We start from the raw sequence: 112,534 nt of genomic DNA on the forward strand, positions 1-112,534 counted from the left end.
TGGAGGATCTCCTCCCGGTCGACGGTGTGGGCCGGTGCCCTGGTCCCGGCGGGGATCTCGCCCCGCCACGCGCACAGCTCCCTGCTCCCGGTGAGCGGGGTGGCGTACGAGACGAAGCGGGCGCCGTGGATCTCATGGGTCACGGCCTCGGCCGAGCGGACTACGGGCATGGTGGTCTCCGTCCAAGTGGTCAAGTGGCTTGACTATATGGTCAAGCTGCTTGACCTGTTCGTCAAGGGTGTTTCAATGCCCCCGTGCAGAACTCCGACGCCATGGCCCTGTCCGCCGCCCTGCTCGCCGTGGCGGGCGACCTCACCCAGCGCATCCACGACGGGGTCGTGGCCCGCGGCTTCACGGATCTCCGGCCCGCCCACGGCTTCGCCTTCGCGCGGCTCGCGCCGGACGGTGCCACCGTCACCGACCTCGCCACGCATCTCGGGGTGACCAAGCAGGCCGCCAGCCAGCTCGTGGAGGAGATCGTGCGCAAGGGGTACGCCGAGCGGCGCCCGCACCCCGCGGACGCGCGGGCCCGGCTCGTCGTGCTCACCGGGCGCGGCCGGGAGTGCACGCGGGCCGCGGAGGCGGCGGCCGCCGAGGTGGTGGGGGCATGGGCCGGGCTGCTGGGCGAGGGGGAGATCGCCGCGCTGCGCGAGCGTCTGCTGAGGATCGCGCCCCACGGCCCTGTACGGCCTGCCTGGTGACGGTCCGTCAACGCGGGGGCGGAGCCGTGGTTATCACTGGAAGTTTTTACTGACGCGTAACTTCACAGCTGCACTACTCGCCCGTAACTTGACGAGTGAACAGCATCCTCGTGATCCGGATCACAGGGACAGGTCGCCCCGCCGCACCTCCCTTGAGCCGCAAGGAGATCACACGATGCTGCCCTGGAAGCGAGTGCTCAGACCCCTCACCGCGCTGCTCCTCACCGCCGCCGTCGCCGTCGTCCCCGCCGCCGCCGCGCACGCCGACACCGCCCCCAGCTCGGGCTGGAACGACTACTCCTGCAAGCCCTCCGCCGCCCATCCCCGCCCGGTCGTCCTGGTCCACGGCACCCTGGGCAACTCCGTCGACAACTGGCTCTCCCTCGCCCCGTACCTGAAGCACCGCGGGTACTGCGTCTTCTCCCTCGACTACGGCCAGTTGCCCGGCGTCCCCCTCTTCCACGGCCTAGGCCCCATCGACAAGTCGGCCGAGCAGCTCGCCGCCTACGTCGACAAGGTGCTCAGCGCCACCGGCGCCGCCAAGGCCGACCTCGTCGGCCACTCCCAGGGCGGCATGATGCCCCGCTACTACCTGAGGTTCCTCGGCGGCGCCGCCAAGGTGAACGCCCTCGTCGGCCTCGCCCCCGACAACCACGGCACCGACCTCGGCGGACTGACCAACCTGCTGCCCTACTTCCCGGGCGCCGCGAACCTGATCAAGGCCACCACCCCCGGCCTCGCCGACCAGGTCGCCGGCTCCGCCTTCCTCGCCAAGCTCAACGCGGGCGGCGACACCGTCCCCGGAGTGCACTACACCGTCATCGCCACCAAGTACGACGAGGTGGCCACCCCCTGGCGCAACCAGTACCTGAACGGCCCGGACGTCCGTAACGTCCTGCTCCAGGACCTGTGCCCGGTCGACCTGTCCGAGCACGTGGCGATCGCCCTGTTCGACCGGATCGCCTTCCATGAGGTGGTCAACGCCCTCGACCCGGCCCACGCCTCCGCCACCACCTGCGCGTCGGTCTTCAGCTGACGTGTCACCGGGGCCCGTCCGGCCTGAGCCGCCGGACAGGCCCCGGAGTTCCGCCGGGCTCAGCGGCCCGGCCGGCCGCCCGCCGCGCGCCGCCGGACCGAGAGGAACAGCGCCGCCGAGCCGAGTGCCAGTGCCGCCGCCCCGCCGATCGCGACGTACGAGGTGCCGGTGGAGGCGCCCGTCTCGGCCAGGTTCCGCGCGGTACCGGCGGCCTTCGGCCGGCCCGCCCCCGCCACCGCCGCGGTGGGCCGCGCGGACGTGCTCGCGTCGTCGTCCCCGTGCCCGTGGTGCTCGATCGTCGACCTGCCGGAGCCCGCCTCGATCTGCTCGTCGGACGGCGCGGAGGCGTTCGGCGCCGGGGTGGAGCCGTTGCCGGCGGAGCCGCTGCCGGGGGTGTCGTCCCCGGAGGTACCGGTGCCACCGCTGCCGCCGAAGTCCACGTCGGAGCAGGAGTAGAAGGCCTCCGGGCTGTCCGAGCGCTGCCAGACCGCGTACAGGAGCTGCCTGCCGGTGCGCTCGGGAAGGGTGCCGGTGAACGTGTAGAAACCGCCCGAGGGAACCGGGTCGGTGGCCGTCGCGACCGGGTGCTCCAGGTCCAGATCGGACCAGGCGAGCGGCTTCGACGGGTCGTAACCGGACCTGGTCGCGTACACCTTGAAGGTGCCCTTGTGCGGGGCGGTCACCCGGTACTTGAAGGTGTACGCCCCGCTGCGCACGCTCGTCGCCGGCCAGTCGGAGCGGGCCAGGTCCAGCCCCTTGAACTCGTCGTTCCCGGCGCTGCACAGCCTGCCGTCGGGAATCAGCTCCCGGTGGCGCCCGGCGGCGTCACCCATCCGGATGCCGTTCCAGTCGTAGAGCGCCTGGGTGCCGCCCGCCGCGACGGCCGCCCGGCATGCCGCCGACCCCGGGCTCTCCGGGCCCTCGGCGTAGCACTGCGCGACCCGGCTGACCGGGTCGCCCATCGAGCCGTGCGCGGACGCGGGCACCGCGGCGAACGCGGCCGCGCCAAGGGCGGCGACGGTGACTGCGGCGGCCTTGCGGCGTGCGGGCATGGGGGAACTCCTTGGAACGGTCCTCTGGGGGCGGGTCGGATCCCGTGGGGTGTCGAAGCTAGCCCCGGGGAGCCGTGAAATCGCCTGCTGGGAGCGGTTCCGGGAGATCCTTATGGTGGCGTTAAGGGAGGGCTGAGGCTGGGCTCAGGCAACCACGGGGGCGCCGCGACGGCCGTGACTCGGGGCGATCGGGCGAACGCGGGGCGAAGTGGGCCGTTTGAGCGCGTGACATCGGTACAGGCGGAGGTGGTACGACGGCGAAAGGAACCTGTTTCATGGCGGCGACCGGCCACGACGAGTCTGTGGACCACGCTGCGGTCAGGCGTCACCGGGCGCTGTTCCGCGCGATCGAGCGACGACGCAACCCGAAGCTCCGCCGCAGCGACATCACCGTGACCGACGAGGCAGCGGTCAAGCGCGCCACCAAGGCCGCCGCCCTCGGCAACGCGATGGAGTGGTACGACTTCGGGATCTACAGCTATCTCGCCTCGACCATCGGCGAGGTCTTCTTCCCCTCCGCGAGCGGTACCGCCCAGCTGCTCAGCTCGTTCGCGACCTTCGCGGTCGCCTTCCTCGTGCGCCCGCTCGGCGGCATGGTCTTCGGACCGCTCGGCGACAGGCTCGGCCGCAAGCGCGTCCTCGCCGCAACCATGATCATGATGGCGGTGGGGACCTTCGCCATCGGCCTCATCCCCTCGCACGCCGCCATCGGTCTCTGGGCGCCGGCGCTGCTGATCCTGTTCCGGCTGGTGCAGGGGTTCTCCACCGGCGGAGAGTACGGAGGCGCGTCGACCTTCATCGCCGAATACGCGCCCGACAAGCGGCGCGGCTACTTCGGCAGCTTCCTGGAGTTCGGCACGCTCGCCGGGTACATCGGAGCCTCCGGCCTCGTCGTCGTCCTCAGCGGCCTCCTCAGCGACGACCAGATGCTGCACTGGGGCTGGCGCATCCCGTTCCTGGCCGCGGCCCCGCTCGGCCTCATCGGCCTGTACCTGCGGCTCAGGCTCGACGAGACCCCGGCCTTCCAGAAGCTGGAGGGCGGCCAGGTCAAGGCGAGCGAGGCCGCCGACGCGGTGGAGACCTCGGCCGCCGGAGACCTCGGCAAGATCTTCACCCGCCACTGGCGCCCGCTGCTGCTGTGCCTCGCGCTCGTCGCGGCGTACAACATCACCGACTACATGCTGCTGTCGTACATGCCGACGTACCTGTCCGACGAACTCGGCTACCGAACCAACCACGGGCTGCTGATCCTGCTGGTGGTGATGGTGCTGCAGATGTGCGTCATCAACCAGGTCGGACGGCTCTCGGACCGCTTCGGACGCAAGCCGCTGCTGATGACGGGCATGCTCGGATTCCTCTTCCTGTCCGTGCCGTCCTTCCTGCTCGTCCGGCAGGGGGGAGTGGTCCTCATCACCCTGGGCCTGGTCCTGATGGGCCTCTCCCTGGTGGCGATGCTCGGCACGATGTCGGCGGCGCTCCCGGCGATCTTCCCCACCCACGTCCGCTACGGCTCCCTCGCGGTCGCCTACAACCTCTCGACCTCGCTCTTCGGCGGCACGACTCCGCTGGTGATCACCGCACTGATCAGTGCCTTCGGCACCAACCTCATGCCGGCCTACTACGCCACGGCCGCCGCCGCCGTGGGCGTCGTCGCCGTCCTGTGCATGAAGGAGACGGCCAACGAACCGCTGGCCGGCTCCCCGCCCTCCGTCGAGACGGAGGAGGAGGCCGCCGAACTGGTCCAGGTCCAGTTCTCCGACCCCAGGTTCTGAGCCCGTGACAGTCCGCTCGCCCGGGGACGGCGGGCCGTCTAACCGTCGGGCCACCAGGTGCGTGCGATGTCCCTTCGCACCTCGGGACGGCTCGCCGGGCGCTCCTCCGCCTCTTCGCGGAGCCGGCGGCTGTCCGTCCTCCTCAGCGGCTTCTGCACGGTCACACGGCGCATGGCTGCCTCCTCACAGTGCCTACCGGGTTCCGCGTTGCCACGGAGGTAGACCTTTTGGGGAGACTTGCTCATCGATGCCGGATTGTCAGTGGCGGATGTCACTCTCCCGTACATGACGAACGAGAGTGACCAGCGGGCCGCGCCGGACGCCGAGGTGGACTGGGACGCGCAGGCCGCTGCCTTCGACGAGGAGCCGGACCACGGCCTGCGCGCCCCCGAGGTGCGTGCCGCCTGGGCGGACCGGCTGCGCGACTGGCTGCCCGCAGACCCCGCCGACGTCCTCGACCTCGGCTGCGGCACCGGCAGCCTGTCGCTCCTCGCCGCCGAGCAGGGACACCGGGTGACCGGGGTGGACAGTTCCCCGGCCATGGTCGAACTGGCCCGCGCCAAGCTCGCCGGGCACGACGCGGCGGTCCTCCGGGGAAACGCCGCGTCACCGCCGGTGGGCGGGCGGAGCTACGACGTGGTCCTGGTCCGGCACGTGCTGTGGACGCTGCCCGACCCCGCGCGCGTCCTGCGCCACTGGCGCACCCTGCTGCGGCCCGGCGGCCGGTTCGTGCTGGTCGAGGGCGTCTGGGGGACCCTCGGCCCGGTGGGCATACCCGCCGCCCGGCTCGTGTCCCTGCTGGAGCCGGTCGCCCTCCGCACCCGGGTGGAGCGGTTGTCCGGCGACCCGGCGCTGTGGGGCAGGGCCGTGGACGACGAGCGGTACGCGGTGCTGGCCACCGTGTAGCGGCGGGCGGGGCCGGGGCCTGCGGGGCCCGGCGGTCTCAGGCCAGCAGGTCGTCGAAGCCGCCCTCGCGGGCCAGCCTCTCCAGTTCGTCCAGCGCCGCCACGGCGGCGGACGCGGCGCCCGGGTCCCGCTCCGCCAGCCCGCTCTCGGCGAACTCGTCCTCGTCCAGCCGCCGTACGTCCCGGCCGTCGGCCGAGCGCCACAGGTCCAGGTCGAGGTCCTCGACGACCAGTTCGGTGCCGGACCGGGTGGCCGGCCGGGTGATGTCGCAGTACCAGCCCTTCAGGGTGCCGTCCCCGGCCCGGACCTCCTTCACCGAGTACCACCGGTCCAGCCAGTAGTGCTCGGTGAACACGTCACCCGGCTCGAAGCGCACGAACCCGAAGTCGCGCACGCCCTCGCCCGCCCACGAGGCCCGTACCGAGACGCGGACGCCGTCCTCGCGCAGCAGCTCCGCCGGATAACGGATCTTCGTACGGCCGCCCTTGACCAGGACGACCTCCACCCGGCCGGTCGGCTCAGCCGGCGGTGCGGACATAGCGCACCTCCGACGCGCAGATCGCGTACCCGAGCCACTTGTTGATCGCGATCATCGGGTCGTTGCCGGCGTCGTTGCCCGTGAAGGCCTCGGTGATGCCGGCGGCGCGGGCCCGGTGCAGCGAGTGGATCTTGGCCAGTTTGGCCAGGCCACGACCGCGGTGGGCGCGCAGGGTGCCGGTCATCGAGGTGGTGTAGCGGGTGCCGCCGTCGGTGTAGGCCACGGTGAAGGCGACCGGCCGGCCGTCGACGACCGCGGCGGTGGTCAGCTCGTGGTTCAGCAGCGGATGCCGCCAGTTCTGCTCGAGCCAGGCGTCGTAGTCCGTGAACTCGATGGGCACCATGCCCGGTTCGTCGGTCACCGTCGCCGCGTCCAGCTCGAACAGCGGGCGCGGGTCGTCCGCGAAGTCCGCGGCCGTGCGCAGCTCGACGCCCGGCGGGGTCTCCGGGATCGGCGGGAGGGTGCTGTTCGCCAGGTCCAGGCGGAGGAAGTGGGCCGGGCGCCCCATGGTGTAGCCGTTCCGCTCGGCGAAGGCACGGTTGGCGGGCTCGTCGAGGACCCAGGTGTAGAACTTGGTCGCGCCGACGGCGTCGAGGTGCTCCTCGGCCGCGCGGACCAGCAGCCGGCCGGCCCCCCGGCCGGTCCGGTCCGGGCGGACGTAGACGTTGAGGAAGCCCTGGCCCGGCTCCGGGCTGTCGTGCGCCAGGGACACCCCGGCGGCGCCGATCACCTCGCCGTCCTCGACGGCGACCAGCGAGCGGAAGCGGGCGTCGGGATGGCTGTGGGTGACGAGGTGGCGGACCGATTCCGGGGTGAACAGGATGTACGGCAGGGCGAGATGGCGGACCCGGGCGTAGCCTTCTGTGTCGGCCGGGACGTCGAGGCGCAGATCGCGCACGATCACTGTCATGGGGAGGCACCGTACGGGCCGGGCCCCCGGGGGTGCCTCCCATTTTCCGCCGGGTGCGGGACAATCGGCCCTGTGAGCCTGAAGATCCACATCGATGACAGCGCGCCGCCGTACGAGCAGGTACGGGCGCAGATCTCCGAGCAGGCACGGTCCGGGGCCCTGCCGGTGGGCTACCGGCTGCCCACCGTGCGCGGGCTGGCCGAGTCGCTGGGGCTCGCGGTGAACACGGTGGCCAAGGCGTACCGGGCGCTGGAGAGCGACGGGGTGATCGAGACGCGCGGCCGCAACGGCACGGTCGTGGCGGCCGCCGGCCCGGCCGCGGTGCGCGAGGCCGCGTCGGCCGCCCAGGCCTACGCGGAGCGGGCGCACCGGCTCGGGCTGGGGGAGGAGGACGCCCTGGCCGCCGTACGGGACGCCCTGCGGGCGGCCTACGGGGACTGAGGTCATGGGAGCCGCGCCGGTTCCGGTGTCCGGGTCACCGCCAGGCCCGCCCGGCGCGCCGCCCCCGCGAACGTCACCGCGTCCCGGACCGCCGCGCCCCCGGGATCGTTGTTGAAGTACGCGTACACGTCCTCCCCCTCGGACCAGGTCGTCGCGATCCGGTCCACCCAGGTCTCCAGGGACCGCCTGCCGTAGCGCGGCCACGGCTGCGCGCGCCCCTGGTGGAAGCGGACGTAGCCCCAGCCGGTGGTGCGCCACAGCGGGGTGACCGGGCGGGCCAGGACGTCCGCCCAGCACAGGGCGGCGCCCCGGGACGACAGCACCTCGCGCACCTCGGCCGTCCACCAGGAGTCGTGCCGCGGCTCGACGGCGACCCGTGCGCCCGGCGGGAAGCAGGCCAGGCAGGCGTCCAGCAGGGACGGGTCCCCGCGCAGGGTCGGTGGGAGCTGGAGGAGGACCGGGCCCAGCCGGTCGCCCAGGCCCGCCGCGTGGGTCATCAGCCGGTGCACCGGCTCCTCGGGCTCCTTCAGGCGCTTGATGTGCGTCAGATAGCGGCTGGCCTTGACCGCGACCACGAAGTCCGGCGGCACCCGCACCCGCCAGGAGGCGAAGTTGTCGTACGAGGGCAGCCGGTAGAAGGCGTTGTTGATCTCCACGGTCAGGAACCGGCGCGTGTACTCCTCCAGCCACAGCCGCGCCGGAACCCCCGCCGGGTAGACGACGTCCCGCCAGTCCTTGTACTGCCATCCCGAGGTGCCGACGAACACGGTCATACGGCCATGAAAGCACCCGGAACCGCTGCCCACAGGTCCGCCGGGCACGGGTCCGCCGGCTACAGGTACAGCCCCGCGTCCGCCCCCTCCCGCGCCCCCGGCACCGACGTCGGCGCCGTGCCCCGGCGCAGCGCGTACAGCTCGGCCAGGGTGGCGCCCTCCCGGCCGACGCCCTCCTCGGTGCCGAGCCAGCCGACCGCCTCGGCGCGGGTCAGCGGGCCCACCTCGATGCGGGCCAGACAGCGGCCGGGCCGCACCACGGCCGGGTGCAGCCGCTCCAGGTCCTCGTTGGTGGTGACGCCGACCAGGACGTTGCGGCCCTGGCCGAGCAGGCCGTCGGTGAGGTTGAGCAGCCGGGACAGGGCCTGGCCCGCGGTGTGCCGGGCCTCGCCCCGGATCAGCTCGTCGCAGTCCTCCAGCAGGAGCAGCCGCCAGCGGCCCTTGCCCGCCGCGTCCTCCTCGCCGATCGCGATGTCCATCAGGTAGCCGACGTCGGAGAAGAGCCGCTCCGGGTCGAGCACGCAGTCCACCTGGCACCATTCGCGCCAGGAACGGGCGAGTGTGCGCAGCGCGGAGGTCTTGCCGGTACCGGGCGGCCCGTGCAGCAGGAGCAGGCGGCCGGCGATGTCCTCCGGGGTCGTCTTCATCAGGCGGTCCATCGCGTCCGCGACGGGCGCGGTGTAGTTGGGCCGGACCTCGTCCCAGGTGCCCGCCGAGATCTGCCGGGTGGTGCGGTGCGGGCCGCGGCGCGGGGAGACGTACCAGAAGCCCATCGCCACGTTCTCCGGCTGCGGCTCCGGCTCGTCGGCCGCGCCGTCCGTCGCCCGGTCCAGGACCGTCTTCGCCAACTCGGCGCTGGTCGCGGTCACCGTGACGTCCGCGCCCCGGTTCCAGCGCGAGACCAGCAGTGTCCAGCCGTCGCCCTCGGCCAGGGTGGCGCTGCGGTCGTCGTCGCGGGCGGCCCGCAGCACCCGGGCACCGTCCGGCAGCAGGGTCGCGCCGGAGCGCACGCGGTCGATGTTCACCGCGTGGGAGTACGGCTGCTCGCCCGTCGCGAAGCGGCCGAGGAACAGCGCGTCGACGACGTCGGACGGCGAGTCGGAGTCGTCGACGTGGAGCCGGATCGGCAGAGCGTCGTGTGGGTTCGCAGACATGCCGCCATGATCCGGCACCGATGCCCTCGGCGCACGGCATTTCCGCCCCTTGTCCGGGTGTTCCCCATACCTGCCGCCACCCCGGATCCCGCGGTTACTGTGGTCCTTGATGGGACGTCATGAGTGGTCCGCGGGGCGGTGGCGGCTCACCGCCCTGCTCGGTGTGTCGGCGGCCGTGCTGGCCCTGCTGGTGACCCTGCTCGGCACGCTGAACGGGGGCGGCGCGGGCACCTCGCGCGACGGTGACCGGGCGCACGGCACGCCCACCACGGCGCGCGGGCGCCCGGAGTCCGCCGTGGGGTGGGGCTTCACCCACACCCAGTACAGCGCCGACGAGGGCAGCGCCACCGCCACCGGGCGGGTCGCCGCGCGGCTGGCCGGGGACCGCGGGCTGCCGCAGGTCCAGGCTCTGATGGGCTGGGGCGCCGACAACCCCGAGCCGGTGAAGGGGCATTACGACTTCGGCGCGATGGACCGCCGGGTCGGCTTCATCCGCGACTCCGGCGGCACCCCCGTCATCACGCTGTGCTGCGCGCCGGACTGGATGAAGGGCGGCAGGGCCGGCGCCGGCAACACCGACTGGAGCCGGGCCGCCCTGGAGACCGCGCCCACCCCGGAGCACTACCGGGACTTCGCCGACCTCGCCGCGACCGTCGCCCGGCGCTATCCCGACGTACGGCACTTCATCGTCTGGAACGAGTTCAAGGGCTTCTGGAACGACGGCGGGCGCCGCTGGGACTACGAGGGCTACACGAGGATGTACAACCTCGTCTTCAAGGCCCTGAAGAAGGTCGACGAGGACATCATGGTCGGCGGCCCGTACCTCGTCATGGACAGTCTCGACCCGCGGGCGGAGAACGCCTCGGCCCGCTTCCGGGGCCCCTGGGGCGCCATGGACCGGCGGGTCCTCGACGCCTTCGGCTACTGGAACACCCATCGGGCGGGCGCCGACTTCGTGGTCGTGGACGGCTCCAGCTACACCAACGACGGCGCACCGCTGCCCGACGAGTTCGCGGCCACCGACAAGCTCACCGCCGTGAGCGAGTGGGTGCGCCGGCAGACCCACGACCTGCCCCTGTGGTGGGCGGAGTACTACGTCGAGCCCGCCGACGGCGACGGCGGGCGCACCGGCTGGTCCGAGGCCCACCGCCTCGCCGTCCACGCCACCGGGATGATCGCCATGGCCAGGGGTGGCGCCGACTCCGGCTTCTACTGGAACCCCGAGGACGAGAAGGGCGCCGGCTGCCCCGGCTGCCTGTGGACGCCGACCAGCGGCGCCGGCGGCGGGCGGGAACTGCCCATGTACGGACTGCTGTCCAGGTTCCGTCGGGCGTTCCCGCCGGGCACCCGGTTCGAGACCGTGTCCGTCGCCCCGGACGACGTCCCCGGCGTGCGGGTGCTCGCCAGTGCCGGGACCGTCCTGGTGGTGAACACCCTGAACCGGCCGATCAGCGCGCGGGTCGACGGCAGGAGGTTCGCCCTGCGCGCCTACGAGGTGAGGTGGCTGACCCGCTGAACCACCCCGCCCCGCCCGTCACTTCATCGTCAGGAACCGCTGGACCAGCGAGGCCAGCACCGCCGCGAGCAGGGGCAGCGCGAACCAGAAGGCGCCCTGCAGCCACCGCAGCCGGCGCACACTCGGCCGCGCCGCGACCCGGACCACCTCCCGCACACCGAGCAGCAGCACCAGCGCGACGGCGGCCACCGCGCCGACCACCGACCAGGGCGTCCAGGTGATCCGCGGCCCGATCGGCCCGGGGTCCGGCTCGGGCACCGCGCCCGCCGCCCGTCCGCGCACCGCGTACACCGTGACGTCCTCGTTCACCAGGACCCTCGCCAGCTCCGGCCGGGCGTCCAGGTTCCGCAGCAGCCGGGACTCCCAGGCCGCCGGATAGCCCGCGTCCAGCCGCAGATACCCGACCTGGCTCTCGTTGACCATCAGGTACGAGTTGGGGCCCGCGTCCTCCAGCGCCTTGACCAGGCCCGACACCAGCACCGGGTCCACCGGCGCCCGCGTCGGCAGGTAGTCGACCCGCTCCATGTCCCGGGCGCCCCACGGCAGCGCCGGGGTCACGTCGTCGACGGGGTCCTGGCTCAGCCACAGCAGCCGCACCGTCGGCTCGTCGTGGGCGTACACCCAGTCCATCGCCGCGACCTCGCCGGGCCGGGTCCGCTCGAACGGTTCGTTGCCCCACCGGGCCACCAGGAAGCCGCCCATCAGCAGCAGCCCGGCCAGCAGCGCGGCCAGCGGCGCGAGGCTCACCCGGTCCCTCTCGCGCTCCTGCCGGGTGACGCCGGTGCGCGGGAAGAGGGCGAGGGCGCCGAGCAGGGCGGCGCCGGGCAGCGCGAACATGAACACGCGCAGCGCCATCTCACCGCCGTACGACTGCATGCCGAAGCCGAGGAACGGTACGAGGGCGAGGACCGGCAGCGAGCGCTCCCGGTACCGGTGGAAGCGGCGCCGCCACCAGCCCCAGCAGGCGAGGGCCAGCACCGAGCCGGCCAGCAGGACCCTGGTGTACAGCACCAGCTTGTGCGTCGAACTCCCGCCCTCGATCCGCCCGGAGACGGAGGTCGAGACATTGCCGCCGACCCCGCCCACCCCGCCGAACAGGTCGTCGAAGTGACCGGACCAGTACGGCTCGGCCATGAAGCCGACCCAGACCGCGACCAGCACCGCGCACAGCAGCGGCAGCCCGCGCAGCTCGCACCGGCCGCACAGCACCAGGGCCGTGAGCACCCCGAGCATCACGAACGGCGTGAGCTGGTGCGCGGGCACGCTCGCCGCGTACAGGCCGATCAGCACCAGCAGCAGCACCGCCCGCTGCCGCCGTCCGGTGGGTTCCACCTCGGCCTCGCCCGGGCGGAACCGGGTCCAGATGACGTGCGGGGCGCGGAACCAGACCAGCAGGACCGCCACGAAGACGAGGTACAGCAGATACGTGAACCCCTGCGGGGAGAAGTAGTCCTGGCCGACCCAGCCGCTCAGTACGAAGATCCACACGCCGGTCCACCTGGCCCGCCAGCCGGCCCGCAGCGACCGCGTGAGCAGGAACAGCGGTGCCAGGTAGGCGAGCTGGATCGCCGTGGGCCACCAGCGGATGATCCCGGTGAGGTCGCCGGCCCCGCACGCCCGGGCCACGAAGGCGGCCGCCGCGAAGAAGCCCGGCCAGCTCCAGCGGGCGTCCAGGTCCGGTACGGCGGTCCCGGTGCGGTCGACGTAGTCGATGAACCCCAGGTGCTGCCAGGCCGTCGGGAACCGCGGCTCGCTCTCCAGCACCGCGGGCAGCGCGTGCAAGGAGACCACGGTCGCCAGCAGGGTGACGAGCAGCAGGGCCCGGTGCTCGCGGCGCAGCCAGAGCAACGAGGCGAACACCGTGACCAGCAGCGCGGCGCCCACCAGCGTCGGCAGCGGCAGCACGGTGACCAGCCCGAGCCCGCCCATCCGGTCCAGATCGGCCTCGCCGAGCCGCAGTGCGGGCACCCAGTACAGCAGGAGCGCGGCGCCCAGCAGACAGCCGAGGACGACGCCGGTGCGGGTGGGCGGCGGTCCTTCGCGCGGTGCGGGCGGGGGTGGCTCCTCCGGAACCGGGTCGTCCGACACGGCTCGGGCGGATACCCCCGCCTCGAACGGGGCGTCCACCTGCGTCTGGGGCGACAGGGCGGCCTCCGCCGGGCCGATCGAGGCCTCGGCGCCCGGTTCCGGTCGCTCCGTCGCCTCGGCGGGCGTCGGCGGCGGTGCCGGCGTGCCGGCGGGCAGGGCGCCGGGACGCGGACCGACGTCCGGCCGGCGTTCGACGTGGTCCAGGCCGGCCTGGGCGTCCGGGCCGAGGGCGGCGTCGTCGTGCGCCCAGGCCGGGCCGCGCCGGCTCCCGGGGAGACCGGCCGGGGCGCCGTGTGCCCCCAGGTCGGCGAGGTCGCCGTCCGGGGCCGCCGTCCGGGGGGCGGCGGACGGCGCGGACCGGATCGTCCGCCACAGCCTCGGCGCCGCGATCGCCACGATCACCGCGAGGCTGGAGATCTCGGCGACGCCCGCGCCGGTCAGCCCCATCCGGGGCAGGAGCAGCAGCGTCAGGCCGAGCACGAGCGCGCACAGCAGGCCCTGCAGCCAGGCGAGTCCGGCGGTGCGGCTCCGCGCGCGCAGGACCGCGAAGTACGTCTCCATGACCACCCGCAGCACCGCGCCCGCCGCGAACCAGCGCAGCAGCGGGGTCGCCGCCTGCGCGTAGCCGGCGCCGAAGATGCCCAGGATCCACGGCGCGCCCACGAACAGCACGGCCGAGACCGGCAGCATGATCCGGACCATCCGCCGCAGCGCGGCCCGGGCGTCGGCGGCGAGCCGCCCCGGGTCGTGCGAGCCCTCCACGGTCAGGGAGGCGCCCATGTTGACGGCGAGCAGGTTGGTCGTGCCGCCGATGGTGGTGGTGATGTAGAAGTACGCGTTGTCCTCGGAGCTGACCTGCGCGGCGATGATCACCGGGACCAGGTAGACCACGGCGAGCGAGAACAGCGAGCCGGTGCAGTCCCCGGCGAGGAACCGCCCGATCTCCCGCAGCGTCGGCGGCCTCGCACCGTCCCCGGTCGCCCCGGCGTGCCGGGGCACCAGCCTCCGGAACACCAGCCAGCCCAGCGGCACCACCGAGGTGGCGATCGCCGCGACCCACGACACGAACACCCCGGTGGTGGGGACGGCCGCGGCGAACGCGACGAGCAGCCCCAGTTTCACCACCGAGAAGGCGGTGTTGCCCACCGGCACCCAGGGCGCGCTGCGCAGCCCGGTCAGCACCCCGTCCTGGAGGGTGAGCACGTTCCAGGCCACGACGGCCGCGACGAAACCGACACCGTTCACCGGCCCGTGCAGGAAGCGGTACGAGGGCCCCCACACGTCCGGCGTCAGCAGGAAGACACCCGCCGCCAGCGCGACGACCAGCGAACTGCCCGCGTACGTACGGAGGACGAGCCGGCCGGTGTGCCGGCCGGCGACGGGGATGAACCGGGCCAGCGCCCCGGTCAGGGTGACCGCGGTCAGCCCGGCGAGCAGCTTCATCGCGGCGATGGCGGCGGAGCCCTGCCCGACCGCCGACTCGGAGTAGTGGCGCGCCGCGGCCAGCCAGAAGCCCAGCCCCAGGACGGCGGAGATGCCGGTGTTGAGCATCAGCGCGTAGGCGTTGCGGAACAGCGGGCTGCCGCCCGGCGGCCGCCCGGTCCCGGGCAGCCGCAGCCGGCGCCCGGCCCGTCCGGGCGCCTCGGTCCCCGGCGTCGCGGCCCCGGTGGTGGTGGTCGTGTCAGACACGGGAACGGATGGCCTTCCGGCTTACCTGGCGTGCTCTGCGGACGAGGGCGTACCCCTTGGTGAGGGCGCGGTCCCCGGCGAAGGCGCGGGCGATCGCGCGGCCCCTCAGCAGCCGCTCGAACTCCTCGACGCCCGTGCCGCGCCGGACGGTGACGCGCTCCAGGGCGTACGGCCCCTGGCGGCGCCGGGCGAGACCGTTGCCGACGGCGAGCGCCTGGCCGTACCCCGCCTCGCGCACCGCCCGGCGGACCCGGCGGCTGGAGTAGCCGTACGGGTAGGCGAACGACACCGGCCGGACGCCCAGTTCGCCGGTGAGGATCTCGGTGCCACGGGTCAGCTCCGACGCCAGCGCGCGGTCGTCGAGCTGGTCGAGCTGCGGGTGGGTGTGGCTGTGCCCGCCGATCTCGAAGCCGGCGTCGGCGAGTTCGCGCACCTGCGGCCAGTCGAGCATGGTGTCCGGGCCGCCGCCGGTGTCGTGGGCGCCCCTGAGCCAGCCGGTGGAGACGAACAGCGTGGCCGGGAAGCCGTGCTCGGCGAGCACGGGCAGGGCGTGCCGGTGGACCCCCTCGTAGCCGTCGTCGAAGGTGATCAGCACCGGCCGGGTGGGCAGCGTCCGGCCGGCACGCCAGCACGCCGCGAGGCCGGCGGTGGTGAGCGGGGTCAGGCCGAGGTCGCCGATCAGCGCCATCTGCTCGGCGAACGCCTCCGGGGCGACGGACAGGACCCGGGTGGCCTCGTTCGGCGCGGTGGCCACCGCGTGGTACATGAGGATCGGCACCGGTTCCTCAGACATGGGCGTCCCCCTCGATCCGTACCACCCGGTACGCGGCCGGGCCCCGGCGCGCCCGCGCGCTGCCCACCGCGTAGCCGCCGGCCGCCGTGAGCACGCCCGCGACGATCGCGCCCGCGCGCCCGGCGCCGCCCGGCCTGGCGAGCAGCGCGTCCCGCAGTCCGCGGGCGACGCCCGCGGGCAGCACCCGGGTGGCGTACCGGCGCTCGGACGCGAGGCCCTCGCCCGCGCCGACGCTCCGGGCCACCAGTGCCTTCGACAGGCCCTCCGCCCAGGCGCGGGCGCGGAAATAGGCGAAGCGCTCGCGCGCCGCGGGCACCCGGTGGTGGATCACCGCCCGGTCGTCGATCAGCAGCACGGCGTCTGGGCGGGCCCGGGTGAGACGGATGCACAGTTCCGTCTCCTCGCAGCCCAGCGGGCGGCGGTCGCCGTCCCGGCCGATGCCGGTGGCGAAGCCGCCCGCCGCCTCGAACGCGCTGCGCCGGAAGGAGGCGTTGCCGCCCAGGACGTTGCGGACCCGGACCCGGCCCGGCGGCAGCCCCCGGTAGGTGCAGCCCACCACCCAGTCGAACTCCTCCGGGAACCAGGCCGGGCGCCGGCCCGAGGCCCAGACGGGCACCGTGCGTCCGCCGACCGCCATCACACGCGGGTCGGCGTATGCCTCGGCGAAGCGGCGCAGCCAGTCCCGCTCGGCCACGGCGTCGTCGTCCAGGAAGGCGACGACCTCGCCCCGGGAGGCGGCGATGCCGGTGTTGCGCCCGGCCGACAGCCCGCGCGGACCGGCGTTGGGCAGCACCGGCACGTCGGCCGCCCCCTGGTACTCGCGCGCCAGCCTCTCCAGCAGGGCCGCGTTGTGGTCGACGACCAGCAGGGTCTCCAGGGCCCGGTACGACTGGGCACGTACCGAGGAGACCGCCGCGAGGATGTCCTCCCAGCGGTCCTCGGTGTAGACGCAGATCACGACGGAGATGCCGGGACCTCTCAAGACGCCGCTCCCCGCCCGGCGCCGAGCAGTGGGGAGCGGTGACCGCGCCGGCGCAGGGCACGCCGGTTGGACCGCTCCCCGAGGATGACCCGCAGCACCCGGAGCCCGTCCCGCACGGCCCGCAGATTGCTCGTGCCGTGGATGCGCAGGTACTCGTGGCTGGGGATCTCCTGCACTCTCAGGCCCGCCTTGACCACTCTGATGTTCATCAGGGTCTCGACCTCGAAACCGGTGCAGTCGAGTTCGATCTTGTCCAGGCAGTGCCGCCAGAAGGCGTTGTATCCGTAGCAGAGATCGGTGTAGCGGGCGCCGAACTTGCGGTTGACGACCGTGCACAGCGCCCAGTTGCCGAGCTTGCGGACGAAGGTCATGTCGTCCGTGCCGCCGCCGTTGGCGAAGCGCGAGCCCTTGGCGAAGTCGGCGCCCGATACCAGGGCGGACACGTACGAGACGATCTCGCCCCCGTCGGCCGAGCCGTCCGCGTCGACCATCACGATGATGTCGCCGCTGCACGCCTCGAAACCGCTGATCAGGGCGTCCCCCTTGCCCTTGCCGCGCTGTCCGACGACCTTCACCCCTGGCCACAGCGAGCGGGCGACCTCGACGGTGCCGTCGGTGGAGTCGCCGTCCACGAGGACGACTTCGTGTATCCAGCCAGGCAGCGACTTGAAGACATAGGGCAGGTTCTCCGCCTCGTTCATGGCGGGGATCACCACGCTCACCGGCGGAGTGATCGCCAGGTGCGAGGAGATGGGCCGGTAGTGGGTGGCCAGTAACGGATCCCGGTCCGAACCGGGCGGATGCAGGACAGAACTCATGGGTGTGGTCCCTCTCGTCCGGTGGACCGCCCGCCCCCGGGCGGCCCGCTCTGTTCCGGTTCGAAAGGGGGGTTCTCGTCTTCGGCACGGCGAACTGGTCCTCCGTGCACGCCGACGCGCTGGCAATGCGGGCCGGGCCGCCGGAAAGGACGGCGGCCGGTCGCGCGGCACGACTCGGTCACAAGTGCGGTCACCGAGCACGGCACCCCCCTACCGCGCCCCGCGCCGGAACGTCACGGCCCCGAGCCCTCCCCTGAACCGTGTACCGACGGACCGATGCGGGTGAGTTGTATGACGATATTGGCGATTGAAGCAGAAACGCAAGACCTGCAAGCAGTCATCACGTTTTTCTGCTTGGACCGTTAGATGACTTCAGTCCGGATTGTCACCCTTGGCGCGGTTCCTCGACCGGATCGTCCTCCCGGCGAGGACGGACAGGAACACCAGCAGGCTGAGACACGTCACCGCGACGACGCCGCCGCGGACCGACCAGCGGTGCATGGCGAGCATGCCCTGCGCCACCAGCATGTTCAGCACGACCGCGCCCGCGAGCGCGACGATCGCGCGGCCGTAGGGTTCCAGCCCGCGCAGGCCCGACCCGACCGCCGCGGCCGGGGCGGCGAGCAGGAGGAACAGGGTGCACGGGCCGCGCAGTGGCGAGTCGCTTCCGGTCAGCGTGAGCAGCGCGCCCGCCGCGCCGACGGCGGTGGCGGCCCCCGCGAGCAGCGGCGACAGGTCCCTCCCCGGCCCTGTCCCGGCCCGCTCGGCGTCGTCCGTACCGCCGTCCGGTGAAGGTGTCTTGATACCTGAGGTCTGCATTGGCGACTTTGCCCCCCGGCGCGCCTGATGTCGGCCTCAATGTCGCGCAGCCCGCGCGGACCGTCAAGACGGCACCCCTCTCCGGGCGCGTGTTCCCGGAGCGGCCGTGAGGCCTGCGCCGCGGGTGGCCGCGGGGCCGGCTGACGCCCCGTCGGACGGATGGGGAGGTGCGGGTGCGCAAGACGCCGGGCGGTGAACTTCCTGGGGCGATTGCGTCGAGAGGTCGTGAGAAATCGTTGAGGTCGAAAAAGTTCTTGGCATGGACACTTCCAGTCAACACGCGTAGTTGCTACCACAGTTGTGGCAGAGATCCTGCTAAAGGGAGGTTCCATGAGACGTTCCCGACTTACCGGATTCGTGACCTCGCTCCTCCTCGCCACCGGCCTCTCCCTCACCGGGGCCGCCACGGCGCAGGCCTCCTCGACAGCCGTGACCGGCGGCTATGTGGCGCTCGGCGACTCCTACTCCTCGGGGGTCGGCTCGGGCAGTTACATCAGCTCCAGCGGCAGTTGCGACCGCAGCACCAAGGCGTACCCGTACCTGTGGAACGCCGCCCACAGCCCGTCCTCCTTCGCCTTCAACGCCTGCTCGGGTGCCAAGACGGGCGACGTACTGGCCAATCAGCTCGGCTCGCTCAACTCCTCGACCGGCCTGGTCTCCATCACCATCGGTGGCAACGACGCCGGCTTCGCCGACGTCATGACGACCTGTGTCACCTCGTCCGACAGCACCTGCCTGGCCAAGATCAACACTGCCAAGGCCTACGTCGACTCCACGCTCCCCGGCAAGCTCGACACCGTCTACGACGCGATCAGCGCCAAAGCCCCGTCCGCCCGGGTCGTCGTCATCGGCTATCCCCGCTTCTACAAGCTCGGGCAGACCTGCCTGGGGCTCTCCGAGACCAAGCGGTCCGCGATCAACGACGCGGCCGACTACCTCGACAACGCCGTCCAGAAGCGCGCCCTCGACCACAACTTCGTCTTCGGTGACGTGCGCACCACGTTCACCGGACACGAGATCTGCTCCAGCAGCTCCTGGCTGCACAGCGTCAACTGGCTCGATATCGGCGAGTCGTACCACCCGACCGCGACCGGCCAGTCCGGCGGCTACCTGCCGGTGCTCACCAACGCGGCCTGAGCCGGGCGGGTGAGGCCGTCAACCAAGGCTCCTCCAGGGCCGGTCCGTGGGAGTGAACTCTCAGGGCGAGCCCGAAGGTGAAGCGGAGGCCCCGTCCGACGGGGTCTCCGTCGCAGTCGTACAGGTCACTGAGAACGGCACCGCGTCCGACGTCGTCCGCACCGGAGCGCGCACCTCCACGCTGATCTCGTTCTCCACCGCCGCGCCGTCGGCGTACGCGGTGACGGTCACCCGCACCTGCCTGCTTCTCCCGCCGTCCGCCGGGAACGTCAGCGTCTTCCACCCCGGGTCCGAGACCGAACCGTGCGCGAGCACCCACCGGTACTCCACCCGCGCCGGCAGCCGCCCGACGGTGAACGTCGCCGTGAACGCGGGCGCCTGCGCGTCCGGCGGCGGACAGCTCCCGGTGTACTCCGTGTGCGCGCCGGCCAGGGTGACGTGCACCGACTGGGCGGGCCCGCTGCTCGCCGCACCGCTGCTCGGCGCGGGCGGCGGCGCCCCGGTGTCGGCGCCCGTGTCCGTGGCGGTGCCGGTGGCGCCGGAGTGCGTGCCGCTCGCCCGGCTGGTGTGCGTGCCGTCGTCCGCCAGGCCGCCGCCGTCGCCGAGGTCGAGCAGGGCGTACGTCAGTCCCGCCACCGCCAGCAGGACCGCGAGCAGACCGGCGACGAGCACCGGCCGGGCGCGGCGGCCGCGCTCCGGCCCGGCGGACATGGTCCGCGGTTCCGGCTGCCCCGCCGGTATCGGCATCGGCGGGGTGGGGGAGGGCCGGCGCGGCCGGGCCACCTGCGTCGCGGCGTACGGCGAGGCCGCCGCCCCGGTCGCCGCCGTACCGCCCGCCGCGACGGTCCGCAGGTCCCGCTCGGCCTGTTCGGCGGGCGGCCGCTCGGCGGGGTCCTTGCGCAGCAGCGCCTCGACGACCGGGGCCAGCGGACCGGCCCGCCGTGGCGGCGGCAACTCCTCGTCCACGACGGCACGCAAAGTGCTCAGCGGGGTGTCCTGCCGGAACGGCGAACTGCCCTCGACGGCCGCGTACAGCAGCACGCCCAGCGACCACAGGTCCGACTCCGGGCCCGGGGTGCGCCCCAGCGCCCGCTCCGGCGCGAGGAACTCGGGCGAGCCGATCACCTCTCCGGTCATCGTCAGCGCGGAGCTGCCCTCGACCGTGGCGATGCCGAAGTCGGTCAGCACCACCCGGCCGTCCTCGGCCAGCAGTACGTTGGCCGGCTTCACGTCCCGGTGCAGCACCCCGGCGGCGTGCGCGGCGCGCAGCGCGGCCAGCACCTCGGCGCCGATCAGCGCGGCCCGCCGAGGCGGCAACGGGCCCTCGCCCTCAAGCCGGTCGGCCAGCGACGGCCCGCGGACCAGCTCCATCACGATCCAGGGGCGGCCACCCTCCAGCGCCACGTCGTACACCGTGACCACGTTGCGGCTGGCGACCCGGGCCGCCGCCCACGCCTCGCGCTCCAGGCGGGCGTACATCCGCTCGACGTCGGAGGCGGGCAGTCCCGCCGGGGCCCGTACCTCCTTGACGGCCACCTCGCGGTGCAGCACCTCGTCGCGGGCGCGCCACACGGTGCCCATGCCGCCCTCGCCGAGCGGGACAGCAGACGGTAGCGGTTCGCGATCGCACGTTCACGGCCCGGCTCTTCGGACACGGGCGCCCCCCACGGCATCTGACGTGATTTCTCCACAAAAGTAGCTCAGCCGACCGCGGATGCGGCCCCCTTGAGCAGCAATCCGGCACCCAGGGCGACGACGACCAGCGCCGACGCGAGGGGCAGGGTGCGGCGGACCAGTCCGGCCACGGGGTGGGAGGTCCAGCGCGGGCGCCGGTCCAGCACCCGGGCGACGCCCGAGCCCAGCCGGACCACCGCGAACCCGGCCGCCGTCAGCGTCAGCGCCAGGCCGGCGCCGTACGCCACGACGAGCAGCAGCCCGAACCAGGCCTTGCCGAGCGCCGCGGCGCCGACCAGCACGACCACGGCGGAGGGGCTGGGCACCAGACCGCCGGCGAATCCGAGCAGGATCGTGCCGCGCAGGGTGGGGGCGGTGGGGTGGCTGTGGGTGTGGCCGCCGTGGCTGTGCACCACGCCGTCGTGGTGAGAGTGGTGGTGCTCCTCGTGAGGACGGTGATGGTGGTCTCCATCGTGCTGTTGGTGTGCGTCGTGGTGATGGCCGTGGTGCGGGCGGCCCGCGTCGACCGTTTCCCCGTCCGCGCCCACCAGGACCAACGGGCGTTCCCCCGCCCCCTGTTGAGCCCGCGGGTGCGGGTGCGGGTGCGCGTGCGGACGCGTGCGGGCCCGGTCGCGCCAGGCCCGGCGCACCAGGCCGGCGCCCGCCGCGAGCACCAGGGCGCCGCCGGCCATGCCCAGCCAGGCGATCACCGAGGGTGTGGCCGCCGACCCGGCGGTGACGAGCAGACCAAGGGCGACCACGCCGAGGGTGTGCGTCACCGTCACCGACGCGGCCAGGGGCAGCACGTCCCGCAGCCGGGACCGGCCCCCGCGCGCGGCCGCCGTCGCCGCCATCAGGGTCTTGCCGTGCCCCGGGGCGAGGGCGTGCAGGGCGCCGAGGGCGACCGCGATGAGCAGCGCCAGCACGGCGAAGCCGAGGGTGAGGTCGTGCCGGGCCACCAGATCGTCCAGGGCGCGGGTCCAGCGGTCGGCGCCCCGGGGCAGGACTGCGGCGCCGGGCGCGTCCTGCCGCTCCTCGGCGAGGGCCGGTCCACCGGGGCGCACCCGCAGGGAGGCGCCGGCGGTGTCGGCCGGCGAGGACAGCAGGTCCTTGGGATACGTGGTCAGTTCGTGCGAGACGGACCGCTTCGGCACGTCCGTCGCCGTGAGCGTCATGCGGTCGCCCCGCGCGGTGATCTCCCGCCAGCCGGGTCCGCCGCCGGCCGCGGCGCCGTGGAAGCCGAGGGCGACCGGCCTGCCCTCGGGGAGCGGCGCGGTGAAGCGGCACTCCAGACGCAGGGTGTGCAGACCCGCCTGACCGGGCCGCAGCCGGGCCCGGGCGCTCACGGGGGTCAGTGTGGTGGCGCGGCCCGCGACGGTGAGCGCGCTGTCCCCGGCGGCCCCGGCGCACCGCCGCTCGGCCCACGCGCTCAGGCCCAGCCGCCGGACGGCGGGCCCGGCCTGGGTCGCCGGGATCTCCGCGAGATCCTCCACATGGTCCACGCGGAGCTGCCCGGGGGCGGCCACGAGCCCGTCGTACCGGTTCACCGTGAAATTGCCGAGGGGGTGTGCGCTCGCCGTGGCGGCGGGGAGCAGCGCGAGGCCGCAGGCGGCGGTCAGAACGGCCGCGGCCAGGGCGACCGGGCGGCGGAGCGTCACTTCGCGGCCTCCAGTGCCTTCCGGGCCTGCGCCGCGCCCAGCGGCGAGAAGCCGGGGTTCAGCCGCAGTGCCGCCCGCAGCGAGGCACGGCCGTCCGCCGTGTGGCCCGTGGCCAGCTCGATCATGCCGCGGTGATGGAGGAAGGCGGCGTTGCGGTAGCCGGTGGCCGTGGCCCGGCGGGCCAGCGGAAGAGCCTCCTCGTCATGGCCGTTGACGTGCAGCGCCCAGGCGAGGGCGTCCGCGGTGTGCACTGTGTGCCGGCGGGTCCACTCGGCACGGGCCGCGCGCAGCGCGGACGCCTTGTCGCCGTGATCGGCGGCGGCCAGCGCGGTGTCCAGGTCGGCGTCGACACCGTTGGCCCGGGCCAGGGCGGTCCAGGCGTCCACGAGCGCGTACTGCTCGCGCGCCCGCGCCGTGTCGCCGGCCGCGCCGCGGGCCTCGTACAGCTCGCCGAGCGCTACCAGCGGCCCGGGCAGCGGATAGCGGGCGACCACGGACCGCAGCCCCTGGATCGCCTCGTCGCGGTGCCCGCTCGCCGCCTGCGCCCGGGCCCGGCCCTCAAGCGCCGGCAGATAGGTGTCGTCGGCGGCCAGGGCCCGGGAGTAGTAGCCGAGCGCGGACGCGTACCGGCCTTGGTTCCAGGCGAGCTGGCCGAGCTGAGCGGCCACGTAGGCGACATCGCCGGGTGAGGCGGCCGCGTCGAGTGCCCGCTCAAGGACCCGACGGGCCGCCGGCACGTCACCGCGCAGCTCGCGCACATAGGCGTACCGGGTGAAGACCGGTACGCCCGGCCGGCGTTCGTCGGCGATGCCGGCGGCCCGGGACGCCTCCCCGTACCGGCCGAGTTCCACCAGGGCGTCGATACGGGAGCACAGGGCGCGTTCGCCGTAAGGGTTCTGCCGCAGCGCCCGGTCCGCGTAGGCGAGGGCGCCGCCGAAGTCGTGCCGGGCGGCGGCGAGGGCGGCCCGGCCGGCCAGCGCCTGATCGTTGCCGGGGGCCAGCTCCAGGGACCGCTTCAGGGCCTTCTCGGCCTGCGGGTACCGGGCCGGGTCGCCCTTGGTCCGCGCCTGCTCGACATAGGCCAGGCCGAGCGTGGCCCAGCCGCCGTGGTCCCGGGGCTGCGACCGCAGGTGGGCCTGGAGGGCGGTGACGGCCGCGTCCAGGTTCCCGCCGCCCAGCACCCCGGGATCGACGACACTGGAGGCCGCCGCCGGTACCGGCCGGCCCTCCCGCACGGCCCCGACGGCGATCGCCCCACCGGTCAGCGCGACCGCCAGCAGTGCCGCCGGCCCCGCGAGCCGCGCGGCCCGCCACCGCCGCCCCGCCGCCCCGGCCCGCCGCACGGCGGCCACCCGCTCCTCGGCACCGGCCACGCCCGCCCGCTCGTCCGCCGACGCACCGGACTCGGGCCGCGGTGCGGGTTCGGAGCCGGGCGGCGGGGTGCCGGACCCGGCCGTGCGGGTCGAACGCCCGCCGGTCTCCTCGTCGTTCGTGCGCGGGGCCATGCCGTCTCCTGGATCGCCTGGTGCCGGTCGGAAGCGGAAGGGCGCGGCCCGCCGTGGGGAAGGGAACGGGCCGCGCCGGTTCGGGGGTGTGTCAGTACGGGCGCTGCATCCGGCGGCGCCACCAGGCGAGGGCGGTGCCGATCAGCAGGATGCCGGCCGCGCCCGAGGCCGCCGAGGCGGCGATCAGCACGGTGTTCCCGGAGCCGGAGGAGCCGGCCCCGGCCGGCCGCAGCGCGTCGCCGAGCTGACTGCGCACGTCCGCGCCCTTGGTCGTGCCCTTGGCGAGCGCGCCGCGCGAACCGGCGGTGGGTTCGGCGACGTAGGGGAAGTACTTCTCGAACTTCTTGTCGTTCTTGTCCACCGCGTCGCCCAGGTCGTTCTTCGCGCCGACCAGTTCGCCCTCCACGACCTGGAGAGCCTCGTCGATCACGTCGTCGGTGAGCCGGCGGCCGTTCGGGAAGCCCGCGTTGTCACCGTCCAGCACGCCCAGCCGCTTGGGGTGCATGCTGGGCCTGATCGAGGTGTTCAGCCGCAACTGCTCCGAAGGCTTCCCGTTCGGCGGCTGGTTGAGGCCCTTGACGCCCTTGAGGAAGACGTCGACCAGGTCGTTGCGCGGCTCGGCGGGCGCCTTGATCTTGTAGATGCCCTCGATGAGCTTGGGCAGCTCGGGGTTGGTCACGTTCTTCAGGAACTGGGCGTCGTACGAGGGCTGCGAGGCGTTGAACCGGTCCTTGTCCTTCTGCGGGTTGACGACCTCGTTCACCAGCGGGTTGCCGAGGCGCGAGACCTGCGAGTAGTAGCCCTGCGCGTTGCGGCGCTGGGTGGTCGACCAGATGCCGACGACCGGCTGCTCGCCGGACTCGCGTATCAGGTCGTTGGGCACCTGCAGAGCGATCGTGTTGACGTTGTAGCCCTTGAGCGTGTCCCGGCCGACCTCGGTGAGGTTGCCGCCGTACAGCAGGTCGAAGACGCGCAGGTCCAGGAAGAAGGGGTCGTCGGCCTGGCCGGCGAAGGTCGCGGCACCGCCCGCCGCCTTGTACACGGCCTGCGAGCGCAGCTTGCCGTAGTCCGGCATGGACGCCTTGCCCACGTTCGACGGTGCCACCGGCACGTCGTCCGCGAGCTTGGTCTTCGACACCTCGTGCTGGTCCTTCAGCCGGATCAGGTCGATGTCGTACGTCTGGGTGATGTTGAGGTCCGGGTCGTCCAGGCTGGTGACGGGACCGGTGTTGTACAGGAACGTGGCGCCGTTCTTCGTGTGCGTCCTGAAGGTGTAGCGGAACAGCAGATCGCCCTGCGCGTCACCGTTGCTGTCGACGTGGATGTCGTACTGCGCGTCGTCCGCGAACGTGTAGAAGTTCGGGCCGCCGGCCGGCTCCTCGAAGGGGATCCAGTCGGCCACGATCGTCGTGGTGTCGGGCTTGTCCGGGCTGACGAACGCGTACAGGTCCGTGTTGTCGTACTGCGGGGTCCCCGAGATCAGCGGGGCCTCGCGGTGGGAGGAGGCGGAGGCCGCCCCGGGTTCCAGCGTGGCGACGCCGGCGGCTGCGAGCCCCCCGGCGGCCAGCGCACCGCAGATGAGCGTGACCAGGCCCTTGCGACCGGTGCCGCTCCTGGAGAAGAGAGGTGTCATGCCGTCCGTCCTCAGTACCGACTTGCTTTGACGGAGGGGTATACGGAGCGGGATCGCCGATCGGATTGGTCGGCCGGGAAGTTTTTTTCGGACCTTCCGGGACCCGCGTTTTCGGGCCGCCGATGCGTATCAACCGCCGGAGGTGTGCGCTCGTGCGGATGCGTGGAGTCAGAGGCGGGGGCCGGGCCGGCTGCGGCCACGGAGGGGGAACCGGGGTGGAGGCGGACGAACTGCTGGTGCTCGTGGCGGGCGGCGACCAGAGGGCGTTCGAGGATCTGTACGTCCTGGTGTCCGGACCGGTGTTCGGGCTCGTGCGGCGGGTGGTGCGCGACCCCTCGCAGTCCGAGGAGGTGGCCCAGGAGGTGCTGCTCGAACTGTGGCGCTCCGCGGGCCGGTTCGACCCCCGGCGGGGCAGCGCCCTCTCCTGGATCCTCACGCTCGCCCACCGCCGCGCCGTCGACCGGGTGCGCAGCGCACGCGCGGCCGGCGAACGCGAGCAGCGGGAGGCGCTGCGCGCCGGGGAACCGGCCTTCGACCACGTCACCGAGGAGGTTGAGGCCGGTCTCGAGCGCGAGTGGGTGCGCCGCTGCCTGAACCGGCTCACGGCGCTGCAACGCCAGTCCGTCACCCTCGCCTACTACGACGGGTACACCTACCGTGAGGTGGCCGAGCGGCTCTCGCTGCCGCTCGGCACGGTCAAGACCCGGATGCGCGACGGGCTCACCCGGCTACGCGACTGCCTGGGAGGTGCCGCGTGAGCATCCTCGGCCGCCTGCTGGGCCGCGGGGACCTGCACTCCCTCGCCGCGCCCTACGCGCTCGACGCCCTCGAACCCGGCGAACGGCGCCGCTTCGAGAAGCACTTGGCGAACTGCGAACGCTGCGCCGCCGAGACGCGTGCGCTGTCCGAGGACGCGGTACGCCTCGCCTGGTCCACGGCCGCCCCCGCGCCGGCCGCCCTGCGCGACCGGGTGCTGGCCGCCGTCCGCGCCACTCCCCAGGAGCAGGCGCCCACCCGGGAGCGCGCGCCCCAACTGCCCCCGCACGTCTGGGGAGGACAGCCACCGCCCGCGCGCGCCCGTACGCCCCGGGCACGCCGCCCTCTCTTCGTCCCGTTCGCCACGGCGACCGCCGCCGCGGCCCTCGTCGTCGCCTCCCTGTTCGCCGTCCAGGCGAACCGCACCGAGGAGCGGCTGGACGCGGAGCAGGCCCGGACACGTGAGATCGCCCACGTTCTCGCCGCTCCCGACGCCCGCGCCACCGCGAGCGAGGACGCCCGGGGCCGCGGTATCGGAGTGATCGCTTCCGCCTCGGAGGGGCGGGCCGTCGTCACCCTCAGCGGATACGGCAGCCCTTCCGGTGGCCGCGTGCACCAGCTCTGGCTCATGCGCCCCCATGCGCTACCGCGCTCCCTGGGCCTCCTCGCGGGCGACACGCCCTTGGTCGCCAAGGGTCTCGGCAGATCGTCTACGTCACTCGCCGTGACCGTCGAGCCCGGCGGCGGATCGGCGCAGCCCACTGGTCAGCCGGTTGCTCAACTCACCCTGAAAGCGGTCGGATTCGGAGAGTAGTCGACGACGCATGGTCAACCTCCTTGTGGGGAAGGTGAATCCTGTGGGCGAGATACACGGGTGCTCCACCGGGGCGATAGGGTTACCCTGCCCGGGCCGGGTGGACTCGTACGGGTGGGGAGTGACATGGAGCAGATAACAGTGCGCAGCAGGGCCAGGGTCCCTGCGATCACCTGCGGGAGCAGCGCGACCAGTTCGCGCCTCGACCGCCATCTGTCGGTGCTGGCGGGTCCCGCCGTACCGCAGGTGGAGACGGCCGAGGCCATCTCGCTGATGCGTGAGCTGACGGCGCGTGACACCGCGCACCAGCGCAGCGACCGCGGCCGGCGGGTCAGCCGGGTCTCCCTGTTCGCGCCGCTGCGCCGGCTGCGCCGTTCGCTGTTCGGCGGCCACTGAGCCGGCGCCGAGCCGAGTACCGAGCGAACCCCGCGAGGCCCCGCGGGGTCCTTGAGCAGGCCGGCGGTCCCGGATCCCGTCCGGGGCCCGCGCTCAGGCCACCACACCGTCCCGGCGCAACGCTGCGACCTCGTCGTCCGTCATCCCCACGGCACGCAGCAGGGCCCCGGTGTGCTGTCCGAGCGCGGGCACGTCGCCCATCCGTGCCCCGTCCCCGCCCGGCAGTGTGATGGGAGGCAGCAGCGCCTTCAGTGGCCCGACCGGCGTACCCACCCGTCGCCACCGCTCCCGGGCCGCGAGCTGCGGATGCTCCGCCAGCTCGTACAGGTCACGCAGCCGCGCGCAGGCGATCCCGGCCTTCTCCAGCAGGGCCAGCGCCTCGTCGGCGCCGAGCACTCCCAGCGCGTCCGCGACCAGTTCGTCGGTCCGCCCCCGGTTCGCCACCCGGGCCGCGTTCGTAGCGAAGTCCGGGTCCGTCCCCAACTCCGGCCTCCCCATGACCTGTTCGGCCAGCCGGCGCCACTCCCGGTCGTTCTGCACCGACAGCAGCACCCGCCCGCCGCCCGCCGTCGGATAGGCGTCGTACGGCGCGATCACGGCGTGCGCGAGGCCGGTGCGGGCCGGCGGCTCGCCCCCGTGCATCGCGTGGTGCAGCGGATGCCCCATCCACTCCGCGAGCGCCTCCAGCATCGACACCTCCACCGGCCCGCCCCGGCCGGTGGTGCCCCGCCGGACGAGCGCCGCCAGCACGCCGGAGAAGGCGTACATGGCCGCCGCGATGTCCGCCGCCGGAATGCCCGCCTTGACCGGCTGCCCGGGCGTCCCGGTCACCGACACGAGCCCGGCCTCGCACTGCACGAGCATGTCGTACGCCCGCTTGCCGGCGTACGGGCCCGAGCCGCCGTACCCGGAGATGTCCACGGCGATCAGCCGCGGGTGCTCCGCGCACAGCGTGGCCGCGTCCAGCCCCAGCCGGGCGGCGGCCCCGTGGGCGAGGTTCTGCACGAACACGTCCGCGTCCGCGACCAGCCGCCGTACGACCGCCAGGCCGCGCGGGTCCTTCAGGTCCAGGGCGATGGACTCCTTGCCGCGGTTGCACCAGACGAAGTGCGAGGCGAGACCCCCGGCGGCGGTGTCGTAACCCCGCGCGAAGTCACCGCCGTCGATCCGTTCCACCTTGACGACCCGGGCGCCCAGGTCGGCGAGCTGCCGGGTGGCGAAGGGCGCGGACACGGCCTGTTCGACGGCGACGACGGTGATGCCCTCCAGGGGCAGCGGCAGATGATCCATGAGGCGGATGATCTCCCCTGACCGGCGGTCCTGTCAGCACCCGGCCACCACGCCCCCGTACCCTCACCGCACGGACCGGGGCCGCGCGAAGCGCCGACTCGCCCTGAGACCAAGCGCAGGATGCCCGTCCGGGACCCCTCCCGGACGCGCCGGGCCGAGGGCGCCGCCGGCATCGCCCGGCTGGAGGCCGCTCTGCGCGACGGGGTCTAGAGCAGGGCGAACTGGCCGTCGGGGCCCTCCTCCTGGTGGTCGAGGACCGAGGCGGGGCGGCGGGCGGAAGCCGGGACCGGGAGGACGCCGGCGCGGCGCAGTTCGGCGGCGGTGACCGGTGAGGTGACCTCCAGGGCGGCGCGCCGCGGCCGCAGTTCCGCCAGCAGGGTCAGCACCGTGACCAGCTCCAGCAGCTCCGACGTCCATCCCTGCGGCCAGGTGGCGGGACGGATCGCGGCCAGGGTGCCCGGCTCCGCCGGAGCGGTGCGGGCCGCGAACCAGGCCTCCAGGACCCGGACCCCGGCCACCTCGTGGTCCCAGGCCTCCGGCGGCACGGGGGAGACCCGGCCCCCGTCGAGGTGCAGCGCCTCCTCCTCGCGGTCGTAGTGCAGGGTGAGGGGACGCGCGGGCAGGGGCGCGCGGACGTAGGGGCGGCGGCCGCCGGGCAGTTTGGGGCGTTCGCCCTCGCGGCGCATCAGCCACAGCATGCGGCGGCCCAGCTCCACGCCGGCCGCCCAGACACCGGCGTCCCGGGTGAGCGGGACGGTGCGGCCGGGGCGGGCCGCCGCCAGGATCCAGGCCAGCACGTCCATGGCTGTGGGGCGTTCCCCCAGCAAGGCGGCCAGGTGGTCCAGCAGACCGGGCGCCAGGTTCGGCTCCGTGCCGTCCGGGCGGCGGTACAGCGGCCGGACACGGCCGGGGCGCAGCAGCGGCAGGAGCGAGGTCGCGAGCAGCGGACCGTCGTCGCCCGTCTCGGCCAGGAACACCTGCGGCCCGCCCGCCACCCGCCACAGCTCCGGCCGGGCCACGTCGAGCAGCCGGTGGTCCGGGATCAGCCACCGCTCGTCGAAGGGTGCCGCCAGCACCCGTAGCGGCTCGGCGCAGGGGCCCTCGGCACGCGCCAGCCGTTCGGTGCCGGAGGACTGGCCGGGGAGCTGGCCCACCGCGGAGTGCGCCGTGCGGGAGCGGGTCGGCTCGAACAGGGTCTCCCGGTCCGGGCCCCCGGCCCTGAGCAGCGCGTCCCAGCGGGCCCGCAGGGAGGCGGGATCGGGCGCCGTCGGCCAGGCGCGGCCCGGCCGCATCGGTGCGACGGACCACGGCATGAGGTCCGCCAGCGGCGGAGCGTCGTCGTGCGTCACGCTGGGCATCGTAGAGCCTGCCGGTGACGGCCGGGTCAGGTGGCGTCCAGGGTCACCGTGAACGAGAAGCGGTCGCCCCGGTAGTGGATGACCGCCACGTCCAGCGCCCGGCCGGCGGCATCGTAGGTCACGCCCGTGTAGTGCAGGATCGGGCTGAGCAGCGGTACCTGGAGCAGCCGCGCGGTCTCCGGGTCGGCGAGCCGGGCCTCCACGGTGTCCGTGATGCGGCTGATGTCCGCGCCGACGACGTCCCGCAGCACCTTCGTCATCGGCCAGCGGACCAGGTCCCGCACGTCGATGCGCGCGGCGAGTTCGGGGCGGACGTGGTTGCGGGCGTGGTTGGTCGGCTCACCGGTCTTCTCGTCGCTGCGCAGACGGTGGTACGTCGCCACCTCCGCCAGGTCCGGGAAGTACTCGGCGAGTTCGCCGGTCACGCGGGTGCTGCCCTGCTCCAGCAGTTCGGTCGTCATGCCGGACTGCTGGGCGACGATCGCGTCCACCGAGCCCAGCAGCCGCACCGGGGCGCCGCGCCGCGCGTCGGGTTCGATGAACGTGCCGCGCCGCCGGTGCCGGCTGATCAGCCCCTCGTCCTCCAGTTCCTTCAGCGCCTGCCGCATGGTGAGCACGCTCACCCCGTAGTGCCCGGCGAGCTGCTCCTCGGTGGGCAGCCGCAGCGGGTCCTGCGGTGAGCGGCCGAGTATCGAGGCGCGCAGCGACTGCGACACCTGGTACCACAGCGGCAGCTTGCGGTTCAGGACGATCGAATCCGGGGCGAAGGAGGTCACGGGGCTATCCGTACCTGTTCGGGATCGTTCGGTGCAACGGAGCCGTCACCGCGCGCGGAAGTGACGCTCGAGGCCCTGCCAGACGTCGTCGTACCGCTGCTGGAGGTGGCCGGCCCCGGCAGCCTGCGGGGCGAGCGTCAGCGGCCAGCGGGTCTCGAACATGAACGCAAGCCCGTCGTCGACCCGCTGCGGCTTCAGCTCGGCCGCGCTCGCCCGGTCGAAGGTCTCCCGGTCCGGGCCGTGGGCCGACATCATGTTGTGCAGCGAGCCGCCGCCCGGCACGAACCCCTCGGCCTTGGCGTCGTAGGCGCCCTCGATGAGGCCCATGTACTCGCTCATCACGTTGCGGTGGAAGTACGGCGGCCGGAAGGTGTCCTCGCCCACCAGCCAGCGCGGGGCGAACACCACGAAGTCGACCCCGGCCAGGCCCGGGGTGTCCGACGGGGAGGTCAGCACCGTGAAGATGGAGGGGTCGGGGTGGTCGAAGGAGATGGTGCCGATCACATTGAAACGGCGCAGGTCGTAGACGTACGGCACATGGTTGCCGTGCCAGGCGACCACGTCGAGCGGGGAGTGGTCGTACGTGGCGGTCCAGAGGTTGCCGCAGAACTTGTTGACCACCTCCACCGGCCCTTCCACCTCCTCGTACGCGGCGACCGGCGCCCGGAAGTCCCGGGCGTTGGCCAGTCCGTTGGCGCCGATCGGCCCGAGGTCGGGGAGCTGGAACGGCGCCCCGTAGTTCTCGCACACATAACCGCGGCTGGACTCATCGAGCAGCTCCACACGGAAGCGCACCCCGCGCGGGATGAGCGCCACATGTGCGGGCTCCACATGGAGCCGGCCGAACTCGGTGTGCAGCAGCAGGCCGCCGCGCTCCGGCACGATCAGCAGCTCTCCGTCGGCGTCGGAGAAGACCCGCTCCATCGATGCGTTGGCGTGGTACAGGTGCACGGCCATGCCGGTCCGCTGGGTCGCGTCGCCGTTGCCGCCCAGCGTCCACAGCCCCGCCAGGAAGTCGGTGCCGGCCGGCGGCTCGGGCAGCGGGTTCCAGCGCAGCCGATTGGGGTCGGGCACGGTCTCGGTGAAGGGCGCCGTGCGGATCGCACCGTTGCCGGTGCGGGTGAACGCGGGGTGTGCGGCCGAGGGACGGACGCGGTACAGCCAGGAGCGCCGGTTGTGCGCCCGCGGCTCGGTGAACGCCGTGCCGCTGAGCTGCTCGGCGTACAGGCCGAGCGGCGCGCGCTGCGGCGAGTTGCGCCCCTCGGGCAGGGCGCCCGGCACCGCCTCCGAGGCGTGCTCGTTGCCGAACCCGGTCAGGTACGACAGTCCCTCGGCGGTCTTCCGTGCGTCCCCGCTCATTGATCGCTCCCTTGCGCTCCTGATTCCTATGCATCACCGTAGGAATGGTGAGGGCCGGGCGCAAGGGGGTCCTGGGGTCTCGCGCCGGGTCCACCCGAAGGGGTAGGCCGGGAACCAGACTTCAGGGGGATTCGGGGTGACGGGACGTTGTTCTGGCCTCCCGGGCATGTCATGGAGGTCATGGACGGGCAGGATCCTCACCGCGCTCGCGGTCTCGGTTCTGCTGCCGCTGGGAGCGGGGGGCTGCGGGACCGGCGGGGCGTACGACCGCACCGGGGCCGTCGCTCCGTCGCCGGTGGGCGAGGTCCTGGACGGCACGGACGAGGCCGGCCGGCATCTGCGCGAGGCCGGCGGCCGGGGCGCGCCGGAGGTCGCCGTGGAGGTGGCCCCGGACACCGCGGGCGGCTGGGACGTCCGGCTGACGCTGCGCCACTTCCGCTTCTCCGGTCCGGACACCCGGCCGCGGGCGGTGCCCGGCCGCGGGCTCGCCGGCCTCTACGTCGACGGCCGCCGGGTGACCCGGCTGCGCGCGCCCGAGTACCACCTGGCCGGCCGGCTCGTCCCGCACGGCACCCACCACGTCACCGCCCGCCTGTACGCCGACGACGGCACGGTGTGGGCCGTGCGCGGCGAGCCGGTGCAGGGCACCGCCGACATCACGGCCTCCGGCGCGGAGACGCGGCCGGCCGCGGACGCCCGCACCGACGGGCCCTGAACGCGGCCGGTGCCGCACCCCCGGCGAGCGGCGGGGCCGCCCTCTCCGCCCTGCCGGCCGGTGCGACGGCCACCCGGCCCGTACCGCCGATGAGTGCAACAGCCACCCTTTCCCGTACTGGGGGGCGAGGTTCACCCGGCCCCGGCGGAGAGGCATCATGAAGTCCGTGCCCCACGCGACATCGCTTCGCCGCGCGCCCGTCCAGCGGCGCAGCGCCGAACGGCTGACCAGGATCCTGGACGCCTGCGCCGACCTCCTCGACGAGGCCGGCTACGACGCCCTGAGCACCCGGGCGGTGGCCGCGCGCGCCGAGGTGCCCATCGGCTCGGTCTACCGCTTCTTCGGCAACAAGCGGCAGATGGCCGACGCCCTCGCCCAGCGCAACCTGGAGCGGTACACCGAACGCGTCACGGAGCGGCTGAAGCGGGAGCGGCGGGGCGACTGGCGGGCCGCCGTGGACGCCGTGCTCGACGAGTACCTGGCCATGAAGCGCACCGCGCCCGGCTTCTCCCTCGTGGACTTCGGCAACCAGATCCCGGTCGGCGCCCGGCAGGCGGAGCCCAACACCCGGGTCGCCGGCCGGCTCACCGACCTGCTCTCCGGCTACCTCGGCCGCACCCCCGGCGAGGAGCTGCGCCGCGTCTTCCTGGTCGCCGTGGAGAGCGCCGACACCCTCGTGCAGCTCGCCTTCCGGGTCGATCCCGACGGGGACGAGGCGATCATCCACGAGACCCGCGAGCTGCTGCGGGCGTACCTGGGACGCGTCCTCGACTGAACCGTCCCGCGGTCACGGCCGCCGCCGGGGGGCTCCCCTCCATGCCTACCGGTCGGTATGCTCACCTCCCGAGCCCGCCGGAGCCCGCCCGGGCCCACCGGAGCGGGCCCGGCATCGCCGCCGATCCTCCGGGAGGACCCGTGCCCCGCACCGCCCTGCGAATCTGCCCCCTGTGCGAGGCCACCTGCGGGCTGACCCTCACCGTCGAGGGCACCCGGGTCACTGGCGCCCGCGGCGACCGCGAGGACGTCTTCAGCAAGGGCTTCATCTGCCCCAAGGGCGCCTCCTTCGGGGCCGTCGACGGCGACCCCGACCGGCTGCGCGTGCCACTGGTCCGCGAGGACGGCGCGCTGCGCGAGGCCACCTGGGACGAGGCCTTCGACGTGGTCGCCGCGGGTCTGCGCCCGGTCGTCGAGCGGTACGGGCCCCACGCTCTCGGAGTGGTCCTCGGCAACCCCAACGTGCACACCATGGCCGGTGCCCTCTACCCGCCGGTCCTGCTGGCCGCCCTGCGCACCCGCAGCCTGTTCACCGCCTCCACGGTCGACCAGATGCCCAAGCACGTCTCCAGCGGTCTGCTCTTCGGTGACGCGAACGCCATCCCGGTCCCGGACCTCGACCGCACCGACCACCTGCTGCTGATCGGCGCCAACCCCGTGGAGTCCAACGGGAGTCTGTGCACCGCCCCGGACTTCCCCGGCAGGCTCAAGGCCCTCAGGGCCCGCGGCGGCCGGCTCACCGTGGTGGACCCCCGCCGCACCCGCACCGCGAAACTCGCCGACCGGCACCTGGCGATCCGCCCCGGCACCGACGCCCTGCTGCTCGCCGCGCTGGCCAACGTGCTGTTCGAGGAGGAGCTGACCGACCTCGGCGCGCTCGCCCCGCACGTCCAGGATGTCGACGAACTCCGCGAAGCCATGAAGGACTTCACTCCCGAGGCGGTGGCCGCGGCCTGCGACCTCGACGCGGACCTCATCCGCACCCTCGCCCGCGAACTCGCCGCCGCCCCCACCGCCGCCGTCTACGCCCGCATCGGGAGCTGCACCGTCCCGCACGGCACCCTCGCGAGCTGGCTGGTCGACGTCCTGAACGTCCTCACCGGCAACCTGGACCGGCCGGGCGGCGCCCTCTTCCCGCAGGCCGCCACCGACCGGACCCCCCGCCCGGCCGGCCCCGGACACGGCTTCGCCCTCGGCCGCTGGCACTCCCGCGTACGGCATCTGCCCGAGGCCAAGGGCGAGTTGCCGCTCTCCGCGCTCGCCGAGGAGATCGACACCGCGACCGGCGAGGGCGAGCCGGTCCGCGCGCTCGTCGTGGTCGCGGCCAACCCGGTGCTCTCCGCGCCCGACGGCGACCGCCTCGACAAGGCCCTGTCCTCGCTGGACTTCATGGTCAGCGTCGACCCGTACCTCAACGAGACCTCCCGCCACGCCCACGTCGTACTGCCCCCGCCACCGCCCTCGCAGAGCCCGCACCACGACTTCGCCTTCAACACCCTCGCGGTCCGCAACCAGGTCCGCTACAGCCGCCCCGCCGTCCCCCTCGAACCCGGCCGCATGGCGGAGACCGAGATCCTCGCCCGGCTGGTCCTGGCCGCGACGGGCATGCACGGCGCCGACCCGGCCGCCGTGGACACGATGGTGGTCGACCAAACCCTCGGCAAGGCCGTCCAGGAACCCCACTCCCCGGTGCACGGCCGCGATCCGGGGGAACTCGCCGCACGGCTCACCGGGGAGAGCGGCCCCGAGCGGCGGCTCGACCTGATGCTGCGCCTCGGCCCCTACGGCGACGGCTTCGGCGCCCGGCCCGACGGACTGACGCTGCGCAAGCTGCTCGACCACCCGCACGGCATCGATCTGGGCCCGCTGCGCCCGCGCCTGCCGCAGCCCCTGAAGACCGTGAGCGGCAAGGTCGAACTGCTGCCCGCGCCGATCGCCGGCGACCTGCCCCGGCTGCGCGAGGCCCTGCGCGAGCGCCCGGCCGCACTCGTCCTCGTCGGCCGCCGTCACCTGCGCTCCAACAACAGCTGGATGCACAACGTGCCCGCCCTCACCGGCGGCAGCAACCGCTGCACCCTGCAGCTCCACCCGCGCGACGCCGCACGCCTCGGCATAGCGGACGGGGCACCGGTGCGGGTGAAGGGTGCCGGGGGAGAGGTGACCGCGCCCGCCGAGGTCACCGACGCGGTCCGGCCGGGTGTGGTGAGCCTGCCGCACGGCTGGGGCCACGACCGCCCGGGCGTCCGGCTGAGCCACGCCGGCACCGACCCCGGCGTCAACGTCAACCAGCTCCTCGACGGCAGCCGGCTCGACCCGCTGTCCGGCAACGCGGTCCTCAACGGAGTGCCGGTCGAGGTGGCGGCCGTACCCGAAAAGCTCACCACGTTGACCTGAGCAAAGCTGTGACCTGGACTTTCGCGCTTATTGCTCGCGTGTCAACCACTTGTTAACGCCGTTTGACGGGACCTAACGTCGTCGCACCGCCGGCCCCAGGTGGGATGTTCAAGGGCGAACGTTAGGTATCCACATGCTGACCATCCTCGGCTTCGCCATGATCGCGACCTTTCTGGTCCTGATCATGCTGAAGAAGATGTCGCCGATCGCGGCGCTCGTGCTCATACCGGCACTCTTCTGTGTCTTCGTGGGCAAGGGCGCCCACCTCGGCGACTACGTCATCGACGGCGTCACCGGCCTCGCCCCCACCGCGGCGATGCTCATGTTCGCGATCGTCTACTTCGGTGTGATGATCGACGTCGGCCTCTTCGACCCGGTCGTCCGGGGCATCCTGAGGTTCTGCAAGGCCGACCCGCTGCGGATCGTCGTCGGCACGGCCCTCCTGGCCGCGATCGTCTCCCTCGACGGCGACGGCTCCACCACCTTCATGATCACCGTCTCGGCGATGTACCCGCTGTACAAGCGGCTGAAGATGAGCATGGTCGTGATGACCGGCGTGGCTGCCATGGCCAACGGCGTGATGAACACCCTGCCGTGGGGCGGGCCGACCGCGCGGGCCGCGACGGCGCTGAAGCTGGACGCGAGCGACATCTTCGTCCCGATGATCCCGGCCCTGGCCACGGGCCTGCTGTTCGTCCTCGTCCTCGCGTACGTCCTCGGCCGGCGCGAGCGCAAGCGGCTCGGCGTGCTCACCCTGGACGAGGCGCTGGTGGAGGCGCCCGAGACGGAGACCGTGCTGGTCGGCGCCGGTTCCAGCGGCACTCCGGAGCGCGCCGGGGGCACCGGTTCCGGCGGGAGCCTGCCCGAGGCACCCGAGGACGAGGGCTTCCAGGGCCTGGACCCCGGCCGCGCGACCCTGCGGCCGAAGCTGTACTGGTTCAACGCGCTGCTCACGGTCGCCCTGCTCACCGCCATGATCATGGAGTTGCTGCCGATCCCGGTGCTGTTCCTGCTCGGCGCCGCGCTCGCGCTGACCGTCAACTTCCCGCACATGCCGGACCAGAAGGCCCGGATCGCCGCGCACGCCGAGAACGTCCTCAACGTCTCCGGCATGGTCTTCGCCGCCGCCGTCTTCACCGGAGTGCTGCAGGGCACCGGCATGGTGGACCACATGGCCGAGTGGCTGGTGCGCAACATCCCCGACGGAATGGGCCCGCACATGGCCCTCGTCACCGGCGTACTGAGCATCCCGCTGACGTACTTCATGTCCAACGACGGCTTCTACTTCGGCATCCTGCCGGTGCTGGCAGAGGCGGGCCAGGCCCACGGCGTCTCCACCGTGGAGATCGCCCGCGCCTCGATCGTCGGCCAGCCGCTGCACATGTCCAGCCCGCTCGTCCCGGCCGTGTACGTCCTCGTCGGCATGGCCAAGGTCGAGTTCGGCGACCACACCCGGTTCGTGGTGAAGTGGGCCGTCCTCACCTCCCTGGTGGTGCTCGGCGCTGCCGTCGTCCTCGGCACCGTCTGACCACCTCGGCACCGTCTGACCACCTCGCCCGGCCTCCCGGACAGGCATCCGCGAAGTCCCCCGGAAGGAGAAGGTCTCATGGCGCCCGGTGGGAACCGCGGCTGGCTGCTCCGCCTCGTCGTCGCCTTCGGCCTCGCGCAGGGGGCGGTGTCGATGGCCCGGCCCGCCGTCTCCTACCGGGCGCTGGCGCTCGGCGCCGACGAGCGGGCGGTCGGTGTCATCGCCGGGGTGTACGCCCTGATCCCGCTGTTCGCGGCCGTACCGCTCGGCCGCCGTACCGACCACGGCCGCTGTGCTCCGCTGCTCCCGGTGGGCGTCGTCCTCATCTCCGGGGGCTGTGCACTCAGCGGACTGGCCGGCTCGCTGTGGGCGACGGCTCTGTGGAGCGGCGTGATGGGGCTCGGGCACCTCAGCTTCGTCATCGGCGCCCAGTCGCTGGTGGCCCGGCAGTCCGCGCCACACGAACAGGACCGCAACTTCGGGCACTTCACCATCGGCGCCTCCCTCGGCCAGCTCGTCGGGCCGGTCGCCGCGGGCGCCCTCATCGGCGGCCCCGACATGGCCGGAAGCAGCGCGCTCGCCCTCGTCGTGGCGGGCGCGGGCGGGGCACTCGCGCTCACCTCGCTGTGGCGCGTCGAGGACCGCGCGGCCGTCAACTCCCGTTCCCCGCAGGGCGGCAGAGTGCCGGTCGGCGGGATCCTGCGCGCCCGCGGCGTGCCCGCGGGGATGATCATCAGCCTCTCTGTGCTCTCCGCCACCGACATTCTCACCGCCTATCTCCCGGTGGTCGGCGAGCACCGGGGCATCGCCCCCGCGGTGATCGGTGTCCTGCTCGGTCTGCGCGCCGGGGCCACCATCGCCTGCCGGCTCGTCCTCACCCCGCTGCTGCGGCTGCTGGGCCGCCCGGCGCTGCTCACGGTGACCTGCTTCCTGGCGGCCGTGCTGTGCGCGGGGATGGCCGTGCCGGTGCCGATGTGGGCGCTCGGCGCGATGCTCACCGCCCTCGGGTTCTGCCTCGGCGTCGGACAGCCGCTCTCCATGACGACGGTCGTGCAGGCCGCCCCGGCCGGTGCCCGCTCCACGGCGCTCGCCCTGCGCCTGACCGGCAACCGGCTCGGCCAGGTCGCCGCCCCGGCCGCCGCGGGCCTGGTCGCGGGCGTGGCCGGAGTGGCCGCGCCGTTCGTGATGCTGGGGGCGTTGCTGCTGCTGTCCTCGGCGGTGGCGGTGCGGGCGCCGGACGGCGGAAAGCGGTCCCCGGAGGCCGGTCCGGCAGCGGAGACGGGGCAGAAGGAACCCGCGTTGCGCCGCACGAGCGATATCTGACGGCGCGTCCGGCGTTGGTGCCGCGGGCCGTGGAGTGCATGCGTGAGAGTCCAGGAAGAGCGATTTGTATGAAAATCGTCTAACTCGGAGGAGCTTGCATGCCCACCCTGACACTTCCACGCACCTTCTCCCGCGCGGGTGCCACCGTCGTCCTCACCGCCCTCGCCGCGGCGGGCGCGTCGTGGGTGGCGGCGCCGGCGGCGATGGCGGTAGGGGAGAACGGCGACATCAGGATCCACAACGCACGTTCCACCAACCCGCCGTCGTTCATCGGGTCGGCGAAGGACGACCCGGTGGTCTGCAAGTTCTTCCTCGAGGCGGTCAACTTCGACGCGCTGCCCGCCATCACCTACACCATCACGCCCCAGCCTCCGCTGCCCACCGCCGCCACCGTGACGGGCAGCATCCAGCTCGCCGGCGGCGCGGGCCACACCGACCCGCTGGGACTCGCGGACGGGCAGTACAAGATCAGCTGGACCGTGGGGACGCCACCGGCCCTGAAGGAGAAGGTCTTCCGCGTCAACTGCCGTGACGGCAGGGTGGAGGGCCAGCAGGGTCCGGGCGGCCAGATCGAGGACCACCAGCAGAACCACGACCAGCAGAACCACGACCAGCAGAGCGACTCGGCCTGGGGCTCGGGCGGCGACCACAACGACGGCCCCAAGGGCGGTGTGCACGCGGGCGGCGGCGGCCTCGTCGACACGACGGGCGCGTTCTCGCCGGTGGCGGCCGCCGCGGCCGTCGGACTGGTCGCGGTCAGCGGCGCGGTGTACATCCGGCTGATCCGCCGGCGGCCCCATGGTGCCGCGTAGGCGCCGACCCAGGCCGTGGTACCGGACCCGTGCCTACCGCCTCGTCAGGACGGCCCTGCTCGCGGGCGTCCTGGTGACGGTGGGGGTCCGGTGCGGCGGACCGGACGGACCGGCCCAGGCGGGGGGCCGGGCCGGCAGCGACGGACGGCAGGGGGAGTCCGACCAGGCACCCCCGCCCCGCCCCCTGTCCACCCGGTCCCGGCCGACGGACTTCCGTATCCCGTCCCTCGGCATCGACGCCCCGGTCATGGGTCTGCGACTCGACCGCGAACAGCAGTTGTCGACACCGCCGCTGGACCGCCCGAAGGAGGTCGGCTGGTACCAGGGTGGTCCCACGCCGGGGGAGACCGGCACGGCGATCGCCGTCGGCCACCGCGACACCCTGACCGGCGCCGCCGTCTTCGCGGCCCTGGCCCAGGTCGAACCCGGCAAGCCGATCGAGGTCAGGCGCGCGGACGGCCGTACCGCCGTCTACAGCGTGGACCGGGTGAAGGTGTACGACAAGGCCGGATTCCCCGACAAGGAGGTCTACGGCCCCTCCCGGCGCCCGGAGTTGCGCGTGCTCACCTGCGGCGGTCTGTACAGCCGGCGCACCGGCTACACGAGCAACGTGGTGGTCTTCGCCCACCTCACCGCGACCGGCTGACCCCTGCGGGCCCCGCCTCCCGCGGCCCGCACCGGGCGGCCCGGAGCCCGAACCCGCGCTTCCGTTTCGGCCCTCGCCTGGGGCGTGGTTCCGGACATCGTCACCACTCTTCCCCGGCCGGGCACATTCCGTTAACTTCCGTGACTCGTGGGGCCTGTCGTCCCCTTCCCGCCGGCCGCGCGGCGGGAACGCGACGGCATGCCCCTGGGCCCCGTACGTCCGCACGGGGCCCCGGACCACGGAGCAGCGGCGCTCCGCACAGCCCCCGGGGGCAGCCACCCATGACACGCGCCATCTCTCTGCACGACGTGAGCAAGTCCTACGCCCGGGGCCCCCGCGTGGTCGACCGGTTCTCGCTGGACATCGCACCCGGCGAGTTCCTGGTCCTGCTCGGCCCCTCCGGATGCGGCAAGTCCACCGTGCTGCGCATGATCGCCGGACTCGAGGAGATAGACGACGGCGAGCTGTTCCTCGACGGTGCGCACGCCAACGACTGGCTGCCCTCCGAGCGGGACATCGCCATGGTCTTCCAGAACTTCGCCCTCTATCCGAGCATGACCAGCCGCGACAACATCGGCTTCCCGCTGCGCATCGAGGCCCCCGCCGCCGACCCCGCCCCGCGCGTGGACGCCACCGCCCGCATGCTCGGGATCGAGGACCTGCTCGACCGGTTCCCCGGCCAGCTCTCCGGCGGCGAACGCCAGCGGGTCGCCATGGGCCGGGCCATCGCCCGGCACCCCTCCGCGTTCCTGATGGACGAGCCGCTGTCCAACCTCGACGCCAAGCTCCGCAACCACCTGCGGGCCGAGATATCCCAGCTCACCCGTGAACTGGGCGTGACCACGGTGTACGTCACGCACGACCAGTCCGAGGCGATGTCCCTCGGCGACCGGGTCGCCGTGCTGCGCGGCGGGGTGCTCCAGCAGGTCGGCACCCCGCGCGAGGTCTACGCGCTGCCCCGCAACGTCTTCGTCGCCGCCTTCATCGGCACCCCGCGCATCAACTTGCTGCGCGGCCTGGTGCGCGCCCCGCTCGACGGCGCCATGACCATCAGCCTCGGCAAGCAGTACCTGCGCCTGCCCGAACCCCTCTCCCTCGACCACCAGTTGCTCCGCGTCCAGCAGGGCCGCGAGATCATCGTCGGGCTGCGCTCGGAGGCGGTGCGCATCGCCAAGCACAGCGCCGCCCGGCCCGGAGAGGTGCCGCTGACCGGGCTGGTGGAGCACATGGAGTTCCAGGGGCACGAGACCCTCGTGCACTTCAACACCGGCTCGCGCCCCGCCGTGGTGCCCGAGCTGGAGGCCCCGCGCCCGGCCGCAAGGCCCGCGCGCCGGCGCCGCCGCGAAGGCGCTACCGTGCTGGACCGGCTGCGGGAGCGGGCCGGGTCGCTGCGGGCCGGCCCCGTGGTGGTGCTGGAACAGCCGCAGGAGTTCGTGCCCGAGCCCGCGCCGCCGGAGGGCCGGCTCCCCGGCGACCTGGTGGTCCGCACCACCCCCGACATCCGGCTGCGCCACGGCATGCAGGTGCCCCTGCTCGTCGACCTCGCCCACCTCTTCGTCTTCGACCAGCACGGCGACCGCATCTGCCCGTCCCCGGCCCGGCTGCCCGACCTGGAGGAGTGAACCGCCGCCGATCCGGCGATGATGTCCCGGTACGTCCGGATGCCGGGGAACCGGCGGCACCCGGGCGAGTCTGGCGCGCGAAAACTATCGCCGCTAGTTTGTTGCCGGACGACGGAGACCCGCCGGGAGGAAGCACCATGAAGGCACATGACGGCCAGTACATCGACGGCGCCTGGCGCCCCGCCGCCGGCCGGGACGTGATCGAGGTCGTGAACCCGGCCGACGAACAGGTCGTCGGCCGGGTCCCGGCCGGTGACGCGCTCGACGTCGACACCGCCGTACGCGCCGCCCGCGCGGCCCTCGCGGCCTGGGCGGCCACACCCCCGGCCGAGCGCGCCGCCCGCCTCACCGCCCTCCGCGACGTCCTGGTGGCCCGCAAGGACGAGATCGCCGAGACGGTCACCGCCGAGCTGGGCTCCCCCCTGCAGTTCTCGCAGGCCGTGCACGCGAGCGTGCCGATCGCGGTCGCGGGCTCCTACGCCGAGCTGGCCGCGGCCCACTCCTTCGAGGAGAGGGTCGGCAACTCCACCGTGCTGCACGAGCCGGTCGGCGTGGTCGGTGCGATCACCCCCTGGAACTACCCGCTGCACCAGATCGTCGCCAAGGTCGCCCCCGCCCTCGCCGCCGGCTGCACCGTCGTCCTCAAGCCCGCCGAGGACACCCCGCTCACCGCCCAGCTCTTCGCCGAGGCCGTCCACGAGGCCGGCGTCCCGGCCGGTGTGTTCAACCTCGTCACCGGTCTCGGCCCGGTCGCCGGGCAGGCCCTCGCCGAGCACCCGGACGTCGACCTGGTCTCCTTCACCGGCTCCACGGCGGTCGGACGGCGGATCGGCGCGGCGGCCGGTGCGGCGGTGAAGAAGGTGGCGCTGGAACTGGGCGGCAAGTCCGCCAACGTCATCCTGCCGAGCGCCGACCTCGCCAAGGCGGTCAACGTGGGCGTCGCCAACGTCATGTCCAACTCCGGCCAGACGTGCAGCGCCTGGACCCGGATGCTGGTCCACCGCGACCAGTACGACGAGGCCGTCGAACTGGCCGCGGCCGCCGCCGCCAGGTACGGCGACCGCATCGGCCCGCTCGTCAACGCCAAGCAGCGGGCCCGCGTGGTCGGTTACATCGAGAAGGGCGTCGCCGAGGGCGCCCGCCTGGTCGCGGGCGGCCCCGAATCACCGCGCGAGCGGGGGTACTTCGTCAGCCCGACGGTCCTCGCCGACGTCACGCCGGAGATGACCGTCGCCCAGGAGGAGATCTTCGGCCCGGTCCTGTCCGTCCTGCGCTACGAGGACGAGGACGACGCCCTGCGCATCGCCAACGGCACGGTGTACGGGCTCGCGGGCGCCGTCTGGGCCGGGGAGGAGGCCGAGGCGGTGGCCTTCGCCCGCCGGATGGACACCGGCCAGGTCGACATCAACGGCGGCCGGTTCAACCCGCTCGCCCCGTTCGGCGGCTACAAGCAGTCCGGGGTCGGCCGGGAACTCGGCAGCCACGGACTTGCCGAGTACCTCCAGACCAAGTCCCTGCAGTTCTGAGGAGTCAGCGAGCCATGGCCGTACGAGCCGCCGTCCTGCCCGCCATCGGGGCACCCCTGGAGATCACCGGCATCGAGCTGCCCGACCCGGGCCCCGGGCAGGTCCGCGTCCGCCTCGCCGCCGCCGGTGTCTGCCACTCCGACCTGTCCCTGTCCAACGGCACCATGCGGGTGCCGGTCCCGGCGGTCCTCGGCCACGAGGGCGCGGGCACCGTGGTGTCCGTGGGGGAGGGCGTCACCCATGTCGCGCCCGGTACCCCCGTCGTCCTCAACTGGGCGCCGTCCTGCGGCACCTGCCACGCCTGCGCGCTGGGCGAGGTCTGGCTGTGCGCCAACGCCCTGGCCGGCGCGGCCGGCGTGTACGCCCGCACGAGCGACGGCACCGAGCTCCACCCGGGCCTGAACGTCGCCGCGTTCGCCGAGGAGACGGTGGTCGCCGCCTCCTGCGTGCTGCCCCTGCCGGGCGGCGTCCCGCTCACCGACGCCGCCCTGCTCGGCTGCGCCGTCCTCACCGGCTACGGCGCCGTCCACCACTCGGCGCGGGTCCGGCGGGGCGAGACGGTCGCGGTGTTCGGCGCCGGCGGAGTGGGCCTCGCCACGCTCCAGGCGGCTCGTATCGCCGCCGCCTCCCGGATCATCGCCGTGGACGTCTCGCCGGAGAAGGAGGAACTGGCCCGCGCGGCCGGGGCCACCGACTACGTCCTCGCCTCAGAGGACACCGCGCGCGAGATCCGCGCCCTCACGGGCAAGCAGGGTGTCGACGTCGCCGTGGAGTGCGTGGGCCGCGCGGTCAGCATCCGCGCCGCCTGGGACTCCACCCGCCGGGGCGGCCGCACGACCGTCGTCGGCATCGGCGGCAAGGACCAGCAGGTCACCTTCAACGCCCTGGAGATCTTCCACTGGGGCCGCACCCTGTCCGGCTGCGTCTACGGCAACACCGACCCGGCCCGCGACGTCCCGGTCCTCGCCGAGCACGTGCGGGAGGGACGGCTGGACCTCTCGGCGCTGGTCACCGAGCGGATCGCGCTGGAGGGCATCCCGGCGGCCTTCGAGAACATGCTCGCGGGCAAGGGCGGCCGCGCGCTGGTGGTGTTCTGAGGGCCCGGCGCCCGTAGGCTCAGCGGACCTTCTCGGGTCGCGGCTCCCCGGCCGCGACCCGGCGCGACCGTCCGGCCGTCCGGGACCGCGACACCGCCACACCCGCCAGGCACAGCACCCCGCCCACCAGTGTGAGCGCCCCCGGCACCTCACCGAGCACCAGCCACGACATCAGCACGACCAGCGCCGGCACGGCGTACGTGGTCGCGCCCATCCGGCTCGCCGTGGTGCGGGCGAGGGCGTAGGCCCAGGTGGTGAAGGCCAGCGCGGTCGGGAAGACACCCAGGTAGACCATGTCGAGGGTCGCCGACACGGGCGCGTGGGCCGCCTCGCTCACCAGCTGCCCGGCGAACGGCAGGCAGACCACCGCGCCGACGAGGCACCCGAACGTCGTCACCTGCAGGGCGCTCGCCTGCCCCAGGGAGGGCTTCTGCGACACGACCCCGGCGGCGTACGCCACCGCCGCGAGCAGACACGCCACCACCCCGAGCAGCGAGGCCCCGCCGCCCCCGGACGACATCGAAAGACCCACGGTCACGGCACCGGCGAAGGACACGGCCATCCCCGCCAGCAGCCTCGGCGGCATCGGGTCACCGAGCAGCCGGGCCCCGAGCAGGGCGATCAGCAGCGGGCCTACGTTCACGACGAGGGCGGCGGTGCCGGCGTCCACCCGCTGCTCGCCCCAGTTCAGGGCGACCATGTAGAACCCGAACCAGAGCACCCCGGAGAGGGCTATGCCGCGCCAGGCCGACCTGGGCGGCAGCCCCTCGCGCCGTACGACGCACAGGACGCCCAGCGTCAGGGCTCCGGCCAGCAGCCGCCCGAGCGCCAGCGCCCCCGGCGAGTAGGCGTCACCGGCACTGCGGATCGCCACGAAGGCGGAGGCCCAGAGCACGACGGTGAGGGCGGCAGCGGCGGCGGGCAGCAAGGGGTGACGTGGGGCGTTGCTCATCATGCTCCTGAGGCTAGGCGGGACGGTGTGATGCGGGCCGGCGGAAAAGCGACGGCGCCTTGGGGGGGCGAGGGGCGCGAGGAACGGGCGCGACCGGCCACAGTGGACCCGCACCCGGCGACCGGCACCACCGCCACCCCCTCAGCCGTACTCAGCTCAACGCCTCCCGCTCGATACCCAACAGTTCGTACAGCGCCCGCACTCCCGGCGGAGTCACCCGTACCGCCCGCTCGGACCCGATCCGCTCGCACCAGCCCGCGTCCAGCGCGTGGCGGCACAGCGCGGCGCCCGCCGAGCCCGCGAGATGGGGCCGCCGCTCGGTCCAGTCCAGGCACGCCCGGGCCAGGGGCCGCCGGGCCGACCGGTCGAGGGGGATCCCCGCCGTGCCGTACCACCGCAGTCCCGCGTCCGTCAGCGCGAACCCGGTGTCCTGGCGGAGCAGGCCCCGCTCGGTGAGCGCGTCCGTGATCGCGATGCCCAGCCGTCCGGCGAGATGGTCGTAGCAGGTACGGCCCCGGGCCATCGCCGAGCCCGCGCTCGACTCCCGCAGGGTGCGCGGGCGCGGGGTCCCGGCGGGCGTCACCTGGGCGGCCAGGTCCTCGACGAGCTGGGCGACCCGGGCGTCGGCCAGCCGCACGTACCGGTGCCGCCCCTGCCGCTCCTGCGCGAGCAGACCGCCGGCGACCAGCTTGCCCAGGTGCTCGCTGAGCGTGGACGGGGCCACCCCCGCGTGCCGGGCCAGTTCCCCGGCGGTCCAGGCCCGTCCGTCCAGCAGCGCCAGCAGGCAGGCGGCCCGCGTCTCGTCGGCGACCAGCGAGGCGAACGCGGCGAGCCCGGCGGCCCGGGTGTCCTTGGTGGTCATGCACCCAGCATGCGGCACCGACGCTTCGGCGCGGGCCGAAGTGTCGAGGTGCCCTCACGCAGGTGCCGTCACACGCTCTGCCGTGCCCGCTCGTACTGCTGCGCCAGCCCGTCGAGCAGCGCGGTCAGTCCCGTCTCGAAGGCCCGTTCGTCGATCTTCTCCTGCTGGTCGGCGAGGAGATGGGCCTGCCCGAGGTGGGGGTAGTCGGAGGGGTCGTACGCACTCGCGTCGTCCACGAAGCCGCCCGCGAAGGAGCCGAGCGCGGAGCCCATGATGAAGTAGCGCATCAGCGCGCCGATGGACGTGGCCTGCGCCGGCGGCCAGCCCGCCTCGACCATCGCGCCGTACACGGCGTCCGCCAGCCGCAGGGCGGCGGGGCGGCGGCCGGGCCCACGGGCGAGCACCGGGACGATGTTGGGGTGGTCGCGCAGCGCGGTCCGGTAGGAGACGGCCCAGTCGTGCAGCGCGGTCCGCCAGTCCCGGCCGTCCTCGAACATCGCCAGGTCGACCTGCCCGCTCACCGAGTCCGCGACCGCCTCCAGGATCTCGTCCTTGGTGCGGAAGTGGTTGTAGAGCGAGGGTCCGCTCACCCCCAGCTCGGCGGCGAGCCGCCGGGTGGACACGGCCGCCAGGCCCTCCGCGTCCACGAGTTCCCGGGCCGTCTCGACGATCCGGTCGGTGCTGAGGAGGGGCTTGCGCGGTCGGGCCATGGCGCACATAGTAGGGCTGTCATCGGAAACTAGCAGTGCTAATTTAAATGTACGTCTTTCAAGATCCGTATCCGTGTGGGGTGATCGCGTGGTGAACCTGGAGCTGAGCGAGGAGCAGGCCGCCGTACGGCAGCTCGCCCGGGACTTCGTGGAGCGCGAGATCGCCCCGCACGTGGTCGCCTGGGACCGGGCGGAGGAGGTCGACCGGGGCATCGTCAAGAAGCTCGGCGAGGTCGGCTTCCTGGGGCTGACCATCGACGAGGAGTACGGCGGCTCCGGCGGCGACCACCTCGCGTACTGCCTGGTCACCGAGGAGCTGGGGCGCGGCGACTCCTCGGTGCGCGGGATCGTGTCGGTGTCCCTGGGGCTCGTCGCCAAGTCGGTCGCCGCCTGGGGGAGCGAGGAGCAGAAGCGGCGCTGGCTGCCGGGGCTGACCGCCGGCGCGTACGTCGGCTGCTTCGGCCTCACCGAGCCCGGCACCGGTTCCGACGCGGGCAACCTCGCCACCCGGGCGGTGCGCGACGGCGACGACTTCGTCCTGAGCGGCACCAAGATGTTCATCACCAACGGCACCTGGGCCGACGTCGTGCTGCTCTTCGCCCGGTCCACCGACGCCCCCGGCCACAAGGGCGTCTCCGCCTTCCTGGTGCCCACGGACACGCCCGGCCTGACCCGCCGCACCATCCACGGCAAGCTCGGCCTGCGCGGCCAGGCCACCGCCGAACTGGTCCTGGACGATGTGCGGGTGCCCGCCTCGGCGCTGGTCGGCGAGGAGGGCAAGGGCTTCTCCGTGGCGATGTCCGCGCTGGCCAAGGGGCGGATGTCGGTCGCCGCCGGATGCGTCGGCATAGCCCAGGCCGCGCTGGACGCGGCCGTGCGGTACGCCGGTGAGCGCGAGCAGTTCGGCAAGCCCATCGCCCGGCACCAGCTCGTACAGGAACTGATAAGCGACATCGCCGTCGACGTGGACGCCGCCCGGCTGCTCACCTGGCGGGTCGCCGACCTGATCGACCGCGGCCGGCCGTTCGCCGTCGAGTCCTCCAAGGCCAAGCTGTTCGCCTCCGAGGCCGCCGTCCGCGCCGCCAACAACGCCCTCCAGGTCTTCGGCGGCTACGGCTACATCGACGAGTACCCGGCCGGCAAGCTGCTGCGCGACGCCCGTGTGATGACCCTCTACGAGGGCACCAGCCAGATCCAGAAGCTGCTCATCGGACGCGAGCTCACCGGGGTCTCCGCCTTCTGAGCCGTTCCTCCCGGTCCTCCTGAGTAGCCGTTCTGAGTATCCCGGCGGATGTGGCGCGGGCCGCGTCCGCCGATGCTCGTCGCATGAGTGACACACCGGTCAAGCAGCAGAACACGGCGGCCTTCTACGGTCAGGCCGTCGCCTCCTTCGCGGTCGCCATGGCGGCCACCGCCATCGGCATCCTCCGGCTGGACGCCAACGCCTGGGTGCGTTCCTTCCTGGCCATCGCCGTCCTCTACCTCGTCACGTCCGCCTTCACCCTCGCCAAGGTGATCCGGGACCGGCAGGAGGCCGGGCAGATCGTCAGCCGCGTCGACCAGGCACGGCTGGAGAAGCTGCTCGCCGAGCACGATCCCTTCGAGAAGCTCTGAGCGGTTCCCGGTGGGCGCGCACTCCGCCGGACGGCCGCTCTAAGCGAGCGCTCACCTTCGGCGGTATGGTGGTGCTCCTGTCACCGAGAGGGGCGAGCGAGCGATGAGTACGGCGGAGGAGACGACCGGCGGCGAGGTCGAGCCGTGGGAACAGGTCACCCCTGACGCGGCACGGCGGCTGCTGGTCGCGGCCGTGGAGGCCTTCGCCGAGCGCGGATACCACGCGACGACGACCCGCGACATCGCGGGCCGCGCCGGCATGAGCCCGGCCGCGCTCTACATCCACTACAAGACCAAGGAAGAGCTGCTCCACCGGATCAGCAGGATCGGCCACGACAAGGCCCTCGACATCCTGCGCACGGCGGCCCGGCGCGAGGGCACCGCCACCGAGCGGCTCGCCGACGCTGTCGGCTCCTTCGTCCGCTGGCACGCCGGGCGCCGCACCACGGCGCGGGTCGTGCAGTACGAACTCGACGCGCTCGGCCCCGCGGCCCGCGCCGAGATCGTCGCGCTGCGCCGCCAGGTCGACGCCGAGGTGCGCGGGATCATCGACGACGGTGTCGCCGCGGGCGAGTTCCGGGTTCCGGACGTGCAGGGCACCACCCTCGCGGTGCTCTCGCTCTGCATCGACGTGGCCCGCTGGTTCAACGTGGACGGGCCCCGCACGCCCGAGGAGGTCGGCGCGCTCTACGCCGGCCTCGTGCTGCGCATGGTGGGCGCCGAGCCGGACGCCCCGGCTCAGAGGTAGTACCGGGACACCGACTCCGCGACGCACACGGGCTTCTGCCCGCCCTCCCGCTCCACCGTGAAGGCCAGGGTCACCTGGATGCCGTCCGTGACGTCCTCGACGCCGGTGATGGCCGCGGTGGCGCGCAGCCGGGAGCCGACCGGGACGGGGGAGGGGAAGCGGACCTTGTTCGTCCCGTAGTTGACGCCCATCCGCACGCCCTCGACCCGGAGCAGCTGCGGGCCGAAGAGCGGCAGTAGGGAGAGGGTGAGATAGCCGTGCGCGATGGTCGTCCCGAACGGCCCCGCGGCGGCCTTCTCCGGGTCCACGTGGATCCACTGGTGGTCCCCGGTCGCCTCCGCGAACAGGTCGATCCGCTTCTGGTCGATCTCCAGCCAGTCCGTGTGGCCAAGCTGCTCGCCCACGGCGGCCCTCAGCTCGTCGGGGGAGGTGAAGGTCCTCGGTTCTGCCATGTTCCCGGCCTCTCGCTCGCATTCCTAAGCAACTGCTTAGCATGGTCGGGTGCGGGGGCGATGTCAACGGATGAGGGGCCTGCCGGGGTCGATAGGCTCTGCGGCGTGCCCCAGATCCCCGAGAAGGTCCACGAGCTGACCGTCGGCCAGTTGTCCGCGCGCAGCGGCGCCGCCGTCTCCGCCCTGCACTTCTACGAGACCAAGGGGCTGATCGCCAGCCGCCGCACCGCCGGCAACCAGCGCCGCTACACCCGAGACACCCTGCGCCGGGTCGCCTTCGTCCGCGCGGCCCAGCGGGTCGGCATCCCGCTGGCCACGATCCGCGAGGCGCTGGCCCGGCTCCCCGAGGAGCGGACCCCGACCCGCGAGGACTGGGCCCGCCTCTCGCAGGCGTGGCGCTCCGAACTCGACGAACGCATCCGGCAGTTGAACCGGCTCAGGGACCACCTCACCGACTGCATCGGCTGCGGCTGCCTGTCCCTGGAGAACTGCGTCCTGTCCAACCCGGACGACGTCTCCGGCAACCGCCTGACAGGCTCCCGCCTGCTGCCGGAACGGCCGTAGCGGCGGCCCCGCCTCAGGCCGAGGGCGGGAACGACCCGTACTGGACCAGTCCCGCCGCCACCAACTGGGCGTTGGAGGCGGCGCGTTCCCCGTCCGGCAGGAACAGGGTGTCCTCCAGGCCGATCCGGGTGGCGAGGCCCAGCCGTCCGGCCAGCCGCAGCACGGGCCAGGTGCCGCCCTCCTCGCCGTGCAGCAGGACCGGGCGGCCGTGGGCGGGGCCCAGGCGCGCGAGCAGGGCGCGCGCGGTCGCCTCAGCGGTCGCCGGGTCGGGGTCCGTCACCTCCGCGAGCACCCGCAGCACCCTCGGGCCTAGCGGCGAGGCGGCGAACCGGGCCGCGGCGTCCGTGCCGGACCAGACGCCCGCCTCGACGCCGACGCCCATGGCGAGCAATCGCGCGGCGACCTCCTCGGCGCCCGGCTCGTGCCAGTTGACCGAGGCGAAGTCGGGCAGCACGGACCAGGCCCGTACGCGGTCGAGCCGGGCGGCCGGGTCGGGCTCGGCCCATGCTCCGGTGGTCACCCCGACCGGCACCGCGACCCGCGCCCGTATCGCCTCGAGCGCCGGCGCGAGCACCCGGGCGGACAGACTGTCGTGCCCGCACGGCGTTCGCGGGTGGACATGGACCTCCGTGGCACCCGCCGCCACGGCCTCGGCGGCGGACCGTGCCAACTCCCCCGGGGACAACGGCACGCACAGGCCGTCGGCGGCCGAACGGCGTCCGTTGAGACATACCTGCACCATGCCCCGATGGTGCCAGTGGTCACTGACAGAGCGGCCGGGCACATCAGAGGGTGCGGCATCCCCCGGCACACCCCCCGGTGCATCCCCGTCGGCCGGGCCGGCCCGTGGTTCAGGCCGACATCAGCAGGCGTTCGCTTCTGGAGTACGCCAGTGCCTGCGCGGTCAGCACGGGCCGGGGCACGAGGATGCCGCAGTCGGCGCAGACCGGGCCGGACGACGGCTCGTGGTCGAGGCCGTACCGCCAGACCAGCCGCTCCCCGTCGCAGACCGGGCAGCACCCGCCCGGCTCGCGGTTCAGCGCGGCGATGAGCCGGCGCAGCACCTCCGCCAGCGGCTCACCGGGATGGACCCGGGGGTCGTCGCACCAGGCGACCCCGAACCCGCCCCAGGTCATCCGGTGCCAGTCGTCCACCGTCCCCGGCCGGCGCAACCCGTCGTGCTTCTCCTTCTTGCGGCGCTCGGCGAACTCGGCCTCGTAGCCGAGCCAGACCGCCCGCGCCTCCTCCAACTCCTCCAGCGCGGCCACGAGCCGCACCGGATCGGGGGAGCGGTCCTCCGGACCGAAACCCGCCCGGGAGCACAGATGGTCCCAGGTCGCCCGATGCCCATAAGGAGCGAACCGCTCCAGGCACTTGCGCAGCGAGTAGCGCCGCAGCGCCAGATCACACCGCGGATCTCGTACCTGTCTCGCCAGACTTCGGAATCCGGCCATCGCCATGCACCTCCGTCACACCTGCGTCCGCTCTTGCGTCACTTCTCCGTCGCCGTACGGGTTCCTCGCGACGTCGCCGAATAGACGTGTCGACACACGATCCGGCTCCATCCGTTTTCCGATGCCCTCCCATAAGGCGCCCCGGGTTGACCGCCGGGCGCCGCTCCGGTGACTCCGAAAGTTGACGCATGTTCATCTTCAATCTCGGGGATACCGGCGGTAACGTCCGGCCCACCCCCGTCGGGAGGAGCTGCCATGCCACGGCGCGCCCCACGCAACGTGCTGTTCGACAAACTGAGAACTCCCCGCAGGCTCACCGGGTTCCTGAAGACGGCGTCGATATGCGTTCTCGTCGCCGGACTTCTCTCCCCGGTCACCCGGGCCACCGCCGCGGAAGCCGCCGTCACCTCGAACGACTACTGCGGCGGCCAGTGCTCGGACATCCTGCCGCCCGGCGAGAACGGCAACGCCACCCTCGCCCAGATCCTGCTCAACCAGGCCTTCGGCACCCAGCCCGCACACGCCGAGGACCAGCTCGGCCCCTACGCCGGCCTCGCGACCGGATACCGGGGGCTCACCGACGCGAAGATCAACACCTTCTTCAACGACGCGTCCTTCGGCGTCCCTTCCGACCAGGTCGCCTCCACCGAGAAGCCGGCCGGCCGCGATGACGTGACCATCGTGCGCGACAAGAAGACCGGTGTGCCGCACATCACAGGCACCACCCGGTACGGCACCGAGTTCGGCGCCGGATACGCGGCCGCCGAGGACCGGCTGTGGCTGATGGACGTCTTCCGGCACGTGGGCCGCGGGCAGCTCACGGCCTTCGCGGGCGGCGCGGCCGCCAACCAGGGCCTGGAACAGCAGTTCTACCGCGACGCGCCGTACACCGAGGTGGATCTGCAGGCGCAGATCGACAACGCCGTCGCGCACAACGGCACCCGCGGGCAGCAGGCCCTCACCGACGCGAACGCCTACCTCGCCGGCATCAACTCCTACATCGACGCCTCCGACAGCGGCCGTTACTTCCCCGGCGAGTACGTCCTGACCGGACACAAGGACTCCGTCACCAACGCCGGCACCATAGACCACTTCAAGATCACCGACCTGGTGGCCCTCGCCTCCGTCGTCGGCTCGCTGTTCGGCTCCGGCGGGGGCGGCGAGGTGAACAACGCGCTCTCCCTGATCGCCGCCCAGTCCAAGTACGGTGTGGAGGAAGGCACCAGGGTCTGGGAGTCGTTCCGGATGCGCAACGACGCCGAGGCGGCCCTCACCGTCCACGACGGCACGAGCTTCCCCTACGCCGGCCGGCCCGCGGACCCCAAGGGCACGGCGCTGCCCGACGCCGGCTCGGTGACCGAGGAGCCCCTCGTCCACGACCGCACCGGCAGCGCGGCCACCGCGAGCGCGAAGAGCGCCTCCGGCGCGGCCGCCAGAACCTCGCTGAGCTCCGCCCGGCGCGGCATGTCCAACGCCCTGGTGGTCAGCGGCAAGTACACCGCGAGCGGCCGTCCCGTCGCCGTCTTCGGACCGCAGACCGGCTACTTCGCCCCGCAACTGCTCCTGCTCCAGGAGATCCAGGGCCCCGGCATCAGCGCCCGCGGCGCCTCCTTCGCGGGTCTGAGCATGTACGTCGAACTCGGCCGCGGCCAGGACTACTCCTGGAGCGCGACCACCTCCGGCCAGGACATCATCGACACCTACGCCGTCGAGCTGTGCCAGGACGACCACCACTACCTGTACCACGGCACCTGCACGGCCATGGACCAGGTCGAGCGGAAGAACGCCTGGAAGCCCACCGTGGCCGACGGCACCGCCGAGGGCTCGTACACGATGCGGGTGTGGCGCACGAAGTACGGACCCGTGCAGTACCGGGCGACCGTCGGCGGCAAGAAGGTCGCCTACACCACTCTGCGCTCCTCCTACCTGCACGAGGCCGACTCGATCATCGGCTTCCAGATGCTCAACGACCCCGGCTACGTCAAGGGTCCGAAGGACTTCCAGAGCGCGGCCCAGCACATCAACTACACCTTCAACTGGCTCTACGCGGACTCGCAGCACACCGCGTACTACAACAGCGGTGACAACCCGGTCCGGGCGAGCGGCGTCGACGCCGAGTTCCCGGTGCTCGCCGAGCCGGCCTACGAGTGGCGGAACTGGGACCCGGCCACCAACACGGCCGACTACACCCCGGCCTCCGCGCATCCGAACTCCGTCGACCAGGACTACTACATCTCCTGGAACAACAAGCAGGCCAAGGACTACACGACCGCGTCCTGGGGCGACGGGTCCGTGCACCGCGGCGACCTGCTCGACGACCGGGTGGCGAAACTGGTCGCGGCCGGCGGGGTGACCCGTACCGCGCTGGTGCAGGCCATGGCGGACGCCGCCCTCGCCGACCTGCGTGCCGAGGACGTCCTGCCCGGCCTGCTCAGGGTGATCGGCTCCGCGCCGGTGACCGACTCCGCGGCCGCCGCCGCGGTGAGCAGGCTCCAGGCGTGGGTGACCGCGGGCGCCAGGCGCACCGAGACCTCCGTGGGTTCCAGGAAGTACGCCGACGCGGACGCCGTCCGGATCCTGGACGCCTGGTGGCCGCTGCTGGTGAAGGCCGAGTTCCAACCCGGTCTGGGCGGCGACCTGTACACCGCGTTCACCGGCAACCTGCCCGTGGACGAGGCCCCGTCGGCGGGCCACGGCCCGACCGGATCGCACGCCGGCAGCTCCTTCCAGTACGGCTGGTGGAGCTATGTCGACAAGGACATCCGGGCGGTGCTCGGTGAGCCCGTGCGGGACGGCCTCGCGCGGAAGTACTGCGGCGGCGGCGGCCTCGGCGCCTGCCGGGACGTCCTGATCGGCACCCTGAAGGAGGCGGCCGGAAAGACCGCCGCCCAGGTCTACCCCGGCGACGACCAGTGCTCGGCGGGCGACCAGTGGTGCGCCGACTCCATCGCGCAGCGCGCCCTGGGCGGCGTCAAGCACGGGAGGATCAGCTGGCAGAACCGGCCGACCTTCCAGCAGGTCGTGGAGTACACCTCGCACCGGTGACGTTCCGGCGGTGAGGCCACCGTGGTGACCTCGCCGCGGTGACGCTCCGGCGACGGCGGCGGGTCAGGCGATACGGCCCGCCGCCAACACCACCCGCGCCAGCTCCGGGTGCACGATGTCGCTGTGCGCCCCGCTCGGCGCGCCTCCGCGCCGCACCACCGCCGCCACGTCGACGTTCACGCAGCCCGACGCGGGCAGCGGTCCGCGCAGGGCCGCGGCGAGGTCCAGGGCGTCGGTCCCCGGCACCCCCTGCACCCCGTCGTGGCCCATGGCTCCCCACCGGTCGCCCAGCATCCGGCCGAGCGCGAGGCCGCCGACCGAGCGGTCGTCGTCCGCGCAGCGCGACGCCAGCGGGTAGAACGTGGCGAGCGCCGAGTCGAAGCGCGAGTAGCAGCACACCAGCGGGCCGTCGATCCGCTTCTGCCGGTCCCCGAGCGCCCCCGCGCGGTCCCGGTCGTGCGGCAGCCGGGCGGCGAACGCGTAGTGGGAGAAGGCGCCCTGGAGCAGCGTCACGGACTTCACCGCGCGCACCCCGGCGGGCAGCCCGCGCAGCGCGAACGACACCAGGCGCCCGCCGAAGCTGTGCCCGACCAGATGCACCCGCAGGCCCGGTGCCGCGGCGGCCAGCCGTCCGACGACCGGTCCCAGCCCGTGCTCGCCGACCGTCCCGGCCCGCCGCTTCATGGTGTAGTACGTGGCCTGCCGCAGGAGTTCCTTGGCGCCGTCCCAGGGGTTCGGCAGCGTGAACCCCTCCGCCGCGTCGAGGCCCGCCAGGGCGTCCGCCAGCTCCGCGCAGGCCGCCGCCGGGTCACCGCGGAACAGGGCCGGCCCGTCCTCCTCCGGGACGTCCGCCACCCCGGGCCTGCCCGGCCCCGGCTCGACCAGCAGCCGCACCAGCCGCCCGAACTCCGCGAGCCCCTCGTCCCCGGCCGGCTGCTCGTCCAGCAGCCGGGCCAGCCGGTCGAGCACGGTGGCCCGGTCCGGGAAGGCACCCAGCAGGGCGCGCCGGGTGTCCTTGTCCAGCGCCGGTCCCGGCGCCGCCTGTGCCTCCGCGGCCGCCACCGACCGGGGCAGGTCCCCGATGGGCTCGTCGCAGAACCGCATCGACGGCCAGACGACGCCGACGTAACCGACTCGCGCCTTCGGGGCGAGGCCCGGGACCGGGGCGAAGAACGCGCGGTACAGCGCGGTCGCGCCCGCACGGTCGTTGTTCCAGCCGTGCGCGAAGACGATCAGGTCACGGACGCCGCGGTCCGTGACCCCCGTCCGCAGCCGGTCCCGTTCGGGGCCGTCCACGTCCCCGTCCGCGTCGAAGGTCAGCTCCCAGTAGGGAGTCACGCTCATCCCAGGATCCGCCATGACAGGCTCCCTCGTGCCCCGAAACGGTGCGATCTGGGCGCATCGTCCTGCGGCCCGGGGGAGTTGGCCAGAGCGGGCGGCTCACCTGTAGAGGAGATATTCCCCGCGGACCCGCCGGAACGCCGCCAGCTCGTCCTGCCAGGCGCCGACGACCTCGTCGGTGTCCGCGCCCGCGTCGATCATCGTCCGCACCCGGGTGGACCCCGTGAGCTTGTCGATCCAGTTGTCCGGGCGCCAGGCGAAGCCGTCCCAGACCTTCCGGGCGGTCACCAGCAGCGCGATCCCGGTGCGCACGGGATCGAAGGCGGCCCGGTCGTGCACATGGATCTGCACGCCCCCGACCGTCTTCCCCTGGAACTTGGAGAACGTGGGTGCGAAGTACGCCTCCCGGAACCGCACGCCCGGCAGCCCGGCCCCGTTGGCCGCGGCGGCCCACCGCCCGTCGACGCCCTCGGCCCCGAGCAGCTCGAACGGCCGGGTCGTGCCGCGCCCCTCGGAGAGGTTGGTGCCCTCGAACATGCAGGTCCCGGAGTACACCAGCGCGGTGTCCGGGGTGGGCATGTTCGGGCTGGGCGGCACCCAGGGCAGGCCCGCGGCGTCGTAGAACCGGTCGCGCTTCCAGCCCGTCATCAGGACGGTCTCCAGCGGGACGGGCTCGTCCAGGAACTCGCCGTTGAACAGCCGGGCCAGCTCGGCCACCGTCATCCCGTGCGCCTGCGCGATCGGCTGCCGGCCGACGAACGTGGCGAACTCCCGGTGCAGCACCGGTCCCTGGGCCGAACGCCCGGTCACCGGGTTGGGCCGGTCGAGCACGACGAACCTCTTGCCCGCCAGAGCGGCCGCCTCCATGCAGTCGTAGAGGGTCCAGATGTACGTGTAGAAGCGGGCGCCCACGTCCTGGATGTCGAAGACGACCGTGTCCACGCCGGAGGCGGTGAAGACGTCGGCCAGCGGCTGACCGCTCTTCAGGTACGTGTCGTAGACCGGCAGCCCGGTCGCCGGGTCGTCGTAGCGCCCCTCGGAGCCGCCGGCCTGGGCGGTTCCCCGGAAGCCGTGTTCCGGGCCGAAGACGGCGGTCAGCCGTACCCGGGGGTCCGCGTGCATGACGTCGACGATGTGCCGGGCGTCCCGGGTGATGCCGGTGGGGTTGGTGACGACGCCGACGCGCCGGCCCTCGAGGACGCGGTAGCCGTCGGCCACGAGCCGCTCGAAGCCCGTGCGCGGGTGCTCCGCGGCGGCTGCCGGTGCCGCCGGGAGGGCGGCGGTGACCGCGGCCGCGGCCAGTACGCTCCGTCTGGACAGGTGCACGAGGGGACCTCCGTGGGTGGGGAAGTACGGGCCGTGCGTGGCGGGTCGCGCCCACGCCGCGGAGTCGCACACCGGTACGGCCCCGCGCCCCTAGGTTTGATCCGGCCGCCCTTCCCTCACACATACCGACCGGTTAGTCTGGTCAACGCCGAGCCGAGTCGCGTCGTGTAGAAGGAGACCGATGGTGGAAGCCGTGCGGGATGCGGGAGTGGTCGTCACCGGAGCGGGCGGGGGGATCGGGGCCGCGCTGGCCCGGCGGTTCGCCACCGAGGGCGCCCGGGTGGTCGTCAACGACCTGGACGCGGACAGGGCCAAGTCCGTGGCCGGGGAGATCGGCGGGATCCCCGTGCCCGGCGACGCCTCGGCCATCGTCGACGAGGCCCGTGACGCGCTCGGCGGCACCGTGGACGTCTACTGCGCCAACGCCGGTGTCGCGTTCGAGGACGCCGGAGCCGGCGCCCCCCTGGACGAGCGGGCCTGGGCGCTGTCCTGGGACGTCAACGTGATGGCGCACGTCCGCGCCGCCCAGGCGCTGCTGCCCGGCTGGCTCGAGCGCGGCGCCGGCCGGTTCGTCTCCACCGTCTCGGCCGCCGGGCTGCTCACCATGATCGGCGCCCCCTCCTACGCCGTCACCAAGCACGGTGCGCTGGCCTTCGCCGAGTGGCTGTCCCTCACCTACCGCCACCGGGGCGTCAAGGTGCACGCCATCTGTCCCCAGGGCGTTCGCACCGACATGCTGGCCGCCACCGGCAGCGCGGGCGACCTGGTGCTGCAGCCCACCGCGATCGAGCCCGAGGACGTCGCGGACGCCCTGTTCCGGGGCATCGAGGAGGACCGCTTCCTGATCCTGCCGCACCCCGAGGTCGCCGAGTTCTACCAGGCGCGGGCCGCCGCCCCCGACCGCTGGCTGGCCGGCATGAACCACATCCAGCGCAAGTGGGAGGCCGCCCGATGAGCGACTCCCGCTACGCGGCCCGGCCCTGGCTGGCCCTGCTCGACGAGGCCCAGCGCGCCCCCGTCGACCCCGCCGACTCCCTGGTGCACGCCCTGCGCCGCGCCGTCGCCGAGGCCCCCGACCGCACCTTCCTCACCTACTTCGACGCCTCCCTCGGCTACCGCGAGGTCGACGAGCTGACCGACTCGGTCGCCGCCCACCTCGCGGAGCGAGGCCTGGAGCGCGGCGACCGGGTCGCCGTCCTGCTGCAGAACTCCCCGCACTTCGTGCTCGCCGTCCTCGGCGCCTGGAAGGCGGGCGCCACCGTCGTACCCGTCAACCCGATGTACAAGTCGGCCGAGGTCGCCCACGTGCTGCGGGACGGCGAGGTCGCCGCGCTGATCTGCTCCGACCGGGCCTGGGAGTCGTACCTCAGGGACACGGCCGCGGACTCGCCGGTGCGGATCGTGCTCACCGGCTGCGAGCTGGACTTCCAGACCCGCGACGACGCGCGCGTGCTCACCTTCGAGCGGCTGCCCCAGGCCCCCGACGCCGACGACCTCGTGGCCGTCGCCCGGCAGGGCGGCCGGGCCCCGGCGGGCCGCGACCCGCGCCCCGGTGACATCGCCCTGATCAGCTACACCTCGGGCACCAGCGGCACCCCCAAGGGCGCCACCAACACGCACGGCAACATCATGCACAACGCCGAGCGCCAGCGGACCGGCCTCGCCCTGCCCGAGGCGCCCGTCTACTACGCGCTCGCCCCCCTGTTCCACATCACCGGGATGGTCTGCCAGCTCGGCGCGTGCCTGAACAGCACCGGCACCCTGGTGCTCACCTACCGCTTCGAGCCCGGTGTGGTCCTGGCGGCCTTCGCCGAGCACCGCCCGCACTACACGGTCGGCCCGTCCACGGCGTTCATGGCCCTCGCCGCGCACCCGGACGTCACCCCGGAGCACTTCTCATCCTTCGTGAACATCTCCTCCGGCGGCGCCCCCGTGCCGCCCGCCCTGGTCGAGCGGTTCCGTGAGCGCTTCGGGCCGTACATCCGCACCGGGTACGGCCTCACCGAGTGCACCGCCCCCTGCGCCTCCGTACCGCCCGGCCTGGAGTCACCCGTCGACCCGGTCTCAGGGACGCTCTCGGTCGGCCTGCCCGGCGCCGACACGGTCGTGCGGATCGTGGACGACCGCGGCGAGGAGCTGCCCTTCGGGGAGCAGGGCGAGATCGTCGTACGCGGCCCGCAGGTCGTCCCCGGCTACTGGCGGCGCCCCGACGCCACCGCCGAGACCTTCCCGGACGGCGAACTGCGCACCGGGGACATCGGGTTCATGGACGAGCAGGGCTGGCTCTACGTCGTCGACCGCAAGAAGGACATGATCAACGCGTCCGGCTTCAAGGTCTGGCCGCGCGAGGTCGAGGACGTCCTGTACACCCATCCGGCGGTGCGCGAGGCGGCCGTCGTCGGCGTTCCCGACGGCTACCGCGGCGAGACCGTCAAGGCCTACATCAGCCTGCGCCCGGGCGCCGACCCGGACCCGGATGAACTCGCGGTGTACTGCAAGGAGAGACTGGCCGCCTACAAATACCCGCGGCAGGTGGAGATCCTGCCCGACCTGCCCAAGACGGCGAGTGGGAAGATCCTCCGGCGGGAACTGCGCACCAGGGCGCAGGACAGCGGCAACGACAGTCGGTAGACACGACGGAAAGGCAGGTGGCGGCAGTGCCCAGGACGACGGACGGAGACGGGACGCCCGTCCCGCAGCGGCTGCTGGACGCCGCCACCCGCCTCTTCGCCGAGCAGGGCTACGACCGCACGTCGGTGCAGGAGATCGTGGAGGCGGCCGGCGTCACCAAGGGGGCGCTGTACCACTACTTCGGCTCCAAGGACGACCTTCTGCACGAGGTGTACGCGCGCATGCTGCGCATCCAGCAGGAGCGCCTCGACGCCTTCGCGAACGCGGACGAGCCGGTGGAGAAGCGGCTCAGGGGTGCGGCGGCGGACGTGGTCGTCACGACGATCGAGAACCTCGACGACGCGATGATCTTCTTCCGCTCCATGCACCATCTGAGCCCCGAGAAGAACAAGCAGGTGCGCGCCGAGCGCCGGCGCTACCACGAGGGCTTCCGCGCGCTCATCGAGGAGGGCCAGCGCGAGGGCGTCTTCTCCACCGCGACCCCGGCCGACCTGGTCGTGGACTACCACTTCGGCTCGGTCCACCACCTGTCGACCTGGTACCGCCCCGACGGCCCGCTCACCCCGCAGCAGGTCGCCGACCACCTGGCCGACCTGCTGCTGCGGGCGCTGCGCCCGTAACAGGCCATGAACGAGGGGCGACCGCCCGGGCGGTCGCCCCTCACCCGCGTTCTCCTACAGGTACTTCTTCAGCTCGCGCCGGGCCAGCGACCGCTGGTGCACCTCGTCCGGGCCGTCGGCCAGCATCAGGGTGCGGGCGCTCGCGTACAGCTCGGCCAGCGGGAAGTCCTGGCTCACCCCGCCCGCGCCGTGCAGCTGGATCGCGCGGTCCAGGATGCCGACCACCGCGCGCGGAGTGGCGATCTTGATGGCCTGGATCTCCGTGTGCGCGCCCCGGTTGCCGACGGTGTCCATCAGCCAGGCCGTCTTCAGCACCAGCAGCCTCAGCTGCTCGACGGTGACCCGCGCGTCGGCGATCCAGTTCTGCACCACGCCCTGCTGGGCCAGGGCCTTGCCGAAGGCGTTCCGGGACACCGCGCGCCGGCACATCAGCTCGATCGCCCGCTCGGCCATGCCGATCAGCCGCATGCAGTGGTGGATCCGGCCGGGACCGAGCCGGGCCTGGGCGATGGCGAAGCCGCCGCCCTCCTCGCCGATCAGGTTGGTGACCGGCACGCGCGCGTGGTCGAAGACCACCTCGGCGTGGCCGCCGTGGGAGTGGTCCTCGTAGCCGAAGACCTGCATCGCGCGCTCGACGGTCACCCCGGGAGTGTCGCGCGGGACCAGCACCATGGACTGCTGCCGGCGGATGTCGGCGCCGTCCGGGTCCGTCTTGCCCATGACGATGAAGATCTTGCAGTCGGGGTTCATCGCCCCGGAGATGTACCACTTGCGGCCGGTGACGACGTACTCGTCGCCGTCCCGCTCGATGTGCGTGGTGATGTTGGTGGCGTCCGAGGAGGCCACCTCCGGCTCGGTCATCGCGAACGCCGAGCGGATCTCACCCGCCAGCAGCGGCTCCAGCCACTGCTTCTTCTGCCGCTCGTCGCCGAACTGCGCCAGCACCTCCATGTTCCCGGTGTCGGGCGCGGCGCAGTTCGTCGCGGGCGGCGCCAGGTGCGGGGAGCGGCCGGTGATCTCGGCCAGCGGCGCGTACTGCAGGTTGGTCAGCCCGGCGCCGTACTCGGCGTCGGGCAGGAAGAGGTTCCACAGGCCCTGCCTGCGCGCCTCGGCCTTCAGCTCCTCCACCACGGCCGGGGTGTCCCACGGCGAGGCCAGCGCGGCCCGCTGCTCCTCGGCGACCGGCTCGGCCGGGTACACGTGCTCGTCCATGAAGGCCAGCAGCCTGGCGCGCAGCTCCTCGGTGCGCGCGTCGAACGCGAAGTCCATGTCCGGTCAGCCTTCCTGAAGAGTGGTCAGTCCGTGGTCGATGAAGACGGGCACCAGCTCGCCGATCCGGTCGAAGCCGCGGCCGACCGTCTGACCGAGCGTGTACCGGTAGTGGATGCCCTCCAGGATCACGGCGAGCTTGAACCAGGCGAACGCCGTGTACCAGGAGACGGCGGAGACGTCGCGCCCCGAGCGCTCGGCGTACCGCTCGATCAGCTCGGCGGGCAGAGGGTGTCCGGGCGCCTCGGCGGTGGTGGACACCGGCGACTTCGGCAGGCCCAGCGGGGTGCTGTACATCACCAGCAGGCCCAGGTCGGTGAGCGGGTCGCCGAGGGTCGACATCTCCCAGTCGAGGATCGCCCTGATCGTGTCGTCGGAGCCGATCAGCACGTTGTCCAGCCGGTAGTCGCCGTGGACGACGGCCGGGGCGGGCGAGGTGGGCAGGGCGCGGCCGAGGGCCGCGTGCAGCTCGTCGACGCCCGCCAGCTCACGGTTGCGGGAGGCGTCGAGCTGCTTCCCCCAGCGGCGGAGCTGGCGGTCCAGGAAGCCCTCCGGACGCCCGAAGTCCTCGAGGCCGACGGCCGCCGGGTCCACCGCGTGCAGCTCGACCAGCGTGTCGACGAGCGAAAGCACGGCGTCCCGGGTCCGTGCCTCGCCCAGCGGGGCGAGCTGCTGGGCGGTGCGGTAGGGCGTGCCCTCGACGAACTCCATGACGTAGAACGGCGCCCCGAGCACCTCGTCGTCCTCGCACAGCAGCACCGGCCGGGGGACCGGCACGTCCGTCGGGTGCAGGGCGCTGATCACGCGGTGCTCGCGCTTCATGTCGTGCGCGGTGGCCAGCACATGCCCGAGCGGCGGCCGCCGCACGACCCAGCGCGAGGCGCCGTCGGACACCGCGTAGGTGAGGTTCGACCGTCCGCCCTCGATCAGTCGGCCCGAGAGCGGGCCCGTCACCAGGCCGGGCCGCTCACGCTCGAGCAGCGCGCGCAGCCGGTCGAGATCGAGTCCGGGCGGGTGGTCGGCGCTCATACATCACTCCTACGAACGGGTGAACAGGATCGCGTCTCATGATGCCGACCGGTCGGTATGCCGTCCAGTGCACGGGCCGAACCCGGCCCCGAACGTGACCGGAGCCACGATAATCGGCCCGCCGCGCGCGCGGCGGATGGTCATGACGGCCGCCTCCGGGGTACGGGTGGGGGCGAAGCGAACGCTGTCACGCGAACGGTGCACATCCCCGCGTACCGGTTGCGTGGCGCACGAGGACCCCGGAGGGTCGTGGGCATGAAGGCCATCAGCTACAGCCGCTACGGCGGGCCCGAGGTGCTGGAGTACGGCGAGGTGGACGACCCCAAGGTCGGCCCCGACTCGGTGCTGGTCAAGGTACGCGCCGCGGCCGTCAACCCGGTCGACTGGAAGTGCCGCGAGGGCTACCTGGACCAGATCCTGGACGCCGTCTTCCCGGTGATCCCCGGCTGGGACGTCAGCGGAGTGGTGGTGCGGCCCGGCGCCTCGGCACCGGAGTTCTCCGTGGGCGACGAGGTCATCGGCTACGTACGCGAGGACTTCCTGTCCCGGGGTACCTTCGCCGAGTACGTCGCCGCGCCCGTGCGCACCCTGGCCCGCAAGCCGCGCAACCTCTCCTTCGAGGAGGCGGCGGGTCTGCCGCTGGCCGGGCTGACGGCCTACCAGGTCCTGGTCAAGGCGCTGGAGGTCAAGCGCGGCGAGACCGTCCTCGTGCACGCGGCGGCCGGCGGGGTCGGCTCACTGGCCGTCCAGATCGCCGCCCACCTCGGCGCCCGGGTGATCGGCACGGCGAGCGAGCGCAACCACGACTTCCTACGCGGGATCGGCGGCGAGCCGGTGAGCTACGGCGAGGGCCTGGCCGAGCGGGTGCGCGGACTGGCCCCCGAGGGTGTGGACGCCGTCTTCGACACCATCGGCGGCGACACCCTGAAGGTCTCGGCCAACCTGCTCGCCCCGGAGGGCCGGCTGGTGTCCATCGCCGACCCGGAGGTGGTCGGGTTCGGCGGCCGCTACTACTTCGTCCGGCCCGACGCCGGGGACCTGGGCAAGCTGTCCGAACTGGCCGAGCAGGGGGCGGTGTCCGTGCACGTCGAGAAGGCCTTCCCGCTGGAGCGGGCGGCGGACGCGCACCGGCTGAACCAGGAGGGGCGCACCCGCGGGAAGATCGTGGTGACGGTCGACCGGGAGACCGAGGGAACCTCCTAGAGTCGGGCGGCCACCCGGGGGCGCTTCGCCGGCCGCGGGGAACGCCCGACGCCCGCTCAGACCACCAGCACGACCGCGCACACGGCCATCGCCACCGCGCACAGCGCGGCCGCCGTCGCGTGCCGCGGCGCGAGCGCGGGCGGCCGTACACCGGCCGCCAGGACGCGGATGCGATGGTGGGCCACCCACAGGAAGCCCAGCCAGAGCGCACAGCACAACGCGCATCCGACGACCGCGGTGGCCGGCGCCCCGCCGTGCAGCGCGGCCCGCACCGCGAGCACGGCGGCCACGGCGCCCGACAGCGTCGTACGCCGCCAGGCCAGCCGGGTGCGCTCCGGCTGCAGACCCGGATCACGGGCGGCCGTGCTCACCCCGCCCATCCGACCAGCACCACCACGACCATCGCGACCGCCACCACCGCGACGACCAGGCTCAGCACCGCCGGGAACCGGGAGGCCGGCAGGTCCTCGCCCCGCCGCATCGCCCGTTCGCAGCGCACATAGTGGTTCACCGCGCGCAGCGAGCACAGCACCCCCGCGCCGAGCAGCGCGAGCGCGAGGCCCACCCGCCACGCCCAGCGCAGGTCCGGCAGGAACTGGTCCACCGCGAACCCCCCGCCGATCAGCGCGAGCGCGGTCCGCAGCCAGGCCAGGAACGTGCGCTCGTTGGCCAGCGAGAACCGGTAGTCGGGCGTGCCGCCCTCTTCGCGCACCCGCTCCGGGGCGAACCAGAGCCTGACGTTGCGTACGAACTCACTCACGCGCAGGACCCTACCCGGGCGTCACCGGGCCGCCCGGAACGCCCGCAGCCGCTCGTAGGCCGCCACGCCGTCCGGCACCCACTCCCACTCGCCGAGCCGCCGCTCCACCTCGTCCGCGGGCAGGAAGTCGTGCCACTGCACCTCCTCCGCCTGGGGCCGCACCGGAAGGTCGCAGCGCACCTCGTACACCGCCGACCACCAGCTCTTCCCCGCCCCGTCGTCGTAGAGGAACTTGAAGAGGAACTCCGGCCGGGGCAGCCCCGACACGCCCAGTTCCTCCTCGGCCTCGCGCAGCGCAGCCGCGTCGTAGGACTCGCCCGCGCACACCACACCGCCGACGAACATGTCGTACAGGGAGGGGAAGACGAGCTTGGTGGGGGTGCGGCGGTGCACGAACAGGCGCCCGGCCGCGTCCCGGGCCTGGATGAAGACGCACCGGTGGCGCAGGCCCCGGGCGTACGCCTCGCCGCGCGGGACCTGCGCGACCACGAGGTCGTTCTCGTCGACGATGTCGAGGATCTCGTCAGCAGGGTTCATGCCCGTATCCAAGCAGGGCCCGGAGCGCGGGCTCAGCGCGACTGGAGGTCCCGGGCGCGTGCCGCGTCCGCCGCGCCGGACGGCATCGCCGGGTGCAGCCCGAGCAGCACGATGCCCGCGACGATCGCCGCGAGCCCCGCCGCCTCCCAGGCCAGCGCCCCGGTGTCGGTGCGCAGCCGGTCACCGAGGAAGCCGACCCCGCACAGGATGCCGGCCAGCGGCTGGGCCGCGGTGAGCGCCGGCAGCGACATGCGCAGCTCGGCCGTCTCGAACGCGCTCTGCACCAGGACCAGTCCGGTGACGCCCAGTGCGAGCACGCCGTACGGCTGCCAGCTGGTGAGCAGCTCCGGGAAGCCGCCGGCCGAGAAGCGGGTGCCGCTGATGCGGGTGAGCGCGTCCTGCACGCCGTAGAGCAGCCCGGCGGCGGTGGCCAGCAGTACCGGGCCCCCGTCCAGCCTGGACCGCTTGGCCCAGGTGGTGAGCACCAGGGCCGCGCCGAGCATCACGCCGATGATCAGCCAGTGCCGCACCGGATCGGTGACGGCGCTGCCACCGCGCGGCTCGCCCGCCACGATGAACGCGCTCACGCCTCCCGCCAGCAGCCCGAGCCCGGCCCAGCCCTGACGGCCGAGCGACTTCCCCGTCCGCAGGCGCGACAGGGCGAGCGCGAACAGGAGGTTCGTCGCGAGCAGCGGCTCCACCAGCGAGATCTCGCCCTTGCCGAGGGCGACGGCGCCGAGCACCATGCCGGCCACCATCAGGGCGAGGCCGCCCAGCCAGCGCGGCACCCGCATCAGGTCCAGCAGCAGCCGGAAGGAGAGGAAGTCGCCGAGCGGTGCCTGTTGCGCGGCGTTCTGCTGGAGCACGAACCCGAAGCCCACGCAAGCGGCGGCGCTCACGGCGAGCAGGAGAACCAGAACGGACACGCTGCGTACCTCGATCATCCGGCCGGCCACGGACGCTCAGGGCCTGTCCGGCGGCTCGTGCCGCAGCCGCGGCGTGCGGCGCGCCCCGCTCACCAGCACCGACAGGACACCGGAGCCCGGAGCCGGGCCTGATCCGCCGGCGGACCCTGGTGGCCGACTGTAGCGCTCCCGGGACACCGTGCCATGGCGTACGCCACACCATCGCGCCCGCACGCCCCCCCGGATCCGGCGGCGACCAGCGCGTCCGTGCCCCAAGTGCCCTGCGCCGCAAGCTGGTTGAAGAGGGCAACACTCCGGTTCGGCTTGACGCAAACCTTGGCTGGGGGTTTGCTGTGCGTGATCGGTCGATGGCAGCCCGAGAAACAGGAAGTCCCGCGGTGCCCCCAATCCCGTCTCTGCTCGGCACCGGCCGTGCCCTCCCGGACCGGCCGGGCGACACCGCCCCGGACGGCTCCGGCGCCTTCGACGAGGCCCTGGACGACGCCGAACTCCTCGCCGCCCGCACCGCGCTGGCCCAGGGCAGGCGACAGGCCACCCGCGCCCTGCTGCGGCGCACCGGCGACGACTGGGACCGCCGGGGCCACCGCCTCACCGTGCTCGCCGGCGCGCCGTACGCCGCGGCCTGGGCCCAGGACTGGCTGCTCGCCGAACCGGACTCGCCCGACGCCGCCGCCCTGAACGCCCTGGCACTCGTCCGGCGGACCTTACGCGGCAAGGAGAGCCCCGACCGGGCCCGTGCCGCCTGCCGCGGCGCGGCCGCCCTCGCCCCGGCCGACCCCACCCCCTGGCTCGGTCTGCTCCAGCTCGCGCGACTTCTGGGCCCCGAGCGCGAGCTGCTGCGCGCCTTCGCGGAACTGCGTGAGCGCCACCCCGAACACCACCACGCCCACCACCTGCTCGTCGCCCGGCTCGCCGAGCGGCCCCAGGGCGGCCGGGCCGAGTCCCACGAGGTGTACGACCTCGCCGAGCGGGCCGCCGCCGAGGCCCCCGCCGACTCCCCGCTGGCCGTCCTCCCGGTCGTCGCGTACGCCGAGCGCTACCGCGTCCTGGCCGCCGCCCGCCTGGCCCCCGCCGACCCGTCCGGCAGCGGGCACTGGTCCGGCCCCCGGGCCCGCCGCGTCCTGCGCGCGGCCTTCGACTGGTGGCTGGAGTGGGAGCACGACGAACACCCCCGCCGTCACACCGACCTCAACCATCTCGCCTTCGCGATGTCCTGTGCCGGCCGCCCGGCCGAGGCGGCGGCCCTCTTCCGGCGGATCGGCCGGCACGCCACCCCCGTGCCGTGGTCGTACCCGCACCGCGAGCCGTGGCCGGCCTTCCGCGCGGCCCGCGCCCGCGCGCTGGGCGGACACCCCCGCACACACGGCGGAAGCGTTCCCGCACCCGGGCGGGAAGTCCTTACGGAACGCTGACCGAGGCCCGCACACACTGGCCACGCCCCGGCCGGAGGTGCTCGAATGAACACGTGAACCCCGAACCGCCCGAGGACCCCGGCGCCCAGGGCCGGCCCGTCGGCCGCCGCGTCTTCCTCGGCACCCTCGCCCTGGGAGCGCTGGGCGTCGCCACCGCCCCGGTGGTGCAACGCGGCCTCGAAGGCGTCCTCGGCGGCCTCTCCGGCGACGATCCCACGGGCCTGACCGGCCTGCTGCCCAACGGCGGCGGCTTCCGCTACTACTCGGTGGCCGCCTCCGTCCCGCACAGGAGCCCCGCCGACTACCGGCTCACCGTCGACGGCCTGGTCGACCACCCGCGCACCTACACCCTCGCCGACCTGCGCGCGCTGCCGCAGACCCGGCTGGTCAGGGACGTCCAGTGCGTCACCGGCTGGCGGGTCCCCGGCACCCCATTCCAGGGCGTGGCGCTCTCCCGGCTGCTGGACGCGGCCGGAGTGCGGGCCGCCGGCCGGGCGGTCCGCTTCACCTGCTTCGACGGCACCTACTCCGAGAGCCTCACCCTCGAACAGGCCCGCCGCCGGGACGTCCTGGTCGCCCTGCGCATGCAGGACAAGGAGATCGGCCACGACCACGGTGGCCCCGTCCGCCTCTACGTCGCGCCCATGTACTTCTACAAGTCCGCGAAGTGGCTCTCCGGCGTCACCGTGACCGACCACGTCCGGCCCGGCTACTGGGAGCGGCTCGGCTACGACGTCGACGCCTGGGTCGGCCGGTCGAACGGACGGACCGATGAGCCTACGAGCTGACACCCCGGCACCGCCGGACTCCCGCGTTGGCCGCTTCGGCCCGGCCCAGCGCTGGGTGCACCGCGGCACGGCCGCGCTGATGGGCGCGTGCGTGCTCACCGCGGCCTGCCTCTACATCCCGCAGCTCGCCGTGCTCGTCGGCCGCCGCGAACTGGTCGTCCGGGTCCACGAGTGCGCCGGGCTCGCCCTGCCCGTCCCCGTGCTGCTGGGCCTCGCCTCCCGCGCCTTCCGCGCCGACCTGCGCTTCCTCAACCGCTTCGGCCCGCACGACCGCCTCTGGCTGTGGGCCGCGCTGAGCCGGGACAAGCGCCGCTCCTCGCGGCCGGCGGGCAAGTTCAACGCCGGCCAGAAGGTCTACGCGGCCTGGATCGCCGGGGCCACGCTGGTCATGCTCGGCACCGGCCTGATGATGTGGTTCACCCGGCTCACCCCGCTGGTCTGGCGGACCTCGGCGACCTTCGTGCACGACTGGCTCGCCCTGACGATCGGCGTGGTGCTGGCCGGCCACATCGGTATGGCGCTCGGTGACCCGGAGGCGCGGCGCGGGCTGCGGACCGGCACGGTGAGCAGACGGTGGGCCGAGCGGGAACACCCGCTGTGGCGCCCCTGAAACGGAACTCACCCCCTCCTCGGCCGCCGAAGAGGGGGTGAGCGGTGTCCGCCACGCCTACGGGACAGGCGCGCCCATGTGTGTGCCGCCCGCCTATATGACGAGTGACAGGAGCAGGACCAGTCCGCCCGCGACCACCGAGATGATCGTCTCCATCACCGACCAGGTCTTCACGGTCTGCCCGACGCTCAGCCCGAAGTACTCCTTCACCAGCCAGAAGCCGGCGTCGTTGACATGGCTGAAGAAGAGCGAGCCGGCGCCGATGGCGAGGACCAGCAGCGCGGCGTGGGTGGTCGACATGTCGGCCGCGAGCGGCGCGACCAGACCGGCCGCCGAAACCGTCGCCACCGTCGCCGAGCCGGTGGCCAGCCGGATCGCGACCGCGATCAGCCAGGCCAGCAGCAGCGCCGGGATCGACCAGTCCTTGGAGATGTCCAGGATCATCCGGCCCACTCCGCAGTCGATCAGCGTCTGCTTGAAGCCGCCGCCCGCGCCCACGATCAGCAGGATGCCGGCGATCGGCATCAGGCCCTTCTCGACCGTCCGCTGCAGACGCTCCTTGCCGAACCCGGCGGGCCGGCCCAGCGTGAAGAAGCCGACCATGACGGCGGCGAGCAGCGCGATCAGCGGGGAACCGACCACGTCGAAGACCCGCTGGGTCATGTTGGCGGTGTCGTCCACCACGATGTCCACCAGCGCCTTGGCCAGCATCAGCACCACCGGGAGCAGCACGGTGGCCAGCGTCGGGCCGAAGCCCGGACGGCGCTCCAGCTCCTCGGACGGGCGCTGCGGGATCATCCGCTCGGGAGCGGGCACGTCCACCCAGCGGGCGGCGAAGCGCGAGAACACCGGACCGGCGATGATCACCGTGGGGATGGCGACCAGGATGCCGAGCGCCAGCGTGACACCCAGGTTGGCCTTGACCGCGTCGATCGCGACGAGCGGGCCGGGGTGCGGCGGGATCAGGCCGTGCATCACGGACAGACCGGCGAGTGCCGGGATGCCGATGCGCATCAGGGAGTAGTTGCCGCGCTTGGCGACCATCAGCACGACCGGGATCAGCAGCACGATGCCGACCTCGAAGAACAGCGGCAGACCGATCACGGACGCGATCAGCACCATCGCCCACGGCATCGACCGGCCGCCCGCCTTGGCGAGGATCGTGTCGACGAGCTGGTCGGCGCCGCCGGAGTCGGCGAGGAGCTTGCCCAGGATCGCCCCGAGCGCGATCAGGACGCCCACGCCGGCCACGGTGCTGCCGAGCCCGGTGGTGAAACTGACGATGGCCTTGTCCAGCGGGGCCCCGGCGACCGCGCCGAGCACCAGTGACCCGATGGTCAGCGACAGGAAGGCATGGAGCTTGAACTTGGTGATGAGCAGCACGATGACGGCGATGCCCACCAGGACGGCGATGCCGAGCTGGGCATGGCCGGCGGAGGTGATCGGCGGAGGTGCGTCCGCTGCCAGCATCTCGACACTGAGTCTGGTCACGGGGGTTCCCTTGCAGGTACGGGGGACGGGGGTGAGGTGTTACTCGGAGGTCTCGGAAAGCGCGTCTAGGGCCCGCACGGCGCGTGCGGTGATCTCCTCGGGGCCGCCGCTGACGTCCACGGCCACTCCCGCCTCGTCCGGCTCGAGCGGCTGCAGCGTGGCGAACTGGGAGTCCAGCAGCGCGGTCGGCATGAAGTGCCCCCGCCGGTGGGACATCCGGTCCTCGATCAGCTCGCGGTCGCCCGTGAGGTGGAGGAACACCACTCCCGGAGCGACGGCCCTGAGCCGGTCGCGGTACGACCGCTTCAGCGCCGAGCTGCTGACCACACCGCCGAGCCCGGCCCGCCCGTGCGCCCAGTGCCCGATGGCCTCCAGCCACGGCCACCTGTCGGCGTCCTCGAGCGGAACGCCGGCCGTCATCTTCTCGATGTTGGCCCGCGGGTGGAAGTCGTCGCCCTCGGCGTAGGGGACACCCAGCCGGGCGGCGAGCAACGGACCGATCGTGGTCTTGCCCGTCCCGGCGACGCCCATCACGACGACGACCTGGGGGGTGCGCATGACTGCCTCGCTGTCTTCCTCGACATCCGACGCCACTTCGGCGTCGCCACACTGAAACTCATTAGGTACGACGAATTCAAGAGTGTGTGACATATAAGTCTGACTTTTTGTGGCCGTGATCCAGGCCGTACGCTGACTCCATGAGCACACCGGGCCGGGGGCTGCACGGCCGCGTACTGGACACCCTCGGTCCCGCGATCACCGCGGGGGATTACCCACCGGGCAGCGTGCTGCGCACCGACGAGCTGGCACAGCACTTCGAGGTCTCACGCTCCGTGATGCGCGAGGCCGTCCGCGTACTGGAGTCCATGCACCTGGTCGAGTCCCGCCGCCGGGTCGGCGTCACCGTACGTCCCAAGTGCGAGTGGAACGTCTACGACCCGCAGGTCATCCGGTGGCGTCTGGCTGGCGCCGACCGCCCGCACCAGCTGCGCTCCCTGACCGTGCTGCGCTCCGCCGTCGAACCGGTGGCCGCCGGCCTCGCCGCCACCCACGCGACCGCCGAGCAGTGCGCGGAACTCACCGAGTGCGCCCTCGGGATGGTGGCCAATTCACGCGGGCACCGGCTCCAGGACTACCTGGTCCACGACATCGCCTTCCACCGGGTCATCCTCACCGCCTCCGGCAACGAGATGTTCGCCCGACTCGGCGACGTCGTCGCGGAGGTGCTGGCCGGACGCACCCACCACGAGGTCATGTTCGAGGACCCCGACCCGGCGGCCGTCACCCTGCACGTCCAGGTCGCCGAAGCGGTCCGCGAGGGCGACCGCACCCGCGCCGAACGGCTCACCCGGGAGATCACCGAGGGCGCCCTCCAGGAACTGGACATCCTGGCGCCCTGACGTCCCGCAGACGCGGCCGGGACCGGCACCCGCGGCCCGGAATCAGTCCAGGAAGTCCCCGTCGACGTACACCCACGCCCCGTCCACCCGCTCGAACCGGCTCCGCTCGTGCAGCGAACCGCCCCGGTAGGAGGCGCGGAAGGTCACCGTCCCCGCGCGGTGGAACGCCGAACCCTCCCCGGTCTCCAGGATCTCCAGCCCCGTCCACCTCGTCCGCGGATCCAGCTCCAGTCGCTCGGGACGGGTCCGCGGATGCCACGTCCGCAGCAGGTACGCCGCGTCCCCCCGGACGAACGCGCTGTACCGCGACCGCATCAGCGCCTCGGCGGTCGGAGCGGCGGCCGGCCCGGAGTGGAAACGGCCGCAGCAGGCGTCGTAGGACAGGGGAAGTCCGCAGGGGCAGGCGCGCGTGGTCATGCCCCTCATTCTGCCCGGGCCGCCGCCCCGCTCCGCCGCCGGTGCGGCGAACGCCCCACCGGTGCACAGTGGAAGGGGTGACGCGCGCCGGTGCGTCCCGAGGGCCTCGCAGCGCAGTGAGGAGAGACGGACGATGACTCGACCCCTGAGCAGCCGTCCTCCGTCCGTCAAGGAATGGCGGCTGAACCTGTACCTGTCCGAACACGACCCGGACACCACCGCCCGGATAGTCCTGGACACCGGAGACAACGTCCTGGAGAGCCACGCCGAGGCCCGCCGCAACCCCTACGACACGGCGGTGCCCGACATCGGCGACGAACTCGCCGCCGGACGCGCACTGATCGCCATGGGCCGGGTGCTGCTGCGCGCGGCCGCGGGCGACATGAAGGAGATGGGCGCGACCGACCGGGAAGCCCCCGCGCCGCTCTGGCTGTCCCGGGAATGAGGGAGCCCACCGTGCTCTTCACCGACCGGCTCGAGGCGGGACGACGGCTGGGCGCCCGCCTCGAGTACCTCAGAGGCCAGGACGTCGTGGTGCTCGGACTGCCCCGGGGCGGGATCCCGGTCGGCGCGCAGGTCGCCGAAGCCCTCGACGCCCCGCTGGACGTCTGCATGGTCCGCAAGCTGGGCCTGCCACGCCAGCCCGAGCTCGGCATGGGCGCCATCGGCGAGGACGGCGTCCGCGTCATCAACCAGGAGGTGCTGCGCGGCAGCGGGGTCTCACCGGCCGAGCTGGACCGGGTCGAGACGCACGAGCGCGCCGTCCTGGCGCAGCGTGCCGCCCGCTACCGCGGCGACCGCCGGCCGGCCGCCGTCGCCGGCCGGACCGCGGTGATCGTCGACGACGGCGTCGCCACCGGCTCCACCGCGCGCGTCGCCTGCCGGATCGCCCGGGCACGCGGCGCCGCCCGGATCGTGCTCGCCGTCCCCGTCGCGCCCTGGGACTTCCCGCACCGGCTCGCCGGGGAGGCCGACGACCTGGTCTGCCTGGCCACCCCGGCGGACTTCTGGGCGATCGGCCAGTTCTACGGCGACTTCACCCAGATCGCCGACGACGAGGTCACCGCCTGGCTGCGGCAGGCGGCCCACCGCCACGAACGCTTCGCCGGCACCGGCCCCGGGGACCGGGAGGCGGAGATCGCCGCCGGACCCGTCCGGCTGCGCGGGCGGCTCACCCTGCCCGCGGGCGCGACGGGAATCGTGGCCTTCGCCCACGGCAGCGGCAGCGGCCGGCACAGCACCCGCAACCGGTTCGTCGCCGGCGGACTGAACCGGGCCGGACTCGGCACCCTGCTGTTCGACCTGCTCACCGAGGACGAGGCACGGGACAGGGCCAACGTCTTCGACATCGGACTGCTGGCCGGCCGGCTCCGCGACGCCACCCGGTGGCTGCGCGAGGAGCCCGACGCCGAAGGGCTCGCGGTGGGCTACTTCGGCGCCAGCACCGGCGCGGCCGCCGCGCTGTGGGCCGCCGCGGAACCGGCGGCACGCCCCGCCGCCGTCGTCTCCCGCGGAGGCCGCCCCGACCTCGCCGGGCCCCGGCTGTCGGAGGTGACCGCTCCCACCCTGCTCATCGTGGGCGGCGCCGACCGGCAGGTGCTCGGACTCAACCGGGAGGCACAGGCCGCGCTGCGCTGCGAGAGCCGGCTCGAGGTGGTGCCGGGCGCCACCCATCTCTTCGAGGAACCCCGCACGCTGGAGAGGGTGACCGAACTGGCCCGCGACTGGTTCACCGACCACATGGCCCCCGCGCACGTGTAGGCCGGGACCATGCGCGAGGGAGCCGTCACCCTGTTCCTCGCCGGTGACGTCATGCTCGGCCGGGGCGTCGACCAGATCCTGCCGCACCCCGGCGACCCCGCCCTGCGGGAGGACTACGTGCGCGACGCCCGGGACTACGTGTCCCTCGCCGAGGCCGCGAACGGCCCGATACCCCGCCCGGTGGACCCGGCCTGGCCTTGGGGCGAGGCGCTGGCCTGCCTGGACCGGGCCGCGCCCGAGGTGCGGTTGATCAACCTGGAGACCGCCGTCACCCAGGAGTGCGACTTCGCGCCCGGCAAGGCCGTCCACTACCGGATGAACCCGGCCAACCTCTCATGCCTCGCCGCGGCCCGCCCCGACGTCTGCGTCCTCGCCAACAACCACGTGCTGGACTTCGGGCCGCCCGGCCTGGCGGAGACGCTGGACAGCCTGGCCGGGGCCGGACTGCGCACGGCCGGAGCGGGCCCCGACGCGGTCGCGGCCTGGCGGCCCGCCGCCGTGCCCCTGAGGTCGGGCGGACGCGTCCTCGTCTTCTCCTTCGGGATGCCCTCCAGCGGCATCCCGCACGGCTGGGCCGCCACCGCCGACCGCTCCGGAGTGGCCCTGATCCCGGCCCCGACCCCGGCCGGCGCGGCCGCCTTCGCCGACTGCCTGCGCCAGCTCCGGCGGCCCGCCGACCTCGTCGTCGCCTCCGTCCACTGGGGCCCCAACTGGGGATACGGGATCCCCCGCGGTGAGATCGGCTTCGCCCACGCCCTGGTCGACGCCGGTGTGGACGTCGTCCACGGCCACTCCTCCCACCACCCGCGCGCCCCCGAGGTGTACCGGGGCCGGCTCGTCCTGTACGGCTGCGGCGACCTCGTCGACGACTACGAGGGCATCAGCGGTTACGAGCGCTACCGGGACGACCTGCGCCTGCTGTACCTGGTGACCCTCGACGAGGTCACCGGCCGGCTCACCCGGCTGCGGATGGTGCCCCTGCGGGCCCGCCGGATGCGCCTGGAACACGCCTCGGCCGAGGACACCGCCTGGCTGCGCACCGTGCTCGACCGGTGCGGCCGCGACCTCGGCACCCGCGTCGAGCGGAGGGACGACGGCACCCTCACCGCACGGCCCGTGCGCGCCACCGCGCCCCGCTGAGAAGCGGCCGTGGCCCGCGGCCCGGACGGCGCCGCCTCCCAGGACATGCGAAAGGCCCCCGCAGAGCAGGGGCCTCATTGGTGTCCGAGGGGGGACTTGAACCCCCACGCCCGATAAAGGGCACTAGCACCTCAAGCTAGCGCGTCTGCCATTCCGCCACCCGGACAAGGTGTCTGTCGTGCGGTGTTTCCCCCGCGGCGACGAAGGAAACACTACCAGGCTTTCGGGGGTGGCCGATCACACCCCGTCCCCGCCGCCGGTCCGGCGTGAACGGCGCGTGACGGGCCGGGCCCGGTCTTGGGCGCGGGGCGGGGCCGGGGAGAGGATGGACGGGACCACCAGCAGTGACAGTGGGAGGAATCAGCGTGAGCGAGACGGACACGGCCAGGGGCGTCACCGGCGAGGACGAGGTCGTGGACCTCTGCCGCGAGCTGATCCGGTTCGACACCAGCAACTACGGCGACCACTCGGGGCCCGGCGAACGGGCGGCCGCCGAGTACGTCGCCGAGAAGCTCGCCGAGGTCGGGCTGGAGCCGGAGATCTTCGAGTCGCACCCCGGCCGCGCCTCCACCGTGGCCCGCATCGAGGGCGAGGACCCGTCCCGGCCCGCGCTGCTGATCCACGGCCACCTGGACGTCGTACCGGCCAACGCCGGCGACTGGACCCACGACCCGTTCTCCGGCGAGGTCGCCGACGGGTGCGTGTGGGGGCGCGGGGCCGTCGACATGAAGGACATGGACGCGATGACCCTCGCGGTCGTGCGCGACCGGCTCAGGAGCGGACGCCGGCCCCCGCGCGACATCGTGGTCGCCTTCCTCGCCGACGAGGAGGCGGGCGGCACCTACGGCGCGCGCCACCTGGTCGACAACCACCCCGGCCTGTTCGAGGGCGTCACCGAGGCGATCAGCGAGGTGGGCGGTTTCTCGTTCACGGTGGACGAGCAGCGGCGGCTCTATCTGATCCAGACCGCCGAGAAGGGCATGCACTGGATGAAGCTGACCGTGGCCGGCACCGCCGGGCACGGGTCGATGATCCACCGGGACAACGCCATCACCGAGCTGTCCGAGGCCGTCGCCCGGGTCGGCCGGCACAAGTTCCCGGTCCGGGTCACCAAGACCACCCGGGCCTTCCTGGACGAGCTCGGTGACGCCCTCGGCACGGAGCTGGACCCGGAGAACATGGAGGCCACCCTCGCCAAGCTCGGCGGCATCGCCAAGCTCATCGGCGCGACCCTCTCCAACACCGCCAACCCCACCCAGCTCACCGCCGGCTACAAGGTCAACGTCATCCCCGGAGAGGCCACCGCGCACATCGACGGACGGTTCCTGCCGGGGTACGAGGACGAGTTCCTCGGCGACCTCGACCGGCTCCTCGGGCCGAACGTCCGCCGCGAGGACGTGCACGCCGACAAGGCGGTCGAGACCACCTTCGACGGCGCGCTGGTCGAGGCCATGCAGTCCGCGCTGCTCGCCGAGGACCCGACCGCCAAGGCGATCCCCTACATGCTCTCCGGCGGCACCGACGCCAAGTCCTTCGACGACCTCGGCATCCGCGGCTTCGGCTTCGCGCCGCTGAAGCTGCCGCCGGAGCTGGACTTCGCCGGCATGTTCCACGGCGTGGACGAGCGGGTGCCGGTGGACGGGCTGAAGTTCGGTGTGCGGGTGTTGGACCGGTTCATCGACGCGTCGTGACGCCCTGGGCCGGGGTAATAGGGCGGCTGTGCGAGATCGACTGAGAAGAGTGAATGCGACGATAAGCTCGTAGCCTCATTACCCCCTCCTCGTTACAGGTGATGTGATCCCCGCACCTTGGGAATCGCATTGTCAACTAGGAGGAATAAATGATCAAGAAGGTCGTCGCTGCCGCGGCCGCCACCGGTGGTCTGGTTCTCGCGGGGGCGGGCCTCGCCGTCGCCGACTCGGGTGCCCAGGGTGCCGCCGCGCACTCGCCGGGCGTCGTCTCCGGCAACGTCATCGAGGTGCCCGTCCACGTTCCGGTGAACGTCTGCGGCAACACGGTCGACGTGATCGGGCTCCTGAACCCCGCCTTCGGCAACGCCTGCGTCAACGACTGACGCCGACTCCCCGAGGGGCGTCTTTTACGAGCCGTCGGCCCCGGAGCGCGAGCCATGCGCTCCGGGGCCGACCGGCCTTTCTCCGCGGAATTCCTTTTCGCGGAGGGTGCAGAGATCATCGAAGGCAGGGGGGAATTCCGTAATGCGACAGAGCACCCGCAAGGGTCTGATGACCATGGCCGCCGCCACCGGCGTGATCGCCGCCGCGAGCGGCTACGCGCACGCCGACGCCGGCGCGGCCGGATCCACCAACGGTTCGCCCGGCGTGCTGTCCGGCAACACCGTGCAGGCGCCGGTGCACGTGCCGGTGAACGTCTGCGGCAACACCGTGAACGTGGTCGGGCTCCTCAACCCGGCCGTGGGCAACGCCTGCGCCAACCACGGCGGCAGCGGCTCGGGCGGCCACGGCAAGTCCAGCGGCTCCCACGCGAGCGGACGCAGCGACCACTCGCCCGGCGTCGGTTCCGGCAACACCGTCCAGGTGCCGGTCGACGTCCCGGTGAACGTGTGCGGCAACAGCGTGAACGTCGTGGGCGTCGGCAACGCCGCCAAGGGCAACGACTGCGACAACGGCAGCGGGCACCACAACCCGCCCGGCAACCCCGGGCACCCGGGGAATCCCGGTACTCCGGGGCACCCCGGAACGCCCGGTCACCCCGGCAGCCCGGGCCATCCCGGAACGCCCGGTCACCCCGGTACGCCCGGCCACCCGGGGACGCCGGCCACTCCGCCCGTCGACACCGGCCGGACCCCGCACGGTTCGTCCCAGGTCAGGACGCAGGGCGGCGGCTCGGAGCAGTCCGTGGGCGGCGGTCAGCTCGCCCACACCGGAAGCGAGGTGCCGCTCGGGCTCGCGCTGCCGGCCGGCGCGGGCGCGCTGCTCGCGGGCGCGGTCCTGTACCGCAAGGCCCGGGCCTCCGCCTAGCCGGAGAACCGCGGCCGCAAGGCCGCGGCAAACGGAGCGGGCCCCGCCGTCCCGGCGGGGCCCGCTCCGTTGTTCATGCGTCGTCCTGCCTCACCACGTGGCCCGCACCTGGCGGATGATCCGTCGGCGCAACCGCACCTTGCGGCTGCCGTCGCGCAGCAGGCTCAGTCGGTCCAACTCCCAGTGTCCGTACTCGGCATGGTCCGTCAGCAGACGCGTGGCGTCCTTGCGGGACACCCCGCGAGGCACGTACACGTCGACAAATTCGTATTCCGGCATCGCATCTATTGTGCGGGCTGGTGCCCGGTACGGATAGCGTCTGCACTATGTCTGATGCTGCGCAGCCCACCGCTGCCGAGGTACGCGCCGCCGTCGAGGCGGTCAAGACCGCGCTCGACCGTCACCTGGCCGCGGTCGAACGCAGGACGGGGGAGGACGACCAGGCCGTCTACGAGGCGTTCAACGAGCTGGCCTCGGCCGCCGAGGCGTACGACGAGCTGCTCTACGACCGCTACGACGAGGTCACGCCCTTCGAGATCCCCGGCGCGGAGGACTCGCTGCCGCCGTACGCGGGCCCGGGGGAACCGAACGCCGTCAGCGTGCTGATCCGCCGCGACTACTCCGTGGCGGAGCCCCAGCGGCTGCTCGCCCAGGCCGAGCGGGTCGAGGCGGCGGAATACGAGGACGGCGAGGGCGTGAACGGCGATGCCGCCGCCACCGTCCCCGGGGCGCTCGGTGTCCTCTTCGGTGAGTTCGAACCGGACGAGATCGCCTCCCGGCACAAGGAGTTCGGCCTCGAGGAGGGCGACTCCACGCTGTGGGTCACCGCCGCCGACGAGCCGGCCGATCCCGGTGAGTGGCTGGAGGCCCCGTTCGACGAGGTCGACCCGGAGCGGGTGCTCTGCCGGTTCGACGTCAGCGCGGTGTTCGACGAGGACCACGAGGCCGACGACGAGGACGACGACGAGGACCACGAGGACGAGGCGATCGACGACGAGGGCCTCGACGAACTGGACGCGGACGACGAACTGGACGGCGACGACGATCTCGAGCCGCTCGACGCCGAGCGGTGAGCCGGTCCGGCGGTGCCGCCGGGGCCCATGGCCCGTACGGCACCGCCGCCTCCGCCGGGTGCGAAGCCGGCGGACCGGTCAGCCCGCAGAGGGGGCCTGGGCGCGCAGCAACGTCTGCAGACGGGTCGTCCGGGGCTTGGCCCGGCCCTCCGCCACGGCCCTCGGCAGTGCCTGCTCCACACCGTGCACGACCGACAGATGGCGCTCGGCCCGGCCGAAGGCCGTGTACACCCAGGGTCTGGTGAGGGTCTGCCCGGCGTCCCCCGGCAGCACCACCACCGCGGCCGGCCAGCGGCCGCCCACCGCCTGGTGGGCGGTCAGCGCCCAGCCGTGCCGCACCGACTGCTCCACCCGCTCCCGGGGCACGACGACCGATTCGCCCGCGCACTCCAGACGCAGCCCGTCGGTATCGGCGTCCACCACGCGGCCCGGCACCGTACGGCCCGGGGCGGGGGAGTAGGCGATCCGGTCGCCGGGGTCGAAGCCGCCGAAGCGGCCGGGCCCCGGGTTGAGGCGTTCCTTCAGCGCCGTGTTCAGGGCGCGGGTTCCGGCGGCGCCGCCGTGGCCCGGGGTGATCACCACCGTCTGCTCGGGCGGCACCCCGATCGCCCGCGGCACCGAGTCCGCGACCAGTTGCACCGTCCGGTGCACGGCCTCGCCCGCGTCCCGCACCGGAACGATGACGATCTCCTTGCCGGGCGCCTCCACCTGGTTCAGTTCACCGGCCCCGATGCCGGAGACCAGCTCGCCCAGCGGGCCGGGGTCGGGGGTGCGGGAGGCGAGCAGCGGGCAGGCGCGGGCGGCCAGCAGGTCGGCGAAGACCCGGCCGGGACCGGCCGACCACAGCACCGCGGGGTCGCCGCTGAGCACCAGCCGGGCCCCGTCGGGCAGCGACTCCACCAGCATCGCGCCGCTCTCCACGTCGAGTTGGGGCGCGTCCAGCACGATCAGCAGATCCAGGTCCAGTGCGCCCTCCGCGTCCCGGCCGGGCCCCTCGGCCCCGGAGAGGACACCGGCGACCGTGCCGGCAGCCGGGGCGGCCTCGGCGTCACCGAGCAGCTCCGCGAGGCGGCGGCGGCCGTCCGGGGTGTGGCAGACGGCGAAGGCACGCAGCCCGGCGGCCCGGGCCGCGCCGAGCAGCGCGGCCGGTTCGGCGCGGGCCGCCTCGCCGCCGGTGTGCAGCACCAGAGCGTGCCCGGCGACCGCGCGGGCCAGTTCGGCCGCGCCGCCGGACGCCCCGGCGGCGACCGCCTCCCAGGGCCCGGCGGCCTCCTTCGGCAGCGAGTTGACCAGCCGGGCCAGCCCGTCGGCGAGGCTCTCCTCGGCGAGCGCGTACCGCTCCAGACCGGCGAGGACCCGGACCGGGCGCTCCCCCTCGCCGTCCTCCTCCAGCGGGGCAGGGGCGCCCGGCTCCTCCAGGGCGTCCTGGAAGAGCAGCGCCTCCGCCTCGGTGACCGTGCTCTGCACCGCCGCGTCCGGGTCCGGCACGCCGCGCTGCGCCAAGGCCGCGGTGAGCGCCGTCAGTTCCAGCGCGGTGTGCCCGGCCAGCGCCGCCTGCTCCAGCAGCCAGACGGTCACCGCGCGGCCCCGCCGTTCGTCGTCCGGGCCGCACTCCGCGCCGAGCAGCGCCCGCGCGAACCCGTCGGCCTGCTCCGGCCGCACCCCGCCGATCCGCAGCAGCTGCCAGGGGTCCTCGCGCAGCGCGGTGTCCGCGCCCTCACCGAGTCCCGACGCGACCTGGACGGCCAGGGCCTCGGGGGCCCCGCCCTCGGCGAGCACTCGCCGCACGGCCTCGACGGTCTCGGGGGCGGGCGCGTGGGCGGCGGGCGCCGCGGCGGGCGCGGGCTGCGGCCGGCGGACCGGCTCGGGGGCCGGGCGGCGGGGGGCCGGCGCGGGCTCGGTGAAGACCGCGGACGCCGGCTGCTCGCCGCTCTCCACCGCCCGGACCGCGGCGAGCAGGTCGGCCGCCTGCCCGCTGAGCGCGGTGCCGCTCGCGATGGGCGCCTTCCGCTCGGCCTTGCGCCGCTCGATCCGTTCCCGCTCCAGCCGCTGCGCGGCCAGCTCGGCCTCCGCCTCGGACAGCTCGGGCTTGCCGGCGTCGCCGGCGGGCTCCGCGCCCGTGCTCCCCGGGTCGTCGCCGGCCGCCGTGCCCTGCTCCGGGGTCCGCTCAGTGTCCGGGCTCTCCGGGGCGTCCGGGGCCTCGGGCCCGGTGTCCTCCGTGGTCTCCGGCTCCGTGCTCACAGCGTGCTCCAGTCGTGATCGGGATAGCGGTGCACGGGCGCCGACACATCGTCCAGCGCCCGGCAGATCTCGTCAGGAAGACTAAGCGCCTCCACTGACAGTGCGGCCGTGAGCTGCTGCGCGTTGCGCGCGCCGACGATCGGGGCGGCCACCCCGGGCCGGTCCCTGACCCAGGCGAGGGCCACCTGGAGCGGGGTGACCGCGAGCCCGTCCGCGGCCGTCGTGACGGCGTCCACGATGTGGGAGGCGGTGTCGTCGAGGTACGGCTCGACGAACGCCGCGAGGTGCTCGGAGGCGCCGCGCGAGTCCGCCGGAGTGGTGTGCCGGTACTTGCCGGTGAGCACACCACGGCCCAGCGGGGAGGAGGGCAGCAGACCGACGCCCAGGTCGAGCGCGGCGGGCAGCACCTCGCGCTCGGCGCCGCGCTGGAGCAGCGAGTACTCGAGCTGCGTGCCGGCCAGCCGGGTGCGGCCCGGCGCGGCGAGCTGCCAGGTGGCCGCCTTGGCGAGCTGCCAGCCGCAGAAGTTGGCGACGCCGACGTACCGGGCCCGGCCGCTGCTCACCGCCACGTCGAGGGCCTGGAGGGTCTCCTCCAGCGGGGTGCCGGGATCGTGGGCGTGGATCTGCCACAGGTCGACGTGGTCGGTGCCGAGGCGGGCGAGGGAGTCGTCGAGGGCGGACAGCAGATGGCCGCGGGAGCCGTCGACGCGGCGGTCCGGGTCGGGGACGCTGCCCGCCTTGGTGGAGATCACCAGGTCCCGGCGGGGCACCAGGCCTTCCATGAGCCGCCCGAGCAGGTACTCCGCCTCACCGTCGCCGTACACGTCCGCGGTGTCGACGAGGGTGCCGCCGGCCTCCCAGAAGGTCTTCAGCATGTCCGCGGCGTCGTGCTCGTCGGTGCCCCGGCCCCAGGTGAGGGTGCCGAGTCCGATCCGGGACACGCGCAGGCCGGTACGGCCGAGATGCCTCTGCTCCATGTGCGGGAGATTACTGGCCAGAACTGGTGCCGTGGGTTGCCTGTGGACAACCGGATCCGCCCCGGCGGGCGCCCGGATTCCCGGGCCGTGCCGCTGCCCGCGCCGGCGGGGAGCGACGGGCGGGGGCTGTGCGGGGACGGCCCCGGATCGCTAAGGTCGCAGCCAACGGACGTTACTCGTGGGTAAGGGGATTCGGCGATGAAGCTCGGGATCAACCTCGGCTACTGGGGTGCCGGGATGGACGCGGACAATCTGGCCGTCGCGCAGGAGGCCGAGCGGCTGGGCTACGCCGTGTGCTGGGCCGCCGAGGCGTATGGCTCGGACGCGGCCACCGTGCTCAGCTGGGTCGCGGCCCAGACCGAGCGCATCGACGTCGGCTCGGCGATCTTCCAGATCCCGGCCAGGCAGCCGGCGATGACCGCGATGACCGCGGCGACCCTGGACTCGCTGTCCCAGGGCCGCTTCCGGCTCGGTCTCGGCGTCTCCGGCCCGCAGGTCTCCGAGGGCTGGTACGGCGTCAGGTTCGACAAGCCGCTCTCCCGCACCCGCGAGTACGTGGAGATCGTCCGCAGGGCGATGACCCGCGAGCGGCTGTCGTTCGAGGGCGAGCACTGGACGCTGCCGCTGCCCGGCGGCCCGGGCAAGCCGATCAAGCTGACCGTGCACCCGCAGCGCGAGCACATCCCGCTGTACATCGCCGCCATCGGCCCGAAGAACCTCGAGCAGACCGGCGAGATCGCCGACGGCGCCCTGCTGATCTTCCCCTCCGCCGAGCACCTCGAGGACACCACGATCACGCACCTGCGCGCCGGACGGGAGAAGGCCGGCAAGACCCTCGACGGGTTCGACATCTGCCCGACCCTGCCGCTGGCCGTCGGCGACGACAAGGACGTGTCCCGGCTCGCGGACACCTTCCGCCCCTACACCGCGCTGTACGTCGGCGGTATGGGCAGCTTCAAGCAGAACTTCTACAACCGGCTCGCCCAGCGCATGGGGTACGAGAAGGAGGCCGCCGAGATCCAGGAGAAGTACCTGTCCGGCGACAAGCAGGGCGCCGCGACCGCGGTTCCGCAGGACCTGATCGACAGGACGACGCTGCTGGGCTCCGTGGACCGGATCGCCGACCGGATGAAGGCCTACGCCGCGGCCGGCGTCACCACCCTCTCCCTGGCCCCCGCGGGCTTCACGCTCGACGAGCGGATCGCCTCCCTGCGGGCCGGCAGCGAGGCCCTGGAGCGCGCCGGACTCGGATAGGGCCCGCCGCGGGAAGTTCCGCGGCCGTGGTGGGGGCTCGGGGGTCTTCCCCGCCACGGCCGTCACGCATAACAACGCACCGGACGCCGGGTGGTTACGACCCCCGGCGCTCCTTCTTCCGAACGGCCCGCTCCCGGCCTCCCGGCCGGGACGGCCCGCTCACAGCCAGCCGCGCCGCTTGAACTGCCGGTACAGCAGCACCTCCAGCGCGGCCATCAGCACGAGCACCACCGGATACGACCACAGCCAGTGCAGCTCGGGCATGTGGTCGAAGTTCATGCCGTACACGCCCGCGATCATCGTCGGCACCGCGGCCATCGCCGCCCAGGCGGAGATCTTCCGCATGTCGTCGTTCTGCCGCACGCTCGTCTGCGCCAGGTGCGCCGACAGGATGTCCGACACCAGCCGGTCCAGGCTCTCCACGGACTCGTTCACGCGCGTGAGGTGATCGCTCACGTCCCGGAAGAAGGGCCGCGCCTTGTCGTCCACGAACCGCACCCCACCGCCGCCGCCGAGCGGTCCGGCGCCGGCCAGCCGGGTCAGCGGCACCGCGAGCGGCCCGGTCGCCCTGCGGAACTCCAGCACCTGCCGCTTGAACGCGTAGATGCGCGACGCGGTGTGCCGCGAGCCGCCGCTCACCGGCTCGAACACCTCCGCCTCCAGTTCCTCCAGGTCGGTCTGCAGCTCGGTCGCCACCTCCAGGTAGTGGTCCACGACGGCGTCGGAGATCGCGTACAGCACCGAGGTGGGGCCCTTGCCGAGCATCTCCGGGTCCTCCTCCAGACGGCGCCGTACGGCCGCCAGCGGCGCCCCCACGCCGTGCCGGACCGTCACCGCGAAGCCGTCGCCGACGAACACCATGACCTCCCCGGCCGAGACGGTGTCGCCCTCCGGCTCGTACACCACCGGCTTGAGGACCATGAAGAGCGAGTCGTCGTACACCTCCAGCTTGGGCCGCTGATGGGCCTTGAGGGCATCCTCGACCGCCAGCGGATGCAGCCCGAACTCCCGGGTGACCAGGTCGAACTCCCGTTCCGACGGCTCGTGCAGCCCGATCCACACGAAGCCGCCCCCCGCCCGCGCCTCCTCCAGCGCGTCGGACAGGTCCTCGGGGCCCTCGGTACGGAGCCCGTGCCGGTACACGGCGCAGTCCACGATCACGGAGCGCATTCTCCCTTCGCCCGTTCACCAGTGCATGTACTGATGCGCTTACCCTGGGCCGCATGCCCACGCTGATCCTCGTCAGGCACGGACGGTCGACCGCCAACACCTCGGGCGTGCTCGCCGGGTGGACGCCAGGCGTCGCCCTCGACGAGCGCGGTGCCGCACAGGCCGCCGCGCTGCCCGCACGGCTCGCGGAGCTGCCGCTCGCGGAGGTCGTCGCGAGCCCCCTGCAACGCTGCCAGGAGACCGTACGGCCGCTGCTCGACGCCCGGCCCGGACTGCGCGCCCACACCGACGAACGCATCGGAGAGTGCCACTACGGCGACTGGTCCGGGCGCAAGCTCGCCGAACTGAAGGACGAGCCGCTGATGGAGGTCGTCCAGGCCCACCCGTCGGCCGCCGCCTTCCCGGGCGGCGAGTCCATGCGGGCCATGCAGACCCGCGCCGCCGAGGCCGTACGCGAGTGGAACGCGCGCGTGGAGCGCGACCACGGCGCCGACGCCGTCTACCTCATGTGCTCGCACGGGGACATCATCAAGTCGCTCGTCGCCGACGCCCTCGGACTCCATCTCGACCTCTTCCAGAGGATCTCCGTGGAACCGTGTTCCATCACCGCGATCCGTTACACCCGCCTCAGGCCGTTCCTCGTCCGCCTCGGCGACACCGGGGACTTCGCCTCGCTCGCCCCGCGCGAGGAGCCGGGGGAGGGCGACGCACCGGTCGGTGGCGGTGCGGGCGCACCGTGATCGTAGCCCGCAGTAGGGTGAAGCGATCCACCCCGGCGCACCCGTAAGCGCCCGCACCGCAGCAATCCCCGAATCCAAATGGAGACAGGACGTGTCCCGTCAGGTGTTCCTCTTCGACCCGCCGGACCGCTTCATCGCGGGCACCGTCGGGCTGCCCGGACGCCGTACGTTCTTCCTCCAGGCCGTCGCCGGCTCCCGGGTGACCAGCGTGGCCCTGGAGAAGACCCAGGTCGCCGCGCTCGCCGAGCGCATGGACGAGCTGCTGGACGAGGTCGTGCGGCGCAGCGGCGGCAGCGCCGCCGTCCCCGCCGTGGCGCCCACGGAGGTCGCCGACACCGGCCCGCTGGACACCCCCGTCGAGGAGGAGTTCCGGGTCGGCACCATGGCCCTGGCCTGGGACGGCGACGAACAGCGCATGATCGTGGAGGCGCAGGCCCTGGTGGAGCTGGACGCCGACACGGAGGAGGACCTCGCCGAGGCCGAGGAGCGGCTGCTCCAGGACGAGGAGAACGGGCCCCCGATGCTGCGGGTCCGGCTGACCGGCGCGCAGGCCAGGGCCTTCGCCAAGCGCGCCCTGGACGTCGTCAACGCCGGGCGGCCGCCGTGCCCGCTGTGCAGCCTCCCGCTCGACCCGGAAGGACACGTATGTCCGCGCCAGAACGGATACCGCCGCGGAGCGTGACGGCCGCGGACGACGGCGCCGCCGAGCTGCTGGCGCGCGGTGAGCTGTCCGTGCGCGGACGCATCCGCGAGGCGTCCAACGCGGCGCTGTTCTGCACGGTCGCCCTCGACGGCCGGGAAGCCTCCTGCGTGTACAAGCCGGTGGCCGGGGAGCGCCCGCTGTGGGACTTCCCCGACGGCACCCTGGCCGGCCGCGAGGTGGCCGCCTACGCGGTCTCCGAGGCCACCGGCTGGGGGCTGGTCCCGCCGACCGTGCTGCGCGACGGCCCGTACGGCGAGGGCATGTGCCAGCTCTGGATCGACACCGTCGCCGAGGCGGAACTGCTCGCCCTGGTGGACGCCGAGGAACCGGAACCCGGCTGGAAGGCGATCGGGCTCGCCGACGTCGGCGAGGGCCGTACCGCGCTGCTCGTCCACGCCGACGACGGGCGGCTGCGCCGCATGGCCGTCCTCGACGCCGTGATCAACAACGCCGACCGCAAGGGCGGCCACCTGCTTCCCACCGCGGACGGCCGGCTCTACGGCATCGACCACGGGGTCACCTTCAACACCGAGGACAAGCTGCGCACCCTGCTGTGGGGCTGGGCCGGGGAGCCGCTCACGGCCGAGGCGGTGGAGGTGCTGCGGGCGCTGCGCGGGTCCCTCGGCGGGGGCGGTGAGCTGGCCGGGCGGCTGGCGCCGCTGATCACCCAGGACGAGATCGACGCGACGCGCGCGCGTGTCGACGCGCTGCTCGCGGCCGGGCTGCACCCGGAGCCGGGCGGGGAGTGGCCGGCGATCCCCTGGCCGCCCGTGTGAGCACATCACGGCACGAACCGCAAGAACGCACAACCGGCCATCCGGTCCGATCCCGTTCGTATCCGCAGCTCGCGGCCGGTTAGGCTCATGTACATGCATGCCTGGCCCGCTTCCGAGGTCCCCGCCCTGCCTGGTCAGGGCCGCGACCTGAGGATCCACGACACCGCGACCGGCGGCCTCGTCACCCTCGACCCCGGTCCCGTCGCCCGTATCTACGTCTGCGGCATCACGCCGTACGACGCGACCCACATGGGTCACGCGGCGACCTACAACGCGTTCGACCTCGTTCAGCGCGTGTGGCTCGACACCAAGCGGCAGGTCCACTACGTCCAGAACGTCACCGACGTCGACGATCCGCTGCTGGAGCGCGCGGAGCGGGACGGCGTCGACTGGGTCGCCCTCGCCGAGAAGGAGACCGCTCTCTTCCGTGAGGACATGACCGCCCTCAGGATGCTCCCGCCCGAGCACTACATAGGCGCCGTCGAGGCCATACCCGGCATCGTCCCGCTCGTGGAGCGGCTCCGTGAGCTGGGCGCCGCCTACGACCTCGACGGCGACATCTACTTCTCCGTCGAGTCCGACCCGCACTTCGGCCAGGTCTCCCACCTGGACGCGGCCGCGATGCGGCTGCTGTCCGCCGAGCGCGGCGGCGACCCGGACCGTCCGGGCAAGAAGAACCCGCTGGACCCGATGCTGTGGATGGCGGCCCGTGAGGGCGAGCCGAGCTGGGACGGCGGCACTCTCGGCCGCGGCCGCCCGGGCTGGCACATCGAGTGCGTGGCGATCGCCCTCGACCACCTGGGCATGGGCTTCGACGTCCAGGGCGGCGGTTCCGACCTGGCCTTCCCGCACCACGAGATGGGCGCCTCGCACGCCCAGGTGCTCACCGGCGAGTTCCCCATGGCCCAGGCCTACGTGCACGCCGGGATGGTCGCCCTGCACGGCGAGAAGATGTCGAAGTCCAAGGGCAACCTGGTCTTCGTCTCCGGGCTGCGCCGCGACGGCGTCGACCCGGCCGCGATCCGGCTGACCCTGCTCGCCCACCACTACCGGTCCGACTGGGAGTGGACCGACCAGGTCCTGCGCGACGCGCAGGACCGCCTCGGCCGCTGGCGGGCCGCGGTCTCCCGGCCCGACGGCCCCTCCGCCGACGCGCTCGTCGAGGAGATCCGCGCGGCCCTCGCCGACGACCTCGACGCGCCCGCCGCGCTCGCCGCCGTCGACCGCTGGGCCGAGCGGCAGCAGCGGGAGGGCGGCACCGACACCGGCGCCCCCGGTCTGGTCACCCGGGCCGTGGACGCGCTGCTCGGCGTGGCCCTGTGACACACCCGCCCGATCCGGGCGCGGGCCCGGCCTGACGGCGAAGGGGCGGTACGCGAGTCGCGTACCGCCCCTCGCTCAGTCCTCGGAGCCGTCCTCGTCGTCGGCCTCGGTGCCGCCGGGACTGTCCGTGTCCGGCTTGGCCGGCCTCGGCGGCCGGGTGCGCCCGCCGGGCGTGTCACGGGGCGTCTCCCGCCGGAACGAGCCGCCCTCGCCGCCTTCCGCCGTGGCGTGCCCGCCCGGCGGGCCGACGTCCCGGCGCCGCAGGTACCGCTCGAACTCGCGGGCGATCGCCTCGCCGGACGCCTCCGGCAGCTCGGCGGTGTCCCGGGCCTCCTCCAACGTCTGCACGTACTCGGCGACCTCGCTGTCCTCGGCGGCCAGCTGGTCCACGCCCACCTGCCAGGCACGCGCGTCCTCGGGCAGCTCGCCCTGCGGGACGCGCAGGTCCAGCAGGTCCTCCAGCCGGTTGAGCAGAGCCAGCGTGGCCTTCGGGTTGGGCGGCTGGGAGACGTAGTGCGGCACCGCCGCCCACAGCGACACCGCCGGCACGCCCGCGTGCGTGCAGGCCTCCTGCAGGACACCGACGATGCCCGTAGGGCCCTCGTACTTGGTCTCCTCCAGATCCATGCGGCGCGCCAGGTCCGGGTCGGAGGTCACCCCGCTGACCGGCACCGGACGCGTGTGCGGGGTGTCGCCGAGCAGGGCGCCCAGCACGACCACCAGCTCCACGCCCAGCTCGTGGGCGAAGCCGAGCAGTTCGTTGCAGAACGACCGCCAGCGCATGGACGGTTCGATGCCCCGGACCAGCACCAGGTCGCGCGGCTTGTCCCCGCCGACCCGCACCACCGACAGTCTGGTCGTCGGCCATGTGATCTTGCGCACCCCGCCGTCCATGAACACCGTGGGGCGGTTCACCTGGAAGTCGTAGTAGTCCTCGGCGTCCAGCGCCGCGAACACCTCGCCCTTCCACTCGCGTTCCAGGTGCGCGACCGCCGTGGAGGCGGCGTCACCGGCATCGTTCCAGCCCTCGAACGCGGCCACCATGACTGGGTCGATCAGCTCGGGAACCCCCTCCAGCTCGATCACCCAGTGCCTCCTTCCGACGTGCTCTCGCCTGACCACCCAACCTTACGGCGTCCGGCGGGAGCGCCCGCGACCCCCTTGACCGGGGGCTGCCCGGATCACTGCCCCGTTCGCCACGCCGGAACACCCGGCGCGGCCCCGCCTGACCGTACCGCTCCGCCGCCGCCCCGGGCACCGCGGGACCGTGCCCAACGGGGGCCGGGGCACGCCCGGTTGCGGCCGTGGCGGCCGGCCGGACAGGCCGAGGGGCAGCGGGAAGGGGCGGCTCCATCGGCGTGGAGCCGCCCCTTCCGCCCTTCCGGACCCGGTGCGGCGGGTTCCGGCGCGGCAACGGCGGCCGGCCCTGGTCAGGGAGGGGGCCGGCCGCCGCCCGGGCCTACTTTTCGTCGAGCAGGTCCTGGACCTTGGCGCGGACCTCGTCGGTCGCGAGGCCGCGGATGGTCAGCGTGGTACGGCGGCGCAGCACGTCGTCCGTCGTCTCGGCCCACTCGTGGTCGCGGGCCCAGACGACCTGCGCCCAGATCTCCGGGGCGTCCGGGTGGACGCGCTGGGCCAGCTCCGGGTGCTCGTTCGCCAGCCGGGCGATGTCGAAGGCCAGGGAGCCGTAGTGGGTGGCCAGGTGCTTGGCCGTGTCGGCGGCCATGCGCGGGCCGGGCGCCGGGTGGTCCACCAGCAGGCGGTGGGCGACCGCGCGCGGGTTGGCGACGCCGGGCAGCGGAAGCTTCTTCGGCAGCGAGGCGATCGGCTCGAAGTCGTCGCCGAGCGGGTGACCCGGCAGCTCCTCCAGCTTCTGCATCACGGTGCGGCCGATGTGCCGGAAGGTCGTCCACTTGCCGCCCGCGACGGACAGCATGCCGCCCCTGCCCTCGGTCACGACCGTCTCGCGCTTGGCCTTGGCGGTGTCGCCGGGACCGCCCGGCAGCACCCGCAGACCGGCGAAGGCGTAGGTCATCAGGTCGCGCTGGAGCTGCTGGTCCCGGACGGAGAACGCGGCCTCGTCCAGTATCTGGGCTATGTCCTTCTCGGTGACCGAGACATCCGCCGGGTCGCCCTCGTACTCCTCGTCGGTGGTGCCGAGCAGCAGCATGTCCTCCCAGGGGAGGGCGAAGGTGATGCGGTACTTGTCGATCGGGGTGGCGAGCGCGGCCTTCCAGGGGGCGGTGCGCTTCAGCACCAGGTGCGCGCCCTTGGACAGACGGATCGAGGGCGCGGCGTTCGCGTCCTCCATCCGGCGCAGGTGGTCGACCCAGGGGCCGGTCGCGTTCAGCACCAGGCGGGCGTTGACCCCGAACTCGGCGCCGGACATCCGGTCCCTGAGCTCGGCGCCGGTGACCCGGCCCTTGGTGAAGCGCAGCCCGGTGACCTCGGCGTGGTTGAGTACGACCGCGCCCGCCTCGACGGCCGCGCGGACCGTCATCAGCGCCATGCGCGCGTCGTTCATCTGGTCGTCGCCGTACACGGCCACGGCCTTGAGGTTGTCGGTGCGCAGCTCGGGCACGTCCTGCGCCGCCTTGGCGGGGGAGAGCAGGTGGCCCACGCCGTCGCCGAACGCGGAGAGCGCCGAGTAGGCGAAGACGCCCGCGCCGAGCTTCGCCGCGCCGTGCGGCCCGCCCTTGTACACGGGGAGGTAGAACGTGAGCGGGTTCGCCAGGTGGGGGGCCACCTGGCGGGAGACCGCACGGCGCTCGAAGTGGTTCTCCGCCACCAGCTTCACCGCGCCGGTCTGCAGGTAGCGCAGACCGCCGTGGAGCAGCTTGGAGGAGGCGGAGGAGGTGGCACCGGCGAAGTCGCCGGCGTCGACCAGAGCCACCCTGAGTCCGGACTGCGCGGCGTGCCAGGCGGTGGAGATGCCCAGGATGCCGCCGCCGATCACAAGAAGGTCGTACGACGCCTTGGCGAGTTGCTCCCTGGTCTCGGCTCGGCTCGGGTTCGAGCCGGAGGCCGGGTGCGTTCCCAGGGCAGGCACGGACTGCAGGGTGGACTGACTGGTCATGTCGGGTACTTACTCCTCGTCAGAGCTGTCGGAACTCAGCTCAGCTCTCGTCCTCGATCCAGCCCATGGTCCGGTCGACGGCCTTGAGCCAGTTCTTGTACTCACGGTCGCGGGTCTCCGCGTCCATGTGGGGGGTCCACTCGGCGGCCCGGCGCCAGTTGGCGCGCAGTTCGTCGGTGCTGGACCAGAAGCCGACGGCGAGACCGGCGGCGTAGGCGGCGCCGAGGCAGGTGGTCTCGGCGACCATCGGGCGCACGACAGGTGCGTCCAGGACGTCCGAGAGGGTCTGCATCAGCAGGTTGTTGGAGGTCATGCCGCCGTCGACCTTGAGGGTCACCAGCTCGTCGCCGGAGTCCTTGACCATGGCGTCGGCGATCTCCCGCGTCTGCCAGGCCGTGGCCTCCAGGACGGCGCGGGCCAGGTGCGCCTTGGTCACGTACCGGGTCAGGCCGGCGATCACACCGCGGGCGTCGGAACGCCAGTGCGGGGCGAACAGGCCGGAGAAGGCCGGTACGAAGTAGGCGCCGCCGTTGTCCTCGACCGAGAGCGCGAGCGTCTCGATCTCGGCGGCGGTGGAGATCAGGCCCATCTGGTCGCGCATCCACTGCACCAGGGAGCCCGTGACGGCGATCGAGCCCTCGAGCGCGTAGACCGTCGGCTGGTCGCCGATCTTGTAGCCGACGGTGGTCAGCAGACCGGCGTAGGAGTTGATGATCTTGTCACCGGTGTTCATCACCATGAAGGTGCCGGTGCCGTAGGTGGACTTGGTCTCGCCCTCGGAGAAGCAGGTCTGGCCGAACAGGGCCGCCTGCTGGTCGCCGAGCGCCGAGGCGACCGGGATGCCGCCGAGGAGGTCGCCGAGCTTGCCGCCGGTGACCTCGCCGTACACCTCGGCGGAGGGGCGGATCTCGGGCAGCATCGCCAGCGGGACGCCGATGGACTCGGCGATCTTCTCGTCCCACCGCATGGTGTGCAGGTTCATGAGGAGGGTGCGGGAGGCGTTGGTGACGTCGGTGACGTGCTTGCCGCCGTTGGCGCCGCCGGTCAGATTCCAGATGACCCAGCTGTCCATGGTGCCGAAGAGGATGTCGCCCGCCTCGGCGCGCTCCTGGAGGCCTTCGACGTTGTCGAGCAGCCAGCGCGCCTTGGGCCCGGCGAAGTAGGCCGCCAGCGGCAGGCCGGTCTCGCGGCGGAAGCGGTCCTGGCCGACGTTGCGGCCCAGCTCCCGGCAGAGGGCGTCGGTGCGCGTGTCCTGCCAGACGATCGCGTTGTGGACGGGCTCACCGGTGTTCTTGTCCCACAGCACGGTGGTCTCGCGCTGGTTGGTGATACCGATGGCCTTGATGTCGTCGCGCGTGATGCCGGCCTTCTGGATGGCCCCGGCGACGACTTCCTGGACGTTGGTCCAGATCTCGTTGGCGTTGTGCTCGACCCAGCCCGGCTTCGGGAAGATCTGCTCGTGCTCCTTCTGGTCGACGGAGACGATCCGGCCGTCCTTGTCGAAGACGATGCAGCGCGAGGAGGTGGTGCCCTGGTCGATCGCGGCGATGAACGGGCCTGCGGTGTGGGCGTCGGTCACTGTGTGCTCCTGAAAGATCCGTGGTGATGGGGCTTTACGTACGGCGCGTGCGCGGAGGCTCGGTGCTTCCTAGACGAAGGCGACGTTGTAGATGCCTGCGGCGATCGCGCCGCCGATCAGCGGACCGACCACCGGGACCCAGGCGTAGCTCCAGTCGGAACCGCCCTTGTTGGGCAGGGGCAGCAGGGCGTGGACGATGCGGGGGCCAAGGTCACGGGCCGGGTTGATCGCGTAACCCGTGGGGCCGCCGAGGGAGAGGCCGATGGAGACGACCACGAGCGCGGTGATCAGGGCGCCCAGGGTGCCCAGGCCGTTGCCCTTGTCGTTCAGGCCCTGCGTGAGGACGGCGAGCACCAGCACGACGGTGCCGATGATCTCCGTGAGGAGGTTCTGCACCGCGTTCCGGATCTCCGGACCGGTGGAGAAGACGCCCAGGACCGGGCCGGCGCCCTTCTCCTGGGCCTCGACGGCCTTCGCCGTCGTGGCCTGCGCGCCCGGACCGCCGACGATCTCCTTGTCGGTGAGGTGCGCGTGGAACTGGCCGTAGTAGGCGGCCCAGACCAGGGCCGCGCCGATCATGGCGCCGAGCAGCTGACCGCCCCAGTAGACGGGCAGGTTGCTGAAGTCCTTGTCCTTGATCGCGAGCGCGAGCGTCACGGCCGGGTTCAGATGGGCACCGGAGAGCGGCGCCGAGGTGTAGACGGCCGTCAGTACGGCGAAACCCCACCCGAAGGTGATGGCCAGCCAGCCGGCGTTACGGGCCTTGGAGGCCTTCAGCGTCACGGCGGCGCACACGCCGCCGCCGAGCAGGATGAGTATGGCGGTACCGATGGTCTCGCCGATGAAGATGTCGGAGCTGGACACCCGCGACTCCTTTGTCCTTCGTCCAGGGAAACCGAACCCCGGGTCCCTCCGGGGGTTCTGGCGCCCTCGGGGGTGAGAGCGATGCCGGCCCTTGGCGTTGTCACACTCTAGCGCGTATTGCCGTTAGGTGTTCGACAATGCCGACCGATGGACGGGAGTCTTGCTTCGGCGTCACGCGTGCGTCAAGGGTTCTGTTATCGAAAACAGGATCGTTATTGATCGCTGCCGGTTATCGCTCTTCCTGCACTGACGTACCTATTCGCCCGATATGTCCATTTCAGGGTATGGCGAGAACCGGAACGCCGCCTCGCGTCCCGGTCGTCCTCCGGTCAGTCGGTTCCGACGGCCTGGTCCGGCCGTCGCCCGGCGGCGGATCGCCGCCGGTCAGAAGCGCCCCGCGCCCAGGTCCCGCGACACCGCGCGGGCGCAGTCCCGTACCGCGGCGATCAGCTCGGGGCGCACCTCGCCGTCCCGGCACAGCCGCTCCACCGCGCCCGCGATGCCGACCGCGCCCACCGGCATCCGGCGCCGGTCGTGGATCGGCGCGGCGATCGACGCCACGCCCTCCCAGGTCTCCTCCACGTCCGCCGCGTAGCCACGCGCGCGCGTGAGGTCCAGCAGGTGCTCGAAGTCCGCCGGCTCGCACACCGTGCGGTCCGTGAACGGCTTGCGGTCGGCCTCCATGGCCTCGCTGTGCGCCACCGGGTCGTAGGCGGAGAGCACCTTGCCCAGCGCCGTGGAGTGCAGCGGCTGCATCGCCCCTATCTCCAGCACCTGCCGGCTGTCGTCCGGCCGGAAGACGTGGTGCACGATCAGGACGCCCTGCTGGTGCAGGACGCCCAGATAGACGCTCTCCCCGCTGGAGCGGGCCAGGTCGTCGGTCCACACCAGGGCCCGCGCCCGCAGCTCGTGCACGTCCAGGTAGGTGGTGCCCAGGCGCAGCAGTTCGGCGCCGAGCTGGTAGCGGCCGGAGACGCCGTCCTGCTCGACGAACCCCTCCTGCTGCAGGGTCCGCAGGATGCCGTGGGCGGTGCCCTTGGCGAGGCCCAGTGACGAGGCGATGTCCGAGAGGCCGAGCCGCCGCTCGCCGCCCGCGAGCAGCCGCAGCATCGCCGCCGCCCGTTCGAGCGACTGGATGTTCCGTGCCATCGCCGTCCTGCCCTCCGTCCCCTTCGACCATTGCCGAACAGCGTGCAACACCCCGTTCGGCAATGTCGAACACTACCGGTCCATGTCGACCTCCCGCCAATGGTCGGACGACACCTGTTACATCCCGTGCGGCACGCCGGTCGCGATCCGGCCATCCGGCACGCCCCGCGTCCGCCTCGTGGACGCCGGTGCCCATCCAAGCCCACTCCCGGTTACCCTGACGCCGTGCCCTGCCCCGGTTCCCGCCGGGGAAGGCGCATAGCCGACAGCCGTCGCATCCCAGGGAGCCCCTTCATGGCCTCGTTGCCAACGACCCCTTCCGCCGACAGCCGGACCCGTGCGTCCGCGCTCCGAGAGGCACTCGCCACCCGTGTGGTGGTAGCCGACGGAGCTATGGGCACGATGCTCCAGGCCCAGGAGCCGACGCTCGAGGACTTCCAGCAGCTCGAGGGCTGCAACGAGATTCTCAACCTCACCCGCCCCGACATCGTCCGCTCCGTCCACGAGGCGTACTTCGCCGTGGGCGTCGACTGCGTCGAGACCAACACCTTCGGGGCCAACCACTCCGCCCTCGGCGAGTACGACATCCCCGAGCGCGTCCACGAACTGTCCGAGGCCGGCGCCCGTGTCGCCCGCGAGGTCGCCGACGAGTTCACCGCGAAGGACGGCCGGCCCCGCTGGGTCCTCGGCTCCATGGGCCCCGGCACCAAGCTGCCCACCCTCGGCCACGCCCCCTACACCACCCTGCGCGACGCCTACCAGCGCAACGCCGAGGGCCTGGTCACCGGCGGCGCCGACGCGCTGCTCGTGGAGACCACCCAGGACCTGCTGCAGACCAAGGCCGCCGTGCTCGGCGCCCGCCGCGGCCTCGACGCCCTCGGCCTGGACCTGCCGGTGATCGTGTCCGTGACCGTCGAGACCACCGGCACCATGCTGCTCGGCTCCGAGATCGGCGCCGCCCTCACGGCGCTCGAACCGCTCGGCATCGACATGATCGGCCTGAACTGCGCCACCGGCCCGGCCGAGATGAGCGAGCACCTGCGCTACCTCGCCCGCAACGCCCGCATCCCGCTGTCCTGCATGCCCAACGCGGGCCTGCCGGTGCTCGGCAAGGACGGTGCCCACTACCCGCTGAGCGCGCCCGAGCTGGCCGACGCCCAGGAGACCTTCGTCCGCGAGTACGGCCTCTCGCTCGTCGGCGGCTGCTGCGGCACCACCCCCGAGCACCTGCGCCAGGTCGTCGAACGCGTCGAGGGCCTCACCCCGCGCACCCGCGACCCGCGCCCCGAGGCGGGCGCCGCCTCCCTCTACCAGAGCGTGCCCTTCCGCCAGGACACCTCCTACCTCGCCATCGGCGAGCGCACCAACGCCAACGGATCCAAGAAGTTCCGCGAGGCCATGCTCGAGGGCCGCTGGGACGACTGCGTGGAGATGGCCCGCGACCAGATCCGCGAGGGCGCGCACATGCTCGACCTGTGCGTGGACTACGTCGGCCGCGACGGCGTCGCCGACATGGAGGAACTCGCCGGCCGCTTCGCCACCGCCTCCACCCTGCCGATCGTCCTCGACTCCACCGAGGTCGACGTCATCGAGGCGGGCCTGGAGAAGCTCGGCGGCCGCGCCGTCATCAACTCGGTGAACTACGAGGACGGCGCCGGACCCGGCTCCCGCTTCGCGAAGGTCACCGAGCTGGCCAGGGAGCACGGCGCCGCGCTGATCGCGCTCACCATCGACGAGGAGGGCCAGGCCCGCACCCCCGAGAAGAAGGTCGAGATCGCCGAACGGCTCATCGACGACCTGACCGGGAACTGGGGCATCCGCGAGGAGGACATCCTCATCGACACCCTGACCTTCACCATCTGCACCGGTCAGGAGGAGTCCCGCAAGGACGGCATCGCCACCATCGAGGCGATCCGCGAGCTCAAGCGCCGCCACCCGGCCGTCCAGACAACCCTGGGCCTGTCCAACATCTCCTTCGGCCTGAACCCGGCCGCCCGCATCCTGCTGAACTCCGTCTTCCTCGACGAGTGCGTCAAGGCGGGCCTGGACTCGGCGATCGTGCACGCCTCCAAGATCCTCCCGATCGCCCGGTTCAGCGAGGAGGAGGTCCGCACGGCCCTCGACCTCATCCACGACCGCCGTGCCGAGGGCTACGACCCGCTGCAGAAGCTGATGCAGCTCTTCGAGGGCGCCACCGCCAAGTCCCTGAAGGCCGGCAAGGCCGAGGAACTGGCCGCACTGCCCCTGGAGGAGCGGCTCAAGCGGCGCATCATCGACGGCGAGCGCAACGGCCTGGAGGCGGACCTCGACGAGGCCCTCCAGGACCGGCCCGCCCTGGACATCGTCAACGACACCCTCTTGGACGGCATGAAGGTCGTCGGCGAACTGTTCGGCTCCGGCCAGATGCAGCTGCCCTTCGTGCTCCAGTCCGCCGAGGTCATGAAGACGGCCGTCGCCCACCTCGAACCGCACATGGAGAAGTCGGACGCCGAGGGCAAGGGCACCATCGTCCTGGCCACCGTGCGCGGCGACGTCCACGACATCGGCAAGAACCTCGTCGACATCATCCTGTCCAACAACGGCTACAACGTCGTCAACCTGGGCATCAAGCAGCCCGTCTCCGCGATCCTGGACGCCGCCGAGGAACACCGCGCCGACGTCATCGGCATGTCCGGCCTCCTGGTGAAGTCCACCGTGATCATGAAGGAGAACCTGGAGGAGCTGAACCAGCGCGGCCTCGGCACCCGCTTCCCGGTCATCCTCGGCGGCGCCGCCCTCACCCGCGCCTACGTCGAGCAGGACCTGCACGAGATCTACGACGGCGAGGTCCGCTACGCCCGCGACGCCTTCGAGGGCCTGCGCCTGATGGACGCCCTCATCGGAGTCAAGCGGGGTGTGCCCGGCGCCAGGCTGCCCGAGCTGCGGCAGCGCCGGGTCCGCGCCACGGCCGCAGTGGAGGTCCAGGAGCGCCCGGAGGAGGGGCACGTCCGCTCCGACGTCGCCACCGACAACCCGGTGCCCGCCCCGCCGTTCTGGGAGACCCGCGTCATCAAGGGCATCCAGCTCAAGGAGTACGCGAGCTGGCTGGACGAGGGCGCGCTGTTCAAGGGCCAGTGGGGCCTGAAGCAGGCCCGCGCCGGCGACGGCCCGACCTACGAGGAACTGGTGGAGACCGAGGGCCGCCCCCGCCTGCGCGGCCTCCTGGACCGGCTGCAGACGGAGAACCTGCTGGAGGCGGCCGTCGTCTACGGCTACTTCCCGTGCGTCTCCAAGGACGACGACCTGATCATCCTGGACGAGCGGGGCAACGAACGCACCCGCTTCACCTTCCCGCGTCAGCGCCGCGGCCGCCGCCTGTGCCTCGCCGACTTCTTCCGCCCGGAGGAGTCCGGCGAGACCGACGTCGTCGGATTCCAGGTCGTCACCGTCGGCTCCCGGATCGGCGAGCAGACCGCGCGGCTCTTCGAGTCCAACGCCTACCGCGACTACCTCGAACTGCACGGACTGTCCGTACAGCTCGCCGAGGCGCTCGCCGAGTACTGGCACGCCCGGGTGCGCGCCGAACTCGGCTTCGGCGGCGAGGACCCCGCCGCCATGGAGGACATGTTCGCCCTGAAGTACCGGGGCGCCCGCTTCTCCCTCGGCTACGGTGCCTGCCCCGACCTGGAGGACCGCGCCAAGATCGCCGAGCTGCTGCGGCCCGAGCGGATCGGCGTCCAGCTCTCCGAGGAGTTCCAGCTCCACCCCGAGCAGTCCACCGACGCGATCGTGATCCACCACCCGGAGGCCAAGTACTTCAACGCCCGCTGACGCACCCGCCGGCCTCCGCGTCCGGGCATGCCGAAGGGCCTCCTGGCCTGCACGGGGGTGTTTCAGGGGATACCCCTGACCCGGAGTGATAAACGAGGCGCTTCGGGTGCCGGAGTCGTACACTGGTCGGTCCACCGCAGGCCGGTTCCCCGCATGGGAACCGGCCTGGTCGTCCCCGAAGGAGGCGCGCCCGGATGACCAGCACTGTCCCAGCGCTCGGAACCCGTACGGCCGAAGGCTCCGCCCTGCAGGCGGTGCTCCTCGACATGGACGGCACCCTGGTGGACACCGAAGGCTTCTGGTGGGACGTCGAGGTCGAGGTCTTCGCCGCCCTCGGTCACGACCTCGACGAATCCTGGCGGCACGTCGTCGTCGGCGGCCCCATGACCCGCAGCGCCGGCTTCCTCATCGAGGCCACCGGCGCCGCCATCACCCTCGCCGAAGTCTCGGTGCTGCTCAACGACGGCTTCGAGACCCGCATCGGCCAGTCCCTGCCGCTGATGCCCGGCGCCGCCCGGCTCCTCGCCGAACTCCACGAGCACGGCATCCCCACCGCCCTGGTCTCCGCCTCGCACCGGCGCATCATCGACCGCGTGCTGAGAGTGCTGGGCCCCCACCACTTCGGCCTCTCCATCGCCGGCGACGAGGTCTCGCGCACCAAGCCCTACCCCGACCCGTACCTGCTCGCCGCCGCCGGACTCGGCGTCGACCCGGCCCGCTGTGCCGTCGTCGAGGACACCGCCACCGGCGTCGCCGCCGCCGAGGCCGCCGGCTGCCAGGTGGTCGCCGTCCCCTCCATCGCCCCCATCACCCCGGCCGAACGGCGCACCGTCGTGTCCTCCCTGGAAGAGGTCGACCTGTCATTCCTGCGCGGCCTGATGACGCAAATGCGCTAGCCGTTCACCCGGGGTACTCCCGGGCCGGAGCCGCCGAGTGCCAAACCCAATGGGCGTGTTGGACAAATTTCCGGGGAAGTACACCAAGGGCTGAATTCCGCGCGGGCCGCCCGGCCGAATTCCAGGAACCGCCAACTCTCGGTAACGGATGTGACGTTCCCCACGCGTCGAGTCCTCGACAACGTTGCCCAAGTGTGCAGACCGCCCCGATCCGGGGCGTGACGGAGTGCCCTTGTGTCCTGATTGGGGAGACGCTGCACTAATCCTGCCACTGTCGGGTTTTCGGTGTGTCCGCACCCGGTTTCACTCCGTGATGGACGCTCAACTCACGCGCCAGTGAACCCCCGTGCGGGCGCGGACTAATCTCGTCGCGAGAACATCGAAGCAACCCCCATGACTCGCCGCACCACCCATGCATGCCGAGTACATGGACTCGAACAGCTCTGGAGAAACTCCCGCATGAACCGCAAGACTTTGGTGCTGCCGGCAGTGGCCGGCCTGCTGACGCCGGTTCTCGCCGCGTGCGGCGGATCCGACAGCGGGAGCAAGAGCGGGGACGCCATCGTCGTCGGCACCACGGACCGGTTCGAGGCCACCAGCGACGCCCCGGCGCCCCTCGACCCCGCCTACGCCTACGACGTCGGCACCTGGAACATCCTGCGCCAGACGGTGCAGACCCTGATGACCCAGCCCAAGGGCGAGGGCAACCCCGTCCCGGAGGCCGCCGAGAGCTGCTCCTTCACCGACAGCGGCAACGAGCGCTACGCCTGCAAGCTGCGCGAGGGCCTGCAGTTCTCCGACGGCGACAAGGTCACCGCCGCCGACGTCAAGTACTCCATCGAGCGTGCCCTGCGCATCAACGCGGACAGCGGTGTCGCCACCCTGCTGAACACGATCGACACGGTCGAGACCCAGGGCGACCGCGAGGTGATCTTCCACCTCAAGACGGCCGACGCCACCTTCCCGTACAAGCTGTCGACCCCGGTCGCGGGCATCGTCAACCCGAAGGACTACGCCAAGGACAAGCTGCGCGACGGCTTCGACGTCGACGGCTCCGGCCCCTACACCCTCAAGGCCGACGTCAAGGACAACGCGATCGACACCGCCGTCTTCACGAAGAACCCTTCCTACAAGGGCAGCGTGACGGTGAACAACGACGAGGTCGAGATGCGCTCCTTCGACGACGCCGACGCCATGGGCCAGGCCATCGAGAAGGGTGACATCGACCTGATGACGCGCACCATGTCGCCGTCCCAGATCGACAAGCTGGACTCCGGCTCCCAGGCCAACGTCGACCTCGTCGACATGCCGGGCCTCGAGATCCGCTACCTGGCCTTCAACACCAACGCGTCCACCGTGAAGACCAAGGCCGTCCGCCAGGCCATGGCCCAGCTCATCAACCGCGGCGAACTCGTCTCCAAGGTCTACGGCACCCAGGCCGAGCCGCTGTACTCCCTGGTCCCGGCCACCCTCACCGGCCACTCCAACTCGTTCTTCAACAAGTACGGCAACCCCAGCGCCACCAAGGCCAAGGGCCTGCTCGAGAAGGCCGGCATCACCACCCCGGTGAAGCTGACGCTGCACTACACCACCGACCACTACGGCTCGGCCACCAAGCAGGAGTTCCAGATCCTGCAGAAGCAGCTCAACGACAGCGGCCTGTTCGACGTCAGCCTCCAGGGCCACCCCTGGTCGACCTTCCGGCCCGCCGAGCAGAAGGGCCAGTACGACGTCTACGGCATGGGCTGGTTCCCCGACTTCCCCGACGCCGACAACTTCGTCGCGCCCTTCCTCGACAAGGGCAACTTCCTCGGCTCGCCGTACTCCAACAGCACCATCCAGCGCACGCTGATCCCCGAGTCCCGGCGCGAGGCCGACCGCCTCAACGCGGTCAAGACCCTCACCGCGATCCAGGACACCGTCGCCGACGACGTCCCCGTGCTGCCGCTGTGGCAGGGCAAGCAGTACGTCGCCGCGCGCGACAACGTCACGGGTGTCTCCTACGCGCTCAACTCCGTCGCCTCGCTCCAGCTGTGGGAGCTCGGCCGCGGTGTGAGCGGCTGACGCCCGCCCCGCCTCACACACCGAGGGCGCCCCTTCCCGCACGGGAAGGGGCGCCCTCGGCGTCGTACTCGGGACCCGGCTCAGCTCGCGCCGGGCCGCACCAGCCCGCTCTCGTACGCGTACACCGCCGCCTGCACCCGGTCGCGCAGCCCCAGCTTGGTCAGCACATGCCCGACATGCGTCTTCACCGTCGTCTCGCTGACGAACAGATCCGCGGCGATCTCCGCGTTGGACAGCCCGCGCGCCACCAGCTTCAGCACCTCCACCTCACGGTCGGTGAGCGTGTTCAGGGTGTCCGGCACGGACTCCTCACCGGACGGCAGATGTGTCGCGTACTTGTCCAGCAGGCGGCGCGTGATGCTCGGCGCCAGCATCGCCTCCCCGTTGGCCACCACCCGGATCGCCTGCACCAGTTCGTTGGCGGGCGCGTCCTTCAGCAGGAACCCGCTGGCCCCGGCGCGCAGCGCCTCCACCACGTACTCGTCCAGATCGAAGGTGGTCAGCACCAGAACCTTCGCCGGGCCGTCCCGCCCGGGACCGGTGATCTGCCGCGTGGCCTCCACACCGTCCATGCGCGGCATCCGGATGTCCATCAGCACGACATCCGGCTGCAGGGCCCGTACCTGATCGAGGGCCTGCAGGCCGTCACCGGCCTCGCCCACGACCGCGATGTCCTGCTCGGCCTCCAGGATCATCCGGAAACCGGTACGCAGCAGGGGCTGGTCGTCGACCAGTAGGACGCGGATGGCCACGTGACACTCCTTCGCTAGTCCGCACCCATTCTGCCCTGCCCCCCGCACGCCACCGGCGGCACCCTCCGAGGCGGCCGCAGGCCGCTACTCGCCCGCCGCGGCGGACCGCACCGGCAGGGGATAGGGCGGGGGAGTACCGCCGAACTCCGGGCAGTGGGACCGGTGATCGCACCAGCCGCACAGCTTCGTCGGCCGGGCACGCCACTCGCCGGTCTCCGTGGCCTGCCTGATCGCCTCCCACAGCGCCAGCAGCTTGCGCTCCACCCGCTCCAGGTCGGCCAGGACCGGATCGTAGGTCAGCACGTCACCGCTGCCGAGATACACCAGCTGCAAGCGGCGCGGGACGACCCTCTTCAGCCGCCACACCACCAGCGCGTAGAACTTCATCTGGAACAGCGCGCCCTCGGCGTACTCGGGCCGCGGCGCCTTCCCCGTCTTGTAGTCCACGATCCGCACCTCGCCGGTGGGCGCCACGTCCACACGGTCGATGATCCCGCGCAGCCGCAGCCCCGACTCCAGCTCGGCCTCCACGAACAGCTCCCGCTCGGCGGGCTCCAGCCGGGCGGGGTCCTCCAGCGTGAACCACCGCTCCACCAGCCGCTCGGCCTCACCAAGCCAGCGGGTCAGCCGCTCGCCCTCCGGATCCTCGGCGAACAGCTCCCCGACCTCCGGCCGGCTCTCCCGCAACCGGTCCCACTGCCCGGGGATCAGCGCCTTCGCCCGCGGAGCCGTCCGCTCCGCGGCGGGCGCGTCGAACAGCCGCTCCAGCACGGCGTGCACCAGCGTCCCCCGCGTCGCGGCCTCACTCGGCTTCTCCGGCAGCCGGTCGATCACCCGGAACCGGTACAGCAGCGGGCACTGCATGAAGTCACCGGCCCGGGACGGCGACAAGGAGGACGGCGCGACGGCCACCCGCGCTCCCGCCGGTCCGGCCGCATCGCCACCGGGCGCCACCGGCTCCGCGGCGGGCACGATCGGCTCCGCGGCGGGCACCACCGGCTCCCCGCCGGCCGCCACCGCGTCCGGCGCCGGTTCCGCCGGCCCCGCCGCCGGAACCGTCTCCCCGGCCGGACCCGGCAGGGCCCCCGCGTCCTCGATGCTGCTGTCCATGACCCCAGACCATACGGCCCGGCACTGACAGCGACCCAGCCGCGGACCGCGTTAGGCCGCGCGACGGCGGGGCAAACACAAGGGGTGCCGGGGCGGAACGGACCACCACGGCCGCATACCATCGACCCGAGACCTTCCGCCCGCATGGCGCGGAAGACGCTTCGAACGAGGGGACAGCGTGGACGTGAGCGGCGGGAGCGGGCAGCCCCGGTCCGGCAACGACGAGCCGGCCGAGCACCCCGCGGGCCCTGCGGTCCCGGCGACCGGACCCACCGGTCACCACCCCGGCCCGGAGCCCCACGATGCCCCCGAGCCCGCCGGCACCCCGCGCCCCGGCCGGGAAGAACGCGACGGCCTCGGAGACTCCCCCGACCCGGGCGACCGCCACGACCGGGACGGCCGCGACGGGCACCCCGAAGCGGACACCCCGAGGGACACCCGGGCCGCGAGCCCGAGCCGGGCCCCGGGCCCCGGCCCCGAGACCGGCGGCGCCACCGGCCCCACCCACCCCGCCACCGGCGAGGAAACCCCCGCGGCCGACACCGGCACCCACCCCGCCGAACACCGCTCCCTCGCCCACTCCGGCATCGCCAAGGGCGAACCCCCGCGGCCACGGCCCAAGGAACCCGGCGGCGGACTGCTCATGGGCCGCCCCTTCGGCGTCCCCGTCTACGTGGCACCCAGCTGGTTCCTCGTGGCCGCCCTGATCACCTGGGTCTTCGGCGGCCAGCTCGACCGTGTGCTGCCCGAACTCGGAGCCGCCCGCTACCTGGTCTCCCTGTTCTTCGCCGTCGCCTTCTACGCCTCCGTCCTCGTCCACGAACTGGCCCACACGGTCGCCGCGATCCGCTTCAAACTCCCCGTCCGCCGCATCCAGCTCCAGTTCTTCGGCGGAGTCTCGGAGATCGAGAAGGAGGCCGAGACCCCGGGGCGCGAGTTCGTCCTCGCCTTCGTCGGCCCCTTGCTCTCCCTCGTCCTGGCCGGCCTGTTCTACCTGGCCATGAAGCCCGTGCGGCCGGACAGCGTCCCGGGCGTCCTGCTCGCCGGCCTGATGATCTCCAACATCATCGTCGCCGCCTTCAACCTGCTGCCCGGCCTGCCCCTCGACGGCGGCCGCATGCTCCGCGCCGTCGTCTGGAAGATCACCGGCAAACCCATGAGCGGCACCGTCGCCGCCGCCTGGGTCGGCCGCGCCCTCGCCATCTCCGTACTCGTCGGCCTGCCGCTGCTCAACCAGTCCGGCGCCTTCGGCGGCGGCAACCAGGACATCGGCGGCATGGACACCGTCACCGACGCGCTGCTCGCCGCCATCCTCGCCGCGATCATCTGGACCGGCGCCGGCAACAGCCTGCGCATGGCCCGCCTGCGCGAACACCTCCCCGAACTCAAGGCCCGCGCCCTCACCCGGCGCGCCGTCCCCGTCGAGACCGACACCCCCCTGTCCGAAGCCCTCCGTCGCGCCAACGCCGCCGGCGCCCGCGCCCTCGTCGTCGTCGACCCCGACGGCAACCCCCTCTCCCTCGTCCGCGAGGCCGCCATCGTCGGCGTACCCGAACACCGCCGCCCCTGGGTCGCCGTCAGCGGCCTCGCCCAGGACCTCACCGACGGCATGCGGGTCTCCGCCGAACTGGCCGGGGAGGAACTCCTCGACACCCTCCGGGCCACCCCCGCCACCGAATACCTCGTCGTCGAGGAGACCGGCGAGATCTACGGCGTCCTCTCCGCCGCCGACGTCGAGCGCGCCTTCGTCAAGGCCATGGCCCGCCCCTGACCGCCCGCCCTCCCGTGGTCGGCGGCCCCCGCAAACGCCGGTAGGCTGGTCACATGTCCGAACCGACCGGTGCCGCCCGCAGGCGCGGGCCCTTCAAGGTCGGGGACCAGGTACAGCTGACCGACCCCAAGGGCCGCCACTACACGTTCACGCTCGAAGCCGGGAAGAACTTCCACACCCACAAGGGCTCCTTCCCGCACGACGAACTGATCGGCGCTCCCGAGGGCAGCGTTGTCCGCACCACCGGCAACGTCGCCTACCTCGCGCTGCGCCCCCTGCTCCCCGACTACGTCCTGTCCATGCCCCGCGGGGCAGCCGTCGTCTACCCGAAGGACGCGGGGCAGATCCTCGCCTTCGCCGACATCTTCCCCGGCGCCCGCGTCGTCGAGGCCGGCGTCGGCTCCGGCTCGCTCAGCAGCTTCCTGCTGCGCGCCATCGGCGACCAGGGCATGCTGCACTCCTACGAGCGCCGCGAGGACTTCGCCGAGATCGCACAGGCGAACGTCGAGCGCTACTTCGGCGGCCCCCACCCCGCCTGGCAGCTCACCGTCGGCGACCTCCAGGACAACCTGTCCGACACCGACGTCGACCGCGTCATCCTCGACATGCTCGCCCCCTGGGAATGCCTGGAGGCCGTCTCCAAGGCACTCGTCCCCGGCGGCATCCTGTGCTGCTACGTGGCCACCACCACCCAGCTCGCCCGGACCGTGGAGTCCATCCGGGAGATCGGCTGCTTCAACGAGCCGACCGCCTGGGAAGCCATGATCCGCAACTGGCACATCGAAGGCCTCGCCGTCCGGCCCGACCACCGGATGATCGGCCACACCGGCTTCCTGCTCACCGCCCGCCGGCTCGCCGACGGCGTCGAGCCGCCCATGCGCCGCCGTCGCCCCGCCAAGGGCGCCTATGGCGAGGACTACGCCGGCCCCAACGCCGACGGCGGCACCGGCCGCTGACCGGCCCCTCCCGACCGGCACAACGCGACGGCGCCGTGGCCGAGTTCCCCACCACATCCGGGAACCCGGCCACGGCGCCGACGCGTTGACACGGCACCAGGCCGCGCACGGACCCCGCGCGCGCACTCCTCGCCCGTGAGAATCCCGTACCGACCCCGCCGTTCCCCCGCACTGTGACGTGTGGCACCATGCTGGCCACCCCCCCACCGGCACAGCCCTCACAGGAGACACTCCTAGTGCAGCCATCCGCCGTTCCGGAGCTCGCCCACACGCACACCCGGCCCATCCACTGGGTCGCCACCGCCACCGCGATAGCCGGCGTCGTCGCCCTGTCCTCCGCGATACAGCCCGGATCGGCCACGGCCGCCCAGCCCACCACGCGCACCGAGGTCAAGACCGCCCCCGCGGCCGCCGCGCCACCCAGCACCAGCGGCGTCCACTTCCCGCTCACCTGCGGGCCCGTGAAAGCGATCGTGGTCAAGAAGATCACCGGCGATCTGGACGGCGACGGCGCACCGGAAACCGTGGCGGTCGTGCACTGCGACGCCCCCATGGGCACACCGCCCGACGGCGTCTACGTCCTCACCCGGGGCACCGCCGGCGGCACCGCACGCCTCGTCGCCACCCTCGTCGACCCCAAGGACCGGCGTACCGTCACCGACTTCGCCCTCGACGCCGGCACCGTCACCGCCACCCTGCTCGGCTACTCCTCGGCCGACATACCCAGTTGCTGCCCCGACCTGAAAACCCCCACCAGCTGGCACTGGAACGGAAAGGCGTTCATCCGCTCCACGCCCACCGCGGCCCACAGCGTGTGACACACCCCGGCCGCACCGCCCGCACCCGACCCGAACACGCCACACGCGCGCGAGCCGCCCGAAGACGACCCACGCGCGCGCACATCACAGCCGGTCACCGGCCGGACCTCACTCCGCGTCCGGACCGTGGACCTCGACCTTGTCCAGAACCCGGCGCACATGGATGCACTCCCCGGGACACTCCTTCGCCGAGTCGACCACATCCGTGAGCAGCGGCAGCGGCACCGGCACCGTGGCGCCCTCGGCCTGCAGCAGCTCGTCGTCCGCGCCCTTCACATAGGCGAGCCCGTCGATGTCCAGCTCGAACACCTCGGGCGCGTACTGGGCACAGATCCCGTCGCCGGTACAGAGAGCCTGGTCGATCCAGACCTCCAGCGCCTCGCCGTCCGGGGCCTCCTGCTGCACGGTCACCTCTCCTGCCGTCGAATCGCCGGACGGCACCCCCGGCCCGACGGCCAGCGAGGTCCGCACCAGCGGCTGTTGAACACCCCGACCCTACCTCCGCCCGCATACGCTCCCGATTCCACGGGTATCGGGTTTCCCTCGGCACCCCCTCGGGTACGAGCGCCCGACCGGGATAAGGGAGCCCCGGAACCGGGCGAACACTTCCAGCCGCCCCGACGATGACCACGACCGACCAGACCGTCGCTCTGCGTGATGACCGCACGAGCGGACCGAAACGTGCCCAGGAACCGGCCGACCGGCCCGGAACGGACAACTCCGGCCACACACGCCGGGTATTGACCGCCACCGACCAGGAACAAGCGGCTTCCGAATCACGTTGAGTGGGTATCCCCTCCGTGCGAGAGGGAGCGCACCGGGTGACCGACGACACACCTTGACAGTCTTTGTGATCTAGGGGTTTCAATCGACACCCACCCAGGTAGGGTCTGGAAGCGTCCAGCTCCCCTTGGAGGAGGTGAGGACCGTGGCAGCCCACGACGACGACATGAACCGCGGCATCCGCCCGGGACGAGGGTCCGACGACCCCGCCGGGCAGATCGCCTACCTTGAGCAGGAGATCGCCGTCCTGCGACGCAAGCTCGCCGACTCTCCGCGGCACACGAGGATTCTCGAAGAGCGGATCGTCGAGCTGCAGACCAACCTGGCCGGCGTCTCCGCCCAGAACGAGCGCCTGGCCAACACACTGCGCGAAGCCCGCGACCAGATCGTGGCCCTCAAGGAAGAGGTCGACCGGCTCGCCCAGCCGCCCGCCGGCTTCGGCGTCTTCCTGCAGGCCATCGAGGACGGCACCGCGGACATCTTCACCGGCGGCCGCAAGCTCCGCGTGAACGTCAGCCCGAGCGTCGAACTCGACGACCTCAGGCGCGGCCAGGAGGTCATGCTCAACGAGGCGCTCAACGTGGTCGACGCCATGGAGTTCGAGCGCGTCGGCGACATCGTCACGCTCAAGGAGATCCTCGAGGACGGCGAGCGCGCCCTCGTCCTCGGGCACACCGACGAAGAACGAGTGGTACGGCTCGCCGAACCCCTCCTCGACGTCACCATCCGCCCGGGCGACGCCCTCCTGCTCGAGCCCCGCTCCGGCTACGTCTACGAGGTCGTCCCCAAGAGCGAGGTCGAGGAGCTCGTCCTCGAAGAAGTCCCCGACATCGGCTACGAACAGATCGGCGGCCTCGGCAACCAGATCGAGGCGATCCGCGACGCCGTCGAGCTGCCCTACCTCTACCCCGACCTCTTCAAGGAGCACGAGCTGCGCCCGCCCAAGGGCGTCCTGCTCTACGGGCCGCCCGGATGCGGCAAGACGCTCATCGCCAAGGCCGTCGCCAACTCGCTCGCCAAGAAGGTGGCCGAGGTCACCGGACAGGCCGCCGGAAAGAGCTTCTTCCTCAACATCAAGGGCCCCGAACTCCTCAACAAGTACGTCGGCGAAACCGAGCGGCAGATCCGCCTCGTCTTCCAGCGGGCCCGCGAGAAGGCCAGCGAGGGCACCCCCGTCATCGTCTTCTTCGACGAGATGGAATCCCTCTTCCGCACCCGCGGCTCCGGCGTCAGCTCCGACGTGGAGAACACCATCGTCCCGCAGCTCCTCGCCGAGATCGACGGCGTGGAAGGCCTGCAGAACGTGGTCGTCATCGGCGCCTCCAACCGCGAGGACATGATCGACCCGGCCATCCTCCGCCCCGGCCGTCTCGACGTGAAGATCAAGATCGAGCGGCCCGACGCCGAGGCCGCCAAGGACATCTTCGGCAAGTACCTCACCGAGCGCCTCCCGCTCCACTCCGACGACCTCGGAGAGCACGAGGGCGACAAGCTCACCACCGTCCAGAGCATGATCCAGACGGCGGTCGAGCACATGTACGCGGAATCCGAGGAAAACCGCTTCCTGGAAGTCACCTACGCCAACGGCGACAAGGAAGTCCTCTACTTCAAGGACTTCAACTCCGGCGCCATGATCGAGAACATCGTCGGCCGCGCCAAGAAAATGGCGATCAAGGACTTCCTGGAGAAGAACCAGAAGGGCCTTCGCGTCTCCCACATCCTCCAGGCCTGCGTGGACGAGTTCAAGGAGAACGAGGACCTGCCCAACACCACCAACCCGGACGACTGGGCCCGCATCTCCGGAAAGAAGGGCGAACGGATCGTCTACATCCGCACCCTCATCACCGGAAAGCAGGGCGCCGACACCGGACGCTCCATCGACACGGTGGCGAACACCGGTCAGTACCTGTAAAACCAGGGCGGCTGCGGGTGCCCACAACGGGTACCCGCAGCCGACTGCTTTTCAGGCCACGACCGGAGCAGCCAATGACGCAAATGATCTCCCCACCAGCGCAAAGGCGTTCTAGGCTCTTTCCTACCGCCGAGTCGCACAGTGCGGGGACGGGCACCGCGCACGCACCGGAGCGCCGGCGGTACGCGAGCGGTACCCACGACCGAGGGTGCCGCCGGGCAAGGAGGGCCGCATGACCGTACGGCGAGTAATGGGCATCGAGACGGAGTACGGGATCTCCGTCCCCGGCCACCCCAACGCCAATGCCATGCTCACCTCATCCCAGATCGTCAACGCCTACGCCGCGGCGATGCACCGGGCCCGCCGGGCCCGCTGGGACTTCGAGGAGGAGAACCCGCTGCGGGACGCCCGGGGCTTCGACCTCGCCCGCGAGGCCGCAGACTCCAGCCAGCTCACCGACGAGGACATCGGCCTCGCCAACGTCATCCTCACCAACGGTGCGCGCCTCTACGTCGACCACGCCCACCCCGAATACAGCGCCCCCGAAGTCACCAACCCCCGCGACGCCGTCCTCTGGGACAAGGCCGGCGAACGCATCATGGCCGAGGCCGCCGAACGGGCCGCACAGCTCCCCGGCGCCCAGCCCATCCACCTCTACAAGAACAACACCGACAACAAGGGCGCCTCCTACGGCACGCACGAGAACTACCTCATGAAGCGGGAGACCCCGTTCTCGGACATCGTGCGCCACCTCACGCCCTTCTTCGTCTCCCGCCAGGTCTTCGCCGGGGCCGGCCGCGTCGGCATCGGCCAGGACGGCCACGAACACGGCTTCCAGCTCAGCCAGCGCGCCGACTACTTCGAGGTCGAGGTCGGCCTGGAGACCACGCTGAAGCGGCCCATCATCAACACCCGGGACGAACCGCACGCCGACGCCGAGAAGTACCGCCGCCTGCACGTCATCATCGGCGACGCCAACCTCTCCGAGATCTCCACCTACCTCAAGCTGGGCACGACCTCCCTGGTCCTGTCCATGATCGAGGACGGCTTCATCGCCGTCGACCTGGCCGTCGACCAGCCCGTACGGACCCTCCACCAGGTCTCCCACGACCCCGGCCTCAAGCGCCTGGTCACCCTCCGCAGCGGCCGCACGCTCACCGCGGTCCAGCTCCAGATGGAGTACTACGAACTGTCCCGCAAGTACGTTGAGGAACGCTTCGGCGCCGACGCGGACGACCAGACCAAGGACGTCCTCTCCCGCTGGGAGGACACCCTCAACCGGCTCGAGAACGACCCGATGAGCCTGGCCGGCGAACTCGACTGGGTCGCCAAGCGCGAACTCATGGAGGGCTACCGCCGCCGCGACGGCCTCGACTGGGACGCCGCCAAGCTCCACCTTCTCGACCTCCAGTACGCCGACGTACGCGCCGAGAAGGGCCTCTACAACCGCCTCGCGGCCCGCGGACGCATGAAGCGCCTGCTGGACGAGGCAGAGGTCGACAAGGCCCGCACGACGCCTCCGGAGGACACCCGCGCCTACTTCCGCGGTCGCTGCCTGGAGCAGTACGCCGACGACGTGGCCGCGGCCAGCTGGGACTCGGTCATCTTCGACCTGCCGGGCCGGGATTCGCTGCAGCGGGTCCCAACCCTCGAACCGCTTCGCGGAACGCGAAATCACGTCAAGGAGCTGCTCGACCGCTGCCGCACGGCGGAAGACCTGGTCAGGGTCCTGTCCGGCGGCTGAGCGGGATCAGCGGGTACTCGGACCCGCCCGGGCGGCCGGGGTGGAAACCCCACCGCCCGGGAATCATCGAGATGGCCCCCGTTCGTTGTCGGAACTGCGGGGCCGATGTCGGACCCGGCTTGTAGGGTCTGATCATCACCGATCGGCAGGA

The 112,534-nt window shown here is 72.8% G+C and carries 101 protein-coding genes, 1 tRNA gene and 1 pseudogene (1 of these 103 only partly in view); 53 read left to right on the plus strand and 50 right to left on the minus strand.

What is annotated here, in order from left to right:
- Positions 1 to 170: the beginning of a cupin domain-containing protein gene (locus ACZ6B1_RS20380; RefSeq protein ID WP_468780880.1), read on the minus strand. 205 nt of this gene lie to the left of the window's left edge; the window shows 170 of its 375 coding nt (coding positions 1–170); its start codon is at positions 168 to 170; the stop codon falls past the left edge of the window.
- Positions 171 to 254: 84 nt separating this feature from the next.
- Here ACZ6B1_RS20380 and ACZ6B1_RS20385 point away from each other — a divergent pair, with 84 nt between their 5' ends.
- Together ACZ6B1_RS20385 and ACZ6B1_RS20390 are read left to right on the plus strand one after the other, a co-directional pair.
- Positions 255 to 701, plus strand: coding sequence for a MarR family winged helix-turn-helix transcriptional regulator (locus ACZ6B1_RS20385; protein ID WP_468780238.1), 447 nt, complete (start codon positions 255 to 257; stop codon positions 699 to 701).
- Positions 702 to 876: 175 nt separating this feature from the next.
- The gene (locus ACZ6B1_RS20390; RefSeq protein ID WP_468780240.1) at positions 877 to 1,737 is read left to right on the plus strand and encodes a lipase family alpha/beta hydrolase; all 861 of its coding nucleotides are present in this window, start codon (positions 877 to 879) and stop codon (positions 1,735 to 1,737) included.
- Between the two features lie 59 nt (positions 1,738 to 1,796).
- Here ACZ6B1_RS20390 and ACZ6B1_RS20395 read toward each other — a convergent pair whose 3' ends face one another.
- Positions 1,797 to 2,789: a lytic polysaccharide monooxygenase auxiliary activity family 9 protein gene (locus ACZ6B1_RS20395; RefSeq protein WP_468780242.1), complete on the minus strand. Its 993-nt coding sequence runs from the start codon at positions 2,787 to 2,789 to the stop codon at positions 1,797 to 1,799.
- A 275-nt stretch (positions 2,790 to 3,064) separates the two neighbouring features.
- Here ACZ6B1_RS20395 and proP point away from each other — a divergent pair, with 275 nt between their 5' ends.
- Positions 3,065 to 4,561 carry a glycine betaine/L-proline transporter ProP gene (gene proP, locus ACZ6B1_RS20400; RefSeq protein ID WP_468780244.1) on the plus strand — a complete coding sequence of 499 codons (1,497 nt, stop codon included), beginning with the start codon at positions 3,065 to 3,067 and terminating at the stop codon, positions 4,559 to 4,561.
- 38 nt (positions 4,562 to 4,599) lie between these two features.
- On the opposite strand, the gene ACZ6B1_RS20405 is transcribed toward proP, so the two are convergent.
- Complete coding sequence (locus tag ACZ6B1_RS20405) at positions 4,600 to 4,734, minus strand: hypothetical protein (RefSeq protein ID WP_468780246.1); 135 nt, start codon at positions 4,732 to 4,734, stop codon at positions 4,600 to 4,602.
- 112 nt (positions 4,735 to 4,846) lie between these two features.
- On the opposite strand from ACZ6B1_RS20405, the gene ACZ6B1_RS20410 reads away from it, so the two are divergent.
- Entirely contained in the window at positions 4,847 to 5,467 is a 621-nt protein-coding gene (locus ACZ6B1_RS20410) for a class I SAM-dependent methyltransferase (protein WP_468780248.1), read from the plus strand.
- A 37-nt stretch (positions 5,468 to 5,504) separates the two neighbouring features.
- On the opposite strand, the gene ACZ6B1_RS20415 is transcribed toward ACZ6B1_RS20410, so the two are convergent.
- Both ACZ6B1_RS20415 and ACZ6B1_RS20420 read right to left on the minus strand, forming a co-directional pair.
- The gene (locus tag ACZ6B1_RS20415; RefSeq protein WP_468780250.1) at positions 5,505 to 6,005 is read right to left on the minus strand and encodes a ribonuclease FAU-1 family protein; all 501 of its coding nucleotides are present in this window, start codon (positions 6,003 to 6,005) and stop codon (positions 5,505 to 5,507) included.
- Positions 5,986 to 6,915, minus strand: a complete 930-nt coding sequence (locus ACZ6B1_RS20420) for a GNAT family N-acetyltransferase (RefSeq protein ID WP_468780252.1) — start codon at positions 6,913 to 6,915, stop codon at positions 5,986 to 5,988. Before ACZ6B1_RS20420 ends, ACZ6B1_RS20415 begins: the two co-directional genes overlap by 20 nt.
- A gap of 72 nt (positions 6,916 to 6,987) precedes the next feature.
- Between ACZ6B1_RS20420 and ACZ6B1_RS20425 the strand changes: the two genes are divergently transcribed.
- Positions 6,988 to 7,356, plus strand: coding sequence for a GntR family transcriptional regulator (locus ACZ6B1_RS20425; RefSeq protein ID WP_468780254.1), 369 nt, complete (start codon positions 6,988 to 6,990; stop codon positions 7,354 to 7,356).
- A 2-nt stretch (positions 7,357 to 7,358) separates the two neighbouring features.
- Here the strand turns inward: ACZ6B1_RS20425 and ACZ6B1_RS20430 are convergent, their stop codons facing one another.
- Both ACZ6B1_RS20430 and ACZ6B1_RS20435 read right to left on the minus strand, forming a co-directional pair.
- Entirely contained in the window at positions 7,359 to 8,129 is a 771-nt protein-coding gene (locus ACZ6B1_RS20430; protein ID WP_468780256.1) for a DUF72 domain-containing protein, read from the minus strand.
- A 59-nt stretch (positions 8,130 to 8,188) separates the two neighbouring features.
- Positions 8,189 to 9,283 carry a DUF5925 domain-containing protein gene (locus ACZ6B1_RS20435; protein WP_468780258.1) on the minus strand — a complete coding sequence of 365 codons (1,095 nt, stop codon included), beginning with the start codon at positions 9,281 to 9,283 and terminating at the stop codon, positions 8,189 to 8,191.
- A gap of 109 nt (positions 9,284 to 9,392) precedes the next feature.
- Here ACZ6B1_RS20435 and ACZ6B1_RS20440 point away from each other — a divergent pair, with 109 nt between their 5' ends.
- Complete coding sequence (locus ACZ6B1_RS20440; protein WP_468780260.1) at positions 9,393 to 10,799, plus strand: GH39 family glycosyl hydrolase; 1,407 nt, start codon at positions 9,393 to 9,395, stop codon at positions 10,797 to 10,799.
- A gap of 18 nt (positions 10,800 to 10,817) precedes the next feature.
- On the opposite strand, the gene ACZ6B1_RS20445 is transcribed toward ACZ6B1_RS20440, so the two are convergent.
- The 5 genes from ACZ6B1_RS20445 to ACZ6B1_RS20465 all read right to left on the minus strand — a co-directional run bounded on the left by ACZ6B1_RS20445 (position 10,818) and on the right by ACZ6B1_RS20465 (position 17,988).
- The gene (locus tag ACZ6B1_RS20445) at positions 10,818 to 14,576 is read right to left on the minus strand and encodes a lipopolysaccharide biosynthesis protein (protein ID WP_468780262.1); all 3,759 of its coding nucleotides are present in this window, start codon (positions 14,574 to 14,576) and stop codon (positions 10,818 to 10,820) included.
- Positions 14,569 to 15,369 carry a polysaccharide deacetylase family protein gene (locus ACZ6B1_RS20450; RefSeq protein WP_468780264.1) on the minus strand — a complete coding sequence of 267 codons (801 nt, stop codon included), beginning with the start codon at positions 15,367 to 15,369 and terminating at the stop codon, positions 14,569 to 14,571. The genes ACZ6B1_RS20445 and ACZ6B1_RS20450 overlap by 8 nt, the downstream gene beginning before the upstream one ends.
- A complete protein-coding gene (locus ACZ6B1_RS20455; RefSeq protein ID WP_468780266.1) occupies positions 15,362 to 16,351 on the minus strand; it encodes a glycosyltransferase family 2 protein in 990 nt (329 codons plus the stop codon). Before ACZ6B1_RS20455 ends, ACZ6B1_RS20450 begins: the two co-directional genes overlap by 8 nt.
- Positions 16,348 to 17,169, minus strand: a complete 822-nt coding sequence (locus ACZ6B1_RS20460) for a glycosyltransferase family 2 protein (protein WP_468780268.1) — start codon at positions 17,167 to 17,169, stop codon at positions 16,348 to 16,350. Before ACZ6B1_RS20460 ends, ACZ6B1_RS20455 begins: the two co-directional genes overlap by 4 nt.
- A gap of 372 nt (positions 17,170 to 17,541) precedes the next feature.
- Positions 17,542 to 17,988 (minus strand): hypothetical protein, encoded by a 447-nt coding sequence (locus ACZ6B1_RS20465; RefSeq protein WP_468780270.1) that lies wholly within the window; start codon positions 17,986 to 17,988, stop codon positions 17,542 to 17,544.
- 330 nt (positions 17,989 to 18,318) lie between these two features.
- Between ACZ6B1_RS20465 and ACZ6B1_RS20470 the strand changes: the two genes are divergently transcribed.
- A complete protein-coding gene (locus ACZ6B1_RS20470) occupies positions 18,319 to 19,125 on the plus strand; it encodes an SGNH/GDSL hydrolase family protein (RefSeq protein WP_351671049.1) in 807 nt (268 codons plus the stop codon).
- A 60-nt stretch (positions 19,126 to 19,185) separates the two neighbouring features.
- Here ACZ6B1_RS20470 and ACZ6B1_RS20475 read toward each other — a convergent pair.
- The 4 genes and pseudogenes from ACZ6B1_RS20475 to ACZ6B1_RS20490 form a co-directional block, all read right to left on the minus strand.
- Positions 19,186 to 20,798 (minus strand): annotated as a pseudogene (locus tag ACZ6B1_RS20475) (serine/threonine-protein kinase).
- Between the two features lie 27 nt (positions 20,799 to 20,825).
- Positions 20,826 to 22,457 (minus strand): urease accessory protein UreH domain-containing protein, encoded by a 1,632-nt coding sequence (locus ACZ6B1_RS20480; protein ID WP_468780272.1) that lies wholly within the window; start codon positions 22,455 to 22,457, stop codon positions 20,826 to 20,828.
- A complete protein-coding gene (locus tag ACZ6B1_RS20485; RefSeq protein WP_468780274.1) occupies positions 22,454 to 23,962 on the minus strand; it encodes a tetratricopeptide repeat protein in 1,509 nt (502 codons plus the stop codon). The genes ACZ6B1_RS20480 and ACZ6B1_RS20485 overlap by 4 nt, the downstream gene beginning before the upstream one ends.
- A gap of 91 nt (positions 23,963 to 24,053) precedes the next feature.
- Positions 24,054 to 25,595 (minus strand): DUF4331 domain-containing protein, encoded by a 1,542-nt coding sequence (locus ACZ6B1_RS20490; protein WP_468780276.1) that lies wholly within the window; start codon positions 25,593 to 25,595, stop codon positions 24,054 to 24,056.
- A 215-nt stretch (positions 25,596 to 25,810) separates the two neighbouring features.
- On the opposite strand from ACZ6B1_RS20490, the gene ACZ6B1_RS20495 reads away from it, so the two are divergent.
- From ACZ6B1_RS20495 to ACZ6B1_RS20505, 3 genes are all read left to right on the plus strand, one after another.
- Positions 25,811 to 26,353, plus strand: a complete 543-nt coding sequence (locus tag ACZ6B1_RS20495; protein WP_468780882.1) for a sigma-70 family RNA polymerase sigma factor — start codon at positions 25,811 to 25,813, stop codon at positions 26,351 to 26,353.
- Positions 26,350 to 27,165: an anti-sigma factor gene (locus ACZ6B1_RS20500; protein WP_468780278.1), complete on the plus strand. Its 816-nt coding sequence runs from the start codon at positions 26,350 to 26,352 to the stop codon at positions 27,163 to 27,165. Before ACZ6B1_RS20495 ends, ACZ6B1_RS20500 begins: the two co-directional genes overlap by 4 nt.
- A 126-nt stretch (positions 27,166 to 27,291) precedes the next feature.
- Positions 27,292 to 27,561 (plus strand): hypothetical protein, encoded by a 270-nt coding sequence (locus ACZ6B1_RS20505; RefSeq protein WP_468780280.1) that lies wholly within the window; start codon positions 27,292 to 27,294, stop codon positions 27,559 to 27,561.
- Positions 27,562 to 27,654: 93 nt separating this feature from the next.
- Here ACZ6B1_RS20505 and ACZ6B1_RS20510 read toward each other — a convergent pair whose 3' ends face one another.
- The 4 genes from ACZ6B1_RS20510 to hmgA form a co-directional block, all read right to left on the minus strand.
- Positions 27,655 to 28,851: a CaiB/BaiF CoA transferase family protein gene (locus ACZ6B1_RS20510; protein WP_468780282.1), complete on the minus strand. Its 1,197-nt coding sequence runs from the start codon at positions 28,849 to 28,851 to the stop codon at positions 27,655 to 27,657.
- Between the two features lie 206 nt (positions 28,852 to 29,057).
- The gene (locus tag ACZ6B1_RS20515) at positions 29,058 to 30,209 is read right to left on the minus strand and encodes a type ISP restriction/modification enzyme (protein ID WP_468780284.1); all 1,152 of its coding nucleotides are present in this window, start codon (positions 30,207 to 30,209) and stop codon (positions 29,058 to 29,060) included.
- Positions 30,210 to 30,235: 26 nt separating this feature from the next.
- A complete protein-coding gene (locus ACZ6B1_RS20520) occupies positions 30,236 to 30,985 on the minus strand; it encodes a GntR family transcriptional regulator (protein WP_468780286.1) in 750 nt (249 codons plus the stop codon).
- Positions 30,986 to 31,030: 45 nt separating this feature from the next.
- Positions 31,031 to 32,344, minus strand: coding sequence for a homogentisate 1,2-dioxygenase (hmgA, locus tag ACZ6B1_RS20525; RefSeq protein WP_468780288.1), 1,314 nt, complete (start codon positions 32,342 to 32,344; stop codon positions 31,031 to 31,033).
- 166 nt (positions 32,345 to 32,510) lie between these two features.
- On the opposite strand from hmgA, the gene ACZ6B1_RS20530 reads away from it, so the two are divergent.
- From ACZ6B1_RS20530 to ACZ6B1_RS20575, 10 genes are all read left to right on the plus strand, one after another.
- Positions 32,511 to 33,059: a hypothetical protein gene (locus ACZ6B1_RS20530; protein ID WP_468780290.1), complete on the plus strand. Its 549-nt coding sequence runs from the start codon at positions 32,511 to 32,513 to the stop codon at positions 33,057 to 33,059.
- Between the two features lie 157 nt (positions 33,060 to 33,216).
- A complete protein-coding gene (locus tag ACZ6B1_RS20535) occupies positions 33,217 to 33,834 on the plus strand; it encodes a TetR/AcrR family transcriptional regulator (RefSeq protein ID WP_468780292.1) in 618 nt (205 codons plus the stop codon).
- 140 nt (positions 33,835 to 33,974) lie between these two features.
- On the plus strand, positions 33,975 to 36,227 hold the full coding sequence (locus ACZ6B1_RS20540) for a molybdopterin oxidoreductase family protein (protein ID WP_468780294.1): 2,253 nt from the start codon (positions 33,975 to 33,977) through the stop codon (positions 36,225 to 36,227).
- Positions 36,228 to 36,360: 133 nt separating this feature from the next.
- Positions 36,361 to 37,755, plus strand: coding sequence for a CitMHS family transporter (locus ACZ6B1_RS20545; RefSeq protein ID WP_468780296.1), 1,395 nt, complete (start codon positions 36,361 to 36,363; stop codon positions 37,753 to 37,755).
- 78 nt (positions 37,756 to 37,833) lie between these two features.
- Entirely contained in the window at positions 37,834 to 39,078 is a 1,245-nt protein-coding gene (locus ACZ6B1_RS20550; protein ID WP_468780298.1) for an MFS transporter, read from the plus strand.
- Positions 39,079 to 39,176: 98 nt separating this feature from the next.
- Positions 39,177 to 39,890: a hypothetical protein gene (locus ACZ6B1_RS20555; protein WP_468780300.1), complete on the plus strand. Its 714-nt coding sequence runs from the start codon at positions 39,177 to 39,179 to the stop codon at positions 39,888 to 39,890.
- On the plus strand, positions 39,877 to 40,536 hold the full coding sequence (locus ACZ6B1_RS20560) for a class F sortase (protein WP_468780302.1): 660 nt from the start codon (positions 39,877 to 39,879) through the stop codon (positions 40,534 to 40,536). Before ACZ6B1_RS20555 ends, ACZ6B1_RS20560 begins: the two co-directional genes overlap by 14 nt.
- 281 nt (positions 40,537 to 40,817) lie before the next feature.
- On the plus strand, positions 40,818 to 42,158 hold the full coding sequence (locus ACZ6B1_RS20565) for an ABC transporter ATP-binding protein (protein WP_468780304.1): 1,341 nt from the start codon (positions 40,818 to 40,820) through the stop codon (positions 42,156 to 42,158).
- Between the two features lie 137 nt (positions 42,159 to 42,295).
- Complete coding sequence (locus ACZ6B1_RS20570; RefSeq protein WP_468780306.1) at positions 42,296 to 43,684, plus strand: aldehyde dehydrogenase family protein; 1,389 nt, start codon at positions 42,296 to 42,298, stop codon at positions 43,682 to 43,684.
- A gap of 14 nt (positions 43,685 to 43,698) precedes the next feature.
- On the plus strand, positions 43,699 to 44,781 hold the full coding sequence (locus tag ACZ6B1_RS20575) for a Zn-dependent alcohol dehydrogenase (RefSeq protein WP_468780308.1): 1,083 nt from the start codon (positions 43,699 to 43,701) through the stop codon (positions 44,779 to 44,781).
- A 19-nt stretch (positions 44,782 to 44,800) separates the two neighbouring features.
- Here the strand turns inward: ACZ6B1_RS20575 and ACZ6B1_RS20580 are convergent, their stop codons facing one another.
- The 3 genes from ACZ6B1_RS20580 to ACZ6B1_RS20590 all read right to left on the minus strand — a co-directional run bounded on the left by ACZ6B1_RS20580 (position 44,801) and on the right by ACZ6B1_RS20590 (position 47,305).
- Positions 44,801 to 45,736: a DMT family transporter gene (locus ACZ6B1_RS20580; protein WP_468780310.1), complete on the minus strand. Its 936-nt coding sequence runs from the start codon at positions 45,734 to 45,736 to the stop codon at positions 44,801 to 44,803.
- A 148-nt stretch (positions 45,737 to 45,884) separates the two neighbouring features.
- A complete protein-coding gene (locus ACZ6B1_RS20585) occupies positions 45,885 to 46,595 on the minus strand; it encodes an ArsR/SmtB family transcription factor (RefSeq protein ID WP_468780312.1) in 711 nt (236 codons plus the stop codon).
- A 68-nt stretch (positions 46,596 to 46,663) separates the two neighbouring features.
- Entirely contained in the window at positions 46,664 to 47,305 is a 642-nt protein-coding gene (locus ACZ6B1_RS20590) for a TetR/AcrR family transcriptional regulator (protein WP_468780314.1), read from the minus strand.
- 91 nt (positions 47,306 to 47,396) lie between these two features.
- On the opposite strand from ACZ6B1_RS20590, the gene ACZ6B1_RS20595 reads away from it, so the two are divergent.
- The 3 genes from ACZ6B1_RS20595 to ACZ6B1_RS20605 all read left to right on the plus strand — a co-directional run bounded on the left by ACZ6B1_RS20595 (position 47,397) and on the right by ACZ6B1_RS20605 (position 49,667).
- Positions 47,397 to 48,548 (plus strand): acyl-CoA dehydrogenase family protein, encoded by a 1,152-nt coding sequence (locus tag ACZ6B1_RS20595; protein WP_468780883.1) that lies wholly within the window; start codon positions 47,397 to 47,399, stop codon positions 48,546 to 48,548.
- A gap of 83 nt (positions 48,549 to 48,631) precedes the next feature.
- Positions 48,632 to 48,919: a YiaA/YiaB family inner membrane protein gene (locus tag ACZ6B1_RS20600; RefSeq protein ID WP_468780316.1), complete on the plus strand. Its 288-nt coding sequence runs from the start codon at positions 48,632 to 48,634 to the stop codon at positions 48,917 to 48,919.
- 103 nt (positions 48,920 to 49,022) lie between these two features.
- Complete coding sequence (locus ACZ6B1_RS20605; protein WP_468780318.1) at positions 49,023 to 49,667, plus strand: TetR/AcrR family transcriptional regulator; 645 nt, start codon at positions 49,023 to 49,025, stop codon at positions 49,665 to 49,667.
- On the opposite strand, the gene ACZ6B1_RS20610 is transcribed toward ACZ6B1_RS20605, so the two are convergent.
- Positions 49,658 to 50,119, minus strand: a complete 462-nt coding sequence (locus ACZ6B1_RS20610) for a MaoC family dehydratase (protein WP_468780320.1) — start codon at positions 50,117 to 50,119, stop codon at positions 49,658 to 49,660. The genes ACZ6B1_RS20605 and ACZ6B1_RS20610 overlap by 10 nt on opposite strands.
- Positions 50,120 to 50,224: 105 nt before the next feature.
- Between ACZ6B1_RS20610 and soxR the strand changes: the two genes are divergently transcribed.
- Entirely contained in the window at positions 50,225 to 50,683 is a 459-nt protein-coding gene (gene soxR, locus ACZ6B1_RS20615) for a redox-sensitive transcriptional activator SoxR (RefSeq protein ID WP_468780322.1), read from the plus strand.
- A gap of 13 nt (positions 50,684 to 50,696) precedes the next feature.
- Here soxR and ACZ6B1_RS20620 read toward each other — a convergent pair whose 3' ends face one another.
- Both ACZ6B1_RS20620 and ACZ6B1_RS20625 read right to left on the minus strand, forming a co-directional pair.
- The gene (locus ACZ6B1_RS20620) at positions 50,697 to 51,425 is read right to left on the minus strand and encodes a 3-keto-5-aminohexanoate cleavage protein (RefSeq protein ID WP_468780324.1); all 729 of its coding nucleotides are present in this window, start codon (positions 51,423 to 51,425) and stop codon (positions 50,697 to 50,699) included.
- Positions 51,426 to 51,534: 109 nt separating this feature from the next.
- Positions 51,535 to 52,137, minus strand: coding sequence for a hypothetical protein (locus tag ACZ6B1_RS20625; RefSeq protein ID WP_468780326.1), 603 nt, complete (start codon positions 52,135 to 52,137; stop codon positions 51,535 to 51,537).
- Positions 52,138 to 52,392: 255 nt separating this feature from the next.
- Here ACZ6B1_RS20625 and ACZ6B1_RS20630 point away from each other — a divergent pair, with 255 nt between their 5' ends.
- Positions 52,393 to 55,182: a penicillin acylase family protein gene (locus ACZ6B1_RS20630; RefSeq protein WP_468780327.1), complete on the plus strand. Its 2,790-nt coding sequence runs from the start codon at positions 52,393 to 52,395 to the stop codon at positions 55,180 to 55,182.
- Between the two features lie 63 nt (positions 55,183 to 55,245).
- Here ACZ6B1_RS20630 and ACZ6B1_RS20635 read toward each other — a convergent pair whose 3' ends face one another.
- Both ACZ6B1_RS20635 and ACZ6B1_RS20640 read right to left on the minus strand, forming a co-directional pair.
- The gene (locus ACZ6B1_RS20635) at positions 55,246 to 56,541 is read right to left on the minus strand and encodes a serine-threonine protein kinase (RefSeq protein WP_468780329.1); all 1,296 of its coding nucleotides are present in this window, start codon (positions 56,539 to 56,541) and stop codon (positions 55,246 to 55,248) included.
- An 81-nt stretch (positions 56,542 to 56,622) separates the two neighbouring features.
- Positions 56,623 to 57,849, minus strand: coding sequence for an exo-beta-N-acetylmuramidase NamZ family protein (locus ACZ6B1_RS20640; RefSeq protein WP_468780331.1), 1,227 nt, complete (start codon positions 57,847 to 57,849; stop codon positions 56,623 to 56,625).
- A gap of 181 nt (positions 57,850 to 58,030) precedes the next feature.
- Between ACZ6B1_RS20640 and ACZ6B1_RS20645 the strand changes: the two genes are divergently transcribed.
- From ACZ6B1_RS20645 to ACZ6B1_RS20655, 3 genes are read left to right on the plus strand one after another with little or no spacing between them, the layout of a single operon-like run.
- The gene (locus ACZ6B1_RS20645) at positions 58,031 to 58,804 is read left to right on the plus strand and encodes an SDR family oxidoreductase (protein WP_468780333.1); all 774 of its coding nucleotides are present in this window, start codon (positions 58,031 to 58,033) and stop codon (positions 58,802 to 58,804) included.
- Positions 58,801 to 60,480: a class I adenylate-forming enzyme family protein gene (locus ACZ6B1_RS20650; protein ID WP_468780335.1), complete on the plus strand. Its 1,680-nt coding sequence runs from the start codon at positions 58,801 to 58,803 to the stop codon at positions 60,478 to 60,480. Before ACZ6B1_RS20645 ends, ACZ6B1_RS20650 begins: the two co-directional genes overlap by 4 nt.
- Positions 60,481 to 60,506: 26 nt before the next feature.
- Positions 60,507 to 61,100: a TetR/AcrR family transcriptional regulator gene (locus tag ACZ6B1_RS20655; RefSeq protein ID WP_468780337.1), complete on the plus strand. Its 594-nt coding sequence runs from the start codon at positions 60,507 to 60,509 to the stop codon at positions 61,098 to 61,100.
- A gap of 54 nt (positions 61,101 to 61,154) precedes the next feature.
- Here the strand turns inward: ACZ6B1_RS20655 and ACZ6B1_RS20660 are convergent, their stop codons facing one another.
- Both ACZ6B1_RS20660 and ACZ6B1_RS20665 read right to left on the minus strand, forming a co-directional pair.
- A complete protein-coding gene (locus ACZ6B1_RS20660; protein WP_468780339.1) occupies positions 61,155 to 62,369 on the minus strand; it encodes an acyl-CoA dehydrogenase family protein in 1,215 nt (404 codons plus the stop codon).
- Between the two features lie 6 nt (positions 62,370 to 62,375).
- Positions 62,376 to 63,398 (minus strand): phosphotransferase family protein, encoded by a 1,023-nt coding sequence (locus tag ACZ6B1_RS20665; RefSeq protein ID WP_468780341.1) that lies wholly within the window; start codon positions 63,396 to 63,398, stop codon positions 62,376 to 62,378.
- Positions 63,399 to 63,653: 255 nt separating this feature from the next.
- Between ACZ6B1_RS20665 and ACZ6B1_RS20670 the strand changes: the two genes are divergently transcribed.
- Positions 63,654 to 64,601, plus strand: coding sequence for an NADP-dependent oxidoreductase (locus ACZ6B1_RS20670; protein WP_468780343.1), 948 nt, complete (start codon positions 63,654 to 63,656; stop codon positions 64,599 to 64,601).
- A gap of 56 nt (positions 64,602 to 64,657) precedes the next feature.
- Here ACZ6B1_RS20670 and ACZ6B1_RS20675 read toward each other — a convergent pair whose 3' ends face one another.
- From ACZ6B1_RS20675 to ACZ6B1_RS20690, 4 genes are read right to left on the minus strand one after another with little or no spacing between them, the layout of a single operon-like run.
- Positions 64,658 to 64,981: a DUF202 domain-containing protein gene (locus ACZ6B1_RS20675; RefSeq protein ID WP_468780345.1), complete on the minus strand. Its 324-nt coding sequence runs from the start codon at positions 64,979 to 64,981 to the stop codon at positions 64,658 to 64,660.
- Positions 64,969 to 65,361 (minus strand): YidH family protein, encoded by a 393-nt coding sequence (locus ACZ6B1_RS20680; RefSeq protein WP_199209958.1) that lies wholly within the window; start codon positions 65,359 to 65,361, stop codon positions 64,969 to 64,971. Before ACZ6B1_RS20680 ends, ACZ6B1_RS20675 begins: the two co-directional genes overlap by 13 nt.
- A 21-nt stretch (positions 65,362 to 65,382) precedes the next feature.
- Positions 65,383 to 65,898: an NUDIX domain-containing protein gene (locus ACZ6B1_RS20685; protein ID WP_468780347.1), complete on the minus strand. Its 516-nt coding sequence runs from the start codon at positions 65,896 to 65,898 to the stop codon at positions 65,383 to 65,385.
- Between the two features lie 32 nt (positions 65,899 to 65,930).
- Positions 65,931 to 66,842 carry a DMT family transporter gene (locus tag ACZ6B1_RS20690; protein ID WP_468780349.1) on the minus strand — a complete coding sequence of 304 codons (912 nt, stop codon included), beginning with the start codon at positions 66,840 to 66,842 and terminating at the stop codon, positions 65,931 to 65,933.
- Between the two features lie 359 nt (positions 66,843 to 67,201).
- Between ACZ6B1_RS20690 and ACZ6B1_RS20695 the strand changes: the two genes are divergently transcribed.
- Genes ACZ6B1_RS20695 through ACZ6B1_RS20705 form a run of 3 tightly spaced genes read left to right on the plus strand, consistent with a single transcriptional unit; the run spans position 67,202 to position 69,634 of the window.
- Positions 67,202 to 68,236: a hypothetical protein gene (locus tag ACZ6B1_RS20695; protein WP_468780351.1), complete on the plus strand. Its 1,035-nt coding sequence runs from the start codon at positions 67,202 to 67,204 to the stop codon at positions 68,234 to 68,236.
- Between the two features lie 53 nt (positions 68,237 to 68,289).
- The gene (locus tag ACZ6B1_RS20700) at positions 68,290 to 69,024 is read left to right on the plus strand and encodes a molybdopterin-dependent oxidoreductase (protein ID WP_468780353.1); all 735 of its coding nucleotides are present in this window, start codon (positions 68,290 to 68,292) and stop codon (positions 69,022 to 69,024) included.
- Positions 69,008 to 69,634: a cytochrome b/b6 domain-containing protein gene (locus ACZ6B1_RS20705; RefSeq protein WP_468780355.1), complete on the plus strand. Its 627-nt coding sequence runs from the start codon at positions 69,008 to 69,010 to the stop codon at positions 69,632 to 69,634. The genes ACZ6B1_RS20700 and ACZ6B1_RS20705 overlap by 17 nt, the downstream gene beginning before the upstream one ends.
- A 93-nt stretch (positions 69,635 to 69,727) precedes the next feature.
- On the opposite strand, the gene ACZ6B1_RS20710 is transcribed toward ACZ6B1_RS20705, so the two are convergent.
- A complete protein-coding gene (locus ACZ6B1_RS20710; protein ID WP_468780357.1) occupies positions 69,728 to 71,125 on the minus strand; it encodes a GntP family permease in 1,398 nt (465 codons plus the stop codon).
- A gap of 39 nt (positions 71,126 to 71,164) precedes the next feature.
- On the minus strand, positions 71,165 to 71,683 hold the full coding sequence (locus ACZ6B1_RS20715; protein ID WP_468780359.1) for a gluconokinase: 519 nt from the start codon (positions 71,681 to 71,683) through the stop codon (positions 71,165 to 71,167).
- 140 nt (positions 71,684 to 71,823) lie between these two features.
- Here ACZ6B1_RS20715 and ACZ6B1_RS20720 point away from each other — a divergent pair, with 140 nt between their 5' ends.
- The gene (locus ACZ6B1_RS20720; RefSeq protein WP_468780360.1) at positions 71,824 to 72,525 is read left to right on the plus strand and encodes a FadR/GntR family transcriptional regulator; all 702 of its coding nucleotides are present in this window, start codon (positions 71,824 to 71,826) and stop codon (positions 72,523 to 72,525) included.
- Positions 72,526 to 72,567: 42 nt separating this feature from the next.
- Here the strand turns inward: ACZ6B1_RS20720 and ACZ6B1_RS20725 are convergent, their stop codons facing one another.
- Positions 72,568 to 72,942 carry a YchJ family protein gene (locus ACZ6B1_RS20725; RefSeq protein ID WP_468780362.1) on the minus strand — a complete coding sequence of 125 codons (375 nt, stop codon included), beginning with the start codon at positions 72,940 to 72,942 and terminating at the stop codon, positions 72,568 to 72,570.
- A gap of 133 nt (positions 72,943 to 73,075) precedes the next feature.
- On the opposite strand from ACZ6B1_RS20725, the gene ACZ6B1_RS20730 reads away from it, so the two are divergent.
- From ACZ6B1_RS20730 to ACZ6B1_RS20740, 3 genes are read left to right on the plus strand one after another with little or no spacing between them, the layout of a single operon-like run.
- On the plus strand, positions 73,076 to 73,387 hold the full coding sequence (locus ACZ6B1_RS20730; RefSeq protein ID WP_468780364.1) for a dsRBD fold-containing protein: 312 nt from the start codon (positions 73,076 to 73,078) through the stop codon (positions 73,385 to 73,387).
- 11 nt (positions 73,388 to 73,398) lie between these two features.
- Entirely contained in the window at positions 73,399 to 74,703 is a 1,305-nt protein-coding gene (locus ACZ6B1_RS20735; RefSeq protein ID WP_468780365.1) for a phosphoribosyltransferase family protein, read from the plus strand.
- Positions 74,704 to 74,712: 9 nt separating this feature from the next.
- Positions 74,713 to 75,843 (plus strand): CapA family protein, encoded by a 1,131-nt coding sequence (locus ACZ6B1_RS20740; RefSeq protein ID WP_468780367.1) that lies wholly within the window; start codon positions 74,713 to 74,715, stop codon positions 75,841 to 75,843.
- A gap of 78 nt (positions 75,844 to 75,921) precedes the next feature.
- Here the strand turns inward: ACZ6B1_RS20740 and ACZ6B1_RS20745 are convergent.
- Positions 75,922 to 76,009, minus strand: a tRNA-Leu gene (locus tag ACZ6B1_RS20745).
- Positions 76,010 to 76,208: 199 nt separating this feature from the next.
- Between ACZ6B1_RS20745 and ACZ6B1_RS20750 the strand changes: the two genes are divergently transcribed.
- The 3 genes from ACZ6B1_RS20750 to ACZ6B1_RS20760 all read left to right on the plus strand — a co-directional run bounded on the left by ACZ6B1_RS20750 (position 76,209) and on the right by ACZ6B1_RS20760 (position 78,842).
- Entirely contained in the window at positions 76,209 to 77,534 is a 1,326-nt protein-coding gene (locus ACZ6B1_RS20750; RefSeq protein WP_468780369.1) for a M20/M25/M40 family metallo-hydrolase, read from the plus strand.
- A 149-nt stretch (positions 77,535 to 77,683) separates the two neighbouring features.
- Positions 77,684 to 77,917, plus strand: a complete 234-nt coding sequence (gene chpH / locus ACZ6B1_RS20755) for a chaplin ChpH (RefSeq protein ID WP_468780371.1) — start codon at positions 77,684 to 77,686, stop codon at positions 77,915 to 77,917.
- A gap of 142 nt (positions 77,918 to 78,059) precedes the next feature.
- Positions 78,060 to 78,842 (plus strand): chaplin family protein, encoded by a 783-nt coding sequence (locus ACZ6B1_RS20760; RefSeq protein WP_468780373.1) that lies wholly within the window; start codon positions 78,060 to 78,062, stop codon positions 78,840 to 78,842.
- Between the two features lie 90 nt (positions 78,843 to 78,932).
- On the opposite strand, the gene ACZ6B1_RS20765 is transcribed toward ACZ6B1_RS20760, so the two are convergent.
- A complete protein-coding gene (locus tag ACZ6B1_RS20765; RefSeq protein WP_030053310.1) occupies positions 78,933 to 79,121 on the minus strand; it encodes a DUF5703 family protein in 189 nt (62 codons plus the stop codon).
- 47 nt (positions 79,122 to 79,168) lie between these two features.
- Between ACZ6B1_RS20765 and ACZ6B1_RS20770 the strand changes: the two genes are divergently transcribed.
- Positions 79,169 to 79,915 (plus strand): hypothetical protein, encoded by a 747-nt coding sequence (locus ACZ6B1_RS20770; RefSeq protein WP_468780374.1) that lies wholly within the window; start codon positions 79,169 to 79,171, stop codon positions 79,913 to 79,915.
- Between the two features lie 78 nt (positions 79,916 to 79,993).
- Here ACZ6B1_RS20770 and ACZ6B1_RS20775 read toward each other — a convergent pair whose 3' ends face one another.
- Both ACZ6B1_RS20775 and ACZ6B1_RS20780 read right to left on the minus strand, forming a co-directional pair.
- Positions 79,994 to 82,156 (minus strand): helix-hairpin-helix domain-containing protein, encoded by a 2,163-nt coding sequence (locus ACZ6B1_RS20775; RefSeq protein WP_468780376.1) that lies wholly within the window; start codon positions 82,154 to 82,156, stop codon positions 79,994 to 79,996.
- The gene (locus ACZ6B1_RS20780; RefSeq protein ID WP_468780378.1) at positions 82,153 to 83,133 is read right to left on the minus strand and encodes an aldo/keto reductase; all 981 of its coding nucleotides are present in this window, start codon (positions 83,131 to 83,133) and stop codon (positions 82,153 to 82,155) included. The genes ACZ6B1_RS20775 and ACZ6B1_RS20780 overlap by 4 nt, the downstream gene beginning before the upstream one ends.
- Before the next feature lie 198 nt (positions 83,134 to 83,331).
- On the opposite strand from ACZ6B1_RS20780, the gene ACZ6B1_RS20785 reads away from it, so the two are divergent.
- Entirely contained in the window at positions 83,332 to 84,387 is a 1,056-nt protein-coding gene (locus tag ACZ6B1_RS20785) for an LLM class F420-dependent oxidoreductase (RefSeq protein ID WP_468780380.1), read from the plus strand.
- Positions 84,388 to 84,546: 159 nt separating this feature from the next.
- Here ACZ6B1_RS20785 and ACZ6B1_RS20790 read toward each other — a convergent pair whose 3' ends face one another.
- A complete protein-coding gene (locus ACZ6B1_RS20790; protein ID WP_468780885.1) occupies positions 84,547 to 85,548 on the minus strand; it encodes a magnesium and cobalt transport protein CorA in 1,002 nt (333 codons plus the stop codon).
- Between the two features lie 62 nt (positions 85,549 to 85,610).
- Here ACZ6B1_RS20790 and ACZ6B1_RS20795 point away from each other — a divergent pair, with 62 nt between their 5' ends.
- From ACZ6B1_RS20795 to mshC, 4 genes are all read left to right on the plus strand, one after another.
- On the plus strand, positions 85,611 to 86,297 hold the full coding sequence (locus tag ACZ6B1_RS20795; RefSeq protein ID WP_468780382.1) for a histidine phosphatase family protein: 687 nt from the start codon (positions 85,611 to 85,613) through the stop codon (positions 86,295 to 86,297).
- 91 nt (positions 86,298 to 86,388) lie between these two features.
- Positions 86,389 to 86,979 (plus strand): DUF3090 domain-containing protein, encoded by a 591-nt coding sequence (locus tag ACZ6B1_RS20800; RefSeq protein WP_468780384.1) that lies wholly within the window; start codon positions 86,389 to 86,391, stop codon positions 86,977 to 86,979.
- A complete protein-coding gene (locus ACZ6B1_RS20805; protein WP_468780386.1) occupies positions 86,943 to 87,776 on the plus strand; it encodes an SCO1664 family protein in 834 nt (277 codons plus the stop codon). Before ACZ6B1_RS20800 ends, ACZ6B1_RS20805 begins: the two co-directional genes overlap by 37 nt.
- A 93-nt stretch (positions 87,777 to 87,869) precedes the next feature.
- Entirely contained in the window at positions 87,870 to 89,099 is a 1,230-nt protein-coding gene (gene mshC, locus ACZ6B1_RS20810) for a cysteine--1-D-myo-inosityl 2-amino-2-deoxy-alpha-D-glucopyranoside ligase (RefSeq protein WP_468780388.1), read from the plus strand.
- Between the two features lie 75 nt (positions 89,100 to 89,174).
- On the opposite strand, the gene ACZ6B1_RS20815 is transcribed toward mshC, so the two are convergent.
- The 5 genes from ACZ6B1_RS20815 to ACZ6B1_RS20835 form a co-directional block, all read right to left on the minus strand.
- The gene (locus ACZ6B1_RS20815; protein WP_468780390.1) at positions 89,175 to 90,185 is read right to left on the minus strand and encodes a PAC2 family protein; all 1,011 of its coding nucleotides are present in this window, start codon (positions 90,183 to 90,185) and stop codon (positions 89,175 to 89,177) included.
- A 373-nt stretch (positions 90,186 to 90,558) separates the two neighbouring features.
- A complete protein-coding gene (locus ACZ6B1_RS20820; protein ID WP_468780392.1) occupies positions 90,559 to 92,175 on the minus strand; it encodes a glycerol-3-phosphate dehydrogenase/oxidase in 1,617 nt (538 codons plus the stop codon).
- Between the two features lie 40 nt (positions 92,176 to 92,215).
- The gene (glpK, locus tag ACZ6B1_RS20825; protein WP_468780394.1) at positions 92,216 to 93,754 is read right to left on the minus strand and encodes a glycerol kinase GlpK; all 1,539 of its coding nucleotides are present in this window, start codon (positions 93,752 to 93,754) and stop codon (positions 92,216 to 92,218) included.
- Positions 93,755 to 93,823: 69 nt separating this feature from the next.
- The gene (locus tag ACZ6B1_RS20830; protein WP_199209937.1) at positions 93,824 to 94,618 is read right to left on the minus strand and encodes an MIP/aquaporin family protein; all 795 of its coding nucleotides are present in this window, start codon (positions 94,616 to 94,618) and stop codon (positions 93,824 to 93,826) included.
- A 384-nt stretch (positions 94,619 to 95,002) separates the two neighbouring features.
- Positions 95,003 to 95,767 carry an IclR family transcriptional regulator gene (locus tag ACZ6B1_RS20835; protein ID WP_199209936.1) on the minus strand — a complete coding sequence of 255 codons (765 nt, stop codon included), beginning with the start codon at positions 95,765 to 95,767 and terminating at the stop codon, positions 95,003 to 95,005.
- A 294-nt stretch (positions 95,768 to 96,061) separates the two neighbouring features.
- Here ACZ6B1_RS20835 and metH point away from each other — a divergent pair, with 294 nt between their 5' ends.
- The 3 genes from metH (at position 96,062) to ACZ6B1_RS20850 (ending at position 102,537) form a co-directional block, all read left to right on the plus strand.
- On the plus strand, positions 96,062 to 99,577 hold the full coding sequence (gene metH / locus ACZ6B1_RS20840; RefSeq protein ID WP_468780397.1) for a methionine synthase: 3,516 nt from the start codon (positions 96,062 to 96,064) through the stop codon (positions 99,575 to 99,577).
- 194 nt (positions 99,578 to 99,771) lie between these two features.
- The gene (locus ACZ6B1_RS20845) at positions 99,772 to 100,473 is read left to right on the plus strand and encodes an HAD family hydrolase (RefSeq protein ID WP_468780399.1); all 702 of its coding nucleotides are present in this window, start codon (positions 99,772 to 99,774) and stop codon (positions 100,471 to 100,473) included.
- 459 nt (positions 100,474 to 100,932) lie between these two features.
- The gene (locus ACZ6B1_RS20850; RefSeq protein WP_468780401.1) at positions 100,933 to 102,537 is read left to right on the plus strand and encodes an ABC transporter substrate-binding protein; all 1,605 of its coding nucleotides are present in this window, start codon (positions 100,933 to 100,935) and stop codon (positions 102,535 to 102,537) included.
- An 80-nt stretch (positions 102,538 to 102,617) separates the two neighbouring features.
- Here ACZ6B1_RS20850 and ACZ6B1_RS20855 read toward each other — a convergent pair whose 3' ends face one another.
- On the minus strand, positions 102,618 to 103,289 hold the full coding sequence (locus ACZ6B1_RS20855) for a response regulator (protein WP_468780403.1): 672 nt from the start codon (positions 103,287 to 103,289) through the stop codon (positions 102,618 to 102,620).
- A gap of 84 nt (positions 103,290 to 103,373) precedes the next feature.
- On the minus strand, positions 103,374 to 104,399 hold the full coding sequence (locus tag ACZ6B1_RS20860; protein ID WP_468780405.1) for a RecB family exonuclease: 1,026 nt from the start codon (positions 104,397 to 104,399) through the stop codon (positions 103,374 to 103,376).
- Positions 104,400 to 104,577: 178 nt separating this feature from the next.
- Here ACZ6B1_RS20860 and ACZ6B1_RS20865 point away from each other — a divergent pair, with 178 nt between their 5' ends.
- From ACZ6B1_RS20865 to ACZ6B1_RS20875, 3 genes are all read left to right on the plus strand, one after another.
- On the plus strand, positions 104,578 to 106,170 hold the full coding sequence (locus ACZ6B1_RS20865) for a site-2 protease family protein (RefSeq protein WP_468780407.1): 1,593 nt from the start codon (positions 104,578 to 104,580) through the stop codon (positions 106,168 to 106,170).
- Between the two features lie 53 nt (positions 106,171 to 106,223).
- On the plus strand, positions 106,224 to 107,126 hold the full coding sequence (locus ACZ6B1_RS20870; RefSeq protein WP_468780409.1) for a tRNA (adenine-N1)-methyltransferase: 903 nt from the start codon (positions 106,224 to 106,226) through the stop codon (positions 107,124 to 107,126).
- Positions 107,127 to 107,362: 236 nt separating this feature from the next.
- Positions 107,363 to 107,944: a hypothetical protein gene (locus tag ACZ6B1_RS20875; RefSeq protein ID WP_468780411.1), complete on the plus strand. Its 582-nt coding sequence runs from the start codon at positions 107,363 to 107,365 to the stop codon at positions 107,942 to 107,944.
- A gap of 108 nt (positions 107,945 to 108,052) precedes the next feature.
- On the opposite strand, the gene ACZ6B1_RS20880 is transcribed toward ACZ6B1_RS20875, so the two are convergent.
- The gene (locus tag ACZ6B1_RS20880; RefSeq protein WP_359547209.1) at positions 108,053 to 108,355 is read right to left on the minus strand and encodes a ferredoxin; all 303 of its coding nucleotides are present in this window, start codon (positions 108,353 to 108,355) and stop codon (positions 108,053 to 108,055) included.
- Between the two features lie 517 nt (positions 108,356 to 108,872).
- On the opposite strand from ACZ6B1_RS20880, the gene arc reads away from it, so the two are divergent.
- Both arc and dop read left to right on the plus strand, forming a co-directional pair.
- Positions 108,873 to 110,639 (plus strand): proteasome ATPase, encoded by a 1,767-nt coding sequence (gene arc / locus ACZ6B1_RS20885; RefSeq protein ID WP_468780412.1) that lies wholly within the window; start codon positions 108,873 to 108,875, stop codon positions 110,637 to 110,639.
- Between the two features lie 232 nt (positions 110,640 to 110,871).
- Complete coding sequence (dop, locus tag ACZ6B1_RS20890) at positions 110,872 to 112,383, plus strand: depupylase/deamidase Dop (protein WP_468780414.1); 1,512 nt, start codon at positions 110,872 to 110,874, stop codon at positions 112,381 to 112,383.
- Positions 112,384 to 112,534: the final 151 nt, after the last annotated feature.

Source organism: Streptomyces sp. NPDC041129, assembly GCF_055592265.1.

Coding starts and splice junctions, on each gene's coding strand:
- ACZ6B1_RS20740 (WP_468780367.1), top strand. CDS start 74,713: ATGCGCGAGGGAGCCGTCACCCTGTTCCTCGCCGGTGACGTCATGCTC.
- ACZ6B1_RS20630 (WP_468780327.1), top strand. CDS start 52,393: ATGCCACGGCGCGCCCCACGCAACGTGCTGTTCGACAAACTGAGAACT.
- ACZ6B1_RS20850 (WP_468780401.1), top strand. CDS start 100,933: ATGAACCGCAAGACTTTGGTGCTGCCGGCAGTGGCCGGCCTGCTGACG.
- ACZ6B1_RS20505 (WP_468780280.1), top strand. CDS start 27,292: ATGGAGCAGATAACAGTGCGCAGCAGGGCCAGGGTCCCTGCGATCACC.
- ACZ6B1_RS20550 (WP_468780298.1), top strand. CDS start 37,834: ATGGCGCCCGGTGGGAACCGCGGCTGGCTGCTCCGCCTCGTCGTCGCC.
- ACZ6B1_RS20820 (WP_468780392.1), bottom strand. CDS start 92,175: ATGACCAGTCAGTCCACCCTGCAGTCCGTGCCTGCCCTGGGAACGCAC.
- ACZ6B1_RS20605 (WP_468780318.1), top strand. CDS start 49,023: ATGAGTACGGCGGAGGAGACGACCGGCGGCGAGGTCGAGCCGTGGGAA.
- ACZ6B1_RS20665 (WP_468780341.1), bottom strand. CDS start 63,398: ATGAGCGCCGACCACCCGCCCGGACTCGATCTCGACCGGCTGCGCGCG.
- ACZ6B1_RS20535 (WP_468780292.1), top strand. CDS start 33,217: ATGAAGTCCGTGCCCCACGCGACATCGCTTCGCCGCGCGCCCGTCCAG.
- ACZ6B1_RS20730 (WP_468780364.1), top strand. CDS start 73,076: ATGACTCGACCCCTGAGCAGCCGTCCTCCGTCCGTCAAGGAATGGCGG.
- ACZ6B1_RS20555 (WP_468780300.1), top strand. CDS start 39,177: ATGCCCACCCTGACACTTCCACGCACCTTCTCCCGCGCGGGTGCCACC.
- ACZ6B1_RS20835 (WP_199209936.1), bottom strand. CDS start 95,767: ATGGCACGGAACATCCAGTCGCTCGAACGGGCGGCGGCGATGCTGCGG.
- ACZ6B1_RS20465 (WP_468780270.1), bottom strand. CDS start 17,988: ATGCAGACCTCAGGTATCAAGACACCTTCACCGGACGGCGGTACGGAC.
- ACZ6B1_RS20685 (WP_468780347.1), bottom strand. CDS start 65,898: ATGAACCCTGCTGACGAGATCCTCGACATCGTCGACGAGAACGACCTC.
- chpH (WP_468780371.1), top strand. CDS start 77,684: ATGATCAAGAAGGTCGTCGCTGCCGCGGCCGCCACCGGTGGTCTGGTT.
- metH (WP_468780397.1), top strand. CDS start 96,062: ATGGCCTCGTTGCCAACGACCCCTTCCGCCGACAGCCGGACCCGTGCG.
- ACZ6B1_RS20435 (WP_468780258.1), bottom strand. CDS start 9,283: ATGTCTGCGAACCCACACGACGCTCTGCCGATCCGGCTCCACGTCGAC.
- ACZ6B1_RS20720 (WP_468780360.1), top strand. CDS start 71,824: ATGAGCACACCGGGCCGGGGGCTGCACGGCCGCGTACTGGACACCCTC.
- ACZ6B1_RS20645 (WP_468780333.1), top strand. CDS start 58,031: ATGGTGGAAGCCGTGCGGGATGCGGGAGTGGTCGTCACCGGAGCGGGC.
- ACZ6B1_RS20785 (WP_468780380.1), top strand. CDS start 83,332: ATGAAGCTCGGGATCAACCTCGGCTACTGGGGTGCCGGGATGGACGCG.
- ACZ6B1_RS20430 (WP_468780256.1), bottom strand. CDS start 8,129: ATGACCGTGTTCGTCGGCACCTCGGGATGGCAGTACAAGGACTGGCGG.
- ACZ6B1_RS20650 (WP_468780335.1), top strand. CDS start 58,801: ATGAGCGACTCCCGCTACGCGGCCCGGCCCTGGCTGGCCCTGCTCGAC.
- ACZ6B1_RS20390 (WP_468780240.1), top strand. CDS start 877: ATGCTGCCCTGGAAGCGAGTGCTCAGACCCCTCACCGCGCTGCTCCTC.
- ACZ6B1_RS20780 (WP_468780378.1), bottom strand. CDS start 83,133: ATGGAGCAGAGGCATCTCGGCCGTACCGGCCTGCGCGTGTCCCGGATC.
- ACZ6B1_RS20545 (WP_468780296.1), top strand. CDS start 36,361: ATGCTGACCATCCTCGGCTTCGCCATGATCGCGACCTTTCTGGTCCTG.
- ACZ6B1_RS20490 (WP_468780276.1), bottom strand. CDS start 25,595: ATGACACCTCTCTTCTCCAGGAGCGGCACCGGTCGCAAGGGCCTGGTC.
- ACZ6B1_RS20570 (WP_468780306.1), top strand. CDS start 42,296: ATGAAGGCACATGACGGCCAGTACATCGACGGCGCCTGGCGCCCCGCC.
- ACZ6B1_RS20770 (WP_468780374.1), top strand. CDS start 79,169: ATGTCTGATGCTGCGCAGCCCACCGCTGCCGAGGTACGCGCCGCCGTC.
- mshC (WP_468780388.1), top strand. CDS start 87,870: ATGCATGCCTGGCCCGCTTCCGAGGTCCCCGCCCTGCCTGGTCAGGGC.
- ACZ6B1_RS20450 (WP_468780264.1), bottom strand. CDS start 15,369: ATGTCTGAGGAACCGGTGCCGATCCTCATGTACCACGCGGTGGCCACC.
- ACZ6B1_RS20660 (WP_468780339.1), bottom strand. CDS start 62,369: ATGGACTTCGCGTTCGACGCGCGCACCGAGGAGCTGCGCGCCAGGCTG.
- ACZ6B1_RS20515 (WP_468780284.1), bottom strand. CDS start 30,209: ATGCCCAGCGTGACGCACGACGACGCTCCGCCGCTGGCGGACCTCATG.
- ACZ6B1_RS20560 (WP_468780302.1), top strand. CDS start 39,877: ATGGTGCCGCGTAGGCGCCGACCCAGGCCGTGGTACCGGACCCGTGCC.
- dop (WP_468780414.1), top strand. CDS start 110,872: ATGACCGTACGGCGAGTAATGGGCATCGAGACGGAGTACGGGATCTCC.
- ACZ6B1_RS20670 (WP_468780343.1), top strand. CDS start 63,654: ATGAAGGCCATCAGCTACAGCCGCTACGGCGGGCCCGAGGTGCTGGAG.
- ACZ6B1_RS20470 (WP_351671049.1), top strand. CDS start 18,319: ATGAGACGTTCCCGACTTACCGGATTCGTGACCTCGCTCCTCCTCGCC.
- ACZ6B1_RS20410 (WP_468780248.1), top strand. CDS start 4,847: ATGACGAACGAGAGTGACCAGCGGGCCGCGCCGGACGCCGAGGTGGAC.
- ACZ6B1_RS20795 (WP_468780382.1), top strand. CDS start 85,611: ATGCCCACGCTGATCCTCGTCAGGCACGGACGGTCGACCGCCAACACC.
- ACZ6B1_RS20565 (WP_468780304.1), top strand. CDS start 40,818: ATGACACGCGCCATCTCTCTGCACGACGTGAGCAAGTCCTACGCCCGG.
- ACZ6B1_RS20600 (WP_468780316.1), top strand. CDS start 48,632: ATGAGTGACACACCGGTCAAGCAGCAGAACACGGCGGCCTTCTACGGT.
- ACZ6B1_RS20860 (WP_468780405.1), bottom strand. CDS start 104,399: ATGGACAGCAGCATCGAGGACGCGGGGGCCCTGCCGGGTCCGGCCGGG.
- hmgA (WP_468780288.1), bottom strand. CDS start 32,344: ATGAGCGGGGACGCACGGAAGACCGCCGAGGGACTGTCGTACCTGACC.
- ACZ6B1_RS20580 (WP_468780310.1), bottom strand. CDS start 45,736: ATGATGAGCAACGCCCCACGTCACCCCTTGCTGCCCGCCGCCGCTGCC.
- ACZ6B1_RS20575 (WP_468780308.1), top strand. CDS start 43,699: ATGGCCGTACGAGCCGCCGTCCTGCCCGCCATCGGGGCACCCCTGGAG.
- ACZ6B1_RS20870 (WP_468780409.1), top strand. CDS start 106,224: ATGTCCGAACCGACCGGTGCCGCCCGCAGGCGCGGGCCCTTCAAGGTC.
- ACZ6B1_RS20510 (WP_468780282.1), bottom strand. CDS start 28,851: ATGGATCATCTGCCGCTGCCCCTGGAGGGCATCACCGTCGTCGCCGTC.
- ACZ6B1_RS20845 (WP_468780399.1), top strand. CDS start 99,772: ATGACCAGCACTGTCCCAGCGCTCGGAACCCGTACGGCCGAAGGCTCC.
- ACZ6B1_RS20460 (WP_468780268.1), bottom strand. CDS start 17,169: ATGAGTTCTGTCCTGCATCCGCCCGGTTCGGACCGGGATCCGTTACTG.
- ACZ6B1_RS20715 (WP_468780359.1), bottom strand. CDS start 71,683: ATGCGCACCCCCCAGGTCGTCGTCGTGATGGGCGTCGCCGGGACGGGC.
- ACZ6B1_RS20725 (WP_468780362.1), bottom strand. CDS start 72,942: ATGACCACGCGCGCCTGCCCCTGCGGACTTCCCCTGTCCTACGACGCC.
- ACZ6B1_RS20420 (WP_468780252.1), bottom strand. CDS start 6,915: ATGACAGTGATCGTGCGCGATCTGCGCCTCGACGTCCCGGCCGACACA.
- ACZ6B1_RS20485 (WP_468780274.1), bottom strand. CDS start 23,962: ATGGCCCCGCGCACGAACGACGAGGAGACCGGCGGGCGTTCGACCCGC.
- ACZ6B1_RS20760 (WP_468780373.1), top strand. CDS start 78,060: ATGCGACAGAGCACCCGCAAGGGTCTGATGACCATGGCCGCCGCCACC.
- ACZ6B1_RS20585 (WP_468780312.1), bottom strand. CDS start 46,595: ATGACCACCAAGGACACCCGGGCCGCCGGGCTCGCCGCGTTCGCCTCG.
- ACZ6B1_RS20675 (WP_468780345.1), bottom strand. CDS start 64,981: ATGGGCGGGGTGAGCACGGCCGCCCGTGATCCGGGTCTGCAGCCGGAG.
- ACZ6B1_RS20705 (WP_468780355.1), top strand. CDS start 69,008: ATGAGCCTACGAGCTGACACCCCGGCACCGCCGGACTCCCGCGTTGGC.
- ACZ6B1_RS20625 (WP_468780326.1), bottom strand. CDS start 52,137: ATGGCCGGATTCCGAAGTCTGGCGAGACAGGTACGAGATCCGCGGTGT.
- ACZ6B1_RS20690 (WP_468780349.1), bottom strand. CDS start 66,842: ATGATCGAGGTACGCAGCGTGTCCGTTCTGGTTCTCCTGCTCGCCGTG.
- proP (WP_468780244.1), top strand. CDS start 3,065: ATGGCGGCGACCGGCCACGACGAGTCTGTGGACCACGCTGCGGTCAGG.
- ACZ6B1_RS20635 (WP_468780329.1), bottom strand. CDS start 56,541: ATGGCGGATCCTGGGATGAGCGTGACTCCCTACTGGGAGCTGACCTTC.
- ACZ6B1_RS20530 (WP_468780290.1), top strand. CDS start 32,511: ATGTCATGGAGGTCATGGACGGGCAGGATCCTCACCGCGCTCGCGGTC.
- ACZ6B1_RS20610 (WP_468780320.1), bottom strand. CDS start 50,119: ATGGCAGAACCGAGGACCTTCACCTCCCCCGACGAGCTGAGGGCCGCC.
- ACZ6B1_RS20405 (WP_468780246.1), bottom strand. CDS start 4,734: ATGCGCCGTGTGACCGTGCAGAAGCCGCTGAGGAGGACGGACAGCCGC.
- ACZ6B1_RS20395 (WP_468780242.1), bottom strand. CDS start 2,789: ATGCCCGCACGCCGCAAGGCCGCCGCAGTCACCGTCGCCGCCCTTGGC.
- ACZ6B1_RS20765 (WP_030053310.1), bottom strand. CDS start 79,121: ATGCCGGAATACGAATTTGTCGACGTGTACGTGCCTCGCGGGGTGTCC.
- ACZ6B1_RS20805 (WP_468780386.1), top strand. CDS start 86,943: ATGTCCGCGCCAGAACGGATACCGCCGCGGAGCGTGACGGCCGCGGAC.
- ACZ6B1_RS20440 (WP_468780260.1), top strand. CDS start 9,393: ATGGGACGTCATGAGTGGTCCGCGGGGCGGTGGCGGCTCACCGCCCTG.
- ACZ6B1_RS20620 (WP_468780324.1), bottom strand. CDS start 51,425: ATGGTGCAGGTATGTCTCAACGGACGCCGTTCGGCCGCCGACGGCCTG.
- ACZ6B1_RS20590 (WP_468780314.1), bottom strand. CDS start 47,305: ATGGCCCGACCGCGCAAGCCCCTCCTCAGCACCGACCGGATCGTCGAG.
- ACZ6B1_RS20415 (WP_468780250.1), bottom strand. CDS start 6,005: ATGTCCGCACCGCCGGCTGAGCCGACCGGCCGGGTGGAGGTCGTCCTG.